The organism is Streptomyces sp. WMMC940 (assembly GCF_027460265.1).
GTDB lineage: Bacteria > Actinomycetota > Actinomycetes > Streptomycetales > Streptomycetaceae > Streptomyces.
Map to the genome: position 1 here is coordinate 2059934 of NZ_JAPZBC010000001.1, position 115343 is coordinate 2175276.

The following is a 115343-nucleotide window of genomic DNA, read 5'->3' on the forward strand; positions in this document are numbered from 1 at the left end:
TCGCCGGGCGCGGGGCTCAACGCGGCGCTGGCCCACGGGGCCGCCGAGGTGCGCGCGCTGCGGCCGGCCGCGGCGGTGGCGGCGCTCAACGCGGACCTCCCGGCGCTGCGCCCCGAGGAATTGGAACGGGTGCTCGCCAGGGCCCGGCAATTCCCCAGGGCTTTCCTGGCGGATGCCGCCGGAATTGGCACGACATTCCTGTCGGCGGCACCCGGCACAGAATTGCGTCCCGCATTCGGCGGGCACTCACGGCAGCGGCATTTGACCTCGGGGGCCGTGGAAATCGAATTGGACGGGGTGGAGTCGATACGCCGCGACGTGGACACGGGCGGCGATCTGCGGGCCGCTCTCGCGCTGGGCGTCGGCCCGCGGACGGCGGCCCGGTGCGCTACGGCACCGGTCGGCTGGAGCTGCTGAACCACGGCGGCCGCCGACCGCGCCGGACCCGGGCGGGCCTGGACGGAACGCCCGTCCCGGGCGCCGGATAGGCTCGGGGCATGCAGGCGACCGCGTACACGTACGACCCAGTGACCCGCAGCGGGAGTGTGCTGCTCGACGACGGGACTCCGGTGGACTTCGGCGCCGCGGCGTTCGACGCCGGGGGGCTGCGGCTGCTGCGCCCGGGCCAGCGGGTGCGGATCGAGACCGAGGGCGAGGGCGACACCCTCCGGATCACGCTGGTGACCCTGCAGACGCTGTGACCGGCACGGTCCGCACGGTGCGGGAGAACGCCGCGGGCCGGGCTCCCCCTGGGGGAGTCCGGCCCGTCGCGTGAGTGGCCCTGAAATGGTGCGCCGCTTACTTCTTGCGGGCAGTGGTCTTCTTGGCGGTGGTCTTGCGCGCGGTGGCCTTCTTCGCCGGCGCCTTCTTGGCCGTCGCCTTCTTCGCGGGAGCGGTCTTCTTCGCCGTCGCCGCCTTCTTGGCGGTGGTCTTCTTCGCCGCCGCGGTGGTCTTCTTGGCGGTGGTCTTCTTCGCCGCCGTCTTCTTCGCGGCCGTGGTCTTCTTGGCGGTGGTCTTCTTCGCCGCCGCCTTCTTGGCCGTCGCCTTCTTCGCGGCCGCCTTCTTCGCGGCGGCGCCCATCTGCAGGCTGCCCTTCGGAGCCTTCTTCACGGACACTTCGCCACCCCTGGGGAGCTTCTTCGTGCCGCTCACCAGGTCCTTGAATCCCTGGCCCGCGCGGAACCGCGGCACCGAGGTCTTCTTGACCCGTACGCGCTCGCCCGTCTGCGGGTTGCGGGCGTAGCGGGCCGGGCGGTCCACCTTCTCGAACGAGCCGAAGCCGGTGACCGAAACCCGGTCGCCGCCGACAACCGCGCGGACGATCGCGTCGAGGACCGCGTCGACAGCTTCGGCGGCCTGCTGCCGGCCGCCCATCTTGTCGGCAATCGCTTCTACGAGCTGCGCCTTGTTCACGTCTTCCCCTTCGGAGACATCGCCGGAACGAAACTGTTCAAGCTATTTCGCACGTTAGGCAGATATATACCGCAAATCAAACACGAAACGGGCTAATCACCCTAGTGCCGCAACGAAGTCGACCGTCGCGGCCACGCGACCGCGCCGCATATCGACCCCGTCGCCGGGTGGTCAGTCACCTTGGGGGAATCGACCTTCATCGAGGTCCTTCATCAACCGGTCCAGGCGCCTTGCGGCGTCTGCGAGATCGTGCTTCGCCACGGCCGTCACTGCCAGCAGCTTCCGGGACAGCGCCATCCGCACGCCCTCCGGAACTTGCAGTTCGCGCACTGTCGTGTGTGCTTCCTTCAGTCGGGCCGCAACCGCCTCGTAGAGCTCGAGTTGGCTGTCGCGTTCCATGCACCGATTGTGCCATCTGGGGCGAGTTGTCGCCCCACAGGGCATCAACATGCGACTGCGCCCCCCACCGGGCGGTGGAGGGCGCAGTTCGGGAAAACCGCTGCTCAGACCTCAATCGTACGAGGTTTGAAGGCCGGCCTGGAGGCTTCGTAGGCCGCGATGTCGGCTTCGTTCTGAAGGGTGAGGCTGATGTCGTCGAGGCCGTTGAGCAGCCTCCATCGGGCGTTCTCGTCGAGTTCGAAGTCGGCGGTGACGCCTGGGGCGCGGACCTGGCGCTGTTCGAGGTCGACGGTGATGTCGACGTCGGGGTCGGTCTCGGTCAGTTCCCAGAGCCGGTCGACGGTCTGCTGGGGGAGTACCACGGTCAGCAGGCCGTTCTTGAGGGAGTTGCCGCGGAAGATGTCGGCGAAGCGGGAGGAGATGACTGTCTTGAAGCCGTAGTTCTGCAGGGCCCAGACGGCGTGTTCGCGGGAGGAGCCGGTGCCGAAGTCGGGGCCCGCGATCAGCACGGTGGCGCCCTGCCGCTCGGGCTGGTTGAGGACGAAGTCGTCGTTCTTGCGCCAGGCCTCGAAGAGGCCGTCCTCGAATCCGTCGCGGGTGACCTTCTTCAGCCAGTGGGCGGGGATGATCTGGTCGGTGTCGACGTTGCTGCGGCGCAGCGGCACGGCCCGGCCGGTGTGGGTGGTGAAAGCTTCCATGGTGGTCAGACTCCGGCGGGCGTGGGGGTGGCGGACACGTCGGTGAGGTCGGCGGGAGAGGCGAGGTGGCCGAGGACCGCGGTGGCGGCGGCGACCTGTGGCGAGACCAGGTGGGTTCGTCCGCCTTTGCCCTGGCGGCCTTCGAAGTTGCGGTTGGAGGTGGAGGCGGAGCGCTCGCCGGGGGCGAGCTGGTCGGGGTTCATGCCCAGGCACATCGAGCAGCCCGCGTGCCGCCATTGGGCGCCGGCCTCCTTGAAGACCTTGTCCAGCCCTTCCTCGACGGCCTGCAGGGCGACCCGCACCGAGCCGGGAACGACCAGCATCCGTACGCCGTCGGTGACTTTGCGGCCCTGGAGGACCGACGCCGCCGAGCGCAGGTCCTCGATACGGCCGTTGGTGCAGGAGCCTACGAAGACGGTGTCCACCTTGATGTCGCGCAGCGCCTGTCCGGCGGTCAACCCCATGTATTCCAGGGCCTTTTCCGCGGCGAGACGCTCCGAGGCGTCCTCGTACGATGCGGGGTCGGGGACCTGTCCGGACAGCGGTGCGCCCTGGCCGGGGTTGGTGCCCCAGGTGACGAACGGGGCCAGTTCGGCGGCGTCGATGAACACCTCGGCGTCGAAGACCGCGTCGTCGTCGGTGCGCAGGGTCCTCCAGTAGGCGACGGCCGCGTCCCAGTCCTCGCCCGTCGGGGCGTGGTCGCGTCCTTTCAGGTAGTCGAACGTGGTCTGGTCGGGGGCGATCATGCCCGCTCGGGCGCCGGCCTCGATGGACATGTTGCAGATGGTCATCCGGGCCTCCATCGAGAGCTTCTCGATGGCCGGGCCGCGGTATTCCAGGACGTAGCCTTGGCCGCCGCCGGTGCCGATCCTGGCGATGATGGCCAGGATCAGGTCCTTGGCGGTGACGTCGTCGGGCAGTTCCCCGTCGACGGTGATCGCCATGGTCCTGGGGCGGGCCATGGGCAGGGTCTGGGTGGCCAGTACGTGCTCGACCTGGGAGGTGCCGATACCGAACGCCAGCGCGCCGAAGGCGCCGTGGGTGGAGGTGTGGGAGTCGCCGCAGACCACGGTGGTGCCCGGCTGGGTCAGCCCCAGCTGCGGCCCCACGACATGGACCACGCCCTGCTCGACGTCACCCAGCGGATGCAGCCGGACGCCGAACTCCGCGCAGTTCTTGCGCAGGGTCTCCAGCTGCGCACGGGAGACGGGGTCGGCGACGGGCTTGTCGATGTCCAGGGTGGGGGTGTTGTGGTCCTCGGTCGCGATGGTGAGGTCGAGCCGCCGCACCCGGCGCCCGTTCTGACGGAGACCGTCGAACGCCTGCGGACTCGTCACCTCGTGCAGCAGGTGGAGATCGATGAAGAGGAGATCGGGCTCGCCCTCGACGCGCCGGACGACATGATCGTCCCAGACCTTCTCCGCGAGTGTCCTACCCATCGCTTTCCCTCCGGCCCGGCAGCGTCGCCGGGCACCAAATAGAGATCGATTGCGCCGCCGTCCGCATACCGGGCCGGGCGGGGAGCGCGGGCCCTTGTGCGGCCGCACATCCAGAGTCGCAACTTCTCGGAGAATTTGAACTTGCGTTTCACAGAGTGAGACGTGAGTATCGTTGCATGGACAACTCTAGCGGCGTCGGCGTTCTCGACAAGGCAGCTCTGGTACTGAGCGCCCTGGAGTCCGGTCCGGCCACCCTCGCCGGGCTGGTCGCGGCGACAGGGCTCGCACGACCCACGGCACACCGCCTCGCCGTGGCACTGGAACACCACCGGATGGTGGCGAGGGACATGCAGGGCCGGTTCATCCTCGGCCCGCGGCTGGCGGAGCTCGCAGCCGCCGCCGGCGAGGACCGGCTGCTGGCCACGGCGGGGCCGGTGCTGACGCATCTGCGCGATGTGACGGGCGAGAGCGCGCAGCTCTACCGCCGGCAGGGAGACATGCGCATCTGCGTGGCGGCCGCCGAGCGGCTGTCCGGACTGCGGGACACGGTGCCCGTCGGCTCCACGCTCACCATGAAGGCGGGCTCCTCGGCCCAGATCCTGATGGCCTGGGAGGAGCCGGAGCGGCTGCACCGCGGTCTGCAGGGGGCGCGCTTCACGGCGACGGCACTGTCCGGCGTCCGGCGCCGGGGCTGGGCGCAGTCGATCGGCGAGCGGGAGCCCGGCGTCGCGTCCGTCTCGGCGCCGGTGCGCGGCCCCTCGAACCGGGTCGTCGCCGCCGTCTCGGTCTCCGGACCGATCGAGCGCCTCACCCGACACCCCGGCCGGATGCACGCACAGGCCGTCATCGACGCGGCGGCACGCCTCTCCGACGCCCTCCGCCGCGGCTGACCGGACGGGTCCCGCGGCCGCCCCGCCCGCCGACACCGCGGGGCGGCCCGATCACGCCGCGGGCGGGACTCCCCCAGGAGCCCCGCCCGCGGCGTTAGCGGAGCGTCTGCGCCCCGCGATCATGCCGGGCGCAGACGCTCCGCGGCCCGTTCACCGCGCCGGGCGACCGGGACGACACCGCTCGCCGCACCCAGACCGAACGCGGGCATGTTCACGTAGACGTTCTCGTACGAGCCCGCCGGCACGATGTACGTCTCGTGCCAGAAGCCGACCTTCCCCCTGCCCTCGCGCATCCGCCGGTTGAACGCCGCCCAGGCCGGGCGGTGCTCCCTGTCCTGGGCCGCCGCGTAGGCGAAGAGCTTCTCCTCGGTGTCCCAGTACTGGACGGTGCAGAGGACGCGTGGACCGCCCAGCAGCAACCGGTAGCCGAGCAGCCCGCTGTCCTCGTCCTTCGACAGCTCCTTCAGCATCCGCGGCATGGCCCGGAACACCGGCCACCAACTCCGCACCGAGCGGAAGCTGTTGATGCGCATGCCGATGAGGAAGACGACCACGTCGCCCTGCGCGTCGGCGGTCATGCGGCCCTGGATCGGTGTGCTGCCCATGACGGTTCCTCCTCGAGTGCCAATTGGATAGTTCAGCTATCCATGATTGGATAGTGACACTCCCCAAGGAAGGGCGCAAGGGCATGAGACTCGCGGAGCTCAGCGAACGCAGCGGGGTGCCGATACCGACGATCAAGTACTACCTGCGCGAGCGGCTGCTGCCGCCGGGCCATCGGATCAGCGCCACCCAGTCCGAGTACGACGAGGGGCATCTGCGCCGGCTCCGTCTCGTCCGCGCCCTGATCCAGGTCGGCCGGATACCGGTGGCGACCGCGCGCGAGGTGCTTGCCGCCGTCGCCGACGACGGCCTCGACCCCCATGTGCGGCTCGGCGCCGCCGTCTGGGCCATGCCGCACGGCACGGAGCCCGACGAGGACGACCCGGCCACGGAGACGGCCCGCCGCACCGCGGACGCGCTGCTGGAGAAGCTGGGCTGGACCTTCGGCCAGGAGGTCGGCGCGCAGTCACCCGCCTACCGGATGGTGGTCTCCGGGATCGCCACGATGGTGCGTCTCGGATATCCCTGCGACATGGGGCAGCTGCTGCCGTACGCCCGGGGCGCGGCCGAACTGGCCGTGGCGGACCTGGACTTGGTGGAACGGTACGAGCCCGGGGAGGAGCAGGTGGAGGCGGCCGTGGCGCTGACCGTGCTCTACGAGCCGGTACTGCTCGGGCTGCGCAGGCTGGCCCAGGCCGAGGAGTCCAACCGGCGCTTCGGCTGACCCCGGCGGAGGACGACGCAGGAAACGCGAGGAGGCCCTCCCCTGCTGGGGAGGGCCTCCTCGTCGCGTACCCCCGACCGGATTCGAACCGGCGCTACCGCCTTGAGAGGGCGGCGTGCTAGGCCGCTACACAACGGGGGCAAGATCTTGATCCATCGAGACGGATCAGCTGGCCTACCTGGACTCGAACCAAGACTAACTGAACCAGAATCAGTCGTGCTGCCAATTACACCATAGGCCACTGGTGGTCTAGACCAGTTGGTACCCCCGACCGGATTCGAACCGGCGCTACCGCCTTGAGAGGGCGGCGTGCTAGGCCGCTACACAACGGGGGCCCTGGGCGATCCCCACCCGGCGGACGCCGGATGTTTGTCACTGCGAGGCCACCGGGAGCGACCCAGGTGATCTCGCGGGAAGGATCTGTACCCCCGACCGGATTCGAACCGGCGCTACTGCCTTGAGAGGGCAGCGTGCTAGGCCGCTACACAACGGGGGCTTTGCAGATGAGCTCTGCGAGCTGGCCTACCAGGACTCGAACCTAGACTAACTGAACCAGAATCAGTCGTGCTGCCAATTACACCATAGGCCACCAAAACTCAACCCCCCTGCGGGGGTTTTGTTCAGGTTGTGCGCTTCCGGGTCCGGCCTTTCGGCTTGCTCCCCTCGGCGCAGGAAGAACATTACCCGAAGGAGCACGGCGCTCCAAAACGGGTATCCGCCCGCAGCAGGGCGGGCAGCTCCCCCAGGCCGGTGATCCGGATCAGCTCCGGCCGGCCGCCCAGTCCGCCGCGGTCCAGCCAGACACCGGTCAGACCCGCGGCGACGGCCCCCACCGCGTCGATGTCCGGGTGGTCGCCCACGTACGCCACCTCCCCCGGAGGCAGCCCGAGGGAGTCGCACGCGGCGTGGAAGGCGGCGGCCCGGGGTTTGGCGACGCCCAGTTCGGCCGCGCACACGACCGCCTCGAAGCGATCGCGCACGCCCAGCACGGTGAGCTTGCGGTGCTGGTTGCGGATGGAGGAGTTCGAGAGCACCCCGTGCCGGAAGCCGGCCGCCAGGGCGTCCAGCGCGGGTACGGCGTCGGGGAAGAGCTGCCAGGCGGCCTCGTAGTGGGCGACGTAGCGGGCGAACCACTCGTCCGCCCGGACGTCGCTCATGCCGGGCGCCCCGAGGAAGTCCCGGACGCGGTCCCGCCGCTGGGCCTCGAAGTCCACTCCGCCGCCCTCGAAGCGCCGCCAGTGGATCCGGGTGAGCTCCTTCCAGCGCGTGAGGGCCTGGTCGACGGACGCGTACGCCTCGGCCAGACCCTCGGCCCGCAGGTGCCGCTCCATGCCGACGCGGTCGGCTCCGGCGTAGTCGAAGATCGTGTCGTCGACGTCCCACAGTACGGCTCGGATCGGCATGGTCCGAGGCTACGCCGAAGGAGTGACTCCCTCCCCGGGACGGGCGGAGAGAACGCCGTGCGGCGGGTTCGCGCAAGGGGAGTGGCTCCTCCGCCGCAGGCCGGTCGCCGGGGAGACGGAGGCGTCGGGAAGGACGTCGGTCCCCGGAGACGCCGGAGCGGCGGCAGCCACGGGCTGCCGCCGCACCGGGCGTCCGGCGACGCGTCACGCCCCGAGCTTCTCCAGCGCCGCGTCGATGCGCGCCAGCGACTTCTCGCGGCCCAGGATCTGCAGCGACTCGAAGAGCGGCAGGCCCACCGTGCGTCCGGTGACCGCGACGCGGACCGGCGCCTGGGCCTTGCCGAGCTTGAGGCCGTGCTCCTCGCCCGCCGCCAGGACCGCGTCCTTCAGCGCCTCCGGGCCGGACCAGTCGGCGGCCGCGAGCTTCTCCCGCGCCGTGCGCAGCAGGGCGTCGGAGCCCTCCTTCATCGCCTTCTGCCAGGACGCCTCGTCCTCGACCGGCTCCTGGCGGAAGAGGAAGTCGACGTTGGCGGTGATGTCGGAGAGGACGGTCAGCCGGGTCTGGGCGTACGGGGCGATCGCCTCCCACGCGGCCTGGTCGAAGTCCGCGGGCTCCCAGTCGGCGTGGGGGGCGCGCAGCCAGGGCTCGCAGGCCTCGGCGAACGCCTTCACATCCAGTCGGCGGATGTGGTCCGCGTTGATCGCCTCGGCCTTCTTGAGGTCGAAGCGGGCCGGGTTGGCGTTGACGTCCGCGATGTCGAACTTCCCGACCATCTCGGCGACGGAGAAGACGTCCTGGTCCGCGGAGAACGACCAGCCGAGCAGGGAGAGGTAGTTGAGCAGGCCCTCCGGCAGGAAGCCGCGCTCCCGGTAGAGGTTGAGGGATGCCTGCGGGTCCCGCTTGGACAGCTTCTTGTTGCCCTCGCCCATGACGTACGGCAGGTGGCCGAAGGCCGGGATCCGGTGGGCGACGCCGAGCTCGATCAGCGCCTCGTAGAGCGCGATCTGGCGCGGGGTGGAGGACAGCAGGTCCTCGCCGCGCAGCACGTGGGTGATGTCCATCAGCGCGTCGTCGACCGGGTTGACCAGGGTGTAGAGGGGCGCGCCGTTGGCCCGGACGATGCCGTAGTCCGGCACGTTGTCCGGGGTGAAGGTGAGCTCGCCGCGGACCAGGTCGGTGAAGGTGATCGGCTCGTCGGGCATCCGGAAGCGGACGATCGACTCGCGGCCCTCGCGCTCGTAGGCGGCCTTTCGCTCGCCGGACAGGTCACGGCAGTGGCCGTCGTAGCCGGAGGGCCTGCCGGCGGCGCGTGCGGCCTCGCGGCGCTCGTCGAGCTCGGTGACGGTGCAGTAGCAGCGGTAGGCGTACCCGCCGGCCAGCAGCTTCTCGGCGACGTCCCGGTAGATGTCCATGCGCTGCGACTGGCGGTACGGCTCGTGCGGGCCGCCGGTCTCGGGGCCCTCGTCCCAGTCGAGCCCCAGCCAGCGCAGTGAGTCGAGGAGCTGCTCGTACGACTCCTCGGAGTCGCGCGCCGCGTCCGTGTCCTCGATCCGGAAGACCATGGTGCCCTGGTTGTGCCGGGCGAACGCCCAGTTGAACAGGGCGGTGCGGACCAGACCCACGTGGGGGTTGCCGGTCGGCGAGGGACAGAAACGTACGCGAGGGGGTACCCCCTGCTCGAGCGGAGCCGAGAGCTTGGGGGAGGGTCCGTTAGCCACGCTTGATCACCTTGTTGGTGAGAGTGCCGATGCCTTCGATGGTGACGGCGACCTCGTCGCCGACGTTGAGGGGGCCGACCCCGGCGGGGGTGCCGGTGAGGATGACGTCTCCGGGCAGCAGCGTCATGGCCTCGGTGATGTGGACGACCAGGTCCTCGATGGAGCGGATCATGTCGCTGGTGCGACCCAGCTGGCGCTGCTCGCCGTTGACCGTGCACTGGATGGTGAGGTCGCCGGCGCGCGCCAGGTCGATGCCGGTCTCCACCCAGGGGCCCAGCGGGCAGGACGTGTCGAAGCCCTTGGCCCGGGCCCACTGCTTCTCGCGCTTCTGGGCGTCGCGGGCGGTGACGTCGTTGGCGCAGGTGTAGCCGAGGACGACGTCCTTGACCCGGTCGCGCGGGACGTCACGGCACAACCGGCCGATCACGACGGCGAGCTCGGCCTCGTAGTGCAGGTCGTCGGAGAACGAGGGGTACTCGATCGCGTCGCCGGTGCCGATCACCGAGGTGGTGGGCTTGAAGAAGGCGACCGGTGCCTCCGGGACCTCGTTGCCGAGTTCCGCGGCGTGCTCCGCGTAGTTGCGGCCGATGGCCACGACCTTGTTCGGGAGGACGGGCGGCAGCAGCCGGACCTTGCTCAGGGGGATCTTCGTGCCCGAGAGCTCGAAGTCGCCGTAGGGAATGCCCTTGATGACGTCGAGGACGAGGCCGGCCGGATCGCCGGTTCCCTCGCCCTCGACCGCGCCGAAGGCGACATTGCCGTCGATGGAGAATCTGGCGATCCGCACGGGTGCCTCGCGCCCCTCTGTTCCGCTGGCTGGAGTCTGACGCTCCAGGCTAACGCGCGGGAGGGGCCCGACCTGCCGTATTACAGCGCCGCGGGGGCGTTCACCAGGGTCGTGCGGCGGGGGTTGGCCGTCTGGGCGGGGAGTACGGCGGACGGTTCCGGCTGAGCCTCCGGCTGCAGCTCACCGGCGTCCTCGAGGTGCGCCAGGGTCGTGCGGCGGGGGTTGGCTATGTTGCGGAACATCATCGTCGTCTTCATCGCTCGCCTAGTCAGTGTGCCGGTGCTTGTAAAGCGTCAGGCTAAGCAGCGATTTCCCTGCGAAAGCGCGGAAGAGCCAACGATCTACGTGTGAGTTTGCTCACGGCCCGAAGAGCAATTCCGTCATTCCGGTCAACCAAACCGTCGCTCAGAAACGGACATTGCACACCTGAATGCGCCATTCCGCTCCTGATCATCGCGACTGGGACACCCCCCACCCGTAAGCGACTCGTCAATAAACGCCCGATTCCTCCGCGATCACTTTCTACGTCTCGTGATGTTTCGCTCACAACGCGTCACTCAGGTCACAGGCCGGTACACGGCCCTTGTTGCAGATCCGGCACTGTGCTGGAATTCCACGCACCGCCGCAGGTCTCCGACCGGCGCGCAGGGGGCGCAACGCAGCGCCGAGTGGCGGCGGGAAGGGGGAGAGCGCCGGTCCACGACCACCTGGGGGCGCCTCCACCGCCCCTACGACGCCGACACCGTCCTTCCCGTACCGCGGGGGGACGCCTGGTCCAGAGGTTGCGACGCTAGTGCAGGGACGTTTCAAGAGGGATGGCATGGGGCGTCCCCAGGCCCGACAGGGCCAAGGGGAAGCTGCCGCTGAACAGGAGCCGCGCGGCGCGAGCGACCGCGGGCCCTCGCCCCAGCACACCCAGAACCAGGGTCCGGCAGGCGACAGCGGTGAACGCGGAGCGCGCCCCGGCGCCGCCCCGGCCCCCGCGGAGCCGGCGGACCGGCCCAAGGGCAAGGGCCCGACCGACACGGGCTCCCGCATCGCCCTGCGCAACTGGCGCATCAGCACCCGGCTCGTGTCCCTGCTCGCGCTTCCCGTCGTCGCCGCGACCACCCTGGGCGGTCTGCGCATCAACGAGTCGATGAGCGACATCGAGCAGCTGGACCACATGCAGCTGCTCACCAAGCTCACCAAGGAGGCCACGGCCCTCGCCGAGGCGCTCCAGGAGGAGCGCGACCACGCGGCCGGCCCGCTGTCCAACAACGGCAGCGTCCAGGCCTTCGAGGTCACCCAGTCCCGCACGGAGACGGACCGCCACCGGCAGTCCTTCCTGGCCGCGACCGTCGACATCGGCGACACCACGGGCGACGAGGCGCTGGAGAGCATCCACGCGAACGTCAGCCAGATCGCCCAGCAGGTCACGACGATCGCCAAGATCCGGGGCACCGCCTTCGACGGCGAGGACTCGACCACGCAGACGGTCAACCGGTACAACCGGCTGATCACGTCCCTGCTCACCCTGTCCCAGGACATGGCCCAGGCGACCAACAACCCCGAGATGATCAAGCGCACCCGCGCCCTGGCGGCCTTCTCCGCCGCCAAGGAGTACGCGTCGATCCAGCGCGCGATCATCGCGGCCGCGCTCCCGGCCAACGCCAGGACCGCCGGCGAGATGAGCGAGAACGACCGCCTCACCGGCGACGACGCGGCCGAGAACGAGAAGCAGGCCCTCGCCTCGTTCAAGCGCCTCTACGCCTCCCTCGGCGGCAACGCCGAGGAGCTGACCGCCCCCCTCGTGGACGGCAACTCCGAGATCGAGGCGGCGAACGACTACGCCCTCCGCGTGCTGAGCCGGCCCAGCGGTCTCGCGAGCGCCGAACGCCGCGGTTACAAGGACTGGACCGACCAGGCCGACACCAAGATCGACGCGATGAACACCATCGAGAAGACGCTTCTCGGTGAGATGGAGAGCAAGGCCCGCGAGCTCAAGCAGGAGTCGCAGCAGGACGCCATCATCAACGGTGCGCTCATCCTGCTGGTGCTCGGTGTGTCGCTCGTCGGCGCCTTCGTCGTCGCCCGCTCCATGATCCGCTCGCTGCGCCGGCTGCAGGACACCGCCACCAAGGTCGCCCAGGAGCGCCTGCCCGAGCTGGTCAAGGAGCTGTCCGAGGCCGACCCGCAGGACGTGGACACCACGGTGGAGTCCGTGGGCGTGCACTCCCGGGACGAGATCGGAAAGGTGGCCGCGGCCTTCGACGACGTGCACCGCGAGGCGGTCCGCCTCGCCGCAGAGCAGGCCCTCCTGCGAGGCAACGTCAACGCGATGTTCACCAACCTGTCCCGCCGTTCGCAGGGCCTCATCCAGCGTCAGCTGTCGCTCATCTCCGAGCTGGAGTCCCGCGAGGCCGACCCGGACCAGCTGTCCTCCCTCTTCAAGCTGGACCACCTCGCGACCCGTATGCGCCGTAACGGCGAGAACCTCCTCGTCCTCGCGGGCGAGGAGCCGGGCCGCCGCTGGACCCGGCCCGTCCCGCTGGTCGACGTGCTCCGCGCCGCCGCCTCCGAGGTGGAGCAGTACGAGCGCATCGAGCTGTCCGCCGTGCCGGCGACCGAGGTCGCGGGCCGCGTCGTCAACGACCTCGTGCACCTCCTCGCAGAGCTGCTGGAGAACGCGACGTCGTTCTCCTCGCCGCAGACCAAGGTGCGCGTGACCGGTCACGCCCTGCCCGACGGGCGGGTGCTCGTCGAGATCCACGACACCGGCATCGGCCTCTCCCCCGAGGACCTCGCCGCGATCAACGAGCGGCTGGCGTCGCCGCCCACCGTGGACGTCTCGGTATCCCGCCGCATGGGCCTGTTCGTGGTCGGCCGCCTGTCCCTGCGGCACGGCATCCGCATCCAGCTCCGTCCCTCCGACTCCGGCGGCACGACCGCGCTGGTCATGCTGCCCGTCGATGTCGCCCACGGCGGCAAGAAGGCACCGGGCAAGCCCGGCCCGGGCGGGCAGAACGGCGCACCGCAGGCTCCGGCCGGCGCAGGCGCCGGTCGGGGGCTGACCGGCGGGCCCGGTGCCACCGGCGGCGGACGTCCCGGCCTCGGCAACGGTCCCTCGGCCGGTTCGGGCGGCCGCCCCTCCCCCGGCGGACAGCGCGGGCAGGTCGGTACGGGACCGGCTCCGCGTGCGGCGCTTCCCGGCCGCGACGGCGGTCTGTTCCAGGGCGGACCGCAGCAGGGCGGACCGGGTCAGGATCCCGGTCAACAGGACTTCTCCCGCCAGGGCGGCGCTGCCGCAGGCGCGTTCGGCGCCGATGCCGGGCGCGGCCGACCGGCCGGACCGGGTGCGCAGGACCGCGGCCGCAACTCCGGCCGTCCCGCCCAGCCCGGCAACGGCGGCCCGCGTGCCGAACTTCCCGGCAGCGGCGGCCGGCAGCAGCGCCCACAGCCCGCGGGCTGGGGCGGCGAGCAGCAGCGCTCCGCCCAGGACACGCCGCGCGGCCACGAGGACCCCGAGTCCACCGGGCAGTACGCACGGCCCGGTGCCCACCGCGGCGACGGCCACGGGGGCCGTCCTCCGGCCCAGGACCCCGCGGCCACCGAGCAGTTCGCGCGGCCCGACTTCAACGCCCCGCGTCCGCCCGCGGCGGGCCAGGGCAGGACCGGAGCACCGCGTCCGCGCCACGGCGGTGCCGACTTCGGCGCGCCGCGTCCGGCCGTGGGCAGCCTGCCCGCGCAGCCGCAGCCCGAAGCGCTGCCGCCGGCGTCCGGCCCCGGCGACGGCCGTACGCCGCTGTACGACACGCTGGAGACGAACTGGTTCCACCAGAACCAGGGCGGCGGCGGTGCCGACGGCGCCGCACAGCCCCCGGCCGCACCGCAGCAGCCGGCCGCACCGGCCGGGCGCCCCGCTCCGTCGGGCCCGCCGCGCCGCCCCACGGGCGGCCAGGGCCAGCCGGGTCAGGGCGGCCAGCACAACAACGCGGGTGCCGCCTCCTGGCGGACCTCGCCCAACGACGAGCTGGTGCGCCAGGCCGAGCGGGTGCGCAAGCCCGCGGCCGGCGGTGTCACCACCTCGGGTCTGCCCCGACGGGTCCCGCGCGCCAATCTCGTGCCGGGAACCGCGCAGGAGCAGACCCACCACACCGGTCCGCAGGTGTCCCGTGCGCCGGACGACGTACGGGGCCGGCTGACCAATCTCCGTCGGGGCATCCAGCAGGGGCGTCAGGCGGGCGGCTCCGGAAACACCGGCAGCTTCAACGTCGGCCCCACTCACCAGCAGGAGCGTTAGTTGAGCCCGATGAGCCAGGCGGCGCAGAATCTGAACTGGTTGATCACCAACTTCGTGGACAACACCCCCGGGGTGTCCCACACCGTGGTGGTCTCCGCCGACGGTCTGCTGCTGGCGATGTCCGAAGGGTTTCCGCGTGACCGCGCCGACCAGCTGGCGGCGGTCGCGTCGGGTCTGACCTCGCTGACCGCGGGGGCGTCCCGGATCTTCGAAGGCGGCGCGGTCAACCAGACCGTCGTGGAGATGGAGCGTGGTTTCCTCTTCATCATGTCCATCTCGGACGGCTCCTCGCTGGCCGTGCTCGCCCACCCGGACGCCGACATCGGCCTCGTGGGATACGAGATGGCTCTCCTGGTCGACCGTGCCGGCACCGTCCTCACCCCGGACCTGCGTGCCGAACTCCAAGGGAGCCTCCTCCACTAGGAACGTTCAGAAAGCCCGCCGTTCGGGGGTGTGCGCCCCAGGCACACCCCGGTGATCCCTCACCCGTCCACTCACCGTCCGGCCGCCCCAACCGGCCCCCCACCGGCCCAGTCAGACGGCACAGCCGACCACTTGCTGTCACGCCCGGAGGATTCATGACCCCGCCCCCCGCCTCTCACGATCCGTACGGTGTCCCCGTCGACACCGACTACGGTCATGAGGGCGACCAGCCGCTGGTGCGTCCTTACGCGATGACCGGCGGCCGGACCCGGCCGCGCTACCAGCTCGCCATCGAGGCGCTGGTCAGCACCACCGCCGACCCGGCGCACCTGTCGACGCTCCTGCCCGAGCACCAGCGGATCTGCCACCTCTGCCGGGAGGTCAAGTCGGTGGCCGAGGTCTCGGCGCTGCTGTCGATGCCGCTGGGTGTGGCGCGGATCCTGGTGGCGGACCTGGCGGAGGCCGGCATGGTGGCGATCCACCAGCCGGGCAATGGAGAGGCCGGCGGCACGCCGGATGTGACACTGCTCGAAAGGGTGCTCAGTGGACTTCGCAAGCTCTAGCGCCGGTGCGGCCCGGTCGACCACCAGCGCGAAGATCGTGGTGGCGGGCGGCTTCGGCGTGGGCAAGACCACGTTCGTCGGCGCCGTCTCGGAGATCAACCCGCTGCGTACCGAGGCCGTCATGACGTCCGCGTCGGCCGGCATCGACGACCTCACGCACACCGGCGACAAGACCACCACCACGGTGGCCATGGACTTCGGCCGCATCACCCTCGACCAGGACCTGATCCTCTACCTGTTCGGCACCCCCGGACAGGACCGCTTCTGGTTCATGTGGGACGACCTCGTCCGCGGCGCCATCGGCGCCGTCGTCCTCGTCGACACCCGCAGACTCGCCGACTGCTTCCCCGCGGTCGACTACTTCGAGAACAGCGGCCTGCCGTTCGTGGTGGCCCTGAACGGCTTCGAGGGACACCAGCCCTACACCCCCGACGAAGTCCGCGAAGCACTCCAGATCGGCCCCGACGCCCCGATCATCACCACCGACGCACGCCACCGCGCCGACGCCAAGAGCGCCCTCATCACCCTCGTGGAACACGCACTCATGGCACGTCTCAAGTAGAAGTGGGCATACGGATGTTGTCGTAGACCTTTCATGGGCGGGCCGTGTCTTTTTGACACGGTCCGCCTCCATGTTCATAACGTTTCGACAGAGAATTCTCGGGGTTCGGACACCCGATGCATCCGGCTGGTATCGCTGTGCTCACACAGGCCCCTCTTTTTGCCGGGGCTCGCTCTTTATGCCCGTTTTATCTCCGGTTCGGAGGGCGCGGTTCGGCCGGTTCCCGCTGTTTGGAGCCGACCCCCTTGGCGTGCTGAAATCAACGAACTCATGAGTAGTACGGCCCTGAACAATAATCGGCACAACCTAGGTGCCGACGCCGAGAGGTTGTTGGTCGAGTGAGGCGAAGCAAGACGAGCTCCGCGGAACAGCAGTCGCGGGGCAACTTCACCCCGCCCCCGCGTGCAGCGGCGTCGCCTGCGGATGTGCAGCCCGTGGAGCCCTCCGCCACCGGTGGCAGTTCCAGCAGGCTGTCGCCGCGCAACTGGCGTGTGCCGACCCGGCTGAACGCGATCCTCCTCATACCCGTGCTGGTCGGCCTCGTCATGGGCGGATTCCAGGTGAAGGGGTCGATCGACACCTGGAACGAGGCCCAGGACGCCGAGAAGACGGCGCTCATCGTGCGCGCCGCCTCGGCGTACGGCCAGGCCCTCCTCAACGAGCGGGACCTCACGGCGGAGCCCCTGCTGAAGGGCGACAGTCAGAGCAGGGTCGTCACGGAGGCCAGGGCCGCCACGGACGCGGCCAAGGCGAAGTTCGACGAGGCCGTCAAGGACATGCCGCAGAAGGAGGGCCTCGAGCGGCGCCTGAACCTCTTCCGCGCCGCGGAGCCGGCCCTCGAGAAGCTTCGCCAGGTCGCCTACACCGTGCCGTTCGAGACGCCCACCAAGTCGGAGGGCGACGACCCCGACGACCCCAGTGACGACGAGCGGGGCCCCGTCGCCACCCAGGAGAGCTACGTCGGCGTCCAGCACTACCTGATGGAGTTCGCCAACGAGCTCGGTCTCGGCACGGGCAACGTCACGAGCTACGGCCGGATGGTGTACGCCATCCAGCTGGCCAAGGCCGCCGAGTCGCTGCAGCGCTCCATCGGTACCGAGCTGCTCATCCGTCCGAGCAAGAAGAAGGACATCAGGGCCGGCCAGACCATCGCCTTCACCTCCTACGCCTACCTGGAGGGCATCGCCCTCGGCGAGTACCAGTCCGGTGGTACCCAGGCCGACGTGGACAGGCTGAAGGAGGTCATGGCCAGGAAGACGGAGGAGGGCCAGAAGGCGCTGGCCGCCAAGATGGCCGAGGCCGCCGCCGCCGGCCAGGACGTCCAGCCTCCGCCGAAGGACGAGGACGGCTCGGTCCTCGGCGGCATGGTCGGTGCGATCAGCACCGGTGCCGACCCCGACGAACTCGCGGAGCAGGGCGTCACCCAGCAGATCTGGATGGCCGCCGCCACCGCCAAGTTCGAGGGCTACAGCGAGGTCGAGAGGGAACTCGTCGACAAGGCGGTGGCCGAGGCCGCCCAGATCTCCGACGACGCCAAGACCGACGCCATCGTCAACGGCCTGATCGTCGTGATCGCCCTGCTCGCCGCGTTCATCCTGGCCGGCATGGTGGCCCGCCAGATGAGCCGCTCGATGCGCCAGCTGCGCACCGCCGCCTTCGGCATCGCCGAGCAGCGCCTGCCGATGCTCGTCGACCAGCTCTCGCGCACCGAGCCCGGCCGGATCGACACCCGTGTGCAGCCGATCCCGATCGACAGCAAGGACGAGATCGGCGAGGTCGCCCGCGCCTTCGACCAGGTGCACCGCGAGGCCGTGCGGCTCGCCGCCGAGCAGGCCCTGCTCCGCGGCAACGTCAACGCGATCTTCACCAATCTCTCGCGCCGCAACCAGTCGCTGATCGAGGGCCAGTTGACCCTGATCACCGACCTGGAGAACAACGAGGCCGACCCGGACCAGCTGGAGAACCTCTTCAAGCTGGACCATCTGGCGACCCGTATGCGCCGCAACGGCGAGAACCTCCTCGTCCTCGCGGGCGAGGAGCCCGGCCGCCGCTGGAACCAGCCGGTGCCGCTGGTCGACGTGCTCCGTGCCGCCTCCTCCGAGGTGGAGTCCTACGAGCGGATCGAGCTCACCGGCGTGCCGGAGACCGAGATCCACGGCCAGGCCGTGACCGACCTCGTGCACCTCCTCGCCGAGCTGCTGGAGAACGCCACGACGTTCTCCTCGCCGCAGACGAAGGTCCGGGTCACCGCGACCCGGCTGCCCGACGGCCGGGTCATGATCGAGATCCACGACAAGGGCATCGGCCTGACCGCCGAGGACTTCGCCGACATCAACCACAAGCTGGCCAACCCGCCGACGGTGGACGCCGCAGTCTCGCAGCGCATGGGCCTCTTCGTGGTCGGCCGTCTCTCCGACCGGCACGGCATCCGCGTCCAGCTCCGCCCCTCGGGCGAGCAGGCCGGCACGACGTCGCTGGTCATGCTCCCGGACGCGATCACCCACGGTGGCGGCGGCGAGGCCCTGCCCGAGGACGACTTCACCGTCTCCCAGATGATCCCGACGCAGCAGTCCTTCGATGCGGCGCCGATGCGCACCGCCGCGGAACTCGGCTTCGACGACTCCCGCTACGAGGACCAGCCCGCCGAGCCCCGGCAGCTGGACCCGGTCAACCGCTCGCTGATGCGCGAGGAGCGCCGGGCGGCGCTGGAGGCGCAGACGGGCGGGGACCGCCCGCCGTTCCACGACGAGCCCGAGCAGGCCTACGCCGATCAGGGGAGCTACGCCGAGGAGCAGTACGAGCAGGGCTACGCACAGGAGCAGCAGCCCGCGTACGACCAGAACGGGTACGACCAGAACGGCTACGACCGGAACGGCTACGAGACCGGCGGCTACCAGCAGAACGGCTACGAAGCCAACGGGTACGACAACACCGGCGAGTTCCAGGTTTCCGGCGGTTACCCGGAGACCCAGGAGCAGGCCTATGCGGAAGCGTCGTACGACGACTCGCAGGGCTCCGCACCGCAGTACGACAACGGATACGCCTCCCAGCCCGACCAGGGAGAGTGGGCGGACCGGAACACGTACCAGAGCGCGTACGAGCCGGAGTACCGAGCGGATACGGAATCTGCTCCCTCCGCTCCCGCGAACGGCGCCGACCGCGTAGGCTTCGAACGTCCGGCTCCGGCCACCGGATCCGGCCACCAGCTGACCGACGCCGGTCTGCCGCGTCGCGGCAGCGGCCAGCCGGGACAGCCGCAGCAGGGACAGCAGCAGTGGCAGTCCTCCACCGGCGGCGGCCAGACGCCGGGACAGGCCAAGCAGGCCCCCCAGGCGCCCCAGGCCGCCCAGGGCGGGGACTCGGAGGCGGACGGCTCAGGCGAGTGGCGTTCGAAGAACGACGAGCGCTGGCAGCGGGCCGAGAAGCTCCGCAAGCCCGCGGCCGGCGGAGTCACCTCGTCCGGGCTTCCCCGCCGGGTCCCCAAGGCCAATCTGATCGAGGGCACGGCCGAGCAGACCCCGCAGAACGGCCCTCAGGTGTCCCGCGCCCCTGAGGATGTGCGCGGCAGGTTGAGCAACCTGCGGCGCGGTGTCCAGCAGGGACGCAGCGCGGGAACGGACACGAACGGATCGGGCTTCGGCCCGGGCAGTACCTACAACCAGGAGCGTTAGTGTGAGCCCGATGAGCCAGGCGGCGCAGAATCTGAACTGGTTGATCACCAACTTCGTGGACAACACCCCCGGGGTGTCCCACACCGTGGTGGTCTCCGCCGACGGACTCCTGCTGGCGATGTCCGAAGGGTTTCCGCGTGACCGCGCCGACCAGCTGGCGGCGGTCGCGTCCGGTCTGACCTCGCTGACCGCGGGGGCGTCCCGGATCTTCGAAGGCGGCGCGGTCAACCAGACCGTCGTGGAGATGGAGCGTGGTTTCCTCTTCATCATGTCCATCTCGGACGGCTCCTCGCTGGCCGTGCTCGCCCACCCGGACGCCGACATCGGCCTCGTGGGATACGAGATGGCTCTCCTGGTCGACCGTGCCGGCACCGTCCTCACCCCGGACCTGCGTGCCGAACTTCAGGGAAGTCTTCTCAACTAGCTGAACGGCAGTGCGTTTATCGCCACCGCACCATAGGGTGCGGTGGCGCGGCTCCACAGGGACATGGACCGGCGTACGGCACTCGGAGGAGGAATCGTGGCAACACCCCCAGGCGGACACCCATACGACGGGGCTCAGCAGTCTCCGGGTGAGCACGCTCAGAACCGCTTCAACTTCCCCTCTTCACCGAGCAGAGGCGGCGGTCCCCAGCCCTACCAGCGGCCGCAGCAGCCGTACGACCCGTCGTACCACCAGCCGCAGGGCCCCCGGAGCCAGCCGGTGGCTCCCCGCCGGGCACCTGAGCCGTCGCAGGCGTCGGGCACCAACAATCCGTTGGTGCGTCCTTACGCGATGACCGGCGGCCGGACCCGGCCCCGCTACCAGCTCGCCATCGAGGCGCTGGTCAGCACCACGGCCGATCCCGCGCGGCTGCAAGGGCAGTTGCCCGAGCACCAGCGGATCTGCCGACTGTGCCTCGAGATCAAGTCGGTGGCCGAGATCTCGGCACTTCTCTCCATCCCCCTCGGCGTCGCCCGGATCCTCGTAGCCGACCTGGCCGAGGCCGGACTCGTCGCCATCCACCAGCCCGGCGGCGACGAGTCCGCCGGCGGCCAGCCAGACGTGACACTGCTCGAAAGGGTGCTCAGTGGACTTCGCAAGCTCTAGCGGCGGTGCAGCCCGCTCAACCACCAGCGCGAAGATCGTGGTGGCGGGCGGCTTCGGCGTGGGCAAGACCACGTTCGTCGGCGCCGTCTCGGAGATCAACCCGCTGCGTACCGAGGCCGTCATGACGTCCGCGTCGGCCGGCATCGACGACCTCACGCACACCGGCGACAAGACCACCACCACGGTGGCCATGGACTTCGGCCGCATCACCCTCGACCAGGACCTGATCCTCTACCTGTTCGGCACCCCCGGACAGGACCGCTTCTGGTTCATGTGGGACGACCTCGTCCGCGGCGCCATCGGCGCCGTCGTCCTCGTCGACACCCGCAGACTCGCCGACTGCTTCCCCGCGGTCGACTACTTCGAGAACAGCGGCCTGCCGTTCGTGGTGGCCCTGAACGGCTTCGAGGGACACCAGCCCTACACCCCCGACGAAGTCCGCGAAGCACTCCAGATCGGCCCCGACGCCCCGATCATCACCACCGACGCACGCCACCGCGCCGACGCCAAGAGCGCCCTCATCACCCTCGTCGAGCACGCACTCATGGCACGCCTGCGGTAGGCCCGTCGGCCGTACCGACCGCCCCGTCCCGTTCCCGGGAAGGCCCCGTACACCGTCACACGTCACGGTGTACGGGGCCTTCGCGTGTCCGCGTTCCGCCCTTCTCCGTCCCACCGGGGGCACGGCAGGACGGAGAAAGACGAAGGCCCCGTCCGTTCCCGGTGAGGGAACGGACGGGGCCTCGGGGTCCGGGAGGGCGTCAGCCCTGCCAGGAGTGCGGAGCGCGGAAGCCGGACTGGCGCTCCAGACGGCGCCATCCGGCGGTGCTGCGGCCGCGGTGGGCCGGGACGGCCTGCGGCTGCGAGGCGGCGCGGGCGAGGAGCACGGCCGTGATCGCGGCCAGTTCCTCGGGGTCGGCGTGCCCCTTCTCGACGCGGAGCAGGGATTCTGCGGGCGTGGTCATGTGCAGCGTTCTCCTCATGGGTTACTGCGGGGGGTTGCCGTGCTTGCGGGACGGCAGGTCGGCGTGCTTGGTGCGGAGCATGGCGAGGGAGCGGATCAGGACCTCGCGGGTCTCGGCCGGGTCGATGACGTCGTCGACCAGTCCGCGCTCCGCGGCGTAGTAGGGGTGCATCAGCTCGGCCTTGTACTCCTTGACCATGCGGGCACGCATGGCGTCGGGGTCCTCGGCGTCGGCGATCTGGCGGCGGAAGATGACGTTGGCCGCACCCTCCGCCCCCATCACGGCGATCTCGTTCGTGGGCCAGGCGTAGGTGAGGTCGGCACCGATGGACTGGGAGTCCATGACGATGTACGCGCCGCCGTAGGCCTTGCGCAGGATCAGCGAGATGCGGGGCACCGTCGCGTTGCAGTAGGCGTACAGGAGCTTCGCGCCGTGGCGGATGATCCCGCCGTGCTCCTGGTCGACTCCGGGCAGGAAGCCCGGCACGTCCAGCAGGGTGATGATCGGGATGTTGAAGGCGTCGCACATCTGCACGAAGCGTGCGGCCTTCTCGCTCGCCTCGATGTCGAGGACACCGGCCAGCGACTGCGGCTGGTTGGCGACGATACCGACGACCTGGCCGTCGAGCCGGCCCAGGGCGCAGATGATGTTGCGCGCCCAGCGCTCGTGGATCTCCAGGTAGTCGCCGTCGTCGACGATCTCCTCGATGACCTTGTGCATGTCGTACGGACGGTTGCCGTCGGCCGGAACCAGGTCGAGCAGGACGTCCGAGCGGCGGTCCGCCGGGTCCTCGCTCTGCGCGTGCGGCGGGTTCTCCCGGTTGTTCTGCGGGAGCATCGACAGCAGGTACCGGACCTCCGCGATGCACGTCTCCTCGTCGTCGTAGGCGAAGTGGGCCACTCCGCTGGTCTCGGCGTGGACGTCCGCGCCGCCGAGGCCGTTCTGGGTGATCTCCTCGCCGGTGACCGCCTTGACGACGTCCGGACCGGTGATGAACATCTGCGAGGTCTCACGGACCATGAACACGAAGTCGGTCAGCGCCGGCGAGTAGGCGGCGCCGCCCGCACACGGGCCGAGCATCACGCTGATCTGCGGGATGACGCCCGAGGCCCTGGTGTTGCGCTGGAAGATACCGCCGTAGCCCGCAAGGGCCGAGACGCCTTCCTGGATGCGGGCACCGGCGCCGTCGTTCAGCGACACCAGAGGCGCACCGGCGGCGATCGCCATGTCCATGATCTTATGGATCTTCGTGGCGTGCGCCTCGCCGAGGGCACCGCCGAAGATCCGGAAGTCGTGCGCGTAGACGAAGACCGTACGGCCCTCGACCGTGCCCCACCCCGTGATCACACCGTCGGTGTAGGGCTTCTTCGACTCCAGTCCGAAGCCGGAGGCGCGGTGCCGCCGGAGCTGCTCGACCTCACGGAACGACCCCGCGTCCAGCAGCAGCTCGATACGCTCGCGCGCGGTCAGCTTGCCCTTGGCGTGCTGCGCCTCGGTCGCCCGGTCACTGGGTCCGCGCCGCGCCTGATCGCGAAGGGCGTGCAGCTCGGCCACACGCCCGCGTGCGTCGGTCGGCTCGCCTGCGGTCTCGTCCAAAACGGTCATGTACGAACCCTACGGAGCGGACCAAGAAAATCCTGCCGTTGACTCCGTACAGTCTCGCGCCCGATCTGCTGTCAGCCCCGCACAGAACCATTTCGCACCACAGGCGAAGTACCAGTTGAACGGCCTGCCGTTTTGTCGTGGTCCAACAATGACGTCAGCTGATGGTCACCTCGCAGCCATGTACGACACCTGCCGTACCCGGAGCGATCCCCAACCGCAGGCGGCGGCCGGTGCCCAGCACCTCGACCGACGGAGCGGCACCCAGGACCCTGCCCACCGGGCGGTCCCAGACGAGCTCCAACGGCAGCCCGGTGCGCATGGGTTCGCTGATGTGGAGCGTAGCGGTCCGGCCGCGCCTCCGTACCACCACGCTCGCCGGCGACGTGACGGTGAGGGCACCCACGGTAGCGGCCCGCCAGAAGTTCGCCGCGGTCAGCCCGAGCGAGGGGACGGCGACCGATTGACAGATGTCCGAATTGTCGAGGACCTCCAGCCAGCCCGGGTCGGCCGCACGGGCCTCGACCGCCCGCCGGGAGGCCCCGGGCATCAGGATGTACCCGTAGGACGAGTTCACCGGATCGGTCCCGTGGTCCAGCCACAGGGTCTGGTAGTGACGGGTCCGCCGTTCGGGAGAGCTGGTGGTGTTGATGTCCCGCCACGCCCCGGTCCGTGCCTCGCGCAGGGTGCGCAGCCCCGACCCGCCGGGCCGCTCCGCGCGGTCGGCACCGGCCGGGCCGACCGGGAGGAGGACCCAGCCGCCGTGTCCGTCCAGATGAGCCCAGCGGCCGTGGCGCCCGGTAGTGAGGGCCGAGGCCGGGCGCTCGCCGAGGTTCCTGTTGTCGACGACCGTCTCCACGGGTACGCCGTCCGTGCAGGTGATCCCGGCCCCGAGGCAGATCACGGCGTCGGCGGCACAGAACCAGGACTTTCGCGCCTCCAGGGTCGAGCCGAGCCCCCTGAGGTGCTGGCCCACGGCCGCGTACTCGCCGTCGGTCGAGCCACCGACCCACTTCACGCCCGGTTTCGGCTCCCCCCATTCGCCGCCCTCCCGGTCGGCGAGGCGGCGGGTCGACACGGTCGTCCCGGGCAGCCGGTACCAGTCGACGGTCGGCCAGAACCAGTCGGTGTACTGGTCGCCCCGGTCGGAACCGGGCCACCAGTAGAGCATTCCGGCGCCGGTGTGCCAGCCGCGCGGGTTCTCCCCGTTGCCGCACTCGTAGGCCGAGATCCGCTCCGAGGACATGGCGATGCCGGCGGCCCAGCCGGGCCGGCGGTGGACGGCCCGGTCCATGGCGGCGAACAGCTTGTGTCCGACCGGCTCCGGCGCGGCGGGGACGGGGGCGGCGGCCACGGCGTGCAGTCGGGCAAGATCGGCCACCCCGAACTGGCGGTCGGTGAGGACGGGACTGACGGTGTCCCGTTCGATCCAGCCCTTGATCATGGACTGCCAGCGGGTGCGCTCGGCGGCGGGCGCCCCGTCCGCGAGCAGCGCGACGGCCGCGATGAGCGCGTGGCCGTGGAAGTGGTCGCTGCGCATGACCCGGCGGCCGTCGCCGGAGAGCAGGCCGCGGCTGATCGCCCGGCCGTTGACGCTGTCCATCATCAGACCGTCGTGGATCAACGGGGCGAAGGCGTTCTCGACGCTGCCGAGGACGTTGGCCCGGCCGGGGTCGGTGATGTCCCAGGCGGAGCCCGCGAGGAGGGCGAAGAGGCGGCCGAGGCCGTCGAGCAGGACCTGCCCGTACGTGCCGGAGTAGGCCACCCAGGTGTGCTGGACGAACGATCCGTCGGCGTAGAGGCCGTCACCCGTGGTGACGTGCGGGAAGACGGGAGACAGCGCGTCGCGGGCGAGGGCGATCCTCGCCGGCTCCGCGCCGTTGATGCCGCGCAGTACGACCGAGCGGCACAGATCGACCCGGTTCGCTCCGGTACTGGTGCCGGTGTAGGAGCCGAGCACGCTGTCCGGCACGAAGTGGTCGACGGCCGCGCACGCGGCGTGGCGCCGCTCGTGGGTGAGCTCGCCGTGGAGCGCCGTGACGATGTCCATCAGCAGGCGCGGGCTGCCGATCTGCCACTCCCACCAGTTCCCGTAGCGGGTGGTGGAGGGGTTGTAGATCCGCTCGGAGAGATGGTCGAGGCCGCGGACGACGTCGGCGAGCATCGCCGTGTCCCCGGTCGATCCGGTGCCCGGCTGGAGGCAGGCCTGTGCCATGGTCCACAGCCTGCTGTAGCCGGCCGTGATGCCGGACGGCGGGTCGAAGCGGAGGCCGGGGAAGAGGGAGTCCCCGGCAGGTGCCATGGAGTCGCGGAAGGTGCGGGCGAGGCGGCCGGTCTCCGCGAGCCGCGAGGCGTACGGCTCCGCGGCCGGGTCGTAGTCGGTGCCGAGCTGGAGTTCCAGCCAGCGGCGGCGCAGTGCGGCGTACACATCGTCGGCGCTGCCGCCCGCTCCGGCCGGGGTGCCGGACGCGGGAGCGGAGGCGGGAGCGGGCAGGGCCAGGGAGAGCGCGCCTGAGCCGGAGGCGAGCAGCAGGGCGCGGCGGGACCAGGCGGGCAGGGCGGGCAACGGGGCCTCCGGGAACGAAGTGACATGGTCCGGTTGGCAGTTGGCATAGCACCCGGGGAGGTCGGCCACAACGCCTCGATCAGGCCGTCGCCGGCGCCGCGGGGCCATGGGCACGGCCGTGACGACGGCGACCGCGCATGCGGTGCGAGGGCCTCTGAAGTGCGACCCGGGCGCTGGGTGCGCGCCGGGACGGGGTCGTCGGAGTCGCCGGCGCCGCCGGCCCGAGTGGCGCCGGGCGGGGCAGCAGGGTGCGGTCCCGGCGCGCGGCGAGGGGAAGACCCACGAAGGAAAGTTGAAATTTGAACGGGAATGCTTCTATGGTGAGTGTCGTTGAAGGTTCAACGAGTGGCCGGGAAGGCCACCGACCCGCCCGACCACGTCCCCGAGGAGCAATCATGGGCCTGTTCAACCGCAAGACCAGCGAGACCGCCCCCGCCGCCCCCCGCCCTGTGGACCCCGCACTGGCAGCCCTCACCGGCAAGTACGCCATCGACCCGGCCCACAGCAGCATCGGCTTCACGGTCCGCCATGCCATGGTCACGAACGTGCGCGGCACGTTCAGCGACCACGAGGGCACGCTGCACCTGGACGGTGCCGACCCGTCCCGCTCCACCGCCGTCATCGACGTCAAGATCGCCAGCATCGACACCGGCATCGGCGACCGTGACGGGCACCTGCGCAGCGGTGACTTCTTCGACGCCGAGACCTTTCCGGTGATGTCCTTCCGCTCGACCACGGCCGAGCAGCTCGGCGGCGAGAAGTACCGCATCAGCGGCGACCTCACCATCAAGGACGTCACCCGCCCGCTCTCCATCGACCTGGAGTTCAACGGCACGGCGACCGACGTCTACGGCAACGAGCGCGTCGGCTTCGAGGGCAGCGCCGAGATCCTGCGCTCCGACTGGGGTCTGACCTGGAACGCCGCGCTGGAGACCGGCGGCGTGATGGTGAGCGACAAGGTGAGGCTGAACTTCGACATCTCGGCGATCAAGCAGGCCGCCTGACGTCACCCGGGCTCGGCCGGCGAACCCCCGTCCCCGCGGACGGGGGTTCGGCATGGACCGCCCCCTCTCCCCCGGGTGCGGTCACACGGCCCGCCGGTAGGCGCTGCCGTCCCTGGCGCGGGTCAGCAGCCGGGCCTCGACCAGATACCGGCGCAGCGCCGAGCAGTCTTGGTGGACCGTCCGGATGGCGTCGTTGACCTCGCGCTCGGTGTACTCCCGACCCTGCTGGAACAGGGTCCGGGCGAGGTGGTCGAGCAGATGCCGACGGCGGGCGGCCTTCCGCGGGATCGCCGTCAGCCGGCCCCGGGAGAAGAGTGCGGACACATCCCGTGGACCGCCGGCTTCGTTGTCGGACATGCGCCGAAGCCTGATGCACCCCGCCCCGGCGGTGCAACGCGATTTCGCCGCCCCGCACTGCGTCCGCCACGCCCTACAGCGGTATCTCGATGTCGAGGACCGGGCCGGTGGCCCGGGCGGGCGGCGCGTCCAGGGTCTCCAGGACGTGGAGCATCGGCACATTGGCCGCGGCCACCGCCGCGGTCAGGGTGTGGTGCCCGTCCCGCCGGGCGACGTCGGCGGCATGGGCGGTGAGCGCCGTACCCAGCCCCTTGGACTGCCAGGCGTCCTCGATCAGCACCGCGAACTCGCCGACGCCCTGCCGAGCGGTGCGCATGACGTTGGTCATGGCGATGATGCGGTCCGTCCGCTGGGCGGTGGTGGTGACCAGGGTGGTGCCGCGCTCCGGATCGCACAGCAGCCGCCAGCCGGCCGCCGACAGTCCGGGCGTGCCCGCGTGGTAGCGCATGGCACGGCTGCCGGGCGAGCAGCGGTGGTGCAGCGCCTGGACCGGGCCGAGGTCGGCGGGGGTCGCCTCCCGCGTCCGGGTGGGCGTGCCGTCGGCAAGGGTGATCGGATGTCCGGTGCGGCGCGTGCCGGTTTCGGGCATAGGGGGCCTCCTCGCGGCCTGTACGGCGGAGTGCCGCAGACCCCCGTGCGGGCGGACACCCGTCTCGGCACAGGACAGAGTCTTTTGCGATCGCAAGGCCGGCTCAAGAGGGGTTCGCGCCATCCTGGCTACGCTTCGCACAGGATGCGTCACCGAACGGAGCTGGTCGGGAGTGGCGCGAAATCGGCCGGTGCAGCGCTCCGCGTGCCGGACGACGGTCGGCGCCCGGACGTTCCCGGGGCGCCACCGAAGTCGGGCCCGGGGGACCGGCGGCTCATCCCTCGCGGAGGCGGTGCACCTGCTCGCCGGTGCGGGACTCGATCTCCGTGGCCACCTCGTGGAGCAGGGAGTGGCTCACCCCGTTCAGGGCCCGCGCCACCGCCAGTTCATCACCGATGTGGGGGATGTCCCGGTCCGATCGATTGCGGTGGGCCGTGCCCTCACCGACGTACAGCTCGGCGTTCTGCCCCCGCAGGCGCGCCTCCGCCTGGGTGGTGCGGTCGCTCTCGGTGATGACGATCTCGACGTTCCATTTCTTGGTGCGCATCAGAAGCCACCGCCTCCGTCGAAGCCGCCTCCGCCACCCCAGTCGCCGCCGAAGCCGCCGCTGAAGTCGGAGGAGTTGAAGTCCGCGCCGGAGAAGTCGCCGCCCCCGAAGTCGCCGCCGCCGTACTCGGAGGCGTACGCCGGGGTGGACAGGGCACTGCCCAGCAGGGTTCCGGCGAGCAGGCCCGGCAGCAGCCCGCCGCCGAAGTAGCCGCCCGCCCAGGGCCCGTAGGCCGGTCCCGCCTCCCAGTACGGGCGCCGGCCGGACTCGGTCTCCACGGTGCGGGCCATCGGGTCGTCGCCGTCCTGGAGACGCGCCGCGTCGGCGGCGCACACGGGCACCTCACGAGGGGCGCCCGCCGCCGGGGTCCAGGTCGTGTCGGTCACCGAAGGTCCGTGGCGCGGGTCGAAGAAGCACGGGGCGCGGCGCTCCGGGAGCGGGGCGCCCTCCCTGCGTGCGGCGAGCACCGCGAGGGCGTAGCGGCCCTCCTCCAGCGCCTCGGTGACGACCCTGACGTCGTGCGGGTGCTCGGCGGCCGCCATGGCGGACTTGGCCTCCTCGTAGGAGTCCAGGGCGCGTTCGTAGTCCGCGCGCATCGAGTCGTCCGCGCCGGGCTCGGACGGGCGGAAGTCGAGCCGGTCCAGTTCCTCGCCGTAGGCGGTGATGTCCTCGTCGACGACCACCCGCAGCTTCTGCAGCGCGGCCCGCTCCTCCTCGGCCTTCCGGCGGCGGCTGCGGCGGACCACGGCGTAGGCACCGGCCGTGCCCGCGACGAGGACGGCGCCGATGGCGATCAGCGAACCGGTCCCGGCGCCGGTGGGGTCGGCGCCCTCGCTCCAGGAGGCCGGTGCGCTGCCGCGCACGGCCGGGAGCGCCTGGTCGACGAAGTTGCCGAGTTGCGTGGCGGCGCCGGTGCCCGGGGTGTTCACCCCGGCGACGAGATTCCGCACGGCGTTCCGCGGCAGGACACCGCCGTCGGCGCCGGCGTCGAAACGGTCGCCGAGGCGGATGCCGTACAGCCCGGTGATCCCGGTGGCCGTGCGCAGATCGCGCAGCACGCTGTCCGCGGGGAACTGCGGGCTCTCGGGCAGAACGGCCACGAACACGGGTTTGTCCGCGTTCAGGATCCTCTGCTCGAGGGCCTTCTCGTCGGCCGGGGAGAGCTGGGAACGGGCGGCCGGGTCGACGTAGACCGGGTCCTGTTTCAGTGCGGCGGCCGCGTCGGAGATGCCCGTGGTTCCGGCGGCCGCGCCGGGAACCAGGGCCAGCAGCAGAAGGAGCGTCAGCCCGGCGAGGGCAGACAGCAGGGAAAACGGCCTGGTCCTCATAGCATCGAAGCTACCCGAACGGCGCGGAATAGGACATAGCCCCCGGTGGGGGCACCAGGGGCCGTGGCCTCGTGACGGACCCGCGGCTACTCCGCGGGCTCGACGCCCGCCCTCAGCAGTCCGTAGGTGTACGCGTCCTCGAGGGCCTGCCAGGAGGCGGCGATGATGTTGTCGCCGACACCGACCGTGGACCATTCGCCGGTGCCGTCGCCGGTGGTGACCAGCACCCGGGTGGTCGAGCCCGTGCCGTGCCGGCCCTCGAGGATGCGGACGCGGTAGTCGACCAGCTCCAGCTTGGCCAGCTGGGGGTAGATCCGCTCCAGGCCCACCCGCATCGCCCGGTCCAGCGCGTTGACGGGACCGTTCCCCTCGGCGGTGGCGACGATGCGCTCGCCCTTGGCCCACAGCTTCACCGTGGCCTCGTTGGCGTGGCTGCCGTCGGGCCGGTCCTCGACGATCACCCGCCAGGACTCGGTGCGGAAGTACGTGAGCGCACGGCCTTCCGCCTCCGCGCGCAGCAGCAGTTCGAAGGAGGCGTCGGCGGCCTCGTACGTGTAGCCGCGCAGCTCGCGCTCCTTGACCCGCTCGACGACGCGGCCGACGAGCTCCCGGTCGCCGCCGAGGTCGATGCCGAGCTCCCGACCCTTGAGCTCGACCGAGGCGCGGCCGGCCATGTCGGAGACGAGCATCCGCATGGTGTTGCCGACCTGCTCGGGGTCGATGTGCTGGTAGAGGTCGGGGTCGACCTTGATCGCGGAGGCGTGCAGTCCGGCCTTGTGGGCGAAGGCGGAGACACCCACATAGGGCTGGTGGGTGGACGGCGTGAGATTGACGACCTCGGCGATGGCGTGCGAGATCCGGGTCATCTCCGTCAGGGCGCCCGGCGGCAGCACCCGCTTGCCGTACTTCAGCTCCAGCGCGGCGACGACCGGGAAGAGGTTGGCGTTGCCGACGCGCTCGCCGTAGCCGTTGGCGGTGCACTGGACGTGCGTGGCACCGGCGTCGACGGCGGCGAGCGTGTTCGCCACGGCGCAGCCGGTGTCGTCCTGGGCGTGGATGCCGAGGCGCGCGCCGGTGTCGGCGAGGACGGTGGCGACGACCGCCTGGACCTGGGCGGGGAGCATGCCGCCGTTGGTGTCGCAGAGGACGACGACGTCGGCGCCCGCTTCGTGGGCGGTGCGGACGACCGCCTTCGCGTAGTCGGGGTTGGCCCGGTAGCCGTCGAAGAAGTGCTCGCAGTCGACGAAGACGCGTCTGCCCTGCGCGCGCAGATGGGAGACGGTGTCGCGGACCATGTCCAGGTTCTCGTCCAGGGTCGTGCGCAGCGCGAGTTCCACATGGCGGTCGTGGGACTTGGCCACCAGGGTGATCACCGGGGCCCCGGAGTCCAGCAGCGCCTTGACCTGCGGGTCCTCGGCAGCGGTCGCACCCGCGCGGCGGGTGGCGCCGAAGGCGACCAACCGGGCGTGCTTGAAGTCGATCTCCTCGCGGGCCCTGGCGAAGAACTCCGTGTCCCGGGGGTTGGCACCCGGCCATCCGCCCTCGATGAAGCCCACGCCGAACTCGTCGAGGTGCCGGGCGATGGTCAGCTTGTCCGCGACGGTGAGGTTGATGCCCTCGCGCTGCGCGCCGTCGCGCAGCGTGGTGTCGAAGACATGGAAGCCGTCGTCGAGGACCGTGTACCTATCGGTGTCCGTGGCCTCTGTGGTCATGGCTGTTGTGACTCCTGTCGGATGAGTGGCTCCGGAAGCTCTGGCTCCACTTGCCCCCATCTTCGCGCGCCTCGGTCTCCGGCCGGGGTGGGGCCGCAAAACGAAAAAACCTCTCGCGGGTGCGAGAGGTCTGCGCGCGGGTCTGGGGCACGGTGCCGCTGCCGCGGGGGGGGTTGCTGTCCACGGGTCAGCGGTCACTGCGGACCGGCGCGCTGCTGCCGATAATCATGGCGAATGCGAGCACGGTGGCAGTCTGCCACATATGCGTGCCAGCATGGACAGGAGTCTCAGTATGCGGGCGGTGTTCCGGCCGCAGGCGGTATTCGGGCCGGGCCCCGGCACCCGATCGGCGGGCGGGGGGCCGCCCGGCCGAGTGGTAGGGGAATCCCCATGAGCTCACAACCCCCGACGGGTCCGCCCTCAGGCCCCGTCCCCCGGCCCTCCGGTCCGGCCCCCGGGCCCCCGCCTCCTTCGGGTGGCGGGACTCCCCGCGGAGGCTCGCGGCGCAAGCGGGCGCTGATCGCCGGGGGCGCGGCGGCGGCGGTGCTGGCACTCGTCGTCGTGCTGGTGGTGTCGCTCGGCGGCGACGGGGACGGCGGCGGGAGCGCGGTCTCGCCCGCGCCCACCGACACGAAGGCCGCCGAGGCAGCGGCGCACGCCGTCGCGACGCGGGTGGCCCTCACGCCCCCGGACTGGGGAACCGGGTTCACCCAGCACAAACCGTACGAGGTGGATCCCGCACCGGAATCCCTGGTGCGGGAGAACTGCGAGTTCGCCAGTCGCCCCAGCCGCATCGGCACGCTGGCCTCGCTGCAGCGCAACGTGACCGAGGCGTCGTCCGGCATCGCGGGGACGTCCGAGGTCAAGGTGTTCACCGACGTGGCCACGGCGAAGCAGTACCTCGCCGACGCCCGCGACAACATCCACCGCTGCCCGGAACAGTTCCGCGGCAAGGAACGCTGGAACGGTGTGCGCGAGGCCAGCCCGCCGCCGCTGTCCGGCTTCGACGAGTTGGTCTCCGAGGAGGGCCGTCAGGTCGTCTCGGCGGGCGGGGCCAAGGTGAACGATGTCTACGTCATCGCCACCGGCCGGGACGGCCGGAACGTCCTCAGCGCCTACGTGGTCGGCAAGGCCGAGCTGGACGCGCAGATCCAGAGGTACGCCGCCGACTCCCTGCAGAAGATGCACCAGCGCCTCGAACAGCAGCCGAAGGCCGCGGCGGGGCGGTGACGAGCCGCCGCGGCGCCCCGTGCGCACGCCGCCACCGCGCGGACACGGCGCGGGCGCCGTGGGCTTCGCACGGCGGTCACGGGAGAAGCGACTCGGCGATGAACTCCTCGACGTGGGTCAGGACCTGGGCCCGGCCGGTACCCGGTATACCGACGGCCACGTGCACGCTAAAGCCGTCCAGCAGCGCGCGCAGCCGGGCGGCGTAGCGGTCGGGGTCGACGGCGCGGAACTCGCCCCGCGAGATGCCTTCGGCGAGCAGGGCGACGAGATCGCGGTGCCAGGCGCCCTCGATGGCGGCCTGCCGGGCCCTGGCGTTCTCGTCGGCGTTCCGCGAGCGGTTCCAGACCTCCAGCCACAGCGTCCAGTGCGGGTCGCGGTGGCCGTCCGGGACGTACAGGTCCACGTACGCGGCGAGCCGTTCGCGGGCGGCGGCCGGCCGGGACAGCAGCGCGCTCCGCTCGGCACCCAGCCTGCCCTCGCTCCACTCCAGGGTCCGCAGCAGCAGCTCGTCCTTGGTGCGGAAGTAGTAGAGCAGGTGGCCGCTGCTCATCCCGACGTCGCGGCCGAGCCCGGCCATGGTGAGCCCGTCGAGCCCGTGCTCGGCGATCGTCGCCATCGCCGCGGCGAGCACCTCCTCGCGGGGTGGTGCGGTGTTGCGGCGTCGGGGGCCCGATGGAACGTTCACCCGTACGTTCTACCCGATCCCCCGGCCGTCAGGTGGCGGCCCCCCGGGCGGATCCGCGGCCGGCGCCCCGGCGGCCGGGCACGGGGTCAGACCCGCGGCTGCTGCTGGGTGACGCAGTGGATCCCCCCGCCGCCCGCGAAGATCGTGCGGGCGTCGACGAGGGTCACCGTCCGTTCCGGGAAGAGGCGCCGGAAGACGCCTGCCGCGATCTCGTCGTTGGAGTCGTCGAAGGAGCACAGGACCACTCCCCCGTTGCAGAGGTAGTGGTTGATGTAGGAGTAGTCGACCCACTCCCCGTCCTCGTCCTTCAGCACGGTCGGCGCCGGGACCTCCACGACCTCCAGAGCGCGGCCGCGGGCGTCCGTTCTGCCGCGCAGGATCTCCGCGTAGGTTCTCGAACGCTCGTGGTCCGGGTGGGCCGGGTCCTTCTGGCTGTGCACGAGCACCACTCCCGGCCGGGCGAACGCCGCGACGATGTCGACGTGGCCCTGCGTGCCGTACCTGCCGTAGTCGCCGGCCAGGCCGTGCGGCAGCCAGATCGCCTTGCTCGTGCCGAGTTTGGCGTGGATCTCCGCCTCGACCCGCTCGCGCGTCCAGTCGGGGTTGCGCCCGGCACCGAGCTGCACGGTGTCGGTCAGCAGGACCGTGCCCTCGCCGTCGACGTGGATCGCGCCCCCCTCGTTGACGAGCGGCGAGGAGAGGACGGGGGCGCCCGCCAGGTCGGCCACATGGCGGGCGATCTTGGAGTCGTGCTCCCAGCGGGCCCAGTCCTGGGCGCCCCAGCCGTTGAACACCCAGTCCACGGCGGCCAGCCCGCCCTCGCCGTCGGTGACGAACGTCGGGCCGACGTCCCGCATCCACGCGTCGTCCAGCTCGCGCTCCACGATCTCGACGTCAGCGCCGAGCAGTTCGCGCGCTCCCTCCGTCTGCCCCGGTCCCACCACCATGGTGACCGGCTCGAAGCGGCGTACGGCGCGGGCCACGGAGGCCCAGGCGGCACGAGCCGCGGCGAGTTCCCCGTCGTCGCGGAAGGTCGGGTTGGGCCCGGGCCAGGCCATCCAGGTGCGCTCGTGCGGGGCCCACTCGGGCGGCATACGGAACGTCATCACAGGTCCTTGTGGAGAGGGTTCGGAGCAGAACTCGGTGGCTCGGGGCTCGGGCGGCTCAGAGGAAGTACAGACGGTTCAGGGACATCGACTCGACCGGATCGGAGCGGAGGGGATCCCCGTCGAGCGTGACGAGCCCGCTGTGCGCCTCCACGGCCACGTCGCCGACGCGGGAGTTGAGGAGCAGGTCGCGGGGCCCGATGCCCCGGGTGCCGCGTACCCCGACACGGCGCCTGCGGGTGGGCATCGTGTCGCCCCCGATGGCGGCCGCGGCCTGGGACACGAAGGCCACGGAGATCTCGGCGGGGGTCGCGCCGTGGGCACCGAACTGCGGCCCGAGGACGAGCGGTTCACAGGTGTCGGTCGCCGCGTTCGGGTCGCCGGTCACCCCGTACGCCGGGAAGCCCGCCTTCAGCACCAGTTGCGGCTTCGCGCCGAAGAACTGCGGCTTCCACAGCACGATGTCGGCGAGCTTGCCCGGCTCGATCGAGCCGATCTCGTGCGCAAGACCGTGGGCGATCGCGGGATTGACGGTCAGTTTGGCCATGTAGCGCAGGACTCGCGCGTTGTCGTCGTGCGCGCCGTCGCCCTCCATGGGGCCCAGCTCCGCCTTCATCTTCCCGGCCAGGGCGAAGGTGCGCCGCACGGTCTCGCCCGCACGGCCCATGCCCTGGGCGTCGGAGGAGGTGATGCCGATCGCGCCGAGGTCGTGCAGCACGTCCTCGGCCCCCATCGTCCCGGCACGGATCCGGTCCCGGGCCATCGCCGCGTCGCCGGGCAGGTCGGTCTTGAGGTCGTGCACGGAGACGATCATCCCGTAGTGCTCGGCGACCGCGTCCCGACCGAAGGGCAGGGTGGGGTTGGTGGAGGAGCCGATGACGTTCGGCACGCCCGCCATCCTGAGCACGTTCGGCACGTGTCCCCCGCCGCAGCCCTCGATGTGGAAGGCGTGGATGGTCCTGCCCTCCAGCACCTTCAGCGTGTCCTCGACGGAGAGGCACTCGTTGAGGCCGTCGCTGTGCAGCGCGACCTGGACGTCGTACTCCTCGGCCACCCGCAGGGCCGTGTCGAGTGCGCGGGTGTGGGCGCCCATGTCCTCGTGGACCTTGAAGCCGGACGCGCCGCCCTCGGCGAGGGCCTCCACGAGGGGGGCCTCCCCGGAGGACGAGCCGCGCGCCAGGAAGCCGATGTTGACGGGCCAGGCGTCGAAGGCGCCGAAGGCGTGCCCGAGCGCCCAGGGGGAGTTGACGCCGACGCCCCAGACCGGGCCGAACTCCTGCCCGATGATCGTCGTGACGCCGGAGGCGAGCGACGCCTCCATCACCCGCGGCGAGAGCAGATGGACATGGGTGTCCACGGCACCCGCGGTGGCGATGAGCCCTTCGCCGGACACGATCGTCGTTCCGGTGCCGACGACGACCTCCACGCCGTCGAGGGTGTCCGGGTTGCCGGCCCGGCCGATGCCGGCGATGCGGCCCTCGCGGAGGCCGATGGACACCTTGCGGATGCCCTGGACGGCGTCGATGACGAGCACATTGCTGATGACGACGTCGCAGGTGTCCCGGACGGCGGCCGCCTTGAGGTGCAGTCCGTCACGCGCGGTCTTGCCGAAGCCCGCGAGGAACTCGTCCCCGGGCTGCTGCGAGTCGGACTCGACGCGGACGACCAGGCCGGAGTCGCCGAGGACCACCCGGTCCCCGGCGCGCGGGCCGTGCACGCTCGCGTACTCGTGCGGATCGATGCCGGTCACTGGTCCTCCTCCGGCCGGCAGGGCGCCTGCTGCCGGGATTCCCGTGGTGCGGGGCGCCGGTGGGCGGAATCGTGCGGGCCGGGTTCCCCGGGGGCCTCGTCCTCGGGCGTTTCCCCTGGAGCCTCGTCCTCGGGGGCCTCGTCCTGCGGACCGGTCCCGTGCTGCGCGGCACTCCGCCGAACGGCCCTGCGCCGAGCGGTCTCCCTCCGAACGGACTCCGGGACGGCGGACTCCCCCTCGGCCCGCTCCTGCCCGACGGCGCTCCGGTCGAGGGTCCGCTGTCCGCCGGTGGCCCCGAGATAGCCGCAGGCGGCGGCCCTGTGCAGGGCCTGAGCCTTCGCTCCCGGAGCATCCAGAGGGCCGTCGACCAGGCCCGCGAAGCCGATCGCGACGCGGTCACCGCCGATCGGCACGAGCCCGACCCGGACCTCGTCTCCGGGGCCGAAACGGACGGACGAGCCCGCGGGGACGCAGAGCCGCATGCCGTAGGCCGCCGCCCGGTCGAAGTCGAGCCGGGGATTGGCCTCGAAGAAGTGGAAGTGGGAGGTGACGCCGACCGGCACGGCCGCGGTGTTGCGCACCGTGAGCCGCACCGCGGGCTCCGGCTCGGGGTCCGCCGGGCCGGGCAGCACTGCGCCGGGCGCGGAGTCGCCGAGACTGCCTCCGCCGATCGGGTCGGAGACGACGGCCAGCCGTGATCCGTCGTCGAAGACGGCCTCGACGTGGATCTCGGTGACGACGTCGGCGACGCCGGGGAGGACGTCCTCGGGGCCGAGCACGGAACGGGCCGCCTCGATGGCCTCGGCGAGCCGACGGCCGTCCCGGGCCGCCTCGCAGACCGTGTCGGCGATCAGCGCGGTCGCCTCGGGGACATTGAGCCTGAGCCCTCGGGCACGCCGGGCCCTGGCCAGTTCGGCCGCGCCGAACAGCAGCAGCCGGTCCCGTTCGGTCGGAGTCAGTCGCACGTCACCACGCCTCCCTGAAGGCCGCCAGGCCCTCGCGCTGGATGCACCGCACCGGAACCCTCTCATCCGATACCAGATGTTCGAACGACACTCTAACCCCGACTTCAGAGCACGGGAAGCATTGACGAGCAGATGAAACCACGGCCACATTGAGCATCACTCAAACCATCCCCGACGGAGCAGGGAACCTGACGCCGATCGAACAGCGCGGAGTCCACACCGCTTCCCGATACGGAGCGGACGAGCGGCCCCCGCGATCTGGTGGCGATCCGTCGTCGGCGCGGTCTTCGGCTGCCGACTGCTGCTGCGGATGAGCAGGGTCCTGTGCGTCGGCATGACCGTGCTCCTCGCCCGGGCCTCGCCGCCTACGTACCGGAACCCACCACGGCGGCACCGGCGGACACCCCGTACCTGCCGCGCTCCTTCCGGCCCACCCGGGCCCTGTCCGCCGTGGCCGCCGGGCTCCGCGGTCCGATCGCGTTCGTCACGCTCCTCGGCGACTGCACCCGCTGCACCTCGCCACGGCGGCACAGTCCCCCGGGCCGTGCCGAACGCCACCTGTCCGGGCCTCTTCGCCGGACTGCTGATCCCGCAGTTGTTCGGCACCGTGACCGCGCCGGCGGTCCGGGCCTCGGCCGGCTGCGCCGGGCCTCTGGTCGACGCCGCCCCCGCCTGGTACGTCCTGCCGCTGCTGCCGGCCGCCACAGCCGGCTCGGTCGGCAACGCGGGACTGATGCTCTACTCGATGGGCCTCGACCTCGACGCGATCGTGCCCCGGGCCGACCGCACGAGGGCCACCGTGATCGTCGCCCTCGTGGCCACGGCGTTCGTCTTCCCCGGGCACTTCGCATGGGACGCGCGGTCGGCGATGACCTCGTTCGTGCTGCTGCTCACCGCGTTCGGCACGCCATCAGGCCTTTCGGGTGCCCGGGCGCCCGGACCCGCAAGCCCGTGCGGCGCTCCGGGCCACCGCACGGGCCCGGAGAGCGGTGCGGCAGCAGCACCCGACCGGGTGCCGGCGCCGACGGGCAACGGGAACCGCGCGGCCCGGACGGGGGCCGCGCGGTTCCCGCGGTCGGTGTGGGCGGTGCGGGGCGCTTCCCGCACCACCGGACCCGGTGGGGTCGGCGGCTCAGCCGAGCTCGTGCATCCAGCCGTGCTCGTCGGCGGCCGTGCCGGTCTGGATGTCCAGGAGCGCCTTGCGCAGCTCCATCGTGACCTTGCCCGGCTCGCCGTTCGACTGGGTCCACTCACCGCCGGTGGACTTGACCGTACCGACGGGCGTGATGACGGCGGCCGTGCCGCACGCGAAGACCTCGGTGAGGGTGCCGTTCTCGGTGTCGCGCTTCCACTGGTCGGTGGTGATCCTGCCCTCCTCGGACTCGTAGCCGAGGTCGCGGGCGAGCGTGAGCAGGGAGTCGCGCGTGATGCCGGCGAGCAGCGATCCGGTGAGTTCGGGCGTGACGATCCTGTCCCCGTACACGAAGTACAGGTTCATGCCGCCCATCTCCTCGACGGTCCGGTGCTCCAGTGCGTCGAGCCAGACGACCTGGTCGCAGCCCTTGGCCGCCGCCTCGGCCTGCGCGAGGAGGGAGGCGGCGTAGTTGCCGCCGGTCTTGGCGAAGCCCATGCCGCCGGGGACGGCGCGGACGTAGTTCTCCGACAGCCAGACGGAGACGGGCTTGACGCCGCCGGGGAAGTACGGGCCGGCCGGCGAGGCGATGACGATGAACAGGTATTCGTTGGCCGGACGGACGCCCAGGCCGACCTCGTTGGCGAACATGAACGGACGCAGGTACAGGGAGGCCTCCCCGCCGTGCGCCGGGACCCACGCCTTGTCCTGCTGGACGAGGGCGTCGCAGGCCTCGATGAACGTCTCGACCGGCAGCTCCGGCATGGCCAGGCGGCGGGCGGAGAGCTGGAAGCGCCGGGCGTTCGCGTCGGGCCGGAAGGTGGCGACCGAGCCGTCGGGCCTGCGGTAGGCCTTCAGCCCCTCGAAGATCTCCTGCGCGTAGTGCAGGGTCATGTTGGCCGGGTCGATCGACAGCGGGGCGTACGGGGTCAGCTGTGCGTCGTGCCAGCCGCGACCCTCCGTCCACTTGATCGTCACCATGTGATCGGTGAAGTGGCGGCCGAATCCCGGATTGGCCAGGATCGCCTCGCGCTCCGCGTCGGACAGGGGGGTCGAGGAGGGCTTGAGCTCGATCGAGGGCGTCGTCATGTCTGCGTGTCCTTCACCGTTTGTTTGTGACGGACCGCGCTCACGTCTGTACGTCTGCTCGCCCTGCGTACTGCTGTACCAGGACGTCCGAGCTTCCCCGCATGGTGCGGCCCCACGTTCGATTATCGCAGTGCGTGGGGGCCGGAACGGAACAGCGTGGGCTGCGGCCCATGGCTTGATGGTGGCACCCGGAGGCCGCAGAGGAGAAGCCGCCGGGTGCGTGTGCGACCCGGCGGCTTCGAGGTTTCGAGAGTCGAGGGGTCAGCCCGCTACCCGTACGGCGAGCGCGTCGCCGATCTCGTCGGTGGTGCGGGGGCCCCCGTCCCGCTCCGCCAGGTCGGCGGCGACGGCGTCCTCGATGCGGACGGCCTCGGTCTCGTGACCGAGGTGACGCAGGAGGAGGGCGACGGACAGGATCGTGGCCGTGGGGTCGGCCTTTCCGGTGCCGGCGATGTCGGGCGCGGAGCCGTGGACGGGCTCGAACATCGACGGGAATTCACCCGTCGGGTTGATGTTCCCGGAGGCGGCCAGGCCGATACCGCCGGTCACGGCGGCGGCGAGGTCCGTGAGGATGTCACCGAAGAGGTTGTCGGTGACGATGACGTCGAAGCGCTCGGGCTGGGTGACGAAGAAGATCGTCGCGGCGTCGACGTGCAGATAGTCCGTGGTGACCGCGGGGTACTCCCGGGCGACCGCGTCGAAGATCTTCTTCCACATGTGGCCCGCGTGGACGAGGACGTTGTTCTTGTGGACCAGCGTCAGCTTCCTGCGGGGGCGGGCGTCGGCCCGCGCGAACGCGTCCCTGACGACCCGCTCGACGCCGTACGCCGTGTTGACGCTGACCTCGGTGGCGACCTCCGCCGGCGTGCCGGTGCGCAGGGATCCGCCGTTGCCGGTGTACGGGCCCTCGGTGCCCTCGCGGACGACCACGAAGTCGATCTCGGGGCGGCCGGCCAGCGGGGTCGCGGTGTTGGGGAAGAGCTTGGAGGGACGCAGGTTGACGTAGTGGTCGAAGGCGAACCGCAGCTTGAGCAGCAGCCCCCGCTCCAGGACGCCGGACGGCACGGACGGGTCGCCGATCGCTCCGAGGAGGATCGCGTCGTGCTGCCTGAGGGAGTCCAGTTCCGCGTCCGGGAGGGTCTCGCCGGTGCGGTGCCAGCGCTTGGCGCCGAGGTCGTACTCCTCGGTCTCCAGCTTCACGTCCTGAGGAAGCACGGCCGAGAGGACCTTGAGGCCCTGGGCCACGACCTCCTGGCCGATGCCGTCACCGGGGATCACTGCGAGATTGAGGCTGCGAGACATATCCGCACCGTACTCTCCGTCCCATCGGATGACACGGCATGTCCATCATGCGGACGCGTCGCACGGGTCGCCGCCCGGCGCCAGGAGGTCCGGTGGGGCCGGTGACCCCCGGGCGCCACCGGCCGGGTCTCCGGTCAGTGGCCGGTCTCGCCGCCGTTGTCCCTGCGGTCGAGGGCGCGCTGCAGGGCGGCGGCGGCGTTCGCGGCGGCGCTCCTGCGGTCGGACTCACTCACGCGGGGCGTGTGACGGACGCGGCGGCGGAGGAGGGTCTGCTCGGGCATGGTCGACTCCTTGAGATCGGGAACGATCGAAGGCGCCGGAAGGGGCGGGGAGCGGGCCGCAGGGGTTGCCTGCATCGGGGCTCCGGCTCGGCCGCCATTCGCTGGATCGAGCGAGACGTTCGGCTCCTACAAAACTAAGGGAGCGGGGCCTCGCTGTCTCCACAATTAGTCGGACTTCCTACTATCTGAGACGCGATCTTGAAGATCCGCTGGTGGGGCGGCACGCCCGGAAGCGGCCAGGGGCACCTCCGGCGAACGGACGACGAAGGGGCTACTGGGCCCGCACCCCTGGCGGGTGACGGGTCAGAGCACGTCGCCGTCCCGCCAGTCGAAGAGCAAGGAGGCCGCATCGGGGTCGGGGCAGGGGCGTCCGGGCGGCTGCCGGAGGAAGGTGGAGTCCTCCTCGTCCGGGAGGGGGACGACGCCGTCGGGGCCCAGGGTCCCGATCCGGCCGCGCCACAGCCGCCAGCCGCGGGAGCGGTACAGTTCCGCGCCGTCGTCGGACGCCGAGAGCGCGCCGAGTTCGTACGCCCCGTCGATCACCCTCTCCAGCGCGCCCATCACCCGCCCGCCCAGCCCCTGGCGCCGGCGGTCGGCCCGGACGGCGACCGCCTCGACATAACCGACGCGGTACGAGCGTCCGCCGTGCACCACCCGGCGCATGATCACACTTCCATGGGCGGCGAGGCCGTCCCGGTCGCGGATGAAGGCGTGGACACCGCCGAGGCCGTGGGACCAGTCGTCGTCGTCGAAGTCGCCGTCGAAGGCGGCGTCGAGCAGGGCGCGGATCTCGCCGAGGGCGGCTTCGGACAGCTGATAGGTGTGGGCCGTGCGCAGCGACCCGGTCGTGTTGTCCGTCATGCGGGCAACTCTGTCAGTCCCGGGCGGCCCCGCTCCTTCCGAGGCCCGCACTGGCGTCGGTAATCCGCCATCTCCGGGGGCGGGTCGGGCCCGCCGCGCCGCCGCGCTCCGAGCCGCCGCACGGGGCGGGGACGCCCCGGCCGATCCGAGCTGTGCGCGAACGGCCGGGCCCGCCGCTCCGCGAGCACGTCGGAGCGGTCGGGCCACGAGCGGGCGGCGACCGGAACGTACGGAGTCACGGGGCGCCGCTGTCCGCCCGCGAGTGCGGGTGCGAGGACGGGGTCCTCCGCCGCGCCGCGAACCGGCGGCGCGAACGGGCCGGACCGGGCCGGAACCGGGCCGGAACCGAGCCGGATCCTGGGCCCGGGATGAGGGCCCGTGAGGGGGTCCCCGCTCCGCGCGGCGCGCTCCGCTGCGCCGCGTCCTACCGGGAAGTGGCCTTCTCCAGCTGGCGGGCGACCCGCCCCACCCAGTCGGTGAACTCCTCGCGGTGGTGCGCCTCACCGCCGCGCAGCGCGCTGACCTGCGGATCCGTGAGGCGGTCAGGTCCCGCCGCCGCCAGGAGCCGGTGCAGCTCCTTCATCACGGAAGCGAGTCGTTGCGCATCGGAATGCTCGATGGCGTCGACCCCGTGACCGGGACCGAGGGTGGTGGAACCAGGCATGACGTGCCTCCTCGCGCGGGCCCCCTCCCCAGCAGCGTAAGCCCGCCCCCGGCCGGGCGCCGGACGTGAGCCGCCCCCGGCCGGTCCGTGGGGAACCGGCGGGGGGGCGGTGTTCACGGTGCCGGGCCGTACGGCCCGGCACACAGGGCGTCAGCCCATGTGCGGGTAGCCGTACTCGGTCGGCGGGACCAGCGTCTCCTTGATCGCGCGGGTCAGCGTCCAGCGCATCAGGTTCTGCGGGGCGCCCGCCTTGTCGTTGGTGCCGGAGGCACGGCCGCCGCCGAAGGGCTGCTGGCCGACGACGGCGCCGGTCGACTTGTCGTTGATGTAGAAGTTGCCCGCGGCGTAGCGGAGCTTGTCCATCGTGTACGCGGTCGCCGCACGGTCACCGGAGATGACCGAGCCGGTCAGCGCGTACGCCGACACCGACTCCATCTGCTCCAGCATCTCCTCGTACCTGTCGTCCTCGTAGACGTGCACCGCGAGGAACGGGCCGAAGTACTCGGTGGTGAAGACCTCGTTCGAAGGGTCCGTGCACTCGACGACCGTGGGACGGACGAACCAGCCCTCGGAGTCGTCGTACGTGCCGCCGGCGACGATCGTGCAGGTCGGGTCTTCCTTCGCACGGTCGATCGCGGCCTTGTTCTTGGCGAAGGCCCGCTCGTCGATGACGGCGCCGATGAAGTTCGTCAGGTCGGTGACGTCCCCCATCCTGATGCCGTCGACCTCGGTCGCGAACTCCTCCTTGAAGCCCGAGTTCCAGATGGAGGCCGGGACGTACGCACGCGAGGTCGCGGAGCACTTCTGGCCCTGGAACTCGAAGGCGCCGCGGGTCAGCGCGGTCTTCAGGATCGCGCGGTCGGCGCTGGGGTGCGCGACGACGAAGTCCTTGCCGCCGGTCTCGCCGACGATGCGGGGGTAGGAGCGGTACTTCTCGATGTTGTTGCCGACCGTCTTCCACAGGTGCTGGAAGGTCCGGGTCGAACCGGTGAAGTGGATACCGGCCAGGTCGGGGTGGTTCAGCGCGACCTCGGAGACGGCGATGCCGTCGCCCGTGACCAGGTTGATGACGCCCTTGGGCAGCCCGGCCTCCTCCAGCAGCTCCATGAGCAGCACGGCGGCGTGGGTCTGGGTCGGGGACGGCTTCCAGACCACCACGTTGCCCATCAGGGCCGGGGCGGTGGGCAGGTTGCCGGCGATGGCCGTGAAGTTGAACGGCGTGATCGCGTAGACGAAGCCCTCCAGCGGGCGGTGGTCCAGCCGGTTCCACACACCCGGGGAGTTGGCCGGCGGCTGCTCGGCCAGGATCTGGCGGGCGTAGGCGACGTTGAACCGCCAGAAGTCGATGAGCTCGCAGGGAGTGTCGATCTCGGCCTGCTGCGCGGTCTTCGACTGACCCAGCATGGTGGAGGCGGCCAGCGTCTCGCGCCAGGGACCGGCCAGCAGCTCGGCGGCGCGCAGGATGATCGCGGCGCGGTCGTCGAACGACATCGCGCGCCACGCCGGGGCGGCGGCCAGGGCCGCGTCGATCGCGTCCTGCGCGTCCTGCTGGGTGGCGCCCCGGAAGGTGCCGATGACGGCCTGGTGGTTGTGCGGCTGGACGACCTTGAACTCCTCGCCGCCACCCATGCGCTTCTCGCCGCCGATGGTCATCGGGAGGTCGATGGGGTTCTCGGCCAGCTCCTTGAGCTTGGCCTCCAGCCGGGCACGCTCGGCCGAACCGGGAGCGTAGCCGTGCACCGGCTCGTTGACGGGGGTGGGGACCTGGGTCACAGCGTCCATGGCTACCTCTTCCGAGTGAATGGCAGACTCCAGCCGGGAGGAGCTGAAGCGGTGGCATGTGTCGAGTCGCGGTCAGGGCTTGACCGTCACGCGCTCGCTGCGGCGGGTGAGTGAGAAGCCCCTCGGGGCGGAGTCACGAGTTCCGTAACTCCTCTGCACGGAAACGGGTCCGGCTCAGTCGGCCGAAGGGCGGCGGTTGCCGCCATCCGGCATCCGTCTGGGTGGTGGCAGTCCGAAGCTCCCTCTCCGCATCAGTTCTTGGTGATCATCGAGCGGACGAAGAACAACAGGTTGGCCGGCTTCTCCGCGAGGCGGCGCATGAAGTAGCCGTACCAGTCGGTCCCGTACGCCGTGTACACCCGCATCCGGTGGCCCTCGGCCGCCAGGCGCAGGTGCTCCTCGCTCCGGATCCCGTACAGCATCTGGAACTCGTACTCGTCCAGTTTGCGCCCGGCGCGGCGCGCGAGCTCCTGGCTGACGGAGATCAGTCGCGGGTCGTGGGACCCGATCATCGGGTAGCCCGTGCCGTCCATCAGGATCTTCAGGATACGGACGTACGCCTTGTCGACCTCGGCCTTGTCCTGGTGGGCGACGGAGGCCGGCTCCTTGTACGCGCCCTTCACGATACGCACGCGGCTGCCGTTGGCGGCGAGGCGGCGGGCGTCCTCCTCGGTGCGGAACAGATAGGCCTGGATCACGCACCCGGTCTGCGGGAAGTCCTTACGCAGTTCCTCGTGGACGGCGAACATCGAGTCCAGGGTGGTGTGGTCCTCGGCGTCCAGGGTGACGGTGGTGCCGATCGCGGCGGCGGCCTCGACGACCGGGCGGACGTTCTCGAGCGCCAGCTCGTGACCGCCCTCCAAGGACTGGCCGAACATCGACAGCTTGACCGACATCTCGGCCCTGGTGCCCAGGCCCAGCGGCTCGAGGTGCTCGATCAGCCGCAGATATGCGTCGCGCGCGGCGGTGGCCTGCTCACGGGTGGTGATGTCCTCGCCGACCACGTCCAGGGTGACCTCGAGCCCCTTGGCGGTGAGATCGGCGACGATCGGGATGACCTGATCGACCGTCTCTCCGGGGATGAAGCGGTCGACGACCGACTTCGTCATCGGCGCGGCCGAGACGAGACGACGCATCCTGTCGCTGCGTGACGCGGCGAGGATCACGGGACCCAGCACGGGCACCTCCACGGAAACACGGGTAGCAGGGGCCGGAACCGCCTGCGCGGTGTACGGCACGGATAACCACCGTGAAACCTAAATATCGCTCCGGCGCCGGGCCATCGACACCTGTCACGCATCCAGCCGCACCTCTTCAGACATTTGTCTGAAGAGGTGTCCGCCCGATGGGAGAATGTCCGGGTGAAGGGCGATTACCAGGAACTGGTGGACGAGATATCGGGGCTGCTGGGCGTTCCGGCGACCCTGGAGAACCGGGATTTCGAACTGATCGCGTTCGGAGCGCACGACAGCGACGACGACAGCGCCATGGACCCCGTGCGCACCCGCTCGATCCTCACCAGGAAGTCCACCCCGGCGGTGCGCTCCTGGTTCGAGGGTTTCGGCATCACCAGGGCGACCGGACCGGTGCGGATCCCGGCGGCCCCTGAGGCCGGTGTCTTCCGCGACCGGATCTGCCTCCCCGTCCGCCATCGCGGGATCGTCCTCGGCTACGTGTGGCTGCTCGACGCCCGGCCCGGCCCGACGGCCGGTCAGCTGACCTCGGCCATGCAGGTGACCGACCGGATCGGCGCCCTGCTCGCCGACGAGGAAAGGGCGGGCACGGATCTGTCCCGGGAGTTGCGCGCCGTGCTCACCGCCGAGCGCGGCTGGCAGTACGACATGGCCCTCGCGGCCCTCCGCACGGCGCTCGGGCCTGCCGCCGAAGGGCTCCACACCGTGGTGTGCGTGGCTCCGTGGTCCTCCGGGGGCGCCCCGACGGCGCGCGCGGTCACCGGGGCCTCGGCCCTGTGCACGGTGCCCTGGCCCTGGCCCGCCGGCTCCGCCGCGGGGCGCTCCCAGGCCGCCCCCGCGCCCCACGCGGGCGACGGCGCCTCCTCCGGCCCCGGCGACCCGGGTCACGGTGCCACGGCCTCGCCGGGAAGGACCAGGAAGGGCGGACGCGGCAGACCCAAGCCGGACGAGGGGCCTCGTACCGTCACGGACCTGGCCGGCGACGCCGGTGCCGACGGGCACGCCCTCGCCGTCCTGGTGCGTCTGCGCGCCGCGGACGTGCTCGCGCCCGCCCTCACCGCGGCCGGCCGGCTCTCGGAGGCCACCGCATCGGCCGCCGCGGGCATCGCCCTGCCCCGCCGGGGCATGGGCGACCTCGCCGCGTCCTGGCGGGAGGCCGCCTCTGCCGCGCGCGCCGTCCTCGCCGAACCCGGGCTCGGCCCGGTCGCCGACTGGTCCTCGATCGGCCCGTACCGGCTGCTGACCGCGCTGCCCGCGGGCCGTTCCCGCGACCCCTCGGCCGCGGCACTGCTCACGCCGGCGCATGCCGAACTCGCCCGTACCGCCGAACTGTTCCTGGACTGCGCCGGTCAGGCGGGCCGTGCGGCCGCCGCCCTCGGCATCCACCGCCAGACCCTCTACTACCGCCTCTCCCGGGTGGAACAGCTCACCGGCCTCGATCTCGACGACGGCGAGGACAGGCTGCTGCTGCACATGGCCCTGAAGGCCGCCCGGCTGTGACCCGGGGCAGGATCCCCGACTCCGTCGGCGATGAAGGCGAGTTGGCAGTGGGCCGGCAAATCCGCGGTCTCGTCGACAACGGCAACGTTCAGCGACCCGCTTCGAAGCTCTTTCGGTCTTCGTTCAGCCTGCGTTGCTCGTCCTCCGTGCGGACCCGACATGGCAGTACGTAGGCGGGGGCGGCGCCCGCCGTGCCCCGGCCCCGGGTGCGACGGAGCCCCGTCCGCCGCACTCGACGAACTGGGCTTCCGTCGTACCAAGTCGGCAGCGTTGCGGGCCGGAGAGCTGCCGCACACTGCACAGGCACGTGCAGCCCGAGCGACGGCGACACCGTCCCCAGAAGCTGGCACATCGCCGAACTCGACGACGCGGGCAGGCCGGTCCGCCTCGCGGCCGCTCCGGCCGACCTGACCCGCATCATCCGCGAGCTGGGCGCTGCGACCACCACAAACACCGTGGACCCCGAACCGTGACCGCCTCCGGCGGCTTACGGCGACGGCCGGCACCGTTGAGGGTTCTTCAGCTCCGAGCAGGGTGTCGGCTGTGAGGCCGGCCGCCGTCGTCGTGCGCGGCCGTGCGGGCCGGCTCACGGATACCGGGAGACAGCCGGGGCGCGGCTTCGTGAGCCGGCGACCGAGGTGCGCGCCGTGGCCCACCAGGGCATCAGCGACGAGGAGTAGTGGCCGCACTCAAGGTCCCGCGCAAGACGGTGGCCGATGTCGAGGGCGACGGGACTCCCGGTGATCCGTCCTGAGTTCGCGGTCTTGTGACGGACTCAGCCGGGAACGGGAGCGGCCACCGCGTGATCACCGGTTGGTGCGTGGACAAACGAAGATCGTGCGGTGGCCGCGGGCCATGGCGTAGCCCCTGCTCGCCGGCGGGAGATGTTCGACCCTGGTCATGGCCCGGATCGCGGGCCGCTTCGGCGAATTGAGCCAAGGGCGAGTGCTGCCGGCTGTCCACTCGGACGGCTGTCGCCGGCGGATAGGCGCTGACCTGCAGAAACGCTCCTTCCGGGGAGTCCCGTCCCCCTTCGGGTGAACGGCGCATGACGGTGATCGGGGCAGGGCAGCTTGATCGCGTCCTCCCGTCGCCAGGGACGGGGTCCTCCACCGCACTCCGGGAATCGCCATGCCCCGCAGGTCCGCCCTGTCAGCCGCGGCACTCGCCGCCGCCCTCTCCCCCGCGCTGCTCCCCGCCCCGGCGGGCGCGGTCCCCGTCGCGCCCGCCGCCCCCGGCCAGGTCTGCTTCTGGACCGGGGCCGGGCAGCACGGAACCGGATGGTGCTACAGCCCGCCGGGCTACCGGGACGTCCCCGGCTTCCTGCACGACAACGCCGCGTCCTTCCGCTCCGACGTCGACCGCGACGTGTACGCGATCGACTGGGCCCGCGGCACCTGCTACGCCCGGCTGATCCGCGCCCACGACCACAGCGACAACTGGTCCTGGGGATCCCGGATCGACGGGGTCGCCGACACCGATCAGGGCTGCGAGGCCGGCTGAGCCGTGCGCACCCTGCGAACCGCGTGCGCCGCCGTCGCGGCGCTGGTCCTCGCCGGATGCGCGGGCGGGCCCGTCCGCACCGCCCCGGATCCTCCGGCGGGCGGACGGGAACAGGACGCCCTCATCCGGTACGCGCAGAAGGTCCTGGTCGACCGGTGTCTCGCCGAACGGGGCCTCACCACGGAGGGAAAGCCCTCGTCACCGGAGGAGAGCGGGCGGCTCCAGGCCGCACTCTTCGGCGCGGGTCCCACGGAACTGTCCCTGACCCTGCCCACCGGCCACACCGTCCGCGCCCACACCGACGGCTGTCTGGCCGCCGCCCGGCACGCCCTCTACGGCGACCAGCGCCGCTGGTTCCGTGCCGAGGTGACCGTCAACAACCTGGGCGCCGAGGCCGCTGCGCGGATGCGGGCCGATCCTGCCCACCGTGCGGCCAGGGCCCGGTTCATCCGCTGCCTGGACTCGGCCGGTGAGTCGCCGACGCGTCCCAGGGACGAAGCCGCCCACCAGAGGTGCCGCCGCGGGAGCGGGCTGGCGTCGACGGAGGCCCGGCTCGAGCCGGTCGAGCTCGCCGAGGTCCGCTCCCTGCGGCACGACCAACTGACCGCCCATGAGCGGCTGCGCACCAGCGCACTGCACCGCGCGGCGGAGATCTCCGCCGCGCACCACCAAGGGAACACCCCGGAGAAAGGTTCCTCATCGCCATGACCCTGAAGCGCACCCTCGCCTCCGCGGCGACCGCCGTCCTCCTGCTGACCGGCGGGCTCGCCGCGGCCGCCGCACCGGCCGGCGCAGCCGACTGCCCGAGCGGTGAGTTCTGCGTCTGGGAGAACGCCGACTTCGCCGGCCAGCGCGCCAACTGGTCCGGAGACGACCGCTGGTGGGAGAGCTGGATCGCCGACGAGGACTCGTCGTGGGCCAACCACGGCATCTCCGGGCCCGGCATCAAGGACCACGTCAAGGTGTACTCGAGCGCCCATCTGGGCGGGCACATGACCATCTGCCTGGCACCGGGGCAGGAGGTCGGCTACAACGGCGCGGCCAACGACAACGGCGACTCCCACACCTGGGCGATGAGCTGCTGACCCACTCCCGAAGGTGTCCCCGCGCCCGGCGCGGGGACACCGGCCCTCGGCCACGTCATGACGGGAACGCGGCGCACCCGCCCCCGCAGACGCCCGTGCGGGAAGAGCGTCGCGGAGACGGGTACGGGCGCCTGCGGAGCCGGCCTCAGGCGGTGAGGTTCACCGAACGGGCCGAGGTGGCACCGATCTCCTCGGCGATCTCGTTGAGCACGTTCTGCGGCACGGTGTCGTCGACGGTGAGCACGACCAGCGCCTCGCCGCCCTCCTCCTGACGCGAGACCTGCATGCCGGCGATGTTGAGCCCGGCCTCGCCGAGGATGCGGCCGACGGTGCCGACGACGCCCGGACGGTCCTCGTAGCGCGCGACGACCATGTGGTCCGCCAGCGCCAGATCGATGTCGTAGTCACCGACGGCCACGATCTTCTGCAGGTGCTTGGGCCCGGCCAGGGTGCCGGAGACGGCGACCTCCTCACCGCCCGACAGCGTGCCGCGCACCGTCACCACGTTGCGGTGGTCCGGGGACTCCGAGCTGGTGGTGAGCCGGACCTCGACGCCGCGCTCCTGCGCGAACAGCGGGGCGTTCACATACGACACGGTCTCGTCGATGACGTCCTCGAACACGCCCTTCAGCGCGGAGAGTTCCAGCACCTTCACATCGTGCTGGGTGATCTCGCCGTACACCTCGACATCGAGCCGGACCGCGACCTCGCCCGCCAGCGCGGTGAAGATCCGGCCGAGCTTCTCGGCGAGCGGCAGACCGGGGCGGACGTCCTCGGCGATGACACCGCCCTGGACGTTGACCGCGTCCGGTACCAGCTCGCCGGCGAGGGCGAGACGGACGGACTTGGCGACGGCGATACCGGCCTTCTCCTGGGCCTCGTCCGTGGACGCGCCGAGGTGCGGGGTGCAGACGACCTGGTCGAACTGGAACAGCGGGGAGTCCGTGCACGGCTCCTTCGCGTACACGTCCAGGCCCGCGCCCGCGACCCGGCCTTCCTTGAGTGCGCTGGCCAGCGCCTCCTCGTCGACGATCCCGCCGCGCGCGGCGTTGACGATACGGACGGTCGGCTTCACCCGGTGCAGCGCCTCGTCGCCGATGAGGCCGAGCGTCTCGGGGGTCTTGGGGAGGTGGACGGTGATGAAGTCCGAGACCTCGAGCAGCTCGTCCAGCGTGAGCAGCTTGACGCCCATCTGGGCGGCGCGTGCGGGCTGTACGTAGGGGTCGTACGCGACGATCTTCATGCCGAAGGCGGACATCCGCTGGGCGACCAGCACGCCGATGCGGCCGAGCCCGACGACACCGAGGATCTTCTCGCTGAGCTCCACCCCCGTGTACTTCGAGCGCTTCCACTCGCCGTTCTTCAGCGCGGTGTTGGCCTGCGGGATGTTGCGCGCGGTGGCGACGATCAGACCGCAGGCGAGTTCGGCCGCGGTCACGATGTTGGACGTCGGTGCGTTGACGACCATGACACCGGCCTTGGTGGCCGCGGAGACGTCCACGTTGTCCAGGCCGACTCCGGCTCGGGCCACCACCCTGAGCTTCCTGGCGGCCGCGATGGCCTCGGCGTCGACCTTGGTGGCGGACCGCACCAGCACGGCGTCGACATCGGCGATGGCGGGGATCAGCTCGGCGCGGTCCGCGCCGTTGCAGTGCCGGATCTCGAAGTCCGGACCGAGCGCGTCCACGGTGGCGGGCGACAGCTCTTCGGCAATGAGTACAACGGGTTTACGGGGCGCAGTGCTCACGTGAGTCCTCACTGGTCCAATGCGGACGGCCGTCCCGACGGCCGCTGGCGGTGGAGGGGCTAGCCGCGTGGAAGACGCACGACGCTGTGGGCCTGACCTGACGCGTATGTACTGACCACTCTAGTGGTGCGGGAGGGCGTCTTTTCCGCCTTGGCGGAAGGATCACCCATCCGGGTTGGACTTGCTGTCCAACGGTGGTCCCGGGATGCGGCGCGAGGGGCTCCGGGGACCGCCGCGGACCCGTGGACGACGTGCGGCGGGCCCCGGAGGGCCCGCCGCACCGAGGCTCACGCCTCCTCGTTGTCCACCCAGCTCATGAGCTTGCGCAGCTCCTTGCCGGTGGTCTCCAGCAGGTGGTTCTCGTCCTGCTTCTTGTACTCGTTGTACTTCTTCAGACCGCCGTGGTACTCGTCCATCCAGTTCTTGGCGAAGGTGCCGTCCTGGATCTCGCCGAGGACCTTCTTCATCTCGGCCTTGGTCTGGTCCGTGATGATGCGGGGGCCGGTCACGTAGTCGCCCCACTCGGCGGTCTCGGAGACGGACCAGCGCATCTTCTCCAGGCCGCCCTCGTACATGAGGTCGACGATCAGCTTCAGCTCGTGGAGGCACTCGAAGTAGGCGATCTCCGGCTGGTAGCCGGCCTCGACCAGGGTCTCGAAGCCCGCCTTGACCAGCGCGGCGGTGCCGCCGCAGAGCACGGCCTGCTCGCCGAACAGGTCGGTCTCGGTCTCCTCGGTGAAGGTGGTCTTGATGACGCCGGCGCGGGTGCCGCCGATGCCCTTGGCGTACGAGAGCGCCAGCGCGAAGGCGTTGCCGGTCGCGTCCTGCTCGACGCCGGCGATGCACGGAACGCCGCGGCCCTCCTCGTACTGACGGCGCACCAGGTGGCCGGGGCCCTTGGGGGCGACGAGCGCGACGTCCACGCCGGCCGGGGGCTTGATGAAGCCGTACCGGATGTTCAGGCCGTGACCGAAGAAGAGCGCGTCGCCGTCCTTCAGGTTGTCCTTGACGGACTCCTCGTACACCTGGGCCTGGATCGGGTCCGGGACCAGGATCATGATGACGTCGGCCTCGGCGGCGGCCTCCGACGGCGTCACCACGCGCAGGCCCTGCTCCTCGGCCTTGGCCTTGGACTTGGACCCCTCGTGCAGACCGACGCGGACGTCCACACCGGAGTCACGGAGCGACAGCGCGTGGGCGTGGCCCTGGCTGCCGTAGCCGATGACCGCGACCTTGCGGCCCTGGATGATGGACAGGTCGGCGTCGTCGTCGTAGAACAGCTCGGCCACTGGGTTTCTCCTTGGGTGTTCCGGTGTTGCGTCCCACCGTACGGCGGGGAGCGATGAGGGGGTCTGGGGGTCTCGCCATCCGGGCGGCCCGGCCGGATGCCGGCCGGGTCCGCGCGTCAGGCGCTGCGCTCGAGGGCGCGCAGGCTGCGGTCCGTGATGGACCGGGCACCGCGCCCTATGGCGATCGTGCCGGACTGGACGAGTTCCTTGATGCCGAACTGCTCCAGCATCTTCAGCATGGCCTCGAGCTTGTCACTCGAACCGGTGGCCTCGATCGTGACGGCCTCGGGCGAGACGTCCACGGTCTTGGCGCGGAACAACTGGACGATCTCCACGATCTGGGAGCGGGTCTCGTTGTCCGCGCGGACCTTCACCAGGACCAGTTCGCGCTGGATCGCGGCACTGGGCTCCAGCTCGACGATCTTCAGCACGTTGACCAGCTTGTTCAGCTGCTTGGTCACCTGCTCCAGCGGAAGGTCCTCGACATTGACCACGATGGTGATCCGGGAGATGTCGGGGTGCTCGGTGACCCCGACGGCGAGCGAGTCGATGTTGAAGCCGCGGCGGGAGAAGAGCGCCGCGATCCTGGCGAGAATGCCGGGGGTGTTCTCCACCAGGACGGAGAGCGTGTGCTTGGACATGGTCGTCGTGTCTCTCTCTTCGCTCAGTCGTCTTCGTTGTCGCCGAAGTCGGGGCGGACGCCCCGAGCGGCCATGACCTCGTCGTTGGAGGTGCCGGCGGCGACCATCGGCCACACCATGGCGTCCTCGTGGACGATGAAGTCGATCACGACCGGGCGGTCGTTGATGGCGTTGGCCTCGGCGATGACCTTGTCCAGTTCGGCCGGGTCCTCGCAGCGGAGGGCGACGCAGCCCATGGCCTCGGACAGCTTCACGAAGTCCGGGATGCGGGTGCCCTTGCGGGGGGTCTGGCTGGCACCGACCTGCGAGCCGATCGTGTGGTGCCCGGTGTCGTCGGAGTGCAGGACGGTGCTGGAGTAGCGCTCGTTGTAGAACAGGGTCTGCCACTGGCGGACCATGCCCAGCGCGCCGTTGTTGATGATCGCGACCTTGATCGGGATGCCGTTCAGGGCGCAGGTGACCAGCTCCTGGTTGGTCATCTGGAAGCAGCCGTCGCCGTCGATCGCCCACACGGCGCGGTCCGGCATCCCGGCCTTGGCACCCATGGCTGCCGGGACGGCGTAACCCATCGTCCCGGCGCCGCCGGAGTTCAGCCACGTGGCCGGCTTCTCGTAGTCGATGAAGTGCGCGGCCCACATCTGGTGCTGGCCGACGCCGGCGGCGAAGATCGTGTCCTTTGGAGCGAGCCGGCCGATCCGCTGGATGACCTGCTGCGGCGAGAGGCTGCCGTCCTCGGGCAGGTCGTAGCCCAGCGGGTAGGTCTCGCGCCAGCGGTTGAGGTCCTGCCACCAGGCGGTGTAGTCGCCGGTGTTGCCCTCGCTGTACTCGGCCTGGACGGCCTGGACCAGATCGGCGATGACCTCGCGGGCGTCACCCACGATCGGGACGTCCGCGGCCCGGTTCTTGCCGATCTCGGCCGGGTCGATGTCGGCGTGGACGATCTTGGCGAACGGGGCGAAGCTGTCCAGCTTTCCGGTGACGCGGTCGTCGAAGCGGGCACCGAGGGCGACGATCAGGTCGGCCTTCTGCAGCGCGGTGACGGCGGTGACCGAACCGTGCATGCCCGGCATCCCCACGTGCAGCGGGTGGCTGTCGGGGAACGCGCCCAGCGCCATCAGGGTGGTGGTGACGGGGGCCTTGGTGAGCTCCGCGAGGACCTTCAGCTCGGCGGTGGCGCGGGCCTTGAGGACCCCGCCGCCGACGTAGAGGACCGGGCGCTTCGCCTGGGTGATCAGCTTGGCGGCCTCGCGGATCTGCTTGGCGTGCGGCTTGGTGACCGGCCGGTAGCCGGGCAGATCCGTCTGGGGCGGCCAGCTGAAGGTGGTCCGCGCCTGGAGGGCGTCCTTGGCGATGTCGACCAGGACCGGGCCGGGGCGGCCGGTGGAGGCGATGTGGAAGGCCTCGGCGATCGTCCGCGGGATGTCCTCGGGCTTGGTGACCAGGAAGTTGTGCTTGGTGATCGGCATCGTGATGCCGACGATGTCCGCCTCCTGGAAGGCGTCCGTGCCGATGGCCTTGCTGGCCACCTGGCCGGTGATCGCGACGAGCGGCACGGAGTCCATGTGCGCGTCGGCGATCGGCGTGACCAGGTTGGTGGCTCCCGGACCCGAAGTGGCCATGCACACGCCGACCTTTCCGGTGGCCTGGGCGTAACCCGTGGCCGCGTGACCGGCGCCCTGCTCGTGCCGGACCAGGATGTGGCGCACCCTGGACGAGTCCATCAGCGGGTCGTACGCCGGGAGGATGGCCCCGCCGGGAATGCCGAACACCGTCTCCGCCCCGACCTCCTCGAGAGAACGGATGAGGGACTGCGCGCCAGTGACGTGCTCAACGGTGGCGGAGGGCTGTCCGCCGGTGCGGGCCCGCGGCTGCGGATGGTGGGCCCCGGTGGCCTGCTCGGTCATCGGCATTCTCTTCTCGAAGCTGAGGGTTTTGCGGGGGTTTGGTAGTACCAGTGCAACAAAAAACCCCTCGTGCCGGGAGGCAAGCGAGGGGAGCGCGTCGGTGCGGTGTGCAGAGCCCGTGCAGGGCCGTGCTTCAGCCGACGCGCTTTCCAAGTACGAGAATTCGGGTGCGCATGGCACTGACCCTCTCCCCGGCACACCGTGACTGTCAAGTGGGTGGGACAGGCGTCTCATTATTTGAGCGGATCGGGGGACGGCCGACGATCTCGGACGTGGCCGGGGAGCGCCGGGCCGGCAGCGCCCGGCCGGAGAGCACCGGCAGGGCGGATCCACCGGGCACCGGGAACTCGCCGCGCGCCAGCACACGGCGCAGCCGGTGCTCGTCGAGCGGCCCGGAGAAGGCCATCCCCTGTCCATGGGTGCATCCCATGGCGCGCAGGGCCAGTACCTGTTCCGGAACGTCCACACCGTCCGCCACCGACTTCATGCCGAGGTCCCGGGCGATCCGCAGCAGACCCGCGGTGATCTTGTGAAGCCTGGCCGACTCCACCACGCCCTCGACCAGACCGCGGTCGAGCTTGAGCACGTCGATCGGGAGACGGCGCAGGGCGATGATCGCCGCGTATCCGCTGCCGAAGCCGTCCAGGGCGATCCGTACGCCGAGTCTGCGCAGCGCCACCAGACGGTGCTCCAGTTCGTCGAAGGAGATCCGCGGGTCGCTGTCGGCCAGCTCGATCACCAGGGAGCCCGAGGGCAGCCCGTGGCGGGTGAGCAGGCTCTCGATGGAGCCGAGCGGTGTGGACCGGTCCAGCAGCCTGCGCGCGGGGATCCGTACCGACACGGGGATGCGGTGACCGAGCCGGACGCGCTCCGCCGCCTGCTCGACGGCCTCCTCCAGCAGCCGGTGGCCGAATCCGGCGGTCGGGTCGCCGTCCTCGGCGACCCGGCGCAACTCGTCGGGGGTGAACAGGATGCCCTGGGACGACCGCCAGCGTGCCTGCGCCGCCACGGCCGCGATCCGGCCGTCGACGAGGCCGACCACGGGCTGGTGGAGCAGGGTGAACTCGCCGTCCTGGAGCGCGCTCCGCGCCCGCGCGGACCGGTCCGTGAGCAGGGCGGCGTCGGTCTGCATCTGGGGTGCGTACAGCTCGACCCGGTCCTTGCCGCCCGCCTTGGCCCGGTACATGGCCAGGTCGGCGTTGCGCAGCAGGTCGCCTGCGCTGATGCCTGGCTCGGCGAAGGCGACGCCGATGGACGCCGCGACCCTGAGCTCATGGCCCTCCACCCGGTACGGCTGGGAGAGCATGAGCCTCAACCGGTCGGCGATCTCCCTCACCTGGTGCTCCCGGGCGGTGTGGTCGCGGGAGCCGTCGCCGAGGATGAGCGCGGCGAACTCGTCGCCGCCGAGCCGGGCAGCGGTGTCCCCCGCCCGCACGGATTCCTGGAGGCGGCGGGCGGCCTGGATCAGCAGCTCGTCGCCCGCCTGGTGGCCGTGGCGGTCGTTCACCCCCTTGAAGCCGTCCAGGTCGATGAAGAGCACGGCCGTGCCGGCGTCCCCGGCGCGGCGGCCGCCGAGCGCCTGCCGCACCCGCTCGGTGAACAGGGCGCGGTTGGGCAGATCGGTCAGCGGATCGTGCTCGGCGTTGTGCTGCAACTGTGCCTGCAGTCGCACCCGTTCGGTGACGTCCCTGCTGTTGAAGATCAGCCCGCCCTGATGGCGTTTGACCGTGGACTCGACGTTCAGCCACTGGCCGGTGCCGGACCTGAAGCGGCACTCGATCCGGGTCGTGGGCTCTTCGGCGGGCGGGGCCGCCAGGAATCTGCGCACCTCGTGGACGACGCGTCCGAGGTCCTCGGGATGGATGAGCGACGACAGCTCGGAGCCGATGAGCTCGTCCGCGTCACGGCCGTAGACGCCGGCGGCGGCCGGGCTCACATAGCGGAGTATGCCCGTCGGGGCGGCGATCATGATCACATCGCTGGAGCCCTGCACCAGGGAGCGGAAGTGGTTCTCCTTCTGGGCGAGTTCATGGGTGAGGGCGATGTTGTCGAGCAGCATGATGCCCTGCCGCACGACCAGTGCGAGGACGACCGTGCACCCGGTGAACACCACCACCCGGTCCACGCGGCGGCCCTCGATGACGTTGTAGAGGATGCCGAGCGTGCAGACGGCGGCGGCCAGGTAGGGGGTGAGCGCGGCGAGCGAACCCGTGATGGGCCGGCCGGTCGGGCGGGGGCCGCGGACCTGCGCGAGGGGCGGCTCCGGCCGGCGCACCCCCCAGGGCGCGTACGCGAGCAGGAGCGAGGCGGCGAACCAGCCCGCGTCCAGCAGTTGGCCCGAGCGGTAGCTCTCCCGCAGCAGCGGCGAGGTGAACAGCGCGTCGCACAGCACGGTCAGGGCGAGTGCGGCGATCGCCGTGTTGATGCCGGACCTGTTGGCGTGCGACCGCCGGAAGTGCAGGGCCAGGACCATGCTGACGAGGACGATGTCGAGCAGCGGATAGGCCAGCGACAACGCCGCCTCGGACACGCTCTCCCCCTCGAAGTGCGCGGTGTGCGCGAGCGCGAGGCTCCAGGAGAGCGTGAGCAGGGAGCCGCCGATGAGCCAGGCGTCCAGCCCCAGGCACACCCAGCCGGCCCGGGTGACGGGCCGTTTGGCGAGGACGAGCAGTCCGACGATGGCGGGCGGGGCGAAGCAGAGGAAGAACAGATCGGCAGGGGACGGACTCGGGACCGGCCGGCCGAGGACCACCTCGTACCAGCCCCAGACCGCGTTTCCGCAGGCGGCCATGGCGGAGGAGACGGAGAACAGCATCCAGGCGGGCCGGAACCGGCTGCCCCGCGCACGCGCGTAGAGGAAGCAGGAGACCGCGGCGAGTCCGGCGGCGAAGCTCAGCCCGAAGTCGCCCATGACCAGGGCCAGTCGCTCGGATCCCCAGCCCAACGCCGCGCCGATGGCGTAGCCGCCGCTCGCGAGGACCAGCAGGACCTGGGGCAGCAGCCCCGTGCCCCCGCCTTCCCGGGCCTGGCGGCGGGCGAGGAGCGCCGCGGGGGCGATCACCGTACTGCCCCTGACGGCGTTTTCGTCCGGCTCCGCCTGCGGGGCCGGCCGTGCGGGCCGCCGCGGAGGCGCCTGCGCGGCAGGTCCGGACCGGGCCGGGAGGGGGCCGGTCCCCGCATCGGAGGCCGCGAGGGTGGTCGGCGGCGCTCCCGCCGCGTCGGATGGTTCGTCCACTGGCCGTGCATCGCCCGTCGACCCCCCTCGAAGTCTGGTCGCTCCGCAGCGCCGTTCCCGAACCCGACGCAGCCCCCAAGTCGGGACGATACACCAGAGTCGTCACTCAGGGACATAGGTCATCTACGCTCAGTGACGGCAAGACTGTTTGTCGACACGGCACGCATCCGACCGACTCCGCAGGGTGTCCGGCGCGTACCAGTGTGGCGTCTACCCGGTCGTGAGGACCACGTTTCGCAGGGGCTCGCCCGCCGCCCAGCGGGTCAGCTGTGCGGCCAGCAGCCGCTTGGCCCGGGGCAGGAACGCCGATGTGGAGCCGCCGACATGAGGGCTGACGAGGACGCCGGGAGCGTGCCAGAGGGGGTGCCCGGCGGGCAGCGGCTCGGGGTCGGTGACGTCGAGCGCCGCGGTGATCCGGCCGGTTGCGACCTCCTTGAGCAGCGCCTCGGTGTCGACGACCGGTCCGCGCGCCACGTTCACCAGAAGGGCGCCGTCCTTCATCCGGGAGAGGAAACCGGTGTCGGCGAGATGACGCGTGGCCGGCGTGAGCGGGGTGGAGAGGATCACCACGTCGGCCTCCGGAAGCAGTCCCGGCAGATCGGTGAGTGCGTGCACTTCGCCGCGCTCGGTGGTACGGGCGGAGCGCGCGACGCGCGCCACCCGCGCGCATTCAAACGGCACAAGCCGGTCCTCGATGGCCGCGCCGATCGAGCCGTAGCCGACGATGAGCACGGAACTGTCGGCGAGCGCCGGGTAGAAGCCCGCGTGCCACTGCTCCAGCCGCTGCCCCTCCACGAAGCGGGGGATGCCGCGCAGGGAGGCGAGGACCAGGGCGAGGGTGAGCTCGGCCGTGCTGGCCTCGTGGACTCCCCGGGCGTTGCACAGCCGCACGCCCGGCGGCAGCGAGCCGAGGCCCGGCTCGACGTGGTCGATGCCCGCCGAGAGGGTCTGTACGACCCGTACGTGCGTCATCGCGGCGAGCGGCCGGACGGCGACGTCCGTGCCCTTCATGTACGGGACGACGTAGAAGGCGCACTCCGCGGGGTCCGCGGGGAAGTCCCGTCCGCCGTCCCAGAAGCGGTAGTTCAGCCCCGACTCCGAGGGAGCGGGGAGCCCTTCGATCTCGTCGGCCGGAATCGGGAGCCACACGTCAGCAGTCATGGTCAGGAGGCTAACCGCCGGGAGGCTGGGCGCGGCGCGGCGGGAGGCGGACGTTAGTTTGGTGGGCGGCACGAGGAGGGGTACGGGCAGGTGGACCGCAGGACAATCGGTGCGGGGGCGCTCGGTGTGGGCGCGATCGGCCTCGGATGCATGCCGATGAGCTGGGGGTACACCGGCTCGCAGCAGCGTGGTGACCGTTCGCTGCGGACCGTGCACGCGGCGCTGGACGCCGGGGTGACGCTGCTCGACACGGCCGACATGTACGGTCCCTTCACCAACGAACTCCTGCTCGGCAGGGTGTTGAAGGAGCGGCGGGCGGACGTCTTCGTCTCGACGAAGGTCGGGCTGCTCGTCGGCGACCAGCACATCGTCGCCAACGGCCGGCCCGGCTATGTGCGGCGGGCCTGTGACGCGTCGCTGCGCCGGCTCGGGACGGACTCCATCGACCTGTACCAGCTCCACAGGGCGGACCCGGAGGTCCCCGTGGAGGAGACCTGGGGCGCCATGGCGGAACTGGTGTCGGCCGGGAAGGTCCGGGCGCTCGGCCTGTGTGCCGTGGGGGCGCGCACGTCACGCAGATCCGGCGCCGGACGCCATGACGAAACGATCCGGCAGCTGGAGCGGGTGCAGCAGGTCTTCCCGGTGAGCGCGGTGCAGGCGGAACTGTCGGTGTGGTCGCCGGAGGCGCTCGGCTCGCTGCTGCCCTGGTGCGGGGCGCGCGGTGTGGGGTTCCTGGCCGCGATGCCGCTGGGCAGCGGCTTCCTCACCGGCACGCTGACGCCCGGGGAGGGTTTCGAGCCGGATGACCTCCGGGCCCGGCACCCGCGCTTCACGGCGGAGATGATGGCCGCGAACCAGCCGCTGGTGGCGGGGCTGCGGCGGGTCGCCGAACGGCACGGCCCCGGCACGACGCCCGCCCAGGTGGCGCTGGCCTGGGTACTGGGGCAGGGTCGGCACGTCGTACCGGTTCCGGGTACGAAGCGGGAGCGGTGGGCCGTGGAGAACGCGGCGGCGGCGCGGCTGGAGCTGACGCCGCGGGACGCAGCCGAGATCGCGGCATTGCCGCCCGCCCTGGGATCCTGGGACCAGTAGCTTCGTGTGGATCGGGAACCCGGGTCGGGCCGCGGCGCAAGGACGGCGGGCGTACGGCTCCCGAGGTTCGCGCGCCGCCCCGTTCACCGGCGAAGGGAAGCAGGACCGTGCAACGTTCAGTGGTGACGGCCGTACTGGCAGCTGCCGCGCTGATGCTCTCCACCGGGTGCTCGTCCGACGGTGGGGCCGGCGCGCAGGCAGGCCGTGACGGCGCTCCCTCCCGCCCGGCTCCGCCGTCGGCGACGGCCGGCGGAGCCTCGGTGACGGCACCGCCGGCGAAGGGGTCGGTGAAGGTGGCGGCCACGCTGACCCGCGACCTGAAGTCGCCCTGGGGCCTCGCGGCCCTTCCCGGCGGCGATCTGCTGGTGTCCTCACGCGACGAGGGCACGATCACGCGCGTCGACGCCGGGTCCGGGAAGAAGACGGTGCTCGGCTCGGTGCCGGGCGTGGCGCCGGCGGGCGAGGGCGGGCTGATGGGGCTCGCCGTCTCCCCCGACTTCGCCTCGGACAACCTGGTGTACGCGTACTTCACCACCGCTTCGGACAACCGCATCGCCCGCATGCTGTACGACGAGCGCAAACCGGCGGGGCAGCAGCTGGGCGCCCCCGACACGATCCTGCGGGGCATCCCCAAGGGCCGCATCCACAACGGTGGACGGATCGCCTTCGGCCCGGACAGGATGCTGTACGCGGGCACCGGCGAGACCGGTGAGACGGGTCTGGCCCAGGACAAGGAGTCCCTGGGCGGCAAGATCCTCCGCATGACCCCCGACGGCCGACCCGTGCAAGGCAATCCGTCGGCCGACTCCGTGGTCTATTCGTACGGCCACCGCAATGTGCAGGGCCTCGCCTGGGACTCCCGGAAGCGGCTGTGGGCGTCGGAGTTCGGGCAGAACACCTGGGACGAGCTGAACCTCATCGAGCCGGGGAAGAACTACGGCTGGCCCGAAGCCGAGGGCAGGGCCGGCAGGTCCGGCTTCGTGGACCCGGTGGCGCAGTGGCGCACGGAAGAGGCGTCGCCGAGCGGCATCGCCTATGCCGCGGGATCCATCTGGATGGCGGGACTGAGGGGCGAGCGCCTGTGGCGGATCCCGCTCGCCGGCACCGAACCGTCCGCGGAACCGCAGGCGTTCCTCGAGGAGGAGCACGGCCGGCTGCGCACGGTCCTGCCGGTCGAGGGGAGCGCGGGCGGCCGGGACGTCTGGCTGGTCACCAGCGAGACGGACAACAGAGGCACCCCTGCGGCCGGGGACGACAGGATCCTGCGACTGAGGGTCGAGTGACCCGCGTCCTCCGCCGGCGGCCGACGGACGTGGGGCCCCGCAGGAATGCGGACGGTGGAGGCGGACGGGAGGGCCGGGCGGACGCGGGGACGAGACGGAGGGTTCACCCGGGGTGCCCGGGGACCACCCGAGTCCCCGGCGGAGTTCCCCCGTGACCTTCTTCGTGGCTCCGCGATGGGGCCTCCGGCCTTCGGGTCCGGCATGACTTCCCTGCCACCACCCCGCTCGCGACCTCCACGTCCTCGATCCCCTGCACCGGACCGGGGTCGGGCTCCCGGGCCAACTGGGCCCGGTACAGCGGCATAGGACTGTGTATCCGCTGCCGCGGCTGCTCCAACCGGTGCTGCCGGGAACGGAGTTCCTCGTCGTGCACGGCGAGCAACCGGAGCGAGGCGGTCATCGGGTTCACGGCTATGTACGCGTGGGTGCAGCCGTGCACCAGGTGCAGCAGGCGCAGCGCCACCAGGTCCCCGATCGCCGCCGCGGCCTCGTCCACCCGCGACGCCCGAGCCGACCTCCGCCCCCGAGCCCGCGGCGGCGCCCGCCGGCGGCACTGGAACCCCCCGGTGACTCCCACCCCTCCCCTTCCCCAGGAGACCCGCATGTCCCCGAGCCGACGGACGCAACAGGCGGGCACCGAGCCGCACACCCGCATCGCGTCGATCGACTCCGCCATCATCGACCTGCTCCACCAGCGCCGCGGCGCCATGGCCGAACTCGCGGACCTCCGCCGCGCCGGCCGCGCCCCCCGCGTCCAACTCGCCCGCGAGAACGAGGTCGTCCGCCGCTGCAGCGAGGCACTCGGCGACTCGGGCACCCGCCTGGCCCTGCTCCTCCTCCGCGACCCGGCTGACCCCGCCCCCCACCCCAGGGGGTGGTGCCGGCCGCTGCCGACCCGCATCACCTCCTTCCGGCGCGCCCGGGCGGGAACCGGTGACGAGGGCGGGCCGGAGGCGCCGTCACGGCCGAGGCCGCCCCTCGACGGGCGAGCCCTGCCCGACGCGGCACTAGCGCGAGAGCGTGCCGTCCTCGCTCACACGCGTCCCTGCGATCCTCGCATGGGCGGACGAAGGGCTCTCGGGGGTTTCGATGCTGATGCGCGGCAGCCGGCGGTCCAGCCAGCGCGGCAGCCACCAGTTGGCGCTGCCCAGCATGTGCATGAGCGCCGGCACCAGCAGGGTGCGCAGGACGAACGCGTCCAGCGCGACCGCGGCGGCGAGGCCGATGCCGAACATCGCGATGACCCGGTCCCCGCTGAGGACGAACGCGAGGAAGACGGAGATCATGATGATCGCGGCCGAGTTGATGACCCTGCCCGTCTCGGCGAGGCCGACCCGTACGGCACGCCGGTTGTCCCGCGTCTCCAGCCACTCCTCGTACATCCGGCTGACCAGGAACACCTGGTAGTCCATCGAGAGCCCGAAGAGCACCGAGACCATGATCACGGGAAGGAAGGGCTCGATCGGACCGGCGCTGCCGAGACCCAGCGGTTCGGAGCCCCAGCCCCACTGGAAGACGGCGACGACGACGCCGAACGCGGAGGCGACCGCGGCCACGTTCATCAGTGCGGCCTTGAGCGGGATGCCGATCGAGCGGAACGCGAGCAGCAGCAGCACACAGCCCAGCGCGATGACCACACCGACGAACAGCGGCAGCTTCCCGACGATCACGTCGGCGAAGTCGTCGTAGCTCGCGGTCACTCCCCCGACGCGGACCTCGAGCGAGGTCCCGCTCTCCGCCGCGGGGAGCACATCGGCACGCAGCCGGTCGACGAGTTCACTGGTCCGCTGCGACTGGGGGGCTGACTCGGGGACGACGGTGACCACGGCGGTGTCGGCCCGGCTGTTGAACGTCACGGGGCTGACGGAGGCGACGCCCTCGGTGGCCCGGAGGGCGGCGGGCAGTTGCTGCATCGCCAGCCGGTCGTCGGCGCCGTCGAGGGCGGCGACGAGCGTGAGCGGTCCGTTGGTGCCCGGCCCGAATCCCTCGGCGACCAGGTCGTACGCCTTCCGGGTGGTGCTGGAGGCGGGCGCGTTGCCCTGGTCGGAGGTGCCGAGATGGAGCGAGAACGTGGGCAGCGCGAGGACGGCCATCACCACGGTGGCGACCAGCCCCAGCAGCTTCGGGCGGCGCTCGACGAAGGCGGACCAGCGGGCGGCGAAGCCGGTCGGGAGCTCGGGCCGCGGGCCGCGCCGGGCGAGCCGTCGGCGCTCCGGGCGGCCCAGTGCACGCATCCCGATGAAGGACAGCAGCGCCGGCAGCAGGGTGACGGCGGCGGCGACGGTCAGGAGGACGGTCAGACAGGCCGCGATCGCCACTCCGTTGAGGAAGGAGAGCTGCAGGATCAGCATGCCGAGCAGCGCGATGCAGACGGTGAGGCCGGCGAAGACGACCGCGCGCCCCGTCGTCGCCACGGCGTTCTCGGCGGCATCGGCGACGGACAGCCCGCGCCGCAGGCCCTTGCGGTGGCGGGTGACGATGAACAGGGCGTAGTCGATCCCGACGCCGAGCCCGATCAGCAGCCCGAGCACGGGTGCGAAGTCCGCGACGTCCATGACGTGGCCGAGGAGCACGATGCCCGCGTAGGCGGTGCCGACGCTGACCAGCGCGGTGGCGATGGGCAGCAGGCTGGCGGCCAGTGAGCCGAAGGCGAGGAAGAGGACCACGGCGGCCACGGCGACGCCGACGATCTCCGCGAGGTGCGAGGTGGGGGTCTCGGCGAGCGCCGTGGCGCTGCCGCCGAGTTCGACCTGGAGTCCGTCGTGTGCGGCGGTCTTGGCCGTGTCGACGACCGCTCGGGCCTGGGCCTCGGGGACGTCTCCCGGCTTCGCCTCGAAGACGACGGTCGCGTAGGCGGTACGGCCGTCCTCGCTGATCCGGGCGGCGCCGTCCGGTCCGCCCACGGCGGCGTCCGCCGCGCCTGCGGCCGTGGCACCGTCGCCGGCCCCGCCCGCGGAGCCGGACGCGGCCGAGGCCTTGTCGGCGGAGGTCGTGCCGGCAGGGTTCTCGTCTGCGGACGCCTTGTCGATGGAGGTCCTACCGGCCGAGGTCCTACCCGATGCGGTGCCCGAGCCCTTTCCGTCCGACCGCTCCCCGGTACCCCTCTTCGCGTCCGTTCCACTCGCTTTGCCTGCCTTCGCCGCCTTCCCCGTCTTCCCGCCGGACGCGCCCGAGGCCTTCCCGGACAGCGGCTGCGGGGACGTGGCGTACGGCCCGGTGACCGAGGCGACGCCGTCCAGCCGTTCGACCTTCTTCAGCATCGCCGTCACCCGCTGCTCGACGGCGGCCGAGCGGACACTGCCCTGTGTGCTGTGCCAGACGATGGTGTCCCCGCCGTCGAACCTTCCGTGGAAGCCGTCCCGGAGGAGTTCGGTGGCCCGACCGGACTCGGTGCCGGGTACGTCGTAGTCGTTCGAGTACGCCGTACCCGCGAAGACGGCAGCGACCGAGACGCCGCAGAGGGCCGACAGCCAGAGCAGGACGGCGACGAGTCGGTGCCTGATGCACCACCGAGCGATGGCGGCCAACGGACGAGCTCCCTGGTGGTTCGTGGATCTTCACTGGGAACTGCCCGCAAAGAACACATGACCTGCAGGGGAACACTCTCTCAGGAGAAAGTGATCGTTAGGGCCCCTTCGCCCGGTTCGTGGTAATACTCACAGGTGCGGAGGGAGTTCGGGGACGTCCGCTTCCGAACTCCCTCCCCTCGTCGCCGTCCCGGACGTCCGCCGGTCGCGGATGTCACGGATGTCTGCGGCATCACCCGGAGACGCCGCCTGCCGTTCTCGATGTGCCCAACGAGGCGCCTGCGAAAGCCGCTCCCGTCGCCCGTCGTCACCTCGACGTCGTACCAGCCGTGAGCATCGGCCGCGGAGTGGACGAGTCTCCTGCTCCGGCCGGGCTTCACCGTGATCTCCCGGGGCCCGCGGACGGCCGCGGGACGAACGTCCGGGAGGGCGTCGGGAGGGTCCGGTCGAGATCCCGCCAGTGGCCGACCGGCCGTGGGGGCCAATTCGGTGGCGATGTCGGTGCGGACTGTCACCATGGGCTCATGACCAGTCGGGGGGAATCGCAGACAGCCATCGCCGGCACGGCCGCCTCGGCGGGCTCGGCCGCCGCCGAGACAGCCTTGATAGCGCGGATAGCCGAGCACCTGCACGGGTCGCCCCGTGAGCATCTGGGCGGTCCGCCCGTCGCGATCGTGCACCACCGGCCCGAAGCGACACGGCTGGAGCGGCGCGAGGCGTTCCGGGAGGTCTACGGCCCGATCGTGGCCACGATCGGGGAGCCGACGCTGTACGGCGGGTCGGCGTGGGGTCCCAGTGTCCGCTGGCGCGACGAGGGCAGGCTGGTGCTGCTGTCGGGGGACCGGTTCCGCGTGACGCTGTCGGTGCACCGGCCCGAGGAGCTGGAGCGGGGCGAGCACCACTGCTTCACCTGGGGCGGGGCCCGGTCGGCAGGCGAGCCGCACGACTTCGACCTCCTGCCGTACAGCTGGCAGTTGTACCGCGGCGGCCCGGGCGAGTGGACCGGCGAGCGCCCGGACCACCGGCTCGCGGGCGACTGGGAGCAGTGGGAGAGCGCCCTGGAGCTGCTGCTCGCCGCCTGGGCGGAGCAGCTTCCGGTGCAGGTACCGGGCGACTGGGCCGGTTTCACGGTCGTGGCGGACCGGGACCCCGGACGCGATCTCGTCGTCTCGTACAGCCCGGGCGAGGGCCTGGAGGTCGCGGTCGACGACCGGGACGCGCCCCAGGGCCCCGAGCGTGACAGGTTGATGCGGGAGTGCGGCTGGCACGGCCATGACCGGGGCTGGTGGCACTCGGCCTTCCCGGAGGCCGATGAGCGCTCCGCGGCCGCCGCCGCGCGGCTGACCGTCTCGGAGCTCCGCTCGCGCGGCGCGTCAGGCCCTCAGGAGCTGGCCGCCCGGGAGGCCGGCGTCGACGATCGCGGTGAGCTGTGGCTGCCGGGCCTGGGGATACGGACCTGCTGAGGCCCGCCGCCGAGGGCGCCGGCAGGCACGCCGGGTAGCAATGCCCGTGAGGGCCGCCCGAATCCTCGCTCGCCGGGCCCGCCGCTCCCTTGCCGGCCGTCCCCTTACCACCGGTCCGGAACGGCTCGCCTCCGGGCACCGCCCCCACCGGCCCGCCGTCCACGCCACCGGCCCGTTGCCGTGTCCGCCCGGACCACCGGCCGCCGGTCCGGGCCCACGGCCCCCTCTTCTCCGCCCACCTGCCCGACCGGCCGGGAACGTGTGAGGGGCGGGACACCGGCCCGGTGTCCCGCCCCTTGTACGTGAGGCCGCGGTGCTCAGCCTTCGGTCACGCCGAGCCTCTCCAGGATCAGCTCCTTGACGCGGGCCGCGTCGGCCTGGCCTCGGGTGGCCTTCATGACCGCGCCGACCAGGGCACCGACCGCGGCGACCTTGCCGCCCCGGATCTTGTCGGCGATGGCGGCGTTGCCGGCGATCGCCTCGTCGACGGCCGCGCCGAGCGCACCCTCGTCGGAGACGACCTTCAGACCGCGCTTCTCGACGACCGCGTCCGGGTCGCCCTCGCCGGCCAGCACGCCCTCGATGACCTGGCGGGCCAGCTTGTCGTTCAGCGAGCCGTCCGCGACGAGGGCGGTCACCCGAGCGACCTGCTCCGGCGTGATCGGCAGCTCCTCGAGCGACCGGCCGGACTCGTTGGCGTTGCGGGCCAGCTCGCCCATCCACCACTTGCGGGCGGAGACCGGGTCAGCGCCGGCCGCGATCGTGGCCACGATCGGGTCGATCGCGCCCGCGTTCAGGATCGACTGCATGTCGTGCCCGGAGACGCCCCACTCCTCGCGGAGGCGGTTGCGACGCACCCGCGGCAGCTCGGGCAGACCGGCACGCAGCTCCTCGACCCACTCACGGGACGGGGCGACCGGGACGAGGTCGGGCTCCGGGAAGTACCGGTAGTCCTCCGCCTCCTCCTTGACCCGGCCGGACGTCGTCGTGCCGTCGTCCTCGTGGAAGTGACGGGTCTCCTGGACGATCGTGCCGCCGTCCCCGAGCACCGCGGCGTGGCGCTGGATCTCGAAGCGGACCGCTCGCTCCACGCTGCGCAGCGAGTTGACGTTCTTGGTCTCGCTGCGCGTGCCGAACGTCTCCGAACCCCTCGGCATCAGCGAGAGGTTCACGTCGCAGCGCATCTGGCCCATCTCCATCCGGGCCTCCGACACACCGAGGGCCCTGATGAGCTCGCGCAGTTCGGCGACGTACGCCTTGGCGACCTCGGGGGCACGGTCACCGGCGCCCACGATGGGCTTGGTGACGATCTCGATGAGCGGGATGCCGGCCCGGTTGTAGTCGAGCAGGGAGTGGGACGCGCCGTGGATACGGCCGGTGGCGCCGCCGACGTGGGTCGACTTGCCCGTGTCCTCCTCCATGTGGGCGCGCTCGATCTCCACGCGGAAGACCTCGCCGTCCTCCAGCTGGACGTCCAGATAGCCGTTGAAGGCGATCGGCTCGTCGTACTGCGAGGTCTGGAAGTTCTTCGGCATATCCGGATAGAAGTAGTTCTTCCGGGCGAAGCGGCACCATTCGGCGATCTCGCAGTGCAGCGCGAGGCCGATCTTGACGGCGGACTCGACGCCGACCCCGTTGACCACCGGCAGCGAGCCGGGAAGGCCCAGGCAGGTGGGGCAGGTCTGCGAGTTGGGCTCGGCGCCCAGCTCGGTCGAGCAGCCGCAGAACATCTTGGTCCTGGTGCCGAGTTCGACATGGACCTCCAGGCCCATGACGGGGTCGTACGACGCGAGTGCGTCCTCGTACGACACCAGGTCAGTCGTGACGGTCACGGTGAACTTTCCCTCTCAGCCCAGCAGGACGTCGTCGTCGCCCAGGCGCTTCAGCTCCCGGTAGAGGATCGCGAGTCCGGTGACGATGGCGGCGGCGGACACGGCGGCGTCGATCAGCCGGAGCGTGTCGTGCTCCAGGCGGGCCTTCCTGGCCTGCTTCGCGACGCCGATGGCTCCGAACGCGGTGGCGGCCATGGACACGTACGTACCGGTCCGGGACTTCGTGAAGCCCTTGGCCTTCTGCAAGCTACTCACAGTGACGGTGCCTCCTCCAGCAGCGGGTGGCCCCAGCGTGCCACGAAGGCCGACTCGACGGCCGCACCCACCTTGTAGAGCCGTTCGTCCTTCATGGCGGGGGCGATGATCTGCAGACCGACCGGGAGGTTGTCCTCCGGGGCCAGGCCGCAGGGCAGCGACATCGCGGCGTTGCCGGCCAGGTTGGTCGGGATGGTGCACAGGTCGGCGAGGTACATCGCCATCGGGTCGTCGGCACGCTCGCCGATCGGGAAGGCGGTGGTCGGGGTCGTCGGGGAGACGATCACGTCGACCTGCTCGAAGGCCTTCTCGAAGTCCTGGGTGATGAGCGTGCGCACCTTCTGGGCGCTGCCGTAGTACGCGTCGTAGTAGCCGGACGACAGGGCGTACGTGCCCAGCATGATCCGGCGCTTGACCTCGTCGCCGAAGCCCTCCTCGCGGGTCAGCGAGGTGACGTCCTCCGCCGAGCGCGTGCCGTCGTCGCCGACGCGCAGGCCGTAGCGCAGACCGTCGAACCGGGCGAGGTTCGAGGAGCACTCGGACGGCGCGATCAGGTAGTACGCGGAGAGCGCCAGGTCGAAGGAGGGGCAGTCGAGCTCGACGATCTCGGCGCCGAGTTCCTTCAGCAGTTGCACGGACTCGTCGAACCTCTGCACGACGCCGGCCTGGTAGCCCTCGCCGCGGAACTGCTTGACGACACCGACCCGCATGCCCTCGACCGAGCCGTTGCGCGCGGCCTCGACGACCGGCGGGACCGGGGCGTCGATGGAGGTCGAGTCGAGCGGGTCGTGCCCGGCGATGACCTCGTGCAGCAGCGCCGCGTCCAGGACCGTACGGGCGCAGGGGCCGCCCTGGTCGAGGGACGAGGAGAAGGCGACCATGCCGTAGCGGGAGACGGCGCCGTAGGTGGGCTTCACGCCGACCGTGCCGGTGACGGCGGCGGGCTGGCGGATGGAGCCGCCGGTGTCCGTGCCGATGGCGAGCGGGGCCTCGTAGGAGGCGAGGGCGGCGGACGAGCCGCCGCCGGAGCCGCCGGGGATGCGGGTCAGGTCCCAGGGGTTGCCGGTCGGGCCGTACGCGCTGTTCTCGGTGGAGGACCCCATGGCGAACTCGTCCATGTTGGTCTTGCCGAGGATGACGACGTCGGCCTCCTTGAGCCTGCGCGTCAGGGTGGCGTCGTACGGCGGGATCCAGCCCTCGAGGATCTTGGAGCCGACCGTCGTCGGGATGCCCTCGGTGGTGAAGATGTCCTTCAGCGCCAGCGGCACGCCGGCCAGCGGGCCGAGCTTCTCGCCGCGCTCGCGCTTCTCGTCGACGGCGCGGGCCTGCGCGAGGGCGCCGTCACGGTCGATGTGCAGGAACGCGTGGACCTTCTCGTCCACGGCCTCGATCCGGGCGAGGTGCGCCTCGGCGACCTCGACGGCGGTGAGCTCGCCGGAGGCGATCCTCGCGGCGATCTCCGCCGCGGTGAGCTTGATGATGGGGCTGTCCGTCATCGCTGGTCAGTCCTCCCCCAGGATCTGCGGCACCTTGAAACGCTGCTGCTCCTGTGCCGGGGCGCAGTGAAGCGCCTGCTCGGGGGTGAGCGAGGGACGGACCTCGTCCGCGCGCATGACGTTCGTCAGCGGCAGCGGGTGGGAGGTCGGCGGTACGTCTCGGTCGGCGACCTCGGCGACGCGGGCGACCGCGCCGATGATGTCGTCGAGCTGTCCGGCGAAGTGGTCGAGCTCTTCGGCCTTCAGCTCCAGACGCGCCAGCCGGGCGAGGTGGGCGACCTCCTCGCGCGTGATGCCAGGCATGCAGCGATCCTCAGGGGTGAGTGTGATGGTTTTGGCCCAATCCTATGGGCCCGGCCCGGGTGCCCGCGAAACCCTTTGCCCACGGGGCGGACCCGTCCCCGCGACGGCGGCCGGCTCCGGGCGCGCGAGGGGGCGGCTCCGGCGGCCGTCCGCCGCCCCGTGCGCTGCGGACCGGGGCCCGGCGAGGGCGCGGTTCGCCATCGGCCGATGCCCCGTGTCCGCGCACCGGTGCGGTCCGGTCCCGGCCGGGCATCCCGGTCCGGTCGAGACCGTCGGCCCGGTGGGGCGCGGTCCGGCAGCGGACCACGGAACCGGGAGCCGCTGCGACGGTACGAGGGCACCGGCCGGACGCCGGACGCAACGGGGGTGACGGGCCGCGACGCCCGGCGCCCGTCCACGCCGTGGGACGGTGACCGCCGGCCCTCCCACCGCCGCGCCCGTGGACGGCACCCGCCGATCCCCTCCGGCCGCCTCCGCGTCCGGGTCGCCCCTGGCTCGGGCCGCGTCGGCCGGGGTTCGCCCCGTCGCGGCGACCGGCGCGGCGACCCGCGGACGCGCCTGATCAACCGAGTAGGCCCACCGCGAGGTCGATCCGGCGCCTTGCGACCCTTCCCCTCGGCCCGCGGGGCCGGGGGCCGTGCACCGGGCGTCGTTCCCCGACGGGTGAACCCTGCCCGGGGCGGCACTAGTTCACGAGGCCCGACGGGCGGTCCACCTCCGACGGAGTGGCGGCGGGGAGCTCGCCCACGGGGCGGCGCCAGCCGTGCTCGCCGCGGGCCAGCAGCCAGGCCGTGGTCTCCTGCGGCGGCATGGCCGCCGCGACCAGCCAGCCCTGCACCGCGTCGCAGCCCAGGTCGCGCAGCCGCTCCCAGGTCTCGTCGTCCTCGACGCCCTCGGCGACCACGAGCAGTCCGAGGGAGTGGGCGAGGTCGACGGTGCAGCGGACGATCTCCGCGTCCTCCGCGTCGAACGCCAGCCGGGCGACGAACGACCGGTCGATCTTGAGCTCGCTCACGGGCAGCCGGCGCAGATGGACCAGGGAGGAGTAGCCCGTGCCGAAGTCGTCCAGCGACATCTTCACCCCGTGGCCCGTGAGCGCCGCGAGGGTGTCCCCGGCCCGCTGCGGGTCCTCGAGCAGCACATGCTCGGTGATCTCCAGCTGCAGCGCGCCCGCCGGGACGCCGTGCCGGGCGAGCCGGGCCGCGACGGAGCCGGCGAAGCCCGGTGTGTGGACGTCGCGCGGCGACACATTGACGGCGACCGGCACATCGAGGCCCTGGGAACGCCACTCGGCGACCTGGCCCAGCGCGGACTCCAGCACGTACTCGGTCAGATGGGGCATCAGCCCCGACGACTCCGCGATGGCGATGAACTCGTCGGGAGGGACCCGTCCGCGGTCCGGATGCACCCAGCGCACCAGCGCCTCCAGCCCCGCGACATGCCCGTCGAAGCGCACCTTCGGCTGGTAGTGGAGCTCCACCTCGCCCGCGTCCAGCGCCCGGCGCAGATCGCCGAGCAGCCCGAGCCGGTCCGGGGTGTTCGAGTCGCGCTTGGACTCGTACACCTCGACGCCGGTTCGGTCGCGCTTCGCCTGGTACATGGCCACGTCCGCGCGCCGGAGCAGCCCTTCGGCGTCCAGGGCGTGGTCGGGGAAGACGGCGAGGCCGGCACTGGCCTCCAGGACCAGAGTGAGCCCGTCGAGGTCGAGGGGCGAGGACAGCTGGCCCACGAGGTGGCGGGCGACCCGCTGGGCGCTGGTGGTGGAGTCGGTCGTGGGCAGCAGCACGGCGAACTCGTCGCCGCCCAGCCGCGCGGCCTCCGCTCCGCGCGGCAGTGCGAGCTTCAGCCGCTCGGCGATCTGGAGCAGCAGTCGGTCGCCCGCGAGGTGACCGAGTGTGTCGTTGACCGAGCGGAACCGGTCGAGGTCGATCAGGACGAGGGCCGAGCGCGCTCCGACCCCCTCGGCCTCCTCCAGCGCGGTCCAGGTGCGCTCCAGCAGCCACTGGCGGTTGGGGAGTTTGGTGAGTGGGTCGCGCAGTTGCTCCTCGGCGCGGGCGCGGGCGATCCACAGCGTGGAGTCGAGCGCGATCAGCGGCACGGCGAACAGCGGCAGCACGATGGGCAGGGCCGTCGCGACGACGCAGATCAGCGGGGCGATGCCGAGCAGGGCGACCGCGACGAGCCCCTGCCGCAGCAGGGCGGTCCGGGCGACCGTGGGCAGTCCGCTGCTCTGGGGTGCCAGGGCGTACCAGAGCAGCACCCTGGTGGCGGCGAGGTACGCGGCCGCGGCGAGCACCACTTCGGGGATCGCGTCCGGTCCCCATTGCAGGGGCTGCCAGGGGTGTTCGACGGTGGGTGTCTCACCGAACGCGGCGAGGACGAGCGCGGCCGCGCCGATGCCCAGGATGTCCACCGCGCCGTGCAGGACGCCCTGCCGCCAGCGGTGCCGCCGCGCGGCACCGACCAGCGCCACCACGGCGAGGCTGACCATGCCGGCCGGCACCCAGCCGTACAGCAGCAGCACCGCGAGGGTCAGGGCGGCACCGGAGCCGGTGCCGCCCCACCAGCGGTCGCGCCCGAGGGCGACCAGGTGACCGACGATGATGCCGGTCAGCACGGCGAGGGACCAGCCCTCGGTGCCTCCGGGGAAGAGCCCGTGCCCTTCCCTCAGAGCGCCGAAGAGCCCGGTCGCCAGGGTGAGTAAGGCGATTCCGGCGACGACGAACGGCAGCGTCGACGCGATGCCCGCGACGAACGCGAGTCCCGCGAAACCACGCGGCCGTGAGACCGGGGCGGCGCTCTCGGTCGGTTTCATTCCCGTCCCTCTCACAGCCGGCGGTGCCGATGCCACGTGATGGCTTCCGTGTCGTGCGACCACGGCCGGAACCTCACCACGCGGCCGTGCACGACAGACGCATGCCTCAACAGTAGGCCGCCGGGGGCTCTGACGGGCAGCGCTCTACAGCTCTTGCCCGAATGCGACCCGGCCACCCTTATCCATCTGATATGCGCCGAACGAGTGATCCTGGCGGGGAGTTGGTCCGCACAGCCGTACTATTCCTCGACCGGTGCGGCCACCTCGCGGGCTGCTTCCGGCCCCTGCTCGAGAAGGACCGCGAAGCCGTCCTCGTCCAGTACGGGCACCTTCAGCTGCATGGCCTTGTCGTACTTCGATCCGGGGTTGTCACCCACAACAACAAACGAGGTCTTCTTCGAAACGGAACCCGTCACTTTCGCTCCACGACTCTGGAGCGCATCCTTTGCGCCATCTCTCGTGTGGTTCTCGAGCGTTCCGGTGACGACGACCGTGAGGCCCTCGAGCGGACGCGGCCCCTCGTCCTCGCCGGAGCCCTCCTCCTCCATCCGGACGCCCGCGGCACGCCATTTGCGGAGGATCTCACGGTGCCACTCCTCCTCGAACCACTGCTTCACCGAGGCGGCGATGGTCGGCCCGACGCCCTCGACGGCCGCGAGCTCCTCCTGTGACGCCTGCTCGATCCGCTCGATCGAACGGAACTCACGGGCCAGCTCCTCGGCGGCCACGGGGCCCACATGGCGGATGGAGAGACCGGTGAGGATGCGGGCCAGCGGGCGCTCCTTGGCGGCCGCGATGTTCTCCAGCATGGCCAGCGTGTTCTTCTTCGGCTCGCCCTGCTGATTGGCGAAGACCGTGACGATCTTCTCCTCGCCGGTCTTCGGGTCGCGCTTGGGCAGTCCGCTGTCCTGGTCCAGCACATACGCCTTGATGGGCAGCAGCTGTTCGACCGTCAGGTCGAACAGGTCGCCCTCGTCGGCCAGCGGCGGCTCGGCGGGCTCCAGCGGCTTCGTCAGGGCCGCGGCTGCCACATATCCGAACGCCTCGACGTCCAGCGACTTGCGGCCGGCGAGATAGAACAGTCGTTCGCGCAATTGGGCCGGGCAGCTACGGGCGTTGGGGCAGCGCAGATCGACGTCGCCCTCCTTCATCGGCCGCAGGGGCGTGCCGCACTCCGGGCACTCGGACGGCATCACGAACTCCCGCTCGGTGCCGTCCCGCAGGTCGGCGACCGGGCCGAGGATCTCCGGGATGACGTCGCCCGCCTTGCGCAGCACGACGGTGTCGCCGATCAGGACCCCCTTGGCCTTCACCACGTCCTGGTTGTGCAGCGTCGCGAACTCCACCTCGGAGCCCGCGACCGTCACCGGCTCCACCTGGGCGTACGGGGTGACCCGGCCGGTTCGGCCCACACCGACGCGGATGTCGACCAGCTTGGTGTTGACCTCCTCCGGCGGGTACTTCCAGGCGATCGCCCAGCGGGGGGCCCGCGACGTCGAGCCCAGCCGGCCCTGGAGCGGGATCTCGTCCAGCTTGACGACCACTCCGTCGATCTCGTGCTCCACGGAGTGGCGGTGCTCGCCGTAGTACGTGATGAACTCCCGGACCTCTTCGAGGGAGCCCACCACCTTGTAGTGCCGGGCGGTCGGCAGGCCCCACTCGTGCAGCAGTTCGTACGCCTCCGAGAGCCGGCCGATCTCCAGGCCCTCGCGCGCGCCGATGCCGTGCACCACCATGTGGAGCGGCAGGGTCGCCGTGACCTTGGGGTCCTTCTGCCGCAGCGAACCCGACGCCGAGTTGCGGGGGTTGGCGTAGGGCTGCTCACCGGCCGCGACCCGGCGGGCGTTGAGCTCCTCGAAGGCCTCCATCGGGAAGTAGACCTCGCCCCGGATCTCCACCAGATCGGGTACGCGATCGCCCTTCAGACGGACCGGAACGTCCCCGATCGTCCGGACGTTGGGGGTGATGTCCTCGCCGGTGCGGCCGTCGCCCCGGGTCGCGGCCCGGACCAGCCGGCCCTTCTCGTAGGTCAGGTTGACGGCCAGGCCGTCGACCTTGAGCTCGCACAGGAAGTGGTACGCGGAGGTGCCGACCTCCTTGGCGACCCGGTCCGCCCACGCGGCGAGCTCCGCCTCGTCGAAGGCGTTGTCGAGGGAGAGCATCCGCTCACGGTGCTCGACCGCCGTGAACTCCGTCTCGTACGCCACCGAGACCTTCTGGGTCGGCGAGTCGGGCGTACGCAGCTCCGGGTACTGCTCCTCCAGCCCCTCCAAGGACCGCATCAGCCGGTCGAACTCGGCGTCGCTGACGACCGGCTGGTCCTTCACGTAGTACCGGAAGCGGTGCTCCTCGATCTGCTCGGCCAGCCGGGCATGCTCGTCCCGCGCCTCCGCCGGCACCGGCCCCTGCTGTTCGACAGCCACCGTCACGTCCTCCCGTTACCTCAGCCCTCAGTCCATCACTCAGGGTTGTCCGCGAGCGATCTCGCCGCCCGGACGCTGTGCGCCAGAGCGGCACGGGCGTAGCCGGGCGAAGCGCCCGCGAGCCCGCACGACGGGGTGACCACGACGGACTCGGCGAGAGTCCCCGGATTCAGCCCCAGCCTGCGCCACAGCGTCCTGACACCCATGACGCTACCGGCAGGGTCGGACAATGGGCCGTCGGTGGAGGGCACGACTCCCGCGAAGAGCTTCGTGCCGCCCTCGGCGGCCTCTCCGATCGACTCCTCGTCACGTTCGGTGAGCAACGCGAAATCGAACGAGATCCCGGCCGCTCCGGCCCGGCGCAGCAGGGCGAACGGCACCTCCGGAGCACAGGAGTGCACGACCACCGGCACACCGGCCGCGCCGACGACCTCCCGCAGCGTGCTCTCGGCGAGCTGCCGGTCCACGGCGCGGTGGGTCCGGTACCCGCTGGCGGTCTTCACCAGGCCGCGCAGCACGGCCGTGAGGGACGGCTCGTCGAGCTGCAGCACCGGACGGGCGCCCGGCACCCGGCGCCGCACCTCGGCGAGATGACCACGGAGGCCTTCGGCGAGCGAGTCCGCGAGATCCCGACAGGCGCCGGGGTCGGCGAGGGCCGCCTCGCCGTTCCTGAGCTCCAGGGCGGCCGCGAGCGTCCAGGGTCCGACGGCCTGGACCTTGAGCGGGCCCTCGTAGCCCTGGGTGAACTCCTCCAGCGCGTCCAGGTCCTCACCGAGCCACGACCTGGCCCGCCGGGTGTCCCGGCCCGGCCGGTCGCTCATCCGCCAGCCGCTCGGCTCCACGTGCGCGTACAGCTCCGCGAGGAGTCCCGCGGTCCGGCCGATCATGTCGGCGCCGGGACCGCGGGCGGGCAGTTCGGGCAGATGGGGAAAGTCCTCGAAGGAACCGGTCACGGTCTTCGCGGCCTCGCGCGCGTCCCCGCCGGGCAGGGAACCGACCCCGGTGGCGGGGCCCCACACCACGTCGCTCATCGCCCCGGCCGGACGGTGAGGTCGTGGATGTCCGCGTCGCGCGGGAGGTCGAGGGCGGTGAGGATCGTCGTCGCGACCGACTCGGGGTCGATCCACCGCGACGGGTCGTACTCCTTGCCCTCCTGCCGGTGCACCTTCGCCTGCATGGGGCTGGCGGTACGGCCGGGGTACACCGACGTGACCCGGACGCCGTGCTCCCGCTCCTCGTGGCGCAGGGCGTCGGCCAGCGCCTTGAGTCCGTGCTTGGAGGCGGCGTAGGCGGCCCACTCGGCGTGGGCGTTGAGCCCGGCACCCGAGTTGACGAAGATCACCTTGCCCCGGGAGACGCGCAGTTGGGGCAGCAGCAGCCGGGTGAGCTCCGCCGGGCTGACCAGGTTCACGTTGAGCTGGGACTGCCAGGTCTTCGGCGTGAGTTCGGCGACCCGGCCGAGGTCCACGACGCCCGCGATGTGCAGCAGCGAGTCGACGCGCTCGGGCAGCGCCTGGTGCGAGAAGGCCCAGGACAGCCGGTCGGGCGTGGCGAGGTCGCCGACGAGGGTGCGGGAGCCGGGGTAGGCCCGGACCAGTTCCCGGGCGCGACCGGCGTCCCGGGCCAGCAGCACGAGGTCGTCGCCGCGCTCGTGCAGCCGGCGCGCGACGGCCGCGCCGATGCCGGAGCCCGCTCCGGTGATCAGATGTGTAGCCATACCGGCAATGCTCGCATCACCGCACCCCCGCGCCTTCCTCGAGGTAGGCGAGGGCGCCGACCGCGTCCTCGGCGAAGAAGACCAGGTCGGTGAGGGGCACCGGGAGGAAGCCCTCGTCGTCCATGCGCTGGAACTGCTGCTTCAGCCCGTCGTAGAACCCCGCCGTGTTGAGCAGCACCACCGGCTTCGCCGTGTGGCCGTGCTTCTTCAGCTCCAGGATCTCCGTGGCCTCGTCCAGCGTGCCCGTGCCGCCCACCATGATCACCACCGCGTCGGACTTGGCCAGGAGCAGCGCCTTGCGCTCGGCGAGGTCCCGCGCCACGAGCATCTCGTCGGCGACCGGCCTGGCCTTGTCCTGGAGGAACTCCACCGAGACCCCGACCAGGCGGCCGCCGGCCTTGTGCACCCCGTCCGCGACGACCTTCATCAGACCGACGTCGGAGCCGCCCCAGACGAGCGTGTGCCCGCCCTTGCCGAGCAACTCGGCGAACTCGCGGGCGGGGCCGGTGTAGCGGTCGTCGAGGTCGGCGGCGGAGAGGAAGACGCAGATGTCCATGGGGTCACGGTACGGGCCGCCGCCGACACCCGGCCCGCGCGGTCGGCGGCCGGGAGGAAACGGCCGGGAACCGCCCTCGTACGACGAGGGAACCGGGGGCACCCGGCCCGGGGGTGCTTCGCCGGCGCGGTGCGCGCGCATCCGCTGCCCGGCCCTTCCGGCGCCGGCGGCCCGGTGCGCCGGAATGGCCTCAGGCCGTGACCGGGCTCTGCCGGCGCGTCGTCGAGGCGATCGTCGCCGACCCGACCACGCGCGTGCCGTCGTACAGCACGATCGCCTGGCCGGGGGCGACCCCGCGCACGGGTTCCGTGAACGCCACCCGCAGCTCGCCGTCCACCAGCTCCGCCGAGACCTCCGTCTCGCCGCCGTGGGCGCGCAGCTGCGCCGTGTACGTGCCGGGGCCGTTGGGCGCCGTGCCGCACCAGCGGGGCTTGACCGCGGTGAGCGCGGAGACCTCCAGCGCCTCGGCCGGGCCGACGGTGACCGTGTTGCTCACCGGCGAGATGTCCAGGACGTAGCGCGGCTTGCCGTCGGGCGCGGGGTGGCCGATGCGCAGGCCCTTGCGCTGGCCGATGGTGAAGCCGTAGGCGCCGTCGTGGGTGCCCAGCTTGGTGCCGGACTCGTCGACGATGTCGCCCTCCGCCCGGCCGAGCCGCCCGGCGAGGAAGCCCTGGGTGTCGCCGTCGGCGATGAAGCAGATGTCGTGGCTGTCGGGCTTCCTGGCCACGGCCAGTCCGCGCCGCTCGGCCTCCGCGCGGATCTCGTCCTTGGTGGTGAGTGTGTCGCCCAGCGGGAACATCGCGTGGGCGAGTTGCCGCTCGTCGAGCACGCCGAGCACATAGGACTGGTCCTTGGCCATGTCGCCGGCGCGGTGCAGTTCGCGGCCGCCGTCCTCACGCACGACCACGGTCGCGTAGTGGCCCGTGCACACGGCGTCGAATCCCAGGGCGAGCGCCTTGTCGAGCAGGGCCGCGAACTTGATCTTCTCGTTGCAGCGCAGGCAGGGGTTGGGGGTGCGGCCCGCCTCGTACTCCGCGACGAAGTCCTCGACCACGTCCTCGCGGAACCGCTCGGCGAGGTCCCAGACGTAGAAGGGGATGCCGATGACGTCCGCGGCGCGGCGGGCGTCGCGGGAGTCCTCGATGGTGCAGCAGCCGCGCGCGCCGGTGCGGAACGACTGCGGGTTCGCCGAGAGCGCCAGATGCACTCCGGTCACGTCGTGGCCCGCTTCGGCGGCACGTGCGGCGGCGACGGCGGAGTCCACGCCGCCGGACATGGCGGCGAGGACGCGGAGGGGACGCTGGCGTGTCTCAGTCATAGCCCTACCAGGGTACGGGGCGCCGGGAACCGAATGCCCGGGAGTGGACGTTCGTGAGGTGATCGGGTGCGAAGAGGGGTGGCATGGGCGGCAGGAAGGCACAGCGCGGCGTCGGCAGACGGGCCGTGCTGATCGGTGGCGGGGCGGCGCTGGTCGGGGCGGGCGTGGTGGCCCAGGACGAGCTGAGGCGGCTGTGGTGGCGGCTGCCCGGCATGGAGAAGAAGCGGGTGGAGGGGGAGCTGGACCACGCGGGCGCGGTGTGGACGGCGGCCTCCCGGGCGAACTGGCGCCGGGCCGACCGGCCGGACGACTACACGATCGACCGGGTCGTGATCCATGTCGTCCAGGGCAGCTACCGGACGGCCCTGAGGGTGTTCAAGGACCCGGGACACGGCGCCGCCGCGCACTACGTGGTGGGCAAGGACGGGCGGGTCGCGCAGATGATCCGCGAGCTCGACGTCGCCTTCCACGCGGGCAACCGGGACGTGAACGAGCGGAGCATAGGCATCGAGCACGAGGGCTTCGTCGACCGCCCCGAGGACTTCACGGACGCGATGTACGCCTCGTCGGCGCGGCTGACGGCCGGCATCTGCGCGCGGTACGGGATCCCCGTGGACCGGGAGCACGTCATCGGCCACGTCGAGGTGCCGGGGACCGACCACACGGACCCCGGCCCGCACTGGGACTGGGACCGGTACCTGCCGATGGTGCGGCAGGCGCTGGCCGCCCGGCCGTCGCCGGGTGCGACGGCGGCTGGTACCGCGTCCGGCGAGGTTTGAAGGGGTCTCCCCCGGCCCTCCGGGCCGAGGGGAAGGATCGCAAGGCGCCGGAACGAACTCCTACAGTAGTGGGCCTGTTCGGTCGATCCGGCAACACCGCGAGTCGCCGTGCCGGGCGTCGCGACGGGACGCCACGTCGCCTGACGCGGCTCTAGCTGAGCCCCGCCGTGCGGGCCCGCTCCACGGCTGGTCCGATCGCCTTGGCGACGGCTTCGACGTCCTCCGCCGTGGAGGTGTGGCCGAGGCTGAAGCGGAGCGTGCCGCGGGCCAGGGCCGGATCGGTGCCGGTGGCGAGGAGGACGTGGCTGGGCTGGGCGACGCCCGCCGTGCAGGCCGAGCCGGTGGAGCACTCGATGCCCTGGGCGTCCAGGAGCAGCAGCAGCGAGTCGCCCTCGCAGCCGGGGAACGTGAAGTGGGCGTTGGCCGGGAGCCGGTCGGCCGGGTCGCCGCCGAGGATCGCGTCGGGCACGGCGTCGAGGACGGCGCCGACGAGCCGGTCGCGCAGGGCGCCGATCTCGCGGGCGAAGTCCTCGCGGCGCTCGGCGGCGAGCCGGCCGGCCGCGGCGAAGGCGGCGACGGCGGGGACGTCCAGCGTCCCGGAGCGCACATGGCGTTCCTGGCCGCCGCCGTGCAGCACGGGCACGGGCGTGTGCTCGCGGCCCAGCAGCAGCGCGCCGACGCCGTAGGGGCCGCCGATCTTGTGGCCGCTGACGGTCATCGCGGCCAGGCCGGAGGCGGCGAAGTCGACGTCGAGCTGCCCGACGGCCTGCACCGCGTCGGAGTGCAGCGGTACCCCGAACTCGGCGGCGGCGTCGGCGAGTTCGCGGATCGGCATGACGGTGCCGATCTCGTTGTTGGCCCACATGACGGTGGCGAGGGCCACGTCCGAGGGGTCGCGTTCGAGGGCCTCCCGGAACGCCTCCGGGTGCACCCGGCCGTGGCTGTCGACGGGGAGGTACTCGACGTTCGCGCCCTCGTGCTCGGCGAGCCAGTGCACGGCGTCGAGGACGGCGTGGTGCTCGACCGGGCTGGCGAGTACGCGGGTGCGGCGCGGGTCGGCGGCGCGGCGGGCCCAGTAGAGGCCCTTGACGGCCAGGTTGTCCGCCTCGGTGCCGCCGGAGGTGAGGACGACCTCGCTGGGGCGCGCCCCGAGCGCCTCCGCGAGGGTCTCGCGGGCCTCCTCGACGGTACGGCGGGCCCTGCGGCCCGCTGCGTGCAACGACGAGGCGTTGCCGGTGACGGCGAGCTGGGCGGTCATCGCCTCGATCGCCTCCGGAAGCATCGGAGTGGTCGCGGCGTGGTCGAGGTAAGCCATGGTGGACACGATTCTACGAGCCGCCCGGAGCCCGGCTTCCGCCCCGGGGGCCCGGACGGGTCAGCCGACCGGACTCCAGACGACGCCGCCGTTGCCCACGACGAGCGCGGCGAGGACGACGAGGTCTGCGATGCCGAGCGCCAGGCCCAGCAGTGCCCGTCCGCGCCGTGCGGTTCCGCGCCGCAGCGCGAGGCCGGAGAGGACGACGGCGACGGGGCCGAGCACGATGTTCATCACGAGCAGCCCGACCAGTCCGAGGACGAACGACGCGACGGCCATGCCGTCGGCATCGCGCGTACCGGTGAACCGGCGGGCGGGTGCGGTCAGTTCCACGATGTCCCTCCTCGGGTCAGCGGGCGGCCCGGCGCGCGTGGCGCTCACGCACGGCGAACACGAGCAGCCATACGCCGATGACGGCGGCGGCCGCGGTGGTCACGGGCAGCGGGATGTGGGCCACGGCACCCAGGAGGACGCCCAGTAAGGCGACCGCGGCGACGAGGGCGATCATCTTCCTCGACCTTCCTTTCGCAGATGGACTCGGAGCCGGTCCGGAGAACGGCCCGCGGCGCGGGCACAGAACTCGGAGTACGATTGTTTACTGACTACCCAGTCTAGGCTTTCGCATACCAGAGAACAGCTGTTTACTGAATGGTATGAGTCACACCGTCGGCGTCCGCCAGGCCCAGAAGTTGAAGACCCGTCAGGCACTGCTGGACGCCGCGTTGCGGCTGCTGGAGCACCAGAGCCTGAGCAGTCTCGGACTGCGCGAGCTGACACGGGCGGTGGGCGTGGCGCCGACGGCGTTCTACCGGCACTTCGCGGATGTGGCGGAGCTCGGTGTGGCCCTGGTCGAGGAGACGCTGGGCAGTCTGCACGGGCTGATCGGGGCGATCCTCGCGGAGACCGGCGACGCCGAGGTGCGGATCGCCCGGACCGTGGACCTCATCGCCCGTCACGTCCGGGAGCAGCCGGCCCACTTCCGCTTCATCGCGCGCGAGCGGCACGGCGGCGTCGGGCCGGTCCGCGCCGCGATCGCCGCCCAACTCGACGCCTTCACCGAGGAGGTGGCGGCGGCGCTCGGGCGCGAGCCGGTGTCGGCGGGCTGGAGCGAGGAGGATCTGCACATGCTGGCGGGCGTGTACGTGGAGCACATGGTGATGACGGCCTCGGCCTTCCTCACGGCCCAGGAGACCGACGGGTCCGGCGCCCCCGAGGGGCCGGGCGAGGTACAGGTCGCCCGTACCGCCCGCGACCGGCTCCGGCTGGTGTCGCTCGGCCGCCTCCACTGGGCGGGGCGCGCCACCGGGCGCTGAGACGCGCGCCACCGCACGCCCCTCCGAGGGTCGCTCCCGCCCGGCCGCGGTGGCGGACATCCGCCGCCGGGCTCACGGCAGGCGCGCCCTACTCGTCCCCGGCCGGACGCCCCTCCCCCGCCATGAAGCGCCACACGAGGCCGTGCCCCAGCACCACCAGCAGGATCAGCAGCACCGCCTCCGCCTGGATCGGCGCGAGACCGATCGATCCCGCGATCTCGGGCACCGTCCCCACCACCGCGATCAGGACGTAGATCAGCGCCGCCGCGCCCATGGTCGCGGCAAGGAACGGGGACGAGCCGCCCCTGCGCCCGTGGGCGAGGAGCCGGAGCGTGCACACACAGCCGATCACGGCGAGCAGGGCGAAGCTCGCACGCCAGAGCCCCGGGGTGGCATCTCCGCCGACCTGGGCGAACAGCCCCATCAGCGCCGGCAGCAGGAACGAGAGGTAGATCCCCCCGACGACGCGGCGCAGCGCCGGTCGGCGCATCCAGTCGTCGTGGCCCTGCACGACGTTCCACCAGAGGCCGACGAGCGTGAAGCAGGTGGCGGCGAACAGGGCGTAGAACGTGCTGACATCCATCCGGCCTCCTGCGACGGGGCGGCCACGCGGTGGCCGGGACCGCGCCGGGGTCCGCTCCCGGTACCACCGGAACCGGTTCCGCGGACGCGGACCGTCCGGTGACGCACCCCGCCCCGGCGTGGGCGAGCGTCCCATGCCCGCGAAGCCGTCCCGGAGCACCGACACTCCCCGGCCACCCGCCCGGGTGCGGGAGGGCGCCCCTCCGCCGCGCCCGCGACCGAGGACGGCGGCGGGTGGGGACGGCGGTTCGCGTGCGGAGCCCGCCCGGCCGGCCTCCGACCGGCAACCGCGGGTCAGCCGTGCGGGAGCGGCGCCTTCGCCAGCTGGCGGGACTGGGCGACCAGACGGTCCGCGCTGTCCCACACCTCGGCGTCCTCCTCCAGGAAGCCGCCCGCGAGATTGCGGGTGGTGATGGAGACGCGCAGCGGCCCCGGTGCCGGGCGGCAGCGGATGTGGGTGGTGAGCTCGACGGTCGGCGTCCAGCCCTTCAGCCCCAGCTCGAACGAGGTCGGCGGGAGCGCGTCGACCGTCAGCAGCAGCGAGAGCGGGTCGGCGTCGCGACCGTCGGCGAGTCCGAACCAGCCCCGCATCTCCCCTCTGCCCGAGGGAGCGCCGACCGCCCAGCCGACGGTGGCGGGGTCGAGCTTGATGTTCAGCCGCTCGGTGATGGCCGAGGAGCCCGGGATGGCGGGGGCCGGACCGTCGTCCGGGCCGAGGCAGTCCTGGTAGGCCGGGATGGCCGGAGGCAGTGCGGTCGTCCTGACGTCGCCGGGCAGTGCGTCCAGGTCGCCGTAGGTGGCGAGCACGCGGATGCGCTCGACCTCGGTGCCGTCCTCCGCGTACTGGAAGAGGGAGGCCTGGCCGGTGGAGAGCGTGCGTCCGGTGCGGATCGTCTCGGTGCGGATCACCGCGGGGCCGGGCGCGGAGGGGCTGAGGTAGTGCGCCGAGACCGTGAACGGATCGGGGTGCGGGAGGGCCTCCCCGAGGGCGCGTCCGAGCAGCGCCAGCAGATAGCCGCCGTTGACGGCGGTGATGATCGTCCAGCCCGCGGAGAGCTCCGCGTCGTAGACGCCGGGTACGCCGGAGTCCCGGAGGGTGACAGCGGTGTCGCGGTCGAACTCGCTGTTACCGATGGTTGCCTGTGCCACCTGTGCCATGACTGAACCGTACAACAGATAACTACTAAGCGGTAGCTTTGCCGAAACCCTCGTTCCCGGGCTCGGTCGCGCTCGATCTCCGGTTCCAGGCGCGTGGCGCCCGCCAGTGGAACCGCATCGCCAGCAGGCGCATGAGGAAGGCCATCAGGACGGCAAACCCGCTGGTCAGCCCGTTGAGCATCTCGAAGCGGATGAAGAGGACGACCATCGTGGCCCCCACGATCGCGGGCACGGCGTACAGATCGCGGTCCCAGCGCAGCAGCGACGGCACCTCGTTCGCGAGGACGTCACGCAGTACACCGCCGCCGACCGCCGTCGCGAGCCCGAGCGTCGCGGAGGCGGTCAGGCCGAGGCCGTACTCGTACGCCTTGGTCGTGCCGGTGACGGCGAACAGGCCCAGCCCGGCGGCGTCGAAGACGTTGACCGAGCCCTGGATCCGCTCGACCTCGGGGTGGAGGAAGAAGACCAGCACCGCCGCCACGAGCGGCATCACGAAGTACCCGAGGTCCGTGAACGCGGCGGGGGGTACGGCGCCGATGACCAGATCGCGGAACAACCCGCCGCCCAGTGCGGTGACCTCGGCGAGCACCGCGATGCCGAAGACGTCGAAGTTCTTCCGCACGGCGAGCAGGGCGCCGGAGATGGCGAAGACGAAGATCCCGGCGAGGTCGAGGGCGTGTTGGACGGAGGGGGTGAACAGTTCCTGGAGCACCGCCCAATTGTGCCGCCTGCGCACAGCGGGCCCGCGCCGGCACCGGTCCGGGCGGGACGGGGCGCGGGCCGACGGCCCGCGCCCCGACGGACGTACCGCTACTTGCCCGCGGGGGCGTCCGAGGTCTTCCCTTCGGAAGCCTCGTCCTCCTTGTCGAGCTTGCCGAGCTTGCCGGGCCCGCCGTCGGACGCCTCCGGAGCCCCGGCGTCGTCCGCACCGGCCGGCACCTCGGGAACCTCGGCCGCCCCGGACGCCTCGGCGCCATCAGCGTCGGCGTCGGCGTCGGCGTCGGCGTCGGCACTCTCGCCCCGGGGCGAAGGCACGGCGGTCTCCCCCGCCTCCGCCGTGTCCGCCGCATCCTCGTGGGCTTCGGCCAGCGAGCCCGACGTGGCCACGACCTCCGGGTCGACGTCCTCGACGCCTTCACGGACCGCCGGGACGACCTCGCCCGAGGTGCGGACGATCTCACCCGACGCGATCTCCGCCGCGAAGTGGCACGCCACCTTGTGGCCGCCGCCGAGGTCCTTGAGCTCGGGGCGCTCCGTGGCGCACAGCGTGTCCTGCTTCCACGGGCAGCGCGTGTGGAAGCGGCAGCCCGCGGGCGGGTTCGCGGGGGACGGCAGGTCCCCCAGCAGCAGAATGCGCTCGCGGCGGTCCTCGACCTCCGGGTCCGGCACCGGCACCGCCGACATCAGCGCCCTGGTGTACGGGTGCTTCGGCTCCTCGTACAGCGCGTCGCTCGGGGCCTCCTCCACCAGGGAACCGAGGTACATGACCCCGATGACGTCGGAGATGTGCCGGACGACGGCGAGGTCGTGGGCTATGACGAGATACGTCAGGCCCATCGATTCCTGGAGCTCCTCCAGCAGGTTGATGACCTGCGCCTGGATGGAGACGTCCAGTGCCGAGACCGGCTCGTCGCAGATGATCACGTCCGGCTCGAGGACGAGGGCCCGCGCGATGCCTATCCGCTGGCGCTGGCCGCCGGAGAACTCGTGCGGGTATCGGGACAGGGAGTTCCCGGGAAGGCCGACCTTCGCCAGGATCTCCTTGATCTTCTCCCGGCGTTCCTTCTCGTTCGCCCCGATGCCGTGCGCGGCCATGCCCTCCGACAGGATCGACTCGATGTTCTGCCGGGGGTTGAGGCTGCCCAGCGGGTCCTGGAACACCATCTGGATCCGGCGGCGGAAGCCGCGCAGCTGCTTCTCGGGCAGCTTCGCCACGTCCGTGCCGTCGAGGACGACCTTGCCGTCCGTGACGTCGACGAGCCGCAGCACCGCGCGCCCGAGCGTGGTCTTGCCGCAGCCGGACTCACCGACGAGCCCGTACGTCCGGCCGGCCTCGACGGACAGCGAGATGCCGTCCACGGCGTAGACGTGGCCGACCGTGCGGTCGAAGAGGATGCCCTTCTTGACGGGGAAGTGGACCTTCACTCCGTCGAGTTCGAGCAGGCTCATGCCGGGACCTCCGTCGTGGCCAGGACCGGGTTGACGCAGCGGGCCTCGTGCCCGGCCTCGCGGGGTTCGGTCAGTTGGGGCGTGCCGGTCAGGCAGCCCATCTCGTAGCGGTCGCAGCGGGGCGCGAAGGCGCAGCCGTCGGCCCAGGCGATCTGGTCGTTGATGGACCCGCGGATGGGGTTCAGCGGCTCGCCGCGCGGGGCGTCGAGCCGGGGAATGGAACCGAGCAGCCCGTGGGTGTACGGGTGCGTCGGGTGCGCGAACAGCTCCCGCCGCCCCGCGGATTCGACGACCTTGCCCGCGTACAGCACGTTGACCTGGTCGCAGAGCCCGGCGACGACACCCAGGTCATGGGTGATCATCAGCAGGGCGGTGCCCTCCTGGTCGACGAGTTCCTTGAGCAGTTCGAGGATCTGCGCCTGGATGGTGACGTCGAGCGCCGTGGTGGGCTCGTCGGCGATGAGCAGTCGGGGCGCACACGCCACCGCCATGGCGATCAGCGCGCGCTGCCGCATACCGCCGGAGAGCTGGTGCGGGTACTCCTTCAGCCGGCGGTCCGGGTCGGGGATGCCGACGCGGTCCAGCAGGTGCGCGGCCTCCTTGCGGGCGGCCTCGCCCTTCATACCGCGGTGGCGCTGGAGGATCTCGGTCACCTGGACGCCGATCGGGATGACCGGGTTCAGGGAGGACAGCGGGTCCTGGAAGATCATCGCGAGCTTGCTGCCGCGCAGGTCCCGGATCTTGCCGGGGCTCATCGTCAGCAGGTCGGCGCCGTCGAAGTCGGCCCGTCCGCCGAGGGTCACGCCCTTGCGCGGGAGGAGGCCCATCAGGGCGAGCGAGGTGACGGACTTCCCGCAGCCCGACTCGCCGACGAGTCCGACGACCTGGCCCTCGTCCACGGAGAAGGAGACCCCGTTGACGGCCTGGACGTCCTTGCGGCCGCGTCCGCCGAAGGTGACGGTGAGTTCGTCCACATCGAGCAGTGGCATGACATCAACCTCGCAGCTTCGGGTCGAGGGCTTCGCGCATGGCCTCGCCGAGCAGGGTGAAGCCCAGGGCGGTGATGATGATGGCGACCGCCGGGTACATCGACATCATCGGCGCGTTGTCGAAGAAGCGCTGCGCCTGCGAGAGCATGACGCCCCACTCCGGAACGGCCGGGTCGGGGTTGCCGAGGCCGAGGTAGGACAGCGCCGCCGCCTCGATGATGGCGGTGGCGAGGCTGAGGGTCGCCTGGACGATCACCGGGCTCAGCGAGTTGGGCATGATCTGGGTGAGCACGATGCGCCGCTTGCGGATGCCGAGGGACCGCGCGGCCAGCACGTAGTCCTTGCCTCCCTGGGCGAGCATCGAACCGCGCAGCAGCCGGGCGAAGATGGGGATCTGCACCACACCGACGGCGATCATCACCGTGGTCAGCGACTGTCCCATCACCGCGGCGACGGACACGGCCAGCAGCAGCGACGGCAGCGCAAGCATGATGTCGGTGACACGCATGATGGCATCGTCGAGGCGCCGACCCGCGCGGCCTCCGAGCGTCGCCGCGGCCCCTGACAGCGCGCCGACGACGGCGCCGACGGTCAAGCCGATGAGCATCGAGACCACGCCGACCAGCAGCGTCTGCCGGGAGCCCACGAGCATGCGGGAGAACATGTCGCGGCCCAGGTGGTCCAGGCCGAGCCAGTTCTCGCCGCGGGCGCCGACGAACCTGCCCTGGTTGGGGAAGACCTCACCGCGCCAGGTCTGGGCGGTCGGGGTGTGCGGCGCGAACCACGGGCCCACGATCGCCACCACGACGAACACGGCGATGATCACCGCACCGATGATCGCCATCTTGCTGGAGCGCAGCCGGCGGAAGGCCTCCCGCCAGAGGCTTGCGCCGCTCGACGTCTCGGACTTGGCGGTGAGCTCCGCGAGCCGGTCGATCTTCGATGTCTTGGTAGTAGCCAGGCTCATCAGTGCACCCGCACCCTCGGATCGATGACGCTGTACGCGAGGTCCACCAGCAGGTTGATCAGGACGTACACGGTCGCGATGAACATGATGAAGCCCACGAGCACGGGGTAGTCACGGGCGTCGATCGCCGTCCGGATGAAGGAGCCGATGCCGCCGAAGGAGAACACCGACTCCGTGAGCACGGCGCCGGACAGCAGGCTTCCCGTCAGCAGACCTATCGCGGTGACCACGGGCAGCAACGCGTTGCGCAGGATGTGGCGGCCGCGGACGGTCTTCCGCTCCAGGCCCTTGGACTCGGCGGTGCGGATGTAGTCCTCGCCGAGGACCTCCAGCACACTGGCGCGGGTCATGCGCACGATGACGGCGAGCGGGATGGAGGAGAGGGCGAGCGCGGGCAGCACCAGGTGCATGATCGCGTCCCAGGAGGCGTCGAACTCGCCGGTGAGGACGCCGTCGAGGACGGCGAATCCGGTCACGCTGGTGGCGTCGAGACCCGTTTCCATCCGGCCGTAGCTCGGGAAGAGACCGAGGTTGACCGCGAAGATGCCCTTGAGGATCAGGGCGAGGAAGAAGACCGGGATGCAGATCCCGACCAGCGACCCGGATACCGAGGCCACGTCGAGCCAGCCGCCGCGCTTGCGCGCGGCGAGGTAGCCGAGCGGAATGCCGACCGCCACGGCGATCAGCATGGCGGCGACGCTGAGTTCGACCGTCGCCGGGAAGCGGAGGACGAACTCGTCCCACACCGGCTGGCCCGTCTGGGTCGAGGTGCCGAGGTCGAGTTCGAAGATGCGCTTGAGGAAGCGTCCGTACTGGACGTAGAGCGGCTGGTCGAGTCCGAGCGCCCGGTTGATGCGTGCCACTTCGGCTTCGGTCGCCCGCTCGCCCAGGATCGCTGAGGCGGGTCCGCCGGGCAGCCGGTTCAGCCAGATGAAGAGCAGAACCGACAGGCCGAGCAGGGTGGGTACCAGCTGTAGCAGTCGTCGTACGACGAGTCGCAACACCCCGCATGCCCCTTTCTTGCGTGTGTTGTACGAGTGGTACGGGAATGGGATGCGGGTCCGCCCGGCCACGTGTGTTCCGTGGCCGGGCGGACCCCATGCGGTGTGCTACTTGAAGGAGACCTCGGCGAAGTTCTCCTGCGTCAGCGGGGAGACGTTCGGCGGGTTGACGTTCTTGCCGAAGGCGATGGCCGGCGGCGAGGACGAGATCGGGAGCCCCGGCAGGTACTCCATGATCGTCTCATTGGCCTTCTTGTACGCGTCCACGCGCTTGGCGGCGTCCGCCTCCTTCGACGCGGCGTTCACGGAGTCGAAGACCTTTGCCTCGTCGAAGCCCCACTGCTTGTCCTTCTTCGCGAACCAGGTCCCGATGAAGTTGAAGCCGTCGTTGAAGTCACCGGTCCAGCCCAGCATGTGCAGGTCGCAGGAACCGGCCTCGGTGGCGTCCAGGTAGTCCGGGGCCCACTTCATCGGCTTCGGGGTGACCTTGATGCCGGCCTTCTCCAGGTCGGCCTTCATCAGCTCGAAGATGTCCTGCGGAGCGGGCATGTACGGGCGGGTGACCTCGGTCGGGTAGCAGAACTCGACCGCGAGGTTCTCCTCCTTGGCGCCGGCCAGCAGCGACTTGGCCTTCGCGGTGTCGAAGGGGTACTTCTTCACGTTCTCCGAGAAGCCGGCGACGGTGTCCGGCATGAACTGGGTCGCGACCTTGCCGCCCTCGGGGAGCTGGGTCTTGACGATGTTCTCCCGGTCGATGGCGTGCGCGATCGCCTGACGCACCTCGGGCTTCTTCAGCGCCGGGTTCTTCTCCTGGGTCATGCCGAGGTAGAAGAGGTTGAAGACGTCACGGGTCGGCACCGTGAAACCGGCGCCTTCGAGGGTCTTGATGTCGGCGGGCGCGACCAGGTCGTAGCCGTGGATGTCACCGGCCTGCAGCGCCTGACGCCGGCCGTCCTCGGTGTCGATCGTACGGAAGACCAGGTTCTTCACCTTGGCCTTCTCGCCCCAGTAGTCGTCGAAGCGCTCGAGGGAGACTTCCTTGTTGCCCTTGTTCCACTTCGTGATCCGGTACGGGCCGGTTCCGGCGACCGTGCCGGCCTCCTGGCTGTACTTGGGATAGGTGATGGCGTCACCCTTGGAGGTCGCCTGCTGCTTCTTGTACTCCTCGAGCGCCTTCGGTGAGTGGATCGCAAGGGCCTGGAGGGAGAAACCACCAGGCAGGTTGGCCGAGGGCTCGTTGACCTCGATGACCGCCGTGCTGTCGTCCTTCGCGGTGCAGGACTTGTAGTTCGCCTTCGGAGCCTCCGGGTCCTCGTTCTTCGCGAACCCGCCCATGATCTTTCGCCAGTAGTACGACACGGCGTCCAACTGGTACGTGCCCGTCCAGTTGAACCAGTGGTCGTAGTTGGCGCACACCGCGGCGGCGTTGAACGCCTCACCGTCGTGGAACTTGACGCCCTTGCGGAGGTTGAACGTCCAGACCGTGCCCTCCGGGTTGCTGGACCACTTCTCCGCGAGACCTCCGACGAGCTCGCTGCCGCCGGACTCGTGCTCCAGCAGTGCCTCGAACGCCTGACGGGTGACCCGGAAGGTCTCGCCGTCGCTCGCGAGGGCGGGGTCCAGGGAGCCCGGGTCGCCCGGGGCACCGAAGACGAAGGTGTCCTTGTCGCCGCCCTTGTCGCCGTCCTTGCCGCGCTCACTCGCACAGCCGGTGGCGACGAGGCCGACCGCGACGGCCGCTGTGATCACTTGGACGGCTCTGGACTTGAATATTGGCATGGTCCACCCCTGGAATCCGCCTGTGGAGGAGGTCTTGACCGGCCGAACACTACAGACGAGTCCCGAACGGGAGAACAGTCCGCATAGCGGTGATGCACAGTCGAGACCCGGACACTCGCCAAACCGGTCCGATCCCGGACATCGGCCCTCGTCCCGTTAACTTCCCGGACACACGGCCCGGTTGGCCGGGGCGGTGCGGCCCCGGCGGGCCCTCAGCGGGGGAACTGAGCGGGAGGGTATCCGTAGCCGGACTGCTGGGGAGGACCGGCGTGGGCCTCCCGGTCGTAGAACGGGCGGGTGTTGGCCCGCAGCCACATGGCGACCGGGTCGTACTCGTCGGACATGGCGACGGTCGACACCGGAAGTCCGTCCGGCACTGCGGCGATCGACTGCTGCATCATGGCGCGCACCGACTCTACGGACTGCCGGCCCGTGTCGTAGAGGTCCAGGCCGATGGCGAGGTACGGGGCGCCGAGCGACGGCTGCACCCAGGCCCTGCGCAGGGAGCGGACGGCAGGGGTACGGTGCGCGTTCTGCGTGAGCAGGGCGTAGAACTGGGGGATCTCGATGGCCGGTTCCGTCAGGCGCAGCGGACCGGCGGGCATCCGGTCGAGGCCGGTGGCGATCCGGCGCAGATCGGGCCAGGGAACACCGACTCCGCCGCCCGGCGCGTGCGGGTTGAGCCAGATGCCCCAGCGGTCGGGGAAGAGGGCGCGGGCGACGTCGGCGCCGGCGGCCACCTCGTGGGCCCTGGTCCAGCCCGAGGCGGAGAGCTCCTGCGCGGAGGTGACGCAGGGCGCGTATCCGAGGCCGTCCACCTCCATGTTCCCGTACTGGGCGTCGGGGGATCCGGCCTGGCCGTGCCAGAGGAGCATCCACACCCGGCCGTCGGCGAGCGCCTGCAGCAGCGCCTCGTACGCGTCGTAGCGCCCGGGCGTCACCTGGCGCAGCATGTGCTCGACCTGCCCGGCCGCCGCGGTGCCTGACGCACTCACTCTGGGTCCCGCCCCTCTTCGATCCGCCGTTCCCTCGGGCCGCCCTGGGCACGCGAGTGCGGCGACCACGTCATCAAACCAGCTTAAGCGGCCGTACTGACACCAACTTGACGTCTACGCGTACTGCCGGGTGTAGAAGGGCCGGACCCGGGTCAGCATCCAGTCGCCGACGGGGTCCTGGGCGATGTCCAGCAGGACCAGGTTGACCGGCCACTGCACGGCGACCCGGCCGAGCGCACGGCCGAGTGCGTCCATGGGGGCGTTCCGGTCGGGGCCCTCGAAGGCGGAGAGCTGGACGCCGACGAACAGGACCGGCGGGCCGCCCTCGATGCTGGCCAGGATCCGGCGGGCGGTCTGGACGACGCGGGTCGACTCGAACTCGCCGGCCGCGGCGGCGAGGAAGTCGACCGGCTCCTCCTGCCAGTCGGGCTCGAAGAGCCGGACCCGGCCGCCGCTCGCCGGGCCTCCGGCATGGGAAGGGCCCCCGAGCGGCGTGCGGCCGGCGCGGCACAGCTCGGCGACGGCGGGCGGGGGCAGCGGTACGCCGACGGCGCCGCCCGGGTTCACGGCGATACCGAGCTGCGGGGGCAGGCCCCGGGCGAACTCGACGGCGGGCGCGACGGTGCCGGACATGTGGTCGCCCGCGCCGAGGCGGAACTGCTCCTGGGAGCTGAAGACGGGGACGTACGGGGCGCCGTCGATGCCGATCGTCGGCAGGTCGAGGTCGGCGCTGTCCGGCCCGCCGCCGTTGGGCAGCGGAACCCACACGGCGCTCCGCCCGAGCACCTCCACGATCCGCCCTCCGGCCGACGGGTTCCCGACCGATGCGGCCAGCACCTCTTCGAGCTCATTGGCGGGCCATGTCGTGTCCACTGTGATCCCTGCTTCCCCCGCCGACCCGAGCCGGGCGGCCGTGACGTCCTGCGACAGCAGGGTAGCGGGCGCGGCAGGCGCGTGCCGCGGGCGCGGACACCGGGGCGGGGAGGCACTGGTGCGCCCGCATACCGGCAGGACGGAGACCGCCCGGTGTCCGTGTGGTCCATGACCCGCGTGGGGTCCGCCGGACGCCACCGTCGGCGGTACGGGAGGAGCCGGCCGACGGGCTCCCGACAGCGGGGAGACGGGTCGCGGGTCCGTGCGCCACCCGGGGGCATGCGCGGGGCGACCAGCCCGGGCGGCCACGCCGACCAGCGGGCGCGACCGAGCCCGCAGCCCGGAACCGCCCGTCTGCGGCCCGGTGCCCCAGGGCCCGTGGCGCGGCCCGAGCCGACCCGGCCACGTCCCCGCGCACCGGCCGCGAAGCCGGCCGGTCCGGTCCTGTCGTCGGCCCGTGGGGCCGTCGGGCCGGTCGACCCGCCCACCGCGCCTCGCCCGGCCTCAGGTCCTCAGGGCGTCTCGGTGAAGCCGATCCGGGTGAGCGCGGAGGCCGCCGCGCGGTCGAGGAGGGTCGCGGAGGCGCAGCCCGCGGGGAGGTGGCCGCGTTCGGCCGCGCGGAGGAGGTGGGAGACCGCTCGGCGGTGGCGGGCGAAGGCGTAGCCGGAGACGCCGCGGCCGCGCTCCCGCTGGCCCGCGCGGGCGGTCTCGGGGGTGACGTCCAGCAGCAGCAGATGGAGGTCGCGCCCCCGTCTGCGGGCCTCCCGGGCCAGCCAGCGCCGGACCCACGACTGGGTGCCGCAGTCGTGCACGATCACGCTCTCGCCGGAGCGCAGCGCCCGGCGCAGGCCCGCGTAGTGCGCGAGCCGGACGAGCGGACGGTAGACGGCGTACGGCAGGGCACGGGGCATCCGCCGGTCCCAGCGGTCCCGGGCGTCCTGGGAGTCGATCCCGCCCCCGTCGGCCGCCCGCCGGATGAGCGTGGACTTTCCGCTGCCGGGCAGCCCGGAGATGACGACCACGTCGCCGCGGCGGAACACCAGGGCGCGTGGGCCGCGCCCCTCGCGTTCCCGCAGGTCACGCACGAGGGGCTGGGCCGTGGTGAGGCCGATCGGCAGGCCGGGGCGGGTAGCCCCGGCGGCTCGGGGCCGGGCGGGGACCCCTGCGGTCGCCGGACAGGCACCGGACTGCTGCAACGTCATCAGCTCACTCTCCCCCTGTCGGGTCTCGAGACCCTGCCCAAGAAGCTTAAAGAAAAGGTAATGACCGACAAGTGATTTGCCGACGAGGGCACCCGTGCAATGATGTCCGCGCAAACTGCATACCGGCCGCTTGAATCCGCGCGGGAGAGTCCCGGCCACTGTGTGGGCCGGGCGCCGAAGGAGCAAGTCCCTCCCTTGAATCTCTCAGGCCCCGTACCGCGCGCGACGAGGCAGATCTGAAAAGCGAGCCGCAGTCCCTGCGGTTCCACCCAAGGTGCAAGTCACGCCCTCCGCGTACGTCCGCTACGTGTGGTCGTGACGAACCTCTCAGGTTTCGATGACAGATGGGGAGGATCGTCCTCGCCAGTCATGCCCTGGGAGCCCCATCCATGAGCAACGCCCCCCGTCTCACCGCCCTTGATGCCCTGCATCGCTCGCTGGGCGCGACCATGACCGATTTCGCCGGCTGGGACATGCCGCTGCGGTACGCGAGTGAGCGCGACGAGCACAACGCCGTCCGCTCGAAGGCCGGTCTCTTCGACCTCTCCCACATGGGCGAGATCACCGTGACCGGACCGCAGGCCGCCGCCCTGCTGGACTACGCGCTGGTCGGCAACATCGGCGGCGTCGCCACCGGCCGCGCCCGCTACACGATGATCTGCCGCGAGGACGGCGGCATCCTCGACGACCTGATCGTGTACCGCCTCGGCGACACGGAGTACATGGTCGTCGCCAACGCCTCCAACGCGCAGATCGTCCTCGACGCCCTCACGGAGCGTGCCGAGGGCTTCGACGCGGCAGTACGCGACGACCGGGACGCATATGCGCTCATCGCCGTACAGGGACCCGAGTCGCCCGGCATCCTCAAGTCGCTCACCGACGCCGACCTGGACGGACTGAAGTACTACGCCGGCCTCCCCGGCACCGTCGCCGGCGTCCCGGCATTGATCGCCCGTACCGGCTACACCGGCGAGGACGGCTTCGAACTGTTCGTCGAGCCGCGGCACGCGGAGACGCTGTGGCGGGCGCTGACCGAGGCCGGTGCTCCGGCCGGTCTCGTGCCGTGCGGCCTGTCCTGCCGTGACACGCTGCGCCTGGAGGCGGGCATGCCCCTGTACGGGCACGAGCTGACCACGTCGCTCACCCCCTTCGACGCCGGTCTCGGCCGGGTCGTGAAGTTCGAGAAGGAGGGCGACTTCGTCGGCCGCAAGGCCCTGGAGGCCGCCGCCGAGCGTGCCGCCACGAACCCGCCGCGCAAGCTGGTCGGCCTGGTCGCCCGGGGCCGCCGGGTGCCGCGGGCCGGGATGGCCGTGGTCTCCGGGGGCCAGGTCGTCGGCGAGGTCACCTCCGGCGCGCCGTCGCCGACCCTGGGCAAGCCGCTCGCCATCGCCTACGTGGACGCCGCGCTCGCCACGCCCGGCACCGAGGGCGTCGGCATCGACATCCGCGGTACTCATGAGCCGTACGAGGTCGTGGCGCTCCCCTTCTACAGGCGCCAGAAGTAGTCACTCCGGCATCCCCCATCAGCAGCACTTCCCCGCGTACAGGAGAATTCAGGTCATGAGCAACCCCCAGCAGCTGCGCTACAGCAAGGAGCACGAGTGGCTGTCGGCCGCCGAGGACGGCGTCTCGACGGTCGGCATCACGGAGCACGCGGCGAACGCCCTCGGCGACGTCGTGTACGTCCAGCTCCCGGAGGTCGGTGACACGGTGACCGCGGGCGAGACCTGCGGCGAGCTGGAGTCGACCAAGTCGGTCAGCGATCTGTACTCCCCGGTGACGGGTGAGGTCGTCGAGGCCAACCAGGACGTCGTGGACGACCCGTCCCTGGTGAACTCCGCCCCGTTCGAGGGCGGCTGGCTGTTCAAGGTACGGGTCGCGGAGGAGCCGGAGGACCTGCTCTCCGCCGCCGAGTACACCGATTTCGCCAGCTGACCAGGACTCGACCCTAGGGATCGCGTGATGTCGCTTCTCAACACCCCTCTCCACGAGCTCGACCCGGACGTCGCCGCCGCCGTCGACGCCGAGCTCCACCGTCAGCAGTCCACCCTGGAAATGATCGCGTCGGAGAACTTCGCCCCGGTCGCGGTCATGGAGGCGCAGGGCTCCGTCCTCACCAACAAGTACGCCGAGGGCTACCCCGGCCGCCGCTACTACGGCGGCTGCGAGCACGTCGATGTCGTCGAGCAGATCGCCATCGACCGCATCAAGGAGCTGTTCGGCGCCGAGCACGCGAACGTACAGCCGCACTCGGGCGCCCAGGCCAACGCGGCGGCGATGTTCGCCCTGCTGAAGCCGGGCGACACGATCATGGGTCTGAACCTCGCGCACGGCGGGCACCTGACCCACGGCATGAAGATCAACTTTTCCGGCAAGCTCTACGACGTGGTCGCCTACCACGTGGACGACGCCACCGGCCAGGTCGACATGGCCGAGGTCGAGCGGCTCGCCAAGGAGTCCAAGCCGAAGCTGATCGTGGCCGGCTGGTCGGCGTACCCGCGGCAGCTGGACTTCGCCGCGTTCCGCCGGATCGCGGACGAGGTCGGCGCGTACCTGATGGTCGACATGGCCCACTTCGCGGGTCTGGTCGCCGCCGGGCTGCACCCGAACCCGGTGCCGCACGCCCATGTCGTGACCACCACCACCCACAAGACGCTGGGCGGCCCCCGCGGCGGTGTGATCCTCTCCACGGCGGAACTCGCCAAGAAGATCAACTCCGCGGTCTTCCCCGGTCAGCAGGGCGGCCCGCTGGAGCACGTGATCGCCGCCAAGGCGGTGTCCTTCAAGGTCGCGGCCTCGGAGGAGTTCAAGGAGCGCCAGGAGCGCACCCTGGAAGGCGCGAAGATCATCGCGGAGCGCCTGGTGCAGGACGACGTCAGGCAGGCGGGCGTCTCCGTGCTGTCCGGCGGCACGGACGTGCACCTGGTGCTGGTGGACCTGCGGCACTCGGAGCTGGACGGCCAGCAGGCCGAGGACCGGCTCCACGAGGTCGGCATCACCGTCAACCGCAACGCGATCCCGAACGACCCCCGCCCGCCGATGGTCACCTCGGGCCTGCGGATCGGCACCCCGGCGCTGGCCACCCGCGGCTTCCGGGCCGAGGACTTCCGTGAGGTCGCCGACATCATCGCCGAGGTGCTCAAGCCCTCGTACGATGCGGACGCCCTCAGGGGCCGCGTCTCGGCGCTCGCCGCGAAGCACCCGCTTTACCCTGGTCTGTAAGCAGACCTGCGCACGACCGACGGGGCACCGCGCACACCGGACGGTGAGTGCGGTGCCCCGCACCGTGCACCCGGCGCACACCCGCGCCTTCCTGCCCCGGCCCGCCGGCCGGGGGTCCGGCCCGCGGCACAGCCGCACTGGGACACCGCGTCCCCCGGGAAAGCACAGCCATCCCACAAGGAGTACCCCCGTGGCCATCTCGGTCTTCGACCTGTTCTCGATCGGCATCGGGCCGTCCAGCTCCCACACGGTCGGCCCGATGAGGGCGGCCGCCATGTTCGCCCGCCGGCTCAAGAACGAGGGCCTGCTGGCCCACACGACGGCGATACGCGCGGAGCTGTACGGCTCGCTCGGCGCCACCGGCCACGGCCACGGCACTCCGAAGGCCGTCCTGCTGGGCCTGGAGGGTGGTTCGCCCCGGACGGTCGACGTCGAGACCGCCGACGACGAGGTCGAGCGGATCAAGAGCGAAGGGCGGATCAAACTCCTCGGGGTGCACGAGATCGGCTTCGACTTCGACGAGGACCTGGTCCTGCACCGCCGGAAGGCGCTCCCGTACCACGCGAACGGCATGACCCTGTGGGCCTACGACGCCGAGGGCGGGACGCTGCTGGAGAAGACGTACTACTCGGTGGGCGGCGGCTTCGTCGTCGACGAGGACGCGGTGGCCGGCGAGAACCCCATCGTGCCGGACGACACCGTGCTGAAGTACCCCTTCCGGACCGGTGACGAGCTGTTGCGGCTCTCCCGCGAGACGGGGCTGTCGATCTCCTCGCTGATGCTGGAGAACGAGAAGGCCTGGCGGTCCGAGGACGAGATCCGCGAGGGGCTGCTGGACATCTGGCGGGTCATGCAGGCCTGCGTCTCACGTGGCATGTCCCGCGAGGGCATCCTCCCCGGCGGGCTGAAGGTCCGGCGCCGCGCCGCCACCACCGCGCGCAAGCTGCGCTCCGAGGGCGACCCGCAGGCGCTCGCGATGGAGTGGATCACGCTGTACGCGATGGCCGTGAACGAGGAGAACGCGGCGGGCGGCCGCGTCGTGACCGCCCCGACGAACGGTGCGGCCGGCATCATCCCGGCCGTCCTGCACTACTACATGAACTTCGTGCCCGGAGCAGACGAGGAGGGCGTGATCCGCTTCCTCCTCGCCGCCGGTGCGATCGGCATGCTCTTCAAGGAGAACGCCTCGATCTCCGGCGCCGAGGTCGGCTGCCAGGGCGAGGTCGGCTCGGCCTGCTCGATGGCGGCGGGCGCGCTCGCCGAGGTGATGGGCGGCTCCCCGGAACAGGTGGAGAACGCCGCCGAGATCGGCATGGAGCACAACCTGGGCCTGACCTGTGACCCGGTGGGCGGTCTCGTCCAGATCCCGTGCATCGAGCGCAACGGAATGGCCGCGGTGAAGGCCGTCACCGCCGCCCGGATGGCCCTGCGCGGCGACGGCAGCCACAAGGTCTCCCTCGACAAGGTCATCAAGACCATGAAGGACACCGGTGCCGACATGTCGGTCAAGTACAAGGAGACCGCGCGCGGCGGGCTCGCGGTGAACATCATCGAGTGCTGACGGCACGTCACCCCACGCGTCACCCCCGCGCCTCGCCGCGCCCGTCGCCGCCGGGCGTGCGTGCCCCGGCCCGGGCCCGGCGGCCTCAGGCCGCCGTGCGGACCCGGAGTCCGCGCCGAGGGCCGGCGCCCGGCGTCGGCCCCCGGCGCGGGCGAACTCCGGGGGCCGACGCCGGGCGCGGCGTACGATTCGGTGTCAGGCCTGGTTCAGCGCGGCCCAGAACTCGTCGAAGGTCAGCAGACCGTCGCCGTTGGCGTCCTTGGTCCTGATGACCGCCTCGGCGACCGTCTCGGTCACGTTGAAGTCGCCCAGTTGCGCCATGGCGCTCTTGTACTCGGCGGCCGAGATCAGCCCGTCGCCGTTCAGGTCGAATCGATCGAAGGCCTTGCGTGCCGACTCGATGTCCGCCACAGGTCCACCCCTTCTTGGTGCATCACTGACGCAGGCAAGGTTATCGGCGGGGGCCGCGATCCGGGCGCCGGGGGCCTTCGGGGACGATAAGGGCATGAGCGACGCGGTGGCACGGATTCTGGAAGCGGCGGCACGGGGCGGTTTCCCGCCACCGGACGGCGGCACGACGGTGGTGCCGCAGCCCAGCGCCCGGGACGCGGGTGTACTGGCGTTCACCGCCCACTCGGTGGTGTTCACGGACGCGGACCCGGTGTGGGTGCGCGGCGCGCTGGCCGCGGCCGCGAGCGACCCGCTCGCCGCGAGCATGAATCCCGGCTTCCTGACCGCGCTGATGGCGAGGACCGGCCGCTCGATGAACACCATCGACCTTCTCACGGTCGCCTCCGCGCGGAGCGGCGAGCCCGGGCTGGAGCTGCGGGAGATCGCCGACCCGGACCACCCCCGGGTGGCCCGGGCACTGAAGTTCCGTGACGAGGTACGGGTCTGGGCCGCGGACGGCGGCGTGCTCGTCCTCGGCCGCGGGGTGGCCGGGCGGTGGGAGGCCGCGATCGAGGTGGACCCGGAGGCGCGCGGTGCCGGGCTGGGAGTACGACTCGCCGTCGCGGCACGCCATCTGGTGCCGGGGACGCACGTATGGGCCCAGCAGTCGCCCGGGAACGCCCGCAGCGTACGGACGTTCCAGCAGGCGGGCTACCGGCCGGTGGGCTCCGAGGCCCTGCTCGTGGCCGGGTAGCCGCCGCGATCGCGGCCCGGTCCGCTGCGCACGGGCGGCCGTACGTCGGCCGCGCCCCAAGCCGGTGGTCGCACCCGGCGTCGGGCGTTGGCGGGCGGTCAGCGGAACACGCCCGTGTGTCCCAGGGAGTAGCGGCCGGGCTGGGGGTAGACGGCGAGTCCGTGGGGGCCGCTGCCGACGGGGATGCGGGCGAGCTGCTCGCCGGTCGTGGTGTCGATCGCGTACACCTCGGAGTGGTAGCGCCCCGACAGCCACAGCACCCTGCCGTCCGCGGAGACTCCGCCCATGTCCGGGGATCCCCCGTTCGGCAGCCGCCACTTCTTCGTCAGCCGGTCCTGCCCGAAGTCGAAGACGGAGACCGAGCCTTCGCCCCGGTTGGTCACGTACATCTCACGGGAGTCGCGGCTGACGTACAGACCGTGGCAGCCCTTGCCGGTGGGCAGCAGGTTCGGCGTGGTGAAGCGGTCGCCGTCGAGGACCCACATGCCGTCGGCGACCATGTCGGCGACGTAGAAGGTCCTGCCGTCCGGCGAGAGCTTCACGTCCTGCGGCATGGCGCCGCCGAACGGCAGTTTCTGCTGTCCGATCACCTCCATGCTCTCCGTGTCGACCTTGAGCAGTTCGCCGGAGAACTCACAGGAGACGATGAAGTACCGGCCGTCCGCCGAGAAGTCCGCGTGGTTGACTCCGTAGCAGGTGACGGGCGTCGTCTTGAGCGTGCGCATGGTGTGCGGGTCCCGGAAGACCAGTTCCCGGTCCATGGAGGCCATGACGACGGCGTAGCGGCCGTTGGGCGTGAAGTAGAGGTTGTACGGGTCGTGGACGTCCACCGGCCGGCCCGCGATCCCGGTTGCCGGGTCGATGGGGGTGAGGGTGTGGCCGCGGTTGTTGTTCACCCAGAGGGTCTTCAGGTCCCACGAGGGGACGACGTGCTGCGGCTGGACGCCCACCGGGATGGTCTCGACGACCTTGTAGGTGGCCGGGTCGATGACCGAGACGGTGTTGGAGTTGGTGTTGGGCACGTACACCCGGGACGGGAAGTCCCGCACGACGGGCGAGAGTCTGCCGGGGCGGTCGGCCGCGTAGACGTCCCTGGGGTCGAGCAGCGGCGGCATGCCGGGGAGCCCCAGGGGGACACCGGCCTCCCGGGTCCGAGCCGGCGGCGGGGTCCGTGTCCCCTGCTTCTCCGCGGCGGCCTCGCAGCCGGCGCCGAGGGCCGCGAGCAGGGCGGTCGCGAGGAGCGGCAGGGATCGCTTGGTGAGATGCAGCATCAGTCGGCTCGCTCCGTGGTCGGCGCCCCGGGCGATCCGTGCCCGCGCAGTGGGTGCGATGCCGACGAAAACTAGCGACGGGCCCGGTCCACGCCCACGGTCCGACACACGCCAGGCCGCGCTACATTCGAAGATTCACCCATTCGGCCCGATATTTATTCATCATTTACCAGGCAGGTGGCTAAGTTCACCTTTGATTCAACGTTGCATTGCCGACCTATGGGGAGTTTTGTCCATCTTCGCCGCTTTGGCGAATGACCGAATGTCTGCCATAGTCGGTCCCACGACCCCCATTGACCCGGGCCAGGTCGTCCATAGAGCGGCAGCGCGGATACACCCCACCCCGTCCGCGCCCGCACACACGAAGCCCCCTCGGCGCCGAGACGGCGAAGGGGGCTCTCGTGCGTCCGGGCCCGGCGAGGCCCGCGCACCCGGACGCCGGCGGCGAAGGGGCCCGAGGGCGGTGGCCCCCGCGGTGGTCAGCGGTCCGCGATCCGCATCTCGAACCAGGTCGTCTTGCCGCGCGGCAGCAGATCGACACCCCACCGGTCCGACAGCTTGTCGACCAGGAAGAGCCCACGGCCGCTGGTGTCGAGTTCATGGACCGGCAGCAGGCAGGGCAGACCGCGCGAGGGGTCGCGCACCTCGATGCGGATCCAGCCGCGCCGGCGCAGCATGCGGAGCCCGAACACCCGCGCTCCGGTGTGCCGCACCGCGTTTCCCACGAGCTCCGAGACCAGCAGGATCGCGTGCTCGGCGGTCTGCGGCGAGAGCGCCCACTGACGGAGTACCACCCACTGCGCCAGCCGGCGCGCGGTGGCGGCCGACTGGGGGCGCGAAGGCAGCTCGACCTCACCCTCCGTCGGATCCCCGAACAGCTCCACCGCCTCGAGCGCCCGCCCGTCGTCGACGGCCGGCGTCCACCGCGCGGCGGTCGCGCTGCCGCGCGCCCGTGGTTGCTCCACACCCTCCAGCCCCGCCATGCCCCCATCATGGCCGCCCGAAGGGCCCCCCGTGACCGTTCCGGAGGAATCGGCACCCCGGGGAAGAGGGCCCCGAGGTGCCGGATTGGCATATGACCTTGGCATCCAGGGGGCCTCTGGAGCCCAACTGACCTGCGGTGACGCGCCGCTTACGCGTGATCGCCAAGAGCAGCGACCACTGGGGCCTTAAGGTTCATTTAAGGTTCGATTAAGGCACTCACCGCGTTGACGCGACAGGCGCCGGTGTCCAATCACCTTCCCCGCGAGGCGAGTTCAGACGAACTTGGCCTTGCCCGGGCCCTCCTCGACGAAGCTCCGCATGCCCCGCTCCCGGTCCTCGGTCGCGAACAGGCCCGCGAACCAGTTCCGTTCGATCGCGAGGCCCGTGTCGATGTCCGTCTCGATCCCGGCGTCGACGGACTCCTTGGCCGCCCGCAGCGCCAGCGCCGGCCCCTGGGCCAGCTTCGCGGCCCAGGCGTGCGCCTGCTCGTGGACTTCGGCGGCCGGCACGACGCGGTCGACCAGACCGATGGCCAGCGCCTCGTCCGCCTTCACCTGGCGGCCGGTGAAGATGAGGTCCTTGGCCTTGGACGGGCCCACCAGCCGGGTCAGCCGCTGGGTGCCGCCCGCGCCCGGGATCAGCCCGAGCAGGATCTCCGGCTGGCCGAGCCGGGCGTTGTCCGCGGCGATCCGGTAGTCGGCGCACAGCGCCAGCTCGCAGCCGCCGCCCAGGGCGTAGCCGGTCACGGCCGCGACGACGGGCTTGGGGATGCGGGCGACGGCGGTGAAGGAGTCCTGCAGGGCCTTCGACCGCTTCACCATCGCGGTGTGGTCCATCACCTGCATCTCCTTGATGTCCGCTCCTGCCGCGAACACCTTCTCCCCGCCGTACAGGATCACGGCGCGCACGTCGTCGCGGTCGGTCGCCTCGGCGGCCAGTTCGCGCAGCCGGTCCTGGGTGGCGATGTCCAGGGCGTTCATCGGGGGGCGGTCCAGGCGGATGGTGCCGACGCCTTCGGAGACTTCGAGAGTGACTGTCATACGGGGAGGTTAGCCCCCGTTAACGCCGAGGGGCCCGGTGCCGTGCGTCACAGCACCGGGCCCGTCGTCCGGGTCGCCTCGGACTACTCGGTCCACTCCGCCCAGGACATGTTCCAGCCGTTCAGGCCGTTGTCGGGGGCGATCTGCTTGTCCTTGGAGTTCTTCACGATCACCACGTCGCCGATGATCGAGTTGTTGTACATCCACGCGGCCGGCGTACCGCCGTCGTAGGCGCCGCGCACATCGCGCAGACCGACGCAGCCGTGGCTGACGTTCGCCGAGCCGAAGGTCCCGCGCGAGGCCCAGTAGTTGCCGTGCATGAAGGTTCCGGAGGTCGACAGGCGCATGGCGTGCGGCACGTCCTTGATGTCGTACTCGCCGCCGAAGCCCACGGTGGCGCCGTTCATCCGCGTCACCTTGTACTTCTCGCTGATGACCATCTGGCCGTTGTACGTCGTGGTCGACGGGGCCCCCGCGGTGATCGGGATGGTCTTGAGGAGCTTGCCGTCGCGCACGACCTTCATCGTGTGGGCCTTGGCGTCGACCGTGGAGACCTGGCTGCGGCCGACGGTGAAGGAGACCGTCTTGGCCTGCTTGCCGTACACACCGGGGCGGCCCTCGACGCCGTCCAGGTTGAGCCGGACCGTCACCTTGGTGCCCGCTGCCCAGTACTTCTCGGGGCGGAAGTCCAGGCGGTCGTTGCCGAACCAGTGGCCCTCGATGGGCACCGACGGCTCGGCGGTCACCTTGATGGCCTTCTCCACGGCCTCGGGATCGGTGATGCCGCGGGTGAAGTTGATGGAGACGGGCATGCCGACGCCGACCGTGGCGCCGTTCTCGGGGGTGTAGTGGCCCACGAAGGTGTTCTTGGGGACGAGCGTGGTGAAGGTCGTGTCCTTCGCGGACTCACGGCCCTCGGCGTCCTCGGCGATCGCGTGCACCTTGTACTTGGTGGCCGAGGCGAGGTGCTGCAGCGGCTCCCAGCTCGCACCGCCGGCGGCGATCTTCCCCTCGACGGCGTTGCCCTTGTCGTCCTTGACGGCGACCTCGGTCAGCTTGCCCTTGTCGGCGGTCACCTTGAGCGCGCCGCTCGTGGCGACCGACTTCGCGCCGTCCTTGGGCGCGATGGTGACGACCGCCTGGGAAGCAGCCGTGCCGACCTTGCCCCCCTCCTCGGCGCCCTTGTCGCCGCCGGCCGCGCGGCCGGAGTCGCCGCCGCCGCAGGCGGACACCAGCAGCAGTAGCGCACCCATGACGAGGGCCGGCAGCGCGGTGCGTCCACGTCGCCGGCCCGTCCGGACCGATGCCCCCGATATCGGCTGCCCGTTCACGATCAGTTGTCTCCCCTCGCACGGCCTGGCCCCGCCGAGGCCCGCACCCCCACGCGCTCGAACGGCGCGCACTGCGATAGATAATCACACCGCAGGTCGCCGGGGCTTCTCGCACATGTCACCGTTCAGTCGCAAATCTGCCCGGTGGACGTGCCGGTCATGCGGGAGGGCGGCTCATTGCAGGGCGGAGCCGGCCTTCCACTCCTTCCAGCCCATGTTCCAGCCGCTCAGCCCGTTCCACGGGTCGACCACCCGGTCCGGGGAGTTGACCACTTCCACCACGTCCCCGATGAGCGTCCGGTCGAAGAACCAGCCCGCCGGGGAGTCCTGGCTGCCGCCCTTCTCGTCGCGCAGCCCGATGCAGCCGTGGCTGACGTTCCGCTTGCCGAAGACCGCCGGGTCGGCCCAGTAGTTGCCGTGCAGGAAGGTGCCCGACGTGGTGAGCCGCATCGCGTGCGGCACGTCCTTGATGTCGTACTCGCTCTTGCCGTCGTCGTCGGTGAAGCCGACCGTGGCACCGTTCATGCGGGTGACGTCGTGCATCTCGCTGACGACCATCCTGCCGTTGTACGTCCGGGTCTTCCTGCCCCCCGTGGTGACCGGCAGCGTCGTCAGCAGCCGCCCGTCGCGGCGCACCTCCATGGTCCGCTCGCGGGCGTCGACCAGGGAGATCTGGGACCTGCCCACGGTGAAGCGGACGGTCTTGCGCTGGATGCCGTACACCCCCGACGCGCCCTCGACGTCGCGCAGCCGCATGTCGACGGTGACCTTGGTGCCCGGCTTCCAGTACTCGCGCGGGCGGAAGTCGAGCCGCTCCGCGTCGAACCAGTGACCCACGACCTCGACGGGCGGTACGGAGGTGATGCGGATGGCCCGCTCGACGGCCGCGCGGTTCCTGATGCCGCGGTTGAAGTCGAACGAAACGATCATTCCGATGCCCACCGTGGAACGGTTCTCCGGGGTGAAGTAGCCGATGAAGCGGTGGTCGGGCACCACGGTGGTGAAGGTCGTGTGCCGTGCCGAACGGCGCCCGTGGGCGTCCAGAGCCACCGCGTCGACGCTGTACTTGGCCGCCAGCGCGAGCCGGGTGCCCTGCTTCGGACGCCAGCTCAGACCGTCCGGGGAGACGGCGCCCGGGACGTCGGCGGGCTGCGCGCTCTCGATCTGGGTGACCTTGACCCGCTCCAGCCGCCCGCTCGCCAGCGTCACCTCGAGCCGGCCGTCCGCGGGCACGGCGCCGGCCCCGTCCGCCGGGGTGATCCGGATGATGTCGCCCGGTGCCTGCGCCCGGGGTTTGTCACCGCCGGCGCCCGGACCGGCTCCGGCTCCGTCGGTGCAGCCGGTCAGTCCGGCCAGCAGTCCCGTCCACAGCACGGCGACGGCCAGCGTGGCCCTCGTCCGCCTCACCGCGTTGCTCACAGAGTCCACCTCGTGGGGTCGCAGAGACACAGCACGTCCCGCCCAACGACGGCCACCCTCCTGGGGAAACGTCGCCGCGGGTCATGTTGGGAGCAGCGCGGCGTCGGGCAGGAATGGTGGGAGGACCGCACGCGGGGAGCCACGGCCGGGACGCCGTGGGCGGGAGCCGCGCGGGCCCGACGAGCCGCGGGAGGCCGACAGGTGTCGAGCGCAGCCGAGCAGGAGGCGGTACGGGAAGGGGAGCGGCCCCTTCCCGCCGCGGGGCCGCGCCCGGCCCCGAACGGACGGCCGAGAGGGGCGGACGGCTCCGGGCCCCCGGTCCGGCCGGGGGCGCCGAACCCGCTGGGCGCGCGGTACCGGGTCGGTCCCGACGGCGTCGCGGGCACCAACTTCGCCCTGTGGGCCGGCGGCGCCGAGGCCGTGGAGCTCTGCCTCTTCGACGCGTCCGGAGCGGAGGTCCGGCTGCCGCTGACCGAGCTCACCCACGAGATCTGGCACGGTTTCGTGCCCGGGGTCGGGCCGGGGCAGCGGTACGGCTTCCGGGTCCACGGCCGCTGGGACCCGTGGACGGGGGCGCGCTGGAACCCGGCGAAGCTGCTGCTCGACCCGTACGCCCGGGCGGTCGACGGCGAGTACGCGCTACCGCCCGAGGTGTACGGGCACGTCCGGGACTGGCCGCAGCAGCACGTCGCGGACACCGTGCGCGACGACCGGGACTCGGCCCCGTTCGTCCCGAAGGGCGTGGTCGTCCACGACGACGCGCCGGACGACGAATGGGCCGACGACCGACGGCCGAAGACGCCGTGGGCGGACTCCGTCATCTACGAACTGCACGTGCGCGGCTTCACCAGGCTGCACCCCCGCATCCCCCCGGAACTGCGCGGCACCTACGCGGGCCTCGCACACCCGGCGGCGATCGGCCACCTCGTGCGGCTCGGGGTGACGGCGGTCGAACTGCTGCCGGTGCACCAGTTCGCGCACGAGGACCATCTGCTGCGGCGGGGCCTGAGGAACTACTGGGGCTACAACTCGATCGGCTACTTCGCGCCCCACGCCGGCTACAGCGCCTCGGGGACCGCGGGGCAGCAGGTCGGCGAGTTCAAGCGGATGGTGCGCGCCCTGCACGAGGCGGGCATCGAGGTCATCCTCGACGTCGTCTACAACCACACCGCGGAGGCCGGCGAGCTGGGGCCGACGCTCAGCCTCAAGGGCATCGACAACCGCGGCTACTACCGGCTCCAGCCCGACGCGCGCCGCTACGCCGACTACACCGGCTGCGGCAACACGCTGCACGTGGTCCGGCCCCAGGTGCTGCGGCTCATCACCGACTCGCTGCGCTACTGGGTCACGGAGATGGGTGTCGACGGCTTCCGCTTCGACCTCGCGGCGGCCCTCGCCCGCTCGATGCACGACGTCGACATGCTGTCCCCGTTCCTCGCCGTGATCGCACAGGACCCGGTGCTGCGCCGGGTGAAGCTGATCGCCGAACCGTGGGACGTCGGCAACGGCGGCTACCAGGTCGGCGCGTTCCCACCGCTGTGGACGGAGTGGAACGACCGCTACCGGGACGCGGTGCGGGACTTCTGGCGCGGCGCGCTGCCCGATCTGCGGGACCTGGGCTACCGGGTGTCCGGCTCCAGCGACCTGTACGCCTGGGGCGGCCGACGGCCGTACGCCTCGGTCAACTTCGTCACCGCCCACGACGGCTTCACCCTGCGCGACCTGGTCAGCTACGAGCGCAAGCACAACGAGGCGAACGGCGAGGGCAACCGGGACGGCACGAACGACAACCGCGCCTGGAACTGCGGTGCCGAGGGCGAGACGGACGACCCCGACGTCAACGCCCTGCGCCGGCGGCAGATCCGCAATCTGCTCACCACCCTGCTGCTGTCCACGGGCGTCCCGATGCTGGTGTCCGGCGACGAGATGGGCCGTACGCAAGGCGGCAACAACAACGCCTACTGCCAGGACAACGAGATCGGCTGGCTCGACTGGTCGCTGCTCGGCCGGCCGGGGCCGGACGGGCTGCTGGCCCTGACCTCCCGGCTGCTCGCGCTGCGCGGCGCGCACCCGGTGCTGCGGCGCCGGGCGTTCTTCTCCGGCCGGCCGCAGACCCCCGACGGACTGCGGGACCTGGCCTGGTTCACGACGCGCGGCGCGGAGATGACCGAGCAGGACTGGTACGCCCCCTCCTCCACCCTGGCGCTGTTCCTGTCCGGCCGGGACATCCCGGGCCGGGACGCCCGGGGCGCCCACGTCACCGACGACAGCTTCCTGATCGTCCTGCACGCCGCCGGCCGTCCCACGGCCTTCCGGCTGCCGGGACCGCCGTGGGCGGAGGAGTACGAACTCGTCGTGGACACCTCGCGGGAGGACCAGTCCGCGGCACCGGGCACGGTGCACCGGGGCGGGGAACGGACCACCGTGCCCGCGCGGTCGGTGCTGCTGCTGCGGGTGCGGGACGGGGGCTGAGGCCCCGGCCCGGCACATGAGCGCCGGGCCCGCCCGCTGTCCCGCGGCCCGGCGACGACGGGCGGGCCCGCGCCGTTGCGCGGCCGGGCGGCGGCGCACAGCGGCCGGCTGCTGCGGGGCGGCACCAGGCGGCCCGGCGTCGCGGCAGCGGGACGGCTGTCCGGACGGCACCGCAGGCCGCGGCAGGCGGTGTTCGCGCGGCAGTGGGCCCCGAGGCCGCGAGGCGGAGAAACTCGGTGGGACTTGTCAGTGGTGAACCGTAGGCTCGCTCCTGATGTCCACCACAGCTGAAGCCCCCAGGCCCGACCGGTCCGCCGTCCGCTCCCTGCTGCGGCTGTGGCCGTACGTGCGCCCGGTCAGGACCCGGCTGTTCACGGCGGCGTTCGTCGCGATCGTCGCCTCCTGTCTGAGCCTCGTGATCCCCCTCGTCCTGAAGTGGATGGTGGACGGACCGGTCGCCGGCCGGGACGTGGGCGGGGTGTGGCTCGGGGCGCTGTACCTGCTGCTGCTCGGGGTCGCGGAGGCGGTGCTGTTCGGCTTCCGCCGCTGGCTGGTGGCCCGTCCGCTGGCCGGGGTGGAGGCGGCGATGCGGGCCGATCTCTTCCGGCACCTCCAGCGGCTGCCCGTGACGTTCCACGACCGGTGGGCATCGGGGCAGTTGCTGTCGCGCGGGACGACGGATCTGATGCTCGTGCGGATGTTCCTCGCCTTCCCGCTGACGTTCCTGCTCGTCAACGGCGTGACCATTCTCGTCGGCGCGGGCATCCTGCTGGCCCAGCAGTGGACTCTGGGTCTGGTGCTGCTGGCCCCGGTGGCCCCGTTGGTGTTCGTCATCGCCCGGTTCGAGGCGCGCTACTCGTCGGTGGCGCGCACGGCGCAGGACCAGGTGGGCGATCTGACGACCGTCGTCGAGGAGAGCGTCCTCGGCATCCGCATCATCAAGGGCTTCGGCCGCCACCGCAGCCAGGCGGCGGCCTTCCGGGCGCTGTCCGAGCGGCTGCGCGGGACAGAGCTGGTCAAGGCCCGGCTGCTGGCGGGCATCTTCGGCGTCATCATGACCGTCCCGGAGCTGGCGATCGGCGCGGCGCTGGTGCTCGGCACGATGCAGGTCGCGGACGGCACCCTGTCGGCCGGCACGCTCGTCGCCTTCCTCTCGACGGCGCTCGCGCTGCGCTGGCCGGTGGACGCGATGGGCTTCCTGCTCGCCATGAGCCAGGAGGCGGCGACGGCGACGGACCGCTACTTCGAGGTCCTGGACGCCGAGGAGGAGCGGGACGAGAAGCACGACGAGGATCGGGAGGAGAGGGAGACCGCGCGGGGGGAGGCCCGCCGGTACGGGTCCGCCTCCCCCGCACGTCCGCAGTCCGTCCCCACACCCCCGCGGAGACCGGAGCCGGCCGCCTCCGAGGGGGGCGGGCTGCGGTTCGAGGGCGTCCGCTTCCGCTACCCCGACGCGTCCGAGGACGCGGAACCGGTGCTGAGGGACGTCGATCTGCACATCCGGCCCGGAGAGACCATGGCCCTCGTCGGCGGCACGGGCAGCGGCAAGACGACGCTGACCGCGCTCGTGCCCCGGCTGTACGAGGTGTCCGCCGGGCGCATCACGCTGGACGGGCGGGACATCGCCGCCATGCCGCGCGAGGAGCTGCGCACCCTGGTGTCGATGGCGTTCGAGGAACCGACACTCTTCTCGGCGAGCGTCGGGGAGAACGTGCGGATGGGCGCGGAGCACGCCGGTGACGAGGAGGTGCGGCGCGCGCTGGACGTGGCCCAGGCGGGATTCGTGGACACCCTGCCGCAGGGCTTCGGCACCCAGGTCGGCGAGCAGGGCCTCAGCCTCTCGGGCGGCCAGCGGCAGCGGCTCGCCCTCGCCCGGGCGGTCGTCGGGAAGCCGCGGTTCCTCGTGCTCGACGACCCGCTGTCGGCGCTCGACGTGCACACGGAGGCGCTCGTGGAGGCCGCGCTGCGCCGGGTGCTCGACGACACCACCGCCCTGGTCGTGGCGCACCGCCCGTCCACGGTGCTGCTCGCCGACCGGGTGGCGCTGCTGTCGGAGGGCCGGGTCGCGGCCGTCGGCACCCACCACGAACTGCTGCGGGACAACGCCGAGTACGCCTGGCTGATGTCGGGCGCTCATGCCGAGGAGCGGAACCGATGACGTCATCGACGGCCACGACGCCACAGCCGGACGCCGGGGACGCCACGGCCGGCGCCGCCTCGAAGGGCCCGGGGGCACCGGGCCCGGAGGCGGAAGGCACCGACACGCGCGGCGCGGACACCCGGACGACGGGCCCGGACGGCCCTGGTCCGGCGGACCCGGCCGCGCACGGCGCGGAGGCACAGGGCGGGGACGCCGGCGGCGATCCCTTCGACCGGGACGCGCTGCCCGCGCCCGAGGGCGCCACCGGCGCACTGCTGCGGTCGCTGCTGGCCCCGCTCCGGGGCCGGGTCGTCGTCGCCGCCGTGCTGCTGCTGCTCCAGCAGGCCGCGGCGCAGGCCGGCCCGCTGCTCGTCGCGTTCGCCATCGACAGGGGGGTGCCCGCGCTGCGGGACGGCGACCATGGCCCGCTGGTCGTGGTCGGCGCCGGATACGCGGTGTGCGCGATCGGGTCGGGCGCGTTCCAGTACGCCTTCGTCCGCGCGTCGGCCGGGGTCAACCAGGACGCCCTGCTCGATCTGCGGGGCCGGATCTTCCGGCACGCCCAGGCGCTGAGCCTGGACTTCCACGAGCGCTACACCTCGGGCCGGCTGATCTCCCGTTCCACCACCGACGTCGAGTCGCTCCGCGAGCTCCTCAGCGAGGGGCTCCAGGAGCTCCTCGCCGTGGTCCTGTCGTTCGTCTACATCTCGGCGATGCTGCTGTGGCTCGACCTCGGCATCGGCGGTCTCGCCGTGCTCAGCTTCGTCCCGCTCCACCTGCTCGTGCGGCTCTACCGGCGGCGCGCCGCGGTGGTGTTCGCCGAGCGGTCCACCGCCATCGCCTCCGTCATCGTGAAGTTCGCGGAGACGATGAACGGCATCCGGCCGGTGCGTGCCTTCCGCCGCGAGCGGGCGAACGACGAGCGCTTCCACGCGCTGAACGACCGGCACGCCCGCAGCAACGGGGACTCGCTGCTGGAGATGGCCCGCTATGTGGTGGGCTCCCGGCTGGTGGCCAACACCGCGGTGGCGGGCATCGTGCTGTGGGGCGCGTACCGGGTGACCGAGGGGACGCTGGCGCTGGGTGTGCTGGCGGCCGCGGTGCTCTACCTGCGGCGGCTGTACGACCCGATCGACCGGCTCGGCATGTTCCTCAACTCCTACGAGTCGGCTGCCGCGTCGCTGCAGAAGATCGCGGGCCTGCTCGCCCAGGCGCCCTCCGTGCCGGAGCCCGCCCGCCCGGTGGCGCTTCCGGAGCGTGCCGGTGGCTCCGGTCCCGGCCGCGGGGTGGTCTTCGACGGCGTCCGCTTCGCCTACCGCACCGGCGGAGAGGTACTGCCGCGCTTCGATCTGACGATCCCCGCCGGTCAGACCGTCGCCGTCGTCGGTTCGACCGGCGCGGGCAAGTCCACCCTGGCGAAGCTGCTGGCCCGGTTCTACGACCCGACGGAAGGGCGGGTCCTGCTCGACGGGACCGATCTGCGCGACCTTCCGGTGCCCGAACTGCGTCGCGGGGTGGTGATGGTGACCCAGGAGGCGTTCCTGTTCTCGGGCACGGTCGCCGAGAACATCGCCATCGGCCGGCCGGACGCGACGCGCGAGGAGATCGAGCAGGCCGCGAAGGCCATCGGCGCACACGACTTCATCAGCGGTCTGCCGGAGGGCTACGACACCGACGTGCGCAAGCGCGGTGGCCGGATCTCCGCGGGTCAGCGCCAGCTCGTCGCCTTCGCCCGGGCGCTGCTGGCCGACCCGGCGGTGCTGATCCTGGACGAGGCGACCAGCTCGCTGGACATCCCCGGCGAGCGCGCGGTGCAGCGGGCCATGGACACGGTGCTGCGCGGGCGTACGGCGATCGTCATCGCCCACCGCCTGTCGACGGTGGAGATCGCCGACCGGGTCCTGGTGATGGAGCACGGCCGCGTCGTCGAGGACGGCAGCCCGTCCTCCCTCATCGACGGCACGGGCCGCTTCGCGGGACTGCACCGGGCATGGCGGGAGAGCCTGGTCTGACGGCGCGACGGACCGGCGGCTCCCGCCCGGTCCGCCCGGCGTCTCCGTCGGCGGCCGGGCGGAAGGCGCGGACCGCCGTTGCCGCGTGAGGCACCGCCGGCGGCCCGGGGCACCGCGAATCCGCCGGTCCGGCGAAGGGCACCGGTCCGAGTGCCCGGCGCGAGGACTTCGCCGATCGCGGGTGCGTTCGCGCTCCCCGACGGATCTGATGGCCTGTTCGGCGGACTCCGCTTCCGCCACGGGACGTGCCCGGCGCGTGTCCCCCGCGGAGCCGCTCCCGACGGGAGCTAGCGTGATCGCGGCTCGGTCACGGCGGAGGGCACCGGACGCGCGGGGAGGCCGGTGGGCCGGCCGCGCGGCAGCCCGGGACCGGCCGTCGGGCGACGGCCGGGCGACCGGCGGGGTCGTTCCCGGGCCACCCGGTTCCGGGCGTCGCAGCCAGTACCCGTTCCGGCTCCGCCCCGCCCCTGACGGGGCGTCGGCCGTCCCTGTGGGAGGTGTCCCCGTGCCCGGTTCCCGAATCCGTGCGGCGCTGGTGTCCGTGGTACTTGCGGGACTGGTGGTGCCCGTCTCGGCGTCCGGTGCCCACGAGGCACCGAAGGGGCATGCCGTTACACACCGGTCGGATGGAGGACCACGCCACCGAGCCCTGGCCTATGTGGCCGAACTCCACTCCGACTCGGTCTCGGTGATCGACGCCCGTACGGGTCGCGTCGTGGACACGGTCCCGGTGGGCAGCGGGCCCGACAGCGTCGCGGTCGCTCCGAACGGTTCACGGGTCTATGTCACGGACTCCGGAGCGGACACGGTGTCCGTGATCGACACCCGCCGCCGGGAGGTCGTGGACACGGTGCCGGTCGGCGACGAGCCGAGCAGGGTGGCCGTCTCCCCCGACGGCCGCCGTGTGTACGTCGCCAACGTCGGCTCCGACGACGTCTCCGTCATCGACACCCTCCGCAACAGTGTCGTCGACACCATCGACGTGGGCGACGCCCCGCTGGGTCTCGCGTTCCTGCCGGACGGTTCCCGGCTCTACGTCGCGAGCGCCGCCTCGAACGAGGTGTGGATCGTCGGCACCCGTCGCCATCGGGTCGTCGGCATCGTGCCCGTGGGAGAGGGGCCGACCGCCCTGGCGGTCACCCCGACCGGTTCCCGCGTGTACGTCACCAACCTCACCTCCGGTGATGTGTCCGTCGTCGACACCCGCCGGGAGGAGGTCGTCGCCACCGTCGCGGTGGGCCAAGGGCCGGCGGGGGTGACCGTGCTTCCCGACGGCCGCCGCGTGTACGTCGCCAACACGCTCAGCGGCGACGTGTCCGTGATCGACACCCGCCGGGACGAGGTCGTGGACACCGTGCCCGTAGGTGACGAGCCCAACGGCGTCGCCGTCACCCCGGACGGCTCGCGGGTGTACGTCACCGACTTCGCGGACGACGAGGTGTCGGTGATCTCCACCCGCCGCGACCGGGTCGTCGACACCGTCCAGGTCGGTGACGGGCCGACGGGGGTCGCGATCGGCCCGGCGACGAAGGGGACGTGGTGACGCTCCGGACGGAACGCCTCTTCGCCCGGGGCGGGCGGGCACGGGCTGCCGCGTCATCGGTGTTCCGGGCGGACGGCGGTCCCGAATCCCGCCCACCCGGTCGTCCGTGGGACCCGCCGTCCGCTTCCCGCCGGGACCACGCCCGACCGAGTTCCGGTACGGCGCGCCGCTTCCGCCTCCGTCCTGACGCTGCCGCCCCGCAGCCCGTCCGCACGGGCCCGCCCCTGGCGGCCCTGACCGCCGAAGCGCCCGCGGGGCGGCCCGCCGACCGCGTGCCCCGCGGACGCCACCCGCCGACCGGCTGCCGCCGCTCGGCGCATCCCGCTGGACCGTACAGCTGACGCCTTTTCAGACAATTGCCGAACGGTTCCCGCCCCCCGTCCGGGGCATCGGCACGGCCGGAGGCGGTCGTGCGGTACGCCCCGGCGGACCGGCACCGGTCGGGTAGGGCGGAACGGCCGCACTGCAGGAACGAGCCATGCACGGGTGTCCGCCCGGCGGGTGGCGCGTACCCTCTGCCCTCCGCCGTCCCCGAACCGGATGTCTTCAGTCCGCATCCCC

At 71.6% G+C, this 115343-nt stretch carries 97 protein-coding genes, 5 tRNA genes, 3 pseudogenes and 1 riboswitch (1 of these 106 cut by a window edge); of the genes and pseudogenes, 33 read left to right on the forward strand and 72 right to left on the reverse strand.

Translation table 11 applies throughout. From position 1 onward, the window contains the following. Positions 1–417 carry the 3' portion of a 2-phospho-L-lactate guanylyltransferase gene (gene cofC / locus O7595_RS08950; RefSeq protein ID WP_332328139.1) on the forward strand. It extends 225 nt beyond the left edge of the window, so 417 of the gene's 642 nt are visible here — the last part of the coding sequence; its start codon lies off the left edge, out of view; it ends in the stop codon at positions 415–417. 80 nt (positions 418–497) lie between these two features. Beyond that, positions 498–701, forward strand: coding sequence for a hypothetical protein (locus tag O7595_RS08955; RefSeq protein ID WP_269728195.1), 204 nt, complete (start codon positions 498–500; stop codon positions 699–701). Between the two features lie 97 nt (positions 702–798). Here the strand turns inward: O7595_RS08955 and O7595_RS08960 are convergent, their stop codons facing one another. From O7595_RS08960 to leuC, 4 genes are all read right to left on the reverse strand, one after another. Continuing rightward, the gene (locus O7595_RS08960) at positions 799–1413 is read right to left on the reverse strand and encodes an HU family DNA-binding protein (RefSeq protein ID WP_269728196.1); all 615 of its coding nucleotides are present in this window, start codon (positions 1411–1413) and stop codon (positions 799–801) included. Positions 1414–1584: 171 nt separating this feature from the next. After that, complete coding sequence (locus O7595_RS08965; RefSeq protein ID WP_269728197.1) at positions 1585–1812, reverse strand: hypothetical protein; 228 nt, start codon at positions 1810–1812, stop codon at positions 1585–1587. Between the two features lie 104 nt (positions 1813–1916). Beyond that, positions 1917–2510 (reverse strand): 3-isopropylmalate dehydratase small subunit, encoded by a 594-nt coding sequence (gene leuD, locus O7595_RS08970; protein WP_269728198.1) that lies wholly within the window; start codon positions 2508–2510, stop codon positions 1917–1919. Positions 2511–2515: 5 nt separating this feature from the next. Then, the gene (gene leuC / locus O7595_RS08975; protein ID WP_269728199.1) at positions 2516–3949 is read right to left on the reverse strand and encodes a 3-isopropylmalate dehydratase large subunit; all 1434 of its coding nucleotides are present in this window, start codon (positions 3947–3949) and stop codon (positions 2516–2518) included. Positions 3950–4125: 176 nt separating this feature from the next. Between leuC and ndgR the strand changes: the two genes are divergently transcribed. After that, positions 4126–4839, forward strand: coding sequence for an IclR family transcriptional regulator NdgR (gene ndgR, locus O7595_RS08980; protein WP_138052959.1), 714 nt, complete (start codon positions 4126–4128; stop codon positions 4837–4839). 119 nt (positions 4840–4958) lie between these two features. Here ndgR and O7595_RS08985 read toward each other — a convergent pair whose 3' ends face one another. Beyond that, on the reverse strand, positions 4959–5444 hold the full coding sequence (locus tag O7595_RS08985; protein ID WP_269728200.1) for a DUF4188 domain-containing protein: 486 nt from the start codon (positions 5442–5444) through the stop codon (positions 4959–4961). 83 nt (positions 5445–5527) lie between these two features. On the opposite strand from O7595_RS08985, the gene O7595_RS08990 reads away from it, so the two are divergent. Further along, the gene (locus tag O7595_RS08990; protein ID WP_269732426.1) at positions 5528–6166 is read left to right on the forward strand and encodes a MerR family transcriptional regulator; all 639 of its coding nucleotides are present in this window, start codon (positions 5528–5530) and stop codon (positions 6164–6166) included. A gap of 68 nt (positions 6167–6234) precedes the next feature. Here the strand turns inward: O7595_RS08990 and O7595_RS08995 are convergent. The 9 genes from O7595_RS08995 to O7595_RS09035 form a co-directional block, all read right to left on the reverse strand. Next, a tRNA-Glu gene (locus tag O7595_RS08995) sits at positions 6235–6307 on the reverse strand. 28 nt (positions 6308–6335) lie between these two features. Beyond that, positions 6336–6407 (reverse strand) — tRNA-Gln (locus O7595_RS09000). A gap of 18 nt (positions 6408–6425) precedes the next feature. Next, positions 6426–6501 (reverse strand) — tRNA-Glu (locus tag O7595_RS09005). A gap of 88 nt (positions 6502–6589) precedes the next feature. Then, a tRNA-Glu gene (locus O7595_RS09010) sits at positions 6590–6662 on the reverse strand. 21 nt (positions 6663–6683) lie between these two features. Beyond that, positions 6684–6755, reverse strand: a tRNA-Gln gene (locus O7595_RS09015). A 91-nt stretch (positions 6756–6846) separates the two neighbouring features. Beyond that, positions 6847–7569: an HAD family hydrolase gene (locus O7595_RS09020; RefSeq protein ID WP_269728201.1), complete on the reverse strand. Its 723-nt coding sequence runs from the start codon at positions 7567–7569 to the stop codon at positions 6847–6849. Between the two features lie 204 nt (positions 7570–7773). Continuing rightward, positions 7774–9288 (reverse strand): glutamate--tRNA ligase, encoded by a 1515-nt coding sequence (gene gltX / locus O7595_RS09025; protein ID WP_269728202.1) that lies wholly within the window; start codon positions 9286–9288, stop codon positions 7774–7776. Next, positions 9281–10075 (reverse strand): fumarylacetoacetate hydrolase family protein, encoded by a 795-nt coding sequence (locus O7595_RS09030; RefSeq protein ID WP_269728203.1) that lies wholly within the window; start codon positions 10073–10075, stop codon positions 9281–9283. The genes gltX and O7595_RS09030 overlap by 8 nt, the downstream gene beginning before the upstream one ends. Positions 10076–10155: 80 nt before the next feature. Further along, entirely contained in the window at positions 10156–10332 is a 177-nt protein-coding gene (locus O7595_RS09035) for a hypothetical protein (RefSeq protein WP_269728204.1), read from the reverse strand. Between the two features lie 563 nt (positions 10333–10895). Here O7595_RS09035 and O7595_RS09040 point away from each other — a divergent pair. From O7595_RS09040 to O7595_RS09075, 8 genes are all read left to right on the forward strand, one after another. Further along, positions 10896–14357, forward strand: coding sequence for a nitrate- and nitrite sensing domain-containing protein (locus tag O7595_RS09040; protein WP_269728205.1), 3462 nt, complete (start codon positions 10896–10898; stop codon positions 14355–14357). 9 nt (positions 14358–14366) lie between these two features. Then, positions 14367–14780, forward strand: coding sequence for a roadblock/LC7 domain-containing protein (locus O7595_RS09045; RefSeq protein ID WP_017947585.1), 414 nt, complete (start codon positions 14367–14369; stop codon positions 14778–14780). 155 nt (positions 14781–14935) lie between these two features. Continuing rightward, positions 14936–15343 (forward strand): DUF742 domain-containing protein, encoded by a 408-nt coding sequence (locus O7595_RS09050; protein ID WP_093653512.1) that lies wholly within the window; start codon positions 14936–14938, stop codon positions 15341–15343. Then, positions 15324–15905 (forward strand): GTP-binding protein, encoded by a 582-nt coding sequence (locus O7595_RS09055; protein WP_269728206.1) that lies wholly within the window; start codon positions 15324–15326, stop codon positions 15903–15905. The genes O7595_RS09050 and O7595_RS09055 overlap by 20 nt, the downstream gene beginning before the upstream one ends. Positions 15906–16243: 338 nt before the next feature. Further along, positions 16244–19576 (forward strand): sensor histidine kinase, encoded by a 3333-nt coding sequence (locus O7595_RS09060; protein WP_269728207.1) that lies wholly within the window; start codon positions 16244–16246, stop codon positions 19574–19576. Between the two features lie 10 nt (positions 19577–19586). Then, positions 19587–20000 carry a roadblock/LC7 domain-containing protein gene (locus tag O7595_RS09065; RefSeq protein WP_030980891.1) on the forward strand — a complete coding sequence of 138 codons (414 nt, stop codon included), beginning with the start codon at positions 19587–19589 and terminating at the stop codon, positions 19998–20000. 96 nt (positions 20001–20096) lie between these two features. Beyond that, the gene (locus O7595_RS09070; RefSeq protein ID WP_269728208.1) at positions 20097–20666 is read left to right on the forward strand and encodes a DUF742 domain-containing protein; all 570 of its coding nucleotides are present in this window, start codon (positions 20097–20099) and stop codon (positions 20664–20666) included. Then, positions 20647–21228: a GTP-binding protein gene (locus tag O7595_RS09075; protein WP_266383712.1), complete on the forward strand. Its 582-nt coding sequence runs from the start codon at positions 20647–20649 to the stop codon at positions 21226–21228. Before O7595_RS09070 ends, O7595_RS09075 begins: the two co-directional genes overlap by 20 nt. Positions 21229–21427: 199 nt before the next feature. Here O7595_RS09075 and O7595_RS09080 read toward each other — a convergent pair whose 3' ends face one another. The 3 genes from O7595_RS09080 to O7595_RS09090 form a co-directional block, all read right to left on the reverse strand. After that, positions 21428–21631: an acyl-CoA carboxylase subunit epsilon gene (locus O7595_RS09080; protein ID WP_138052968.1), complete on the reverse strand. Its 204-nt coding sequence runs from the start codon at positions 21629–21631 to the stop codon at positions 21428–21430. Between the two features lie 21 nt (positions 21632–21652). Further along, complete coding sequence (locus tag O7595_RS09085) at positions 21653–23236, reverse strand: acyl-CoA carboxylase subunit beta (protein WP_269728209.1); 1584 nt, start codon at positions 23234–23236, stop codon at positions 21653–21655. Between the two features lie 154 nt (positions 23237–23390). After that, positions 23391–25790: a polysaccharide lyase 8 family protein gene (locus O7595_RS09090; RefSeq protein ID WP_269732427.1), complete on the reverse strand. Its 2400-nt coding sequence runs from the start codon at positions 25788–25790 to the stop codon at positions 23391–23393. A gap of 404 nt (positions 25791–26194) precedes the next feature. On the opposite strand from O7595_RS09090, the gene O7595_RS09095 reads away from it, so the two are divergent. Next, on the forward strand, positions 26195–26803 hold the full coding sequence (locus O7595_RS09095) for a YceI family protein (RefSeq protein ID WP_269728210.1): 609 nt from the start codon (positions 26195–26197) through the stop codon (positions 26801–26803). An 81-nt stretch (positions 26804–26884) separates the two neighbouring features. Here O7595_RS09095 and O7595_RS09100 read toward each other — a convergent pair whose 3' ends face one another. The 5 genes from O7595_RS09100 to cimA all read right to left on the reverse strand — a co-directional run bounded on the left by O7595_RS09100 (position 26885) and on the right by cimA (position 31336). Beyond that, the gene (locus tag O7595_RS09100) at positions 26885–27160 is read right to left on the reverse strand and encodes a DUF2087 domain-containing protein (protein WP_269728211.1); all 276 of its coding nucleotides are present in this window, start codon (positions 27158–27160) and stop codon (positions 26885–26887) included. Positions 27161–27233: 73 nt separating this feature from the next. Beyond that, positions 27234–27749: a GNAT family N-acetyltransferase gene (locus O7595_RS09105; RefSeq protein ID WP_269728212.1), complete on the reverse strand. Its 516-nt coding sequence runs from the start codon at positions 27747–27749 to the stop codon at positions 27234–27236. A 274-nt stretch (positions 27750–28023) separates the two neighbouring features. Then, positions 28024–28296: a DUF1876 domain-containing protein gene (locus O7595_RS09110; RefSeq protein ID WP_269728213.1), complete on the reverse strand. Its 273-nt coding sequence runs from the start codon at positions 28294–28296 to the stop codon at positions 28024–28026. Next, positions 28296–29624 (reverse strand): hypothetical protein, encoded by a 1329-nt coding sequence (locus O7595_RS09115; protein ID WP_269728214.1) that lies wholly within the window; start codon positions 29622–29624, stop codon positions 28296–28298. Before O7595_RS09115 ends, O7595_RS09110 begins: the two co-directional genes overlap by 1 nt. Before the next feature lie 86 nt (positions 29625–29710). Further along, positions 29711–31336, reverse strand: a complete 1626-nt coding sequence (cimA, locus tag O7595_RS09120; RefSeq protein ID WP_269728215.1) for a citramalate synthase — start codon at positions 31334–31336, stop codon at positions 29711–29713. 543 nt (positions 31337–31879) lie between these two features. On the opposite strand from cimA, the gene O7595_RS09125 reads away from it, so the two are divergent. Continuing rightward, the gene (locus O7595_RS09125; RefSeq protein ID WP_269728216.1) at positions 31880–32566 is read left to right on the forward strand and encodes a hypothetical protein; all 687 of its coding nucleotides are present in this window, start codon (positions 31880–31882) and stop codon (positions 32564–32566) included. A gap of 76 nt (positions 32567–32642) precedes the next feature. Here the strand turns inward: O7595_RS09125 and O7595_RS09130 are convergent, their stop codons facing one another. From O7595_RS09130 to ureA, 4 genes and pseudogenes are all read right to left on the reverse strand, one after another. After that, positions 32643–33182: a TetR/AcrR family transcriptional regulator gene (locus tag O7595_RS09130; RefSeq protein WP_269732428.1), complete on the reverse strand. Its 540-nt coding sequence runs from the start codon at positions 33180–33182 to the stop codon at positions 32643–32645. A 155-nt stretch (positions 33183–33337) separates the two neighbouring features. Continuing rightward, complete coding sequence (locus O7595_RS09135; protein ID WP_269728217.1) at positions 33338–34357, reverse strand: agmatine deiminase family protein; 1020 nt, start codon at positions 34355–34357, stop codon at positions 33338–33340. A gap of 58 nt (positions 34358–34415) precedes the next feature. Further along, entirely contained in the window at positions 34416–36107 is a 1692-nt protein-coding gene (locus O7595_RS09140) for an urease subunit alpha (RefSeq protein ID WP_269728218.1), read from the reverse strand. A gap of 290 nt (positions 36108–36397) precedes the next feature. Next, positions 36398–37072 (reverse strand): annotated as a pseudogene (ureA, locus tag O7595_RS09145) (urease subunit gamma); the annotation flags it as partial. Positions 37073–37340: 268 nt separating this feature from the next. On the opposite strand from ureA, the pseudogene O7595_RS09150 reads away from it, so the two are divergent. Then, positions 37341–37982: pseudogene (locus tag O7595_RS09150) on the forward strand (cytosine permease); the annotation flags it as partial. A 222-nt stretch (positions 37983–38204) separates the two neighbouring features. Here the strand turns inward: O7595_RS09150 and O7595_RS09155 are convergent. The 7 genes from O7595_RS09155 to O7595_RS09185 form a co-directional block, all read right to left on the reverse strand. Next, positions 38205–39293 carry a branched-chain amino acid aminotransferase gene (locus tag O7595_RS09155; protein WP_269728219.1) on the reverse strand — a complete coding sequence of 363 codons (1089 nt, stop codon included), beginning with the start codon at positions 39291–39293 and terminating at the stop codon, positions 38205–38207. 261 nt (positions 39294–39554) lie between these two features. Beyond that, positions 39555–40595 (reverse strand): 3-isopropylmalate dehydrogenase, encoded by a 1041-nt coding sequence (locus tag O7595_RS09160; protein WP_269728220.1) that lies wholly within the window; start codon positions 40593–40595, stop codon positions 39555–39557. A 134-nt stretch (positions 40596–40729) separates the two neighbouring features. After that, a complete protein-coding gene (locus O7595_RS09165; protein ID WP_269728221.1) occupies positions 40730–40876 on the reverse strand; it encodes a hypothetical protein in 147 nt (48 codons plus the stop codon). A 303-nt stretch (positions 40877–41179) separates the two neighbouring features. Beyond that, on the reverse strand, positions 41180–41737 hold the full coding sequence (locus O7595_RS09170) for a GNAT family N-acetyltransferase (RefSeq protein WP_269728222.1): 558 nt from the start codon (positions 41735–41737) through the stop codon (positions 41180–41182). A gap of 424 nt (positions 41738–42161) precedes the next feature. Further along, positions 42162–42401 carry a hypothetical protein gene (locus O7595_RS09175; protein WP_269728223.1) on the reverse strand — a complete coding sequence of 80 codons (240 nt, stop codon included), beginning with the start codon at positions 42399–42401 and terminating at the stop codon, positions 42162–42164. 150 nt (positions 42402–42551) lie between these two features. Further along, positions 42552–44183 (reverse strand): L-glutamate gamma-semialdehyde dehydrogenase, encoded by a 1632-nt coding sequence (gene pruA, locus O7595_RS09180; protein WP_269728224.1) that lies wholly within the window; start codon positions 44181–44183, stop codon positions 42552–42554. A 251-nt stretch (positions 44184–44434) separates the two neighbouring features. Beyond that, entirely contained in the window at positions 44435–45361 is a 927-nt protein-coding gene (locus O7595_RS09185; protein WP_269728225.1) for a proline dehydrogenase family protein, read from the reverse strand. Between the two features lie 183 nt (positions 45362–45544). Between O7595_RS09185 and O7595_RS09190 the strand changes: the two genes are divergently transcribed. From O7595_RS09190 to O7595_RS09205, 4 genes are all read left to right on the forward strand, one after another. Then, positions 45545–46876: a PucR family transcriptional regulator gene (locus O7595_RS09190; protein WP_269728226.1), complete on the forward strand. Its 1332-nt coding sequence runs from the start codon at positions 45545–45547 to the stop codon at positions 46874–46876. Positions 46877–48007: 1131 nt separating this feature from the next. Beyond that, the gene (locus O7595_RS09195) at positions 48008–48379 is read left to right on the forward strand and encodes a hypothetical protein (RefSeq protein ID WP_269728227.1); all 372 of its coding nucleotides are present in this window, start codon (positions 48008–48010) and stop codon (positions 48377–48379) included. A 3-nt stretch (positions 48380–48382) separates the two neighbouring features. Continuing rightward, positions 48383–49087: a hypothetical protein gene (locus tag O7595_RS09200; RefSeq protein WP_269728228.1), complete on the forward strand. Its 705-nt coding sequence runs from the start codon at positions 48383–48385 to the stop codon at positions 49085–49087. Next, positions 49084–49464: a peptidase inhibitor family I36 protein gene (locus tag O7595_RS09205; RefSeq protein WP_269728229.1), complete on the forward strand. Its 381-nt coding sequence runs from the start codon at positions 49084–49086 to the stop codon at positions 49462–49464. The genes O7595_RS09200 and O7595_RS09205 overlap by 4 nt, the downstream gene beginning before the upstream one ends. A gap of 145 nt (positions 49465–49609) precedes the next feature. Here O7595_RS09205 and serA read toward each other — a convergent pair whose 3' ends face one another. The 6 genes from serA to O7595_RS09235 all read right to left on the reverse strand — a co-directional run bounded on the left by serA (position 49610) and on the right by O7595_RS09235 (position 59441). Beyond that, complete coding sequence (serA, locus tag O7595_RS09210) at positions 49610–51211, reverse strand: phosphoglycerate dehydrogenase (RefSeq protein ID WP_269728230.1); 1602 nt, start codon at positions 51209–51211, stop codon at positions 49610–49612. Positions 51212–51498: 287 nt separating this feature from the next. After that, positions 51499–52500, reverse strand: coding sequence for a ketol-acid reductoisomerase (gene ilvC, locus O7595_RS09215; protein WP_138052993.1), 1002 nt, complete (start codon positions 52498–52500; stop codon positions 51499–51501). Between the two features lie 116 nt (positions 52501–52616). Beyond that, positions 52617–53141, reverse strand: a complete 525-nt coding sequence (gene ilvN, locus O7595_RS09220) for an acetolactate synthase small subunit (protein ID WP_093653483.1) — start codon at positions 53139–53141, stop codon at positions 52617–52619. A 23-nt stretch (positions 53142–53164) separates the two neighbouring features. Further along, positions 53165–55051: an acetolactate synthase large subunit gene (locus O7595_RS09225; protein ID WP_269728231.1), complete on the reverse strand. Its 1887-nt coding sequence runs from the start codon at positions 55049–55051 to the stop codon at positions 53165–53167. A gap of 202 nt (positions 55052–55253) precedes the next feature. After that, positions 55254–58106 (reverse strand): putative bifunctional diguanylate cyclase/phosphodiesterase, encoded by a 2853-nt coding sequence (locus tag O7595_RS09230; RefSeq protein WP_269728232.1) that lies wholly within the window; start codon positions 58104–58106, stop codon positions 55254–55256. Positions 58107–58490: 384 nt separating this feature from the next. Further along, positions 58491–59441: a 2-hydroxyacid dehydrogenase gene (locus tag O7595_RS09235; protein WP_269728233.1), complete on the reverse strand. Its 951-nt coding sequence runs from the start codon at positions 59439–59441 to the stop codon at positions 58491–58493. A 90-nt stretch (positions 59442–59531) separates the two neighbouring features. Here O7595_RS09235 and O7595_RS09240 point away from each other — a divergent pair, with 90 nt between their 5' ends. Both O7595_RS09240 and O7595_RS09245 read left to right on the forward strand, forming a co-directional pair. Then, the gene (locus tag O7595_RS09240) at positions 59532–60533 is read left to right on the forward strand and encodes an aldo/keto reductase (protein ID WP_269728234.1); all 1002 of its coding nucleotides are present in this window, start codon (positions 59532–59534) and stop codon (positions 60531–60533) included. A gap of 122 nt (positions 60534–60655) precedes the next feature. Continuing rightward, the gene (locus tag O7595_RS09245; RefSeq protein ID WP_443071829.1) at positions 60656–61816 is read left to right on the forward strand and encodes a PQQ-dependent sugar dehydrogenase; all 1161 of its coding nucleotides are present in this window, start codon (positions 60656–60658) and stop codon (positions 61814–61816) included. A gap of 103 nt (positions 61817–61919) precedes the next feature. On the opposite strand, the gene O7595_RS09250 is transcribed toward O7595_RS09245, so the two are convergent. From O7595_RS09250 to O7595_RS09265, 3 genes and pseudogenes are all read right to left on the reverse strand, one after another. Further along, positions 61920–62312, reverse strand: coding sequence for a hypothetical protein (locus O7595_RS09250; protein WP_269728235.1), 393 nt, complete (start codon positions 62310–62312; stop codon positions 61920–61922). A 511-nt stretch (positions 62313–62823) separates the two neighbouring features. Next, positions 62824–65343: an MMPL family transporter gene (locus O7595_RS09260; protein WP_269728236.1), complete on the reverse strand. Its 2520-nt coding sequence runs from the start codon at positions 65341–65343 to the stop codon at positions 62824–62826. A gap of 248 nt (positions 65344–65591) precedes the next feature. Continuing rightward, positions 65592–65762 (reverse strand): annotated as a pseudogene (locus tag O7595_RS09265) (phospholipase domain-containing protein); the annotation flags it as partial. Between the two features lie 105 nt (positions 65763–65867). Between O7595_RS09265 and O7595_RS09270 the strand changes: the two are divergent. Next, positions 65868–66806, forward strand: a complete 939-nt coding sequence (locus O7595_RS09270; RefSeq protein ID WP_269728237.1) for a hypothetical protein — start codon at positions 65868–65870, stop codon at positions 66804–66806. A 317-nt stretch (positions 66807–67123) separates the two neighbouring features. Here the strand turns inward: O7595_RS09270 and gatB are convergent, their stop codons facing one another. From gatB to mnmA, 10 genes are all read right to left on the reverse strand, one after another. Further along, the gene (gatB, locus tag O7595_RS09275; protein WP_269728238.1) at positions 67124–68638 is read right to left on the reverse strand and encodes an Asp-tRNA(Asn)/Glu-tRNA(Gln) amidotransferase subunit GatB; all 1515 of its coding nucleotides are present in this window, start codon (positions 68636–68638) and stop codon (positions 67124–67126) included. A 15-nt stretch (positions 68639–68653) separates the two neighbouring features. Then, positions 68654–68893, reverse strand: coding sequence for a hypothetical protein (locus tag O7595_RS09280; RefSeq protein ID WP_026165109.1), 240 nt, complete (start codon positions 68891–68893; stop codon positions 68654–68656). Then, positions 68890–70389 carry an Asp-tRNA(Asn)/Glu-tRNA(Gln) amidotransferase subunit GatA gene (gatA, locus tag O7595_RS09285; RefSeq protein ID WP_269728239.1) on the reverse strand — a complete coding sequence of 500 codons (1500 nt, stop codon included), beginning with the start codon at positions 70387–70389 and terminating at the stop codon, positions 68890–68892. The genes O7595_RS09280 and gatA overlap by 4 nt, the downstream gene beginning before the upstream one ends. A gap of 6 nt (positions 70390–70395) precedes the next feature. Beyond that, positions 70396–70692: an Asp-tRNA(Asn)/Glu-tRNA(Gln) amidotransferase subunit GatC gene (gene gatC, locus O7595_RS09290; protein ID WP_269728240.1), complete on the reverse strand. Its 297-nt coding sequence runs from the start codon at positions 70690–70692 to the stop codon at positions 70396–70398. Positions 70693–71377: 685 nt separating this feature from the next. Continuing rightward, complete coding sequence (locus O7595_RS09295) at positions 71378–73507, reverse strand: putative bifunctional diguanylate cyclase/phosphodiesterase (protein WP_269728241.1); 2130 nt, start codon at positions 73505–73507, stop codon at positions 71378–71380. 239 nt (positions 73508–73746) lie between these two features. Continuing rightward, complete coding sequence (gene ligA / locus O7595_RS09300) at positions 73747–75930, reverse strand: NAD-dependent DNA ligase LigA (RefSeq protein WP_269728242.1); 2184 nt, start codon at positions 75928–75930, stop codon at positions 73747–73749. 35 nt (positions 75931–75965) lie between these two features. Further along, positions 75966–76961: a methionine synthase gene (locus O7595_RS09305; protein ID WP_269728243.1), complete on the reverse strand. Its 996-nt coding sequence runs from the start codon at positions 76959–76961 to the stop codon at positions 75966–75968. After that, positions 76958–77656, reverse strand: coding sequence for an SDR family oxidoreductase (locus O7595_RS09310; protein WP_269732430.1), 699 nt, complete (start codon positions 77654–77656; stop codon positions 76958–76960). Before O7595_RS09310 ends, O7595_RS09305 begins: the two co-directional genes overlap by 4 nt. Positions 77657–77663: 7 nt before the next feature. Next, a complete protein-coding gene (locus O7595_RS09315; RefSeq protein ID WP_269728244.1) occupies positions 77664–78203 on the reverse strand; it encodes a TIGR00730 family Rossman fold protein in 540 nt (179 codons plus the stop codon). 190 nt (positions 78204–78393) lie between these two features. Beyond that, positions 78394–79521, reverse strand: coding sequence for a tRNA 2-thiouridine(34) synthase MnmA (gene mnmA / locus O7595_RS09320; protein ID WP_269728245.1), 1128 nt, complete (start codon positions 79519–79521; stop codon positions 78394–78396). An 83-nt stretch (positions 79522–79604) separates the two neighbouring features. On the opposite strand from mnmA, the gene O7595_RS09325 reads away from it, so the two are divergent. Continuing rightward, positions 79605–80300, forward strand: coding sequence for an N-acetylmuramoyl-L-alanine amidase (locus O7595_RS09325; RefSeq protein ID WP_269728246.1), 696 nt, complete (start codon positions 79605–79607; stop codon positions 80298–80300). Positions 80301–80451: 151 nt separating this feature from the next. Here the strand turns inward: O7595_RS09325 and O7595_RS09330 are convergent, their stop codons facing one another. The 3 genes from O7595_RS09330 to O7595_RS09340 are packed head-to-tail and all read right to left on the reverse strand — an operon-like array spanning position 80452 to position 82123. After that, complete coding sequence (locus tag O7595_RS09330; RefSeq protein ID WP_269728247.1) at positions 80452–81615, reverse strand: cysteine desulfurase family protein; 1164 nt, start codon at positions 81613–81615, stop codon at positions 80452–80454. A 60-nt stretch (positions 81616–81675) separates the two neighbouring features. After that, on the reverse strand, positions 81676–81948 hold the full coding sequence (locus tag O7595_RS09335; RefSeq protein ID WP_269728248.1) for a DUF4190 domain-containing protein: 273 nt from the start codon (positions 81946–81948) through the stop codon (positions 81676–81678). Positions 81949–81964: 16 nt separating this feature from the next. Beyond that, positions 81965–82123, reverse strand: a complete 159-nt coding sequence (locus O7595_RS09340) for a hypothetical protein (protein WP_269728249.1) — start codon at positions 82121–82123, stop codon at positions 81965–81967. Positions 82124–82268: 145 nt separating this feature from the next. Between O7595_RS09340 and O7595_RS09345 the strand changes: the two genes are divergently transcribed. Further along, positions 82269–82928 (forward strand): TetR family transcriptional regulator, encoded by a 660-nt coding sequence (locus O7595_RS09345; protein WP_269728250.1) that lies wholly within the window; start codon positions 82269–82271, stop codon positions 82926–82928. Positions 82929–83016: 88 nt separating this feature from the next. Here the strand turns inward: O7595_RS09345 and O7595_RS09350 are convergent, their stop codons facing one another. From O7595_RS09350 to O7595_RS09400, 11 genes are all read right to left on the reverse strand, one after another. After that, a complete protein-coding gene (locus O7595_RS09350) occupies positions 83017–83511 on the reverse strand; it encodes a hypothetical protein (protein WP_269728251.1) in 495 nt (164 codons plus the stop codon). A gap of 293 nt (positions 83512–83804) precedes the next feature. Continuing rightward, on the reverse strand, positions 83805–84668 hold the full coding sequence (locus O7595_RS09355; RefSeq protein ID WP_269728252.1) for a thioesterase family protein: 864 nt from the start codon (positions 84666–84668) through the stop codon (positions 83805–83807). A 25-nt stretch (positions 84669–84693) separates the two neighbouring features. After that, positions 84694–85380 carry a trimeric intracellular cation channel family protein gene (locus O7595_RS09360; protein ID WP_269728253.1) on the reverse strand — a complete coding sequence of 229 codons (687 nt, stop codon included), beginning with the start codon at positions 85378–85380 and terminating at the stop codon, positions 84694–84696. A 98-nt stretch (positions 85381–85478) separates the two neighbouring features. Beyond that, entirely contained in the window at positions 85479–86837 is a 1359-nt protein-coding gene (locus O7595_RS09365; protein WP_269728254.1) for an ABC transporter ATP-binding protein, read from the reverse strand. After that, the gene (locus O7595_RS09370) at positions 86834–87826 is read right to left on the reverse strand and encodes an ABC transporter ATP-binding protein (protein ID WP_269728255.1); all 993 of its coding nucleotides are present in this window, start codon (positions 87824–87826) and stop codon (positions 86834–86836) included. The genes O7595_RS09365 and O7595_RS09370 overlap by 4 nt, the downstream gene beginning before the upstream one ends. 4 nt (positions 87827–87830) lie before the next feature. Then, the gene (locus O7595_RS09375; protein WP_269728256.1) at positions 87831–88793 is read right to left on the reverse strand and encodes an ABC transporter permease; all 963 of its coding nucleotides are present in this window, start codon (positions 88791–88793) and stop codon (positions 87831–87833) included. Further along, positions 88793–89797, reverse strand: coding sequence for an ABC transporter permease (locus O7595_RS09380; RefSeq protein WP_269728257.1), 1005 nt, complete (start codon positions 89795–89797; stop codon positions 88793–88795). Before O7595_RS09380 ends, O7595_RS09375 begins: the two co-directional genes overlap by 1 nt. Positions 89798–89902: 105 nt before the next feature. Beyond that, on the reverse strand, positions 89903–91573 hold the full coding sequence (locus tag O7595_RS09385) for an ABC transporter substrate-binding protein (RefSeq protein ID WP_269728258.1): 1671 nt from the start codon (positions 91571–91573) through the stop codon (positions 89903–89905). A gap of 212 nt (positions 91574–91785) precedes the next feature. Next, complete coding sequence (locus O7595_RS09390) at positions 91786–92568, reverse strand: enhanced serine sensitivity protein SseB C-terminal domain-containing protein (RefSeq protein ID WP_269728259.1); 783 nt, start codon at positions 92566–92568, stop codon at positions 91786–91788. Positions 92569–92682: 114 nt separating this feature from the next. After that, positions 92683–93441: an enhanced serine sensitivity protein SseB gene (locus O7595_RS09395; protein WP_269728260.1), complete on the reverse strand. Its 759-nt coding sequence runs from the start codon at positions 93439–93441 to the stop codon at positions 92683–92685. Between the two features lie 512 nt (positions 93442–93953). Next, entirely contained in the window at positions 93954–94643 is a 690-nt protein-coding gene (locus tag O7595_RS09400) for an AAA family ATPase (RefSeq protein WP_269728261.1), read from the reverse strand. 131 nt (positions 94644–94774) lie between these two features. Then, positions 94775–94872: riboswitch (glycine riboswitch) on the forward strand. A gap of 160 nt (positions 94873–95032) precedes the next feature. Here O7595_RS09400 and gcvT point away from each other — a divergent pair. The 4 genes from gcvT (at position 95033) to O7595_RS09420 (ending at position 99426) form a co-directional block, all read left to right on the forward strand. Then, entirely contained in the window at positions 95033–96148 is a 1116-nt protein-coding gene (gene gcvT, locus O7595_RS09405) for a glycine cleavage system aminomethyltransferase GcvT (RefSeq protein ID WP_269728262.1), read from the forward strand. A gap of 55 nt (positions 96149–96203) precedes the next feature. Next, positions 96204–96578, forward strand: a complete 375-nt coding sequence (gene gcvH, locus O7595_RS09410; protein ID WP_138053026.1) for a glycine cleavage system protein GcvH — start codon at positions 96204–96206, stop codon at positions 96576–96578. A gap of 27 nt (positions 96579–96605) precedes the next feature. After that, complete coding sequence (gene glyA, locus O7595_RS09415) at positions 96606–97865, forward strand: serine hydroxymethyltransferase (protein WP_269728263.1); 1260 nt, start codon at positions 96606–96608, stop codon at positions 97863–97865. Positions 97866–98055: 190 nt separating this feature from the next. Next, the gene (locus tag O7595_RS09420) at positions 98056–99426 is read left to right on the forward strand and encodes an L-serine ammonia-lyase (protein ID WP_269728264.1); all 1371 of its coding nucleotides are present in this window, start codon (positions 98056–98058) and stop codon (positions 99424–99426) included. Positions 99427–99621: 195 nt separating this feature from the next. On the opposite strand, the gene O7595_RS09425 is transcribed toward O7595_RS09420, so the two are convergent. Further along, positions 99622–99837 carry an EF-hand domain-containing protein gene (locus O7595_RS09425; RefSeq protein ID WP_138053029.1) on the reverse strand — a complete coding sequence of 72 codons (216 nt, stop codon included), beginning with the start codon at positions 99835–99837 and terminating at the stop codon, positions 99622–99624. 94 nt (positions 99838–99931) lie between these two features. On the opposite strand from O7595_RS09425, the gene O7595_RS09430 reads away from it, so the two are divergent. Next, a complete protein-coding gene (locus O7595_RS09430) occupies positions 99932–100570 on the forward strand; it encodes a GNAT family N-acetyltransferase (RefSeq protein WP_269728265.1) in 639 nt (212 codons plus the stop codon). 98 nt (positions 100571–100668) lie between these two features. On the opposite strand, the gene O7595_RS09435 is transcribed toward O7595_RS09430, so the two are convergent. The 5 genes from O7595_RS09435 to O7595_RS09455 all read right to left on the reverse strand — a co-directional run bounded on the left by O7595_RS09435 (position 100669) and on the right by O7595_RS09455 (position 106615). Beyond that, on the reverse strand, positions 100669–101841 hold the full coding sequence (locus O7595_RS09435) for a YncE family protein (protein ID WP_269728266.1): 1173 nt from the start codon (positions 101839–101841) through the stop codon (positions 100669–100671). A gap of 479 nt (positions 101842–102320) precedes the next feature. After that, positions 102321–102824 (reverse strand): ATP-binding protein, encoded by a 504-nt coding sequence (locus O7595_RS09440; protein ID WP_332328141.1) that lies wholly within the window; start codon positions 102822–102824, stop codon positions 102321–102323. Between the two features lie 273 nt (positions 102825–103097). Continuing rightward, positions 103098–103865, reverse strand: a complete 768-nt coding sequence (locus tag O7595_RS09445) for an enoyl-CoA hydratase/isomerase family protein (protein ID WP_269728268.1) — start codon at positions 103863–103865, stop codon at positions 103098–103100. Positions 103866–103948: 83 nt separating this feature from the next. After that, a complete protein-coding gene (locus O7595_RS09450; RefSeq protein WP_269728269.1) occupies positions 103949–105196 on the reverse strand; it encodes a L,D-transpeptidase in 1248 nt (415 codons plus the stop codon). A 174-nt stretch (positions 105197–105370) separates the two neighbouring features. Continuing rightward, positions 105371–106615, reverse strand: coding sequence for a L,D-transpeptidase (locus O7595_RS09455; protein WP_269728270.1), 1245 nt, complete (start codon positions 106613–106615; stop codon positions 105371–105373). A gap of 201 nt (positions 106616–106816) precedes the next feature. On the opposite strand from O7595_RS09455, the gene glgX reads away from it, so the two are divergent. The 4 genes from glgX to O7595_RS09475 all read left to right on the forward strand — a co-directional run bounded on the left by glgX (position 106817) and on the right by O7595_RS09475 (position 114782). Then, on the forward strand, positions 106817–109087 hold the full coding sequence (glgX, locus tag O7595_RS09460; RefSeq protein WP_269728271.1) for a glycogen debranching protein GlgX: 2271 nt from the start codon (positions 106817–106819) through the stop codon (positions 109085–109087). Between the two features lie 274 nt (positions 109088–109361). Next, on the forward strand, positions 109362–111245 hold the full coding sequence (locus O7595_RS09465; protein WP_269728272.1) for an ABC transporter ATP-binding protein: 1884 nt from the start codon (positions 109362–109364) through the stop codon (positions 111243–111245). Further along, positions 111242–113239, forward strand: coding sequence for an ABC transporter ATP-binding protein (locus O7595_RS09470; RefSeq protein WP_269728273.1), 1998 nt, complete (start codon positions 111242–111244; stop codon positions 113237–113239). Before O7595_RS09465 ends, O7595_RS09470 begins: the two co-directional genes overlap by 4 nt. 505 nt (positions 113240–113744) lie before the next feature. After that, complete coding sequence (locus O7595_RS09475) at positions 113745–114782, forward strand: YVTN family beta-propeller repeat protein (RefSeq protein ID WP_269728274.1); 1038 nt, start codon at positions 113745–113747, stop codon at positions 114780–114782. Positions 114783–115343 lie beyond the last annotated feature (561 nt).

Coding starts and splice junctions, on each gene's coding strand:
- ndgR (WP_138052959.1), top strand. CDS start 4,126: ATGGACAACTCTAGCGGCGTCGGCGTTCTCGACAAGGCAGCTCTGGTA.
- gatA (WP_269728239.1), bottom strand. CDS start 70,389: ATGACGGACAGCCCCATCATCAAGCTCACCGCGGCGGAGATCGCCGCG.
- O7595_RS09400 (WP_269728261.1), bottom strand. CDS start 94,643: ATGACGTTGCAGCAGTCCGGTGCCTGTCCGGCGACCGCAGGGGTCCCC.
- pruA (WP_269728224.1), bottom strand. CDS start 44,183: ATGGACGCTGTGACCCAGGTCCCCACCCCCGTCAACGAGCCGGTGCAC.
- O7595_RS09350 (WP_269728251.1), bottom strand. CDS start 83,511: ATGGATGTCAGCACGTTCTACGCCCTGTTCGCCGCCACCTGCTTCACG.
- O7595_RS09135 (WP_269728217.1), bottom strand. CDS start 34,357: ATGACGTTCCGTATGCCGCCCGAGTGGGCCCCGCACGAGCGCACCTGG.
- O7595_RS09330 (WP_269728247.1), bottom strand. CDS start 81,615: ATGGCTTACCTCGACCACGCCGCGACCACTCCGATGCTTCCGGAGGCG.
- O7595_RS09105 (WP_269728212.1), bottom strand. CDS start 27,749: ATGCCCGAAACCGGCACGCGCCGCACCGGACATCCGATCACCCTTGCC.
- O7595_RS09205 (WP_269728229.1), top strand. CDS start 49,084: ATGACCCTGAAGCGCACCCTCGCCTCCGCGGCGACCGCCGTCCTCCTG.
- O7595_RS09170 (WP_269728222.1), bottom strand. CDS start 41,737: ATGACGGACAACACGACCGGGTCGCTGCGCACGGCCCACACCTATCAG.
- O7595_RS09155 (WP_269728219.1), bottom strand. CDS start 39,293: ATGACGACGCCCTCGATCGAGCTCAAGCCCTCCTCGACCCCCCTGTCC.
- O7595_RS09315 (WP_269728244.1), bottom strand. CDS start 78,203: ATGGACATCTGCGTCTTCCTCTCCGCCGCCGACCTCGACGACCGCTAC.
- O7595_RS09040 (WP_269728205.1), top strand. CDS start 10,896: ATGGGGCGTCCCCAGGCCCGACAGGGCCAAGGGGAAGCTGCCGCTGAA.
- O7595_RS09430 (WP_269728265.1), top strand. CDS start 99,932: ATGAGCGACGCGGTGGCACGGATTCTGGAAGCGGCGGCACGGGGCGGT.
- glyA (WP_269728263.1), top strand. CDS start 96,606: ATGTCGCTTCTCAACACCCCTCTCCACGAGCTCGACCCGGACGTCGCC.
- mnmA (WP_269728245.1), bottom strand. CDS start 79,521: ATGACTGAGACACGCCAGCGTCCCCTCCGCGTCCTCGCCGCCATGTCC.
- gcvH (WP_138053026.1), top strand. CDS start 96,204: ATGAGCAACCCCCAGCAGCTGCGCTACAGCAAGGAGCACGAGTGGCTG.
- O7595_RS09325 (WP_269728246.1), top strand. CDS start 79,605: ATGGGCGGCAGGAAGGCACAGCGCGGCGTCGGCAGACGGGCCGTGCTG.
- O7595_RS09270 (WP_269728237.1), top strand. CDS start 65,868: ATGACCAGTCGGGGGGAATCGCAGACAGCCATCGCCGGCACGGCCGCC.
- O7595_RS09035 (WP_269728204.1), bottom strand. CDS start 10,332: ATGAAGACGACGATGATGTTCCGCAACATAGCCAACCCCCGCCGCACG.
- O7595_RS09050 (WP_093653512.1), top strand. CDS start 14,936: ATGACCCCGCCCCCCGCCTCTCACGATCCGTACGGTGTCCCCGTCGAC.
- O7595_RS08965 (WP_269728197.1), bottom strand. CDS start 1,812: ATGGAACGCGACAGCCAACTCGAGCTCTACGAGGCGGTTGCGGCCCGA.
- O7595_RS09345 (WP_269728250.1), top strand. CDS start 82,269: ATGAGTCACACCGTCGGCGTCCGCCAGGCCCAGAAGTTGAAGACCCGT.
- O7595_RS09225 (WP_269728231.1), bottom strand. CDS start 55,051: ATGCCGATGACCGAGCAGGCCACCGGGGCCCACCATCCGCAGCCGCGG.
- O7595_RS09385 (WP_269728258.1), bottom strand. CDS start 91,573: ATGCCAATATTCAAGTCCAGAGCCGTCCAAGTGATCACAGCGGCCGTC.
- O7595_RS09065 (WP_030980891.1), top strand. CDS start 19,587: ATGAGCCAGGCGGCGCAGAATCTGAACTGGTTGATCACCAACTTCGTG.
- O7595_RS09235 (WP_269728233.1), bottom strand. CDS start 59,441: ATGACTGCTGACGTGTGGCTCCCGATTCCGGCCGACGAGATCGAAGGG.
- O7595_RS09440 (WP_332328141.1), bottom strand. CDS start 102,824: ATGGCGGGGCTGGAGGGTGTGGAGCAACCACGGGCGCGCGGCAGCGCG.
- O7595_RS09435 (WP_269728266.1), bottom strand. CDS start 101,841: ATGCTGCATCTCACCAAGCGATCCCTGCCGCTCCTCGCGACCGCCCTG.
- O7595_RS08990 (WP_269732426.1), top strand. CDS start 5,528: ATGAGACTCGCGGAGCTCAGCGAACGCAGCGGGGTGCCGATACCGACG.
- O7595_RS09375 (WP_269728256.1), bottom strand. CDS start 88,793: ATGAGCCTGGCTACTACCAAGACATCGAAGATCGACCGGCTCGCGGAG.
- O7595_RS09115 (WP_269728214.1), bottom strand. CDS start 29,624: ATGAGGACCAGGCCGTTTTCCCTGCTGTCTGCCCTCGCCGGGCTGACG.
- O7595_RS09130 (WP_269732428.1), bottom strand. CDS start 33,182: ATGGCGACGATCGCCGAGCACGGGCTCGACGGGCTCACCATGGCCGGG.
- O7595_RS09305 (WP_269728243.1), bottom strand. CDS start 76,961: ATGAGCGACGTGGTGTGGGGCCCCGCCACCGGGGTCGGTTCCCTGCCC.
- leuD (WP_269728198.1), bottom strand. CDS start 2,510: ATGGAAGCTTTCACCACCCACACCGGCCGGGCCGTGCCGCTGCGCCGC.
- O7595_RS09160 (WP_269728220.1), bottom strand. CDS start 40,595: ATGTCTCGCAGCCTCAATCTCGCAGTGATCCCCGGTGACGGCATCGGC.
- O7595_RS08955 (WP_269728195.1), top strand. CDS start 498: ATGCAGGCGACCGCGTACACGTACGACCCAGTGACCCGCAGCGGGAGT.
- O7595_RS09340 (WP_269728249.1), bottom strand. CDS start 82,123: ATGATCGCCCTCGTCGCCGCGGTCGCCTTACTGGGCGTCCTCCTGGGT.
- O7595_RS09355 (WP_269728252.1), bottom strand. CDS start 84,668: ATGGCACAGGTGGCACAGGCAACCATCGGTAACAGCGAGTTCGACCGC.
- O7595_RS09110 (WP_269728213.1), bottom strand. CDS start 28,296: ATGCGCACCAAGAAATGGAACGTCGAGATCGTCATCACCGAGAGCGAC.
- O7595_RS09020 (WP_269728201.1), bottom strand. CDS start 7,569: ATGCCGATCCGAGCCGTACTGTGGGACGTCGACGACACGATCTTCGAC.
- O7595_RS09085 (WP_269728209.1), bottom strand. CDS start 23,236: ATGACCGTTTTGGACGAGACCGCAGGCGAGCCGACCGACGCACGCGGG.
- O7595_RS09080 (WP_138052968.1), bottom strand. CDS start 21,631: ATGACCACGCCCGCAGAATCCCTGCTCCGCGTCGAGAAGGGGCACGCC.
- O7595_RS09095 (WP_269728210.1), top strand. CDS start 26,195: ATGGGCCTGTTCAACCGCAAGACCAGCGAGACCGCCCCCGCCGCCCCC.
- O7595_RS09195 (WP_269728227.1), top strand. CDS start 48,008: ATGCCCCGCAGGTCCGCCCTGTCAGCCGCGGCACTCGCCGCCGCCCTC.
- O7595_RS09445 (WP_269728268.1), bottom strand. CDS start 103,865: ATGACAGTCACTCTCGAAGTCTCCGAAGGCGTCGGCACCATCCGCCTG.
- O7595_RS09100 (WP_269728211.1), bottom strand. CDS start 27,160: ATGTCCGACAACGAAGCCGGCGGTCCACGGGATGTGTCCGCACTCTTC.
- O7595_RS09465 (WP_269728272.1), top strand. CDS start 109,362: ATGTCCACCACAGCTGAAGCCCCCAGGCCCGACCGGTCCGCCGTCCGC.
- O7595_RS09165 (WP_269728221.1), bottom strand. CDS start 40,876: ATGCCCGAGCAGACCCTCCTCCGCCGCCGCGTCCGTCACACGCCCCGC.
- O7595_RS08985 (WP_269728200.1), bottom strand. CDS start 5,444: ATGGGCAGCACACCGATCCAGGGCCGCATGACCGCCGACGCGCAGGGC.
- O7595_RS09045 (WP_017947585.1), top strand. CDS start 14,367: ATGAGCCAGGCGGCGCAGAATCTGAACTGGTTGATCACCAACTTCGTG.
- O7595_RS09470 (WP_269728273.1), top strand. CDS start 111,242: ATGACGTCATCGACGGCCACGACGCCACAGCCGGACGCCGGGGACGCC.
- ilvN (WP_093653483.1), bottom strand. CDS start 53,141: ATGTCCAAGCACACGCTCTCCGTCCTGGTGGAGAACACCCCCGGCATT.
- cimA (WP_269728215.1), bottom strand. CDS start 31,336: ATGACCACAGAGGCCACGGACACCGATAGGTACACGGTCCTCGACGAC.
- O7595_RS09365 (WP_269728254.1), bottom strand. CDS start 86,837: ATGAGCCTGCTCGAACTCGACGGAGTGAAGGTCCACTTCCCCGTCAAG.
- gcvT (WP_269728262.1), top strand. CDS start 95,033: ATGAGCAACGCCCCCCGTCTCACCGCCCTTGATGCCCTGCATCGCTCG.
- leuC (WP_269728199.1), bottom strand. CDS start 3,949: ATGGGTAGGACACTCGCGGAGAAGGTCTGGGACGATCATGTCGTCCGG.
- O7595_RS09370 (WP_269728255.1), bottom strand. CDS start 87,826: ATGCCACTGCTCGATGTGGACGAACTCACCGTCACCTTCGGCGGACGC.
- gatC (WP_269728240.1), bottom strand. CDS start 70,692: ATGCCTGGCATCACGCGCGAGGAGGTCGCCCACCTCGCCCGGCTGGCG.
- O7595_RS09175 (WP_269728223.1), bottom strand. CDS start 42,401: ATGCCTGGTTCCACCACCCTCGGTCCCGGTCACGGGGTCGACGCCATC.
- O7595_RS09295 (WP_269728241.1), bottom strand. CDS start 73,507: ATGAAACCGACCGAGAGCGCCGCCCCGGTCTCACGGCCGCGTGGTTTC.